Annotated in this window: 99 protein-coding genes, 2 tRNA genes and 1 pseudogene (2 of these 102 running past the window's edge); 45 read left to right on the top strand and 57 right to left on the bottom strand. The window is 33.7% G+C overall.

The genetic code is table 11. The annotated features are described in order from the left end of the window. Nucleotides 1–119, bottom strand: a pseudogene (gene hisG / locus ACKX2A_RS01295) (ATP phosphoribosyltransferase) (it extends 738 nt beyond the left edge of the window). Nucleotides 120–674: 555 nt separating this feature from the next. Between hisG and ACKX2A_RS01290 the strand changes: the two are divergent. Then, nucleotides 675–1,505, top strand: a complete 831-nt coding sequence (locus tag ACKX2A_RS01290; protein WP_415327215.1) for a hypothetical protein — start codon at nucleotides 675–677, stop codon at nucleotides 1,503–1,505. A gap of 45 nt (nucleotides 1,506–1,550) precedes the next feature. Here the strand turns inward: ACKX2A_RS01290 and ACKX2A_RS01285 are convergent, their stop codons facing one another. The 16 genes from ACKX2A_RS01285 to ACKX2A_RS01210 form a co-directional block, all read right to left on the bottom strand. Continuing rightward, nucleotides 1,551–2,657: a glycosyltransferase family 4 protein gene (locus tag ACKX2A_RS01285; protein ID WP_415327214.1), complete on the bottom strand. Its 1,107-nt coding sequence runs from the start codon at nucleotides 2,655–2,657 to the stop codon at nucleotides 1,551–1,553. Beyond that, the gene (locus ACKX2A_RS01280) at nucleotides 2,654–3,430 is read right to left on the bottom strand and encodes a polysaccharide deacetylase family protein (RefSeq protein ID WP_415327213.1); all 777 of its coding nucleotides are present in this window, start codon (nucleotides 3,428–3,430) and stop codon (nucleotides 2,654–2,656) included. The genes ACKX2A_RS01285 and ACKX2A_RS01280 overlap by 4 nt, the downstream gene beginning before the upstream one ends. Beyond that, complete coding sequence (locus ACKX2A_RS01275) at nucleotides 3,431–4,360, bottom strand: glycosyltransferase family 2 protein (RefSeq protein WP_415327212.1); 930 nt, start codon at nucleotides 4,358–4,360, stop codon at nucleotides 3,431–3,433. A 4-nt stretch (nucleotides 4,361–4,364) separates the two neighbouring features. Then, nucleotides 4,365–5,534 (bottom strand): glycosyltransferase family 87 protein, encoded by a 1,170-nt coding sequence (locus tag ACKX2A_RS01270; RefSeq protein WP_415327211.1) that lies wholly within the window; start codon nucleotides 5,532–5,534, stop codon nucleotides 4,365–4,367. A gap of 31 nt (nucleotides 5,535–5,565) precedes the next feature. Next, a complete protein-coding gene (locus ACKX2A_RS01265; RefSeq protein ID WP_326983414.1) occupies nucleotides 5,566–6,378 on the bottom strand; it encodes a 2,3,4,5-tetrahydropyridine-2,6-dicarboxylate N-succinyltransferase in 813 nt (270 codons plus the stop codon). 111 nt (nucleotides 6,379–6,489) lie between these two features. Continuing rightward, the gene (locus ACKX2A_RS01260) at nucleotides 6,490–7,062 is read right to left on the bottom strand and encodes a C40 family peptidase (protein ID WP_415327210.1); all 573 of its coding nucleotides are present in this window, start codon (nucleotides 7,060–7,062) and stop codon (nucleotides 6,490–6,492) included. Between the two features lie 121 nt (nucleotides 7,063–7,183). Beyond that, nucleotides 7,184–7,558, bottom strand: a complete 375-nt coding sequence (locus tag ACKX2A_RS01255; protein ID WP_415327209.1) for a hypothetical protein — start codon at nucleotides 7,556–7,558, stop codon at nucleotides 7,184–7,186. 37 nt (nucleotides 7,559–7,595) lie between these two features. Then, nucleotides 7,596–7,669 (bottom strand) — tRNA-Ala (locus tag ACKX2A_RS01250). A 311-nt stretch (nucleotides 7,670–7,980) separates the two neighbouring features. Continuing rightward, a complete protein-coding gene (locus tag ACKX2A_RS01245; protein ID WP_415327208.1) occupies nucleotides 7,981–9,396 on the bottom strand; it encodes an efflux transporter outer membrane subunit in 1,416 nt (471 codons plus the stop codon). A gap of 89 nt (nucleotides 9,397–9,485) precedes the next feature. Then, nucleotides 9,486–12,632, bottom strand: a complete 3,147-nt coding sequence (locus tag ACKX2A_RS01240) for an efflux RND transporter permease subunit (RefSeq protein WP_415327207.1) — start codon at nucleotides 12,630–12,632, stop codon at nucleotides 9,486–9,488. A 1-nt stretch (nucleotide 12,633) separates the two neighbouring features. Further along, the gene (locus ACKX2A_RS01235; protein ID WP_415327206.1) at nucleotides 12,634–13,821 is read right to left on the bottom strand and encodes an efflux RND transporter periplasmic adaptor subunit; all 1,188 of its coding nucleotides are present in this window, start codon (nucleotides 13,819–13,821) and stop codon (nucleotides 12,634–12,636) included. Between the two features lies 1 nt (nucleotide 13,822). After that, nucleotides 13,823–14,278, bottom strand: a complete 456-nt coding sequence (locus ACKX2A_RS01230) for a transcriptional regulator (protein ID WP_415327205.1) — start codon at nucleotides 14,276–14,278, stop codon at nucleotides 13,823–13,825. Between the two features lie 118 nt (nucleotides 14,279–14,396). Continuing rightward, a complete protein-coding gene (locus ACKX2A_RS01225; protein ID WP_415327204.1) occupies nucleotides 14,397–14,909 on the bottom strand; it encodes a GNAT family N-acetyltransferase in 513 nt (170 codons plus the stop codon). A gap of 516 nt (nucleotides 14,910–15,425) precedes the next feature. After that, nucleotides 15,426–15,656 (bottom strand): DUF2007 domain-containing protein, encoded by a 231-nt coding sequence (locus ACKX2A_RS01220; RefSeq protein ID WP_415327203.1) that lies wholly within the window; start codon nucleotides 15,654–15,656, stop codon nucleotides 15,426–15,428. Nucleotides 15,657–15,719: 63 nt separating this feature from the next. Next, nucleotides 15,720–17,045, bottom strand: coding sequence for an L-lysine 6-transaminase (gene lat / locus ACKX2A_RS01215; protein ID WP_415327202.1), 1,326 nt, complete (start codon nucleotides 17,043–17,045; stop codon nucleotides 15,720–15,722). A 106-nt stretch (nucleotides 17,046–17,151) separates the two neighbouring features. Next, nucleotides 17,152–18,702, bottom strand: a complete 1,551-nt coding sequence (locus tag ACKX2A_RS01210; protein ID WP_415327201.1) for an aldehyde dehydrogenase family protein — start codon at nucleotides 18,700–18,702, stop codon at nucleotides 17,152–17,154. 137 nt (nucleotides 18,703–18,839) lie between these two features. Here ACKX2A_RS01210 and ACKX2A_RS01205 point away from each other — a divergent pair, with 137 nt between their 5' ends. Then, entirely contained in the window at nucleotides 18,840–19,037 is a 198-nt protein-coding gene (locus ACKX2A_RS01205) for a hypothetical protein (protein ID WP_415327200.1), read from the top strand. A gap of 202 nt (nucleotides 19,038–19,239) precedes the next feature. On the opposite strand, the gene ACKX2A_RS01200 is transcribed toward ACKX2A_RS01205, so the two are convergent. From ACKX2A_RS01200 to ACKX2A_RS01180, 5 genes are all read right to left on the bottom strand, one after another. Next, nucleotides 19,240–19,428 carry an Arc family DNA binding domain-containing protein gene (locus ACKX2A_RS01200; protein ID WP_415327199.1) on the bottom strand — a complete coding sequence of 63 codons (189 nt, stop codon included), beginning with the start codon at nucleotides 19,426–19,428 and terminating at the stop codon, nucleotides 19,240–19,242. A gap of 285 nt (nucleotides 19,429–19,713) precedes the next feature. After that, nucleotides 19,714–20,580 carry an SPFH domain-containing protein gene (locus ACKX2A_RS01195; RefSeq protein WP_415327198.1) on the bottom strand — a complete coding sequence of 289 codons (867 nt, stop codon included), beginning with the start codon at nucleotides 20,578–20,580 and terminating at the stop codon, nucleotides 19,714–19,716. Between the two features lie 327 nt (nucleotides 20,581–20,907). Next, nucleotides 20,908–24,237: a cytochrome c biogenesis protein CcsA gene (gene ccsA, locus ACKX2A_RS01190; protein WP_415327197.1), complete on the bottom strand. Its 3,330-nt coding sequence runs from the start codon at nucleotides 24,235–24,237 to the stop codon at nucleotides 20,908–20,910. 175 nt (nucleotides 24,238–24,412) lie between these two features. Beyond that, nucleotides 24,413–24,994, bottom strand: coding sequence for a Crp/Fnr family transcriptional regulator (locus ACKX2A_RS01185; RefSeq protein ID WP_415327196.1), 582 nt, complete (start codon nucleotides 24,992–24,994; stop codon nucleotides 24,413–24,415). 270 nt (nucleotides 24,995–25,264) lie between these two features. Then, the gene (locus ACKX2A_RS01180) at nucleotides 25,265–25,909 is read right to left on the bottom strand and encodes a cysteine hydrolase family protein (RefSeq protein WP_415327195.1); all 645 of its coding nucleotides are present in this window, start codon (nucleotides 25,907–25,909) and stop codon (nucleotides 25,265–25,267) included. Nucleotides 25,910–26,296: 387 nt separating this feature from the next. Between ACKX2A_RS01180 and ACKX2A_RS01175 the strand changes: the two genes are divergently transcribed. From ACKX2A_RS01175 to ACKX2A_RS01155, 5 genes are all read left to right on the top strand, one after another. Then, on the top strand, nucleotides 26,297–28,879 hold the full coding sequence (locus ACKX2A_RS01175; protein WP_415327194.1) for a DNA translocase FtsK 4TM domain-containing protein: 2,583 nt from the start codon (nucleotides 26,297–26,299) through the stop codon (nucleotides 28,877–28,879). Nucleotides 28,880–28,950: 71 nt separating this feature from the next. Then, a complete protein-coding gene (locus ACKX2A_RS01170; protein ID WP_415327193.1) occupies nucleotides 28,951–29,598 on the top strand; it encodes a LolA family protein in 648 nt (215 codons plus the stop codon). A 122-nt stretch (nucleotides 29,599–29,720) separates the two neighbouring features. After that, nucleotides 29,721–31,181, top strand: coding sequence for an LptF/LptG family permease (locus ACKX2A_RS01165; RefSeq protein WP_415327192.1), 1,461 nt, complete (start codon nucleotides 29,721–29,723; stop codon nucleotides 31,179–31,181). Nucleotides 31,182–31,308: 127 nt separating this feature from the next. Then, on the top strand, nucleotides 31,309–32,097 hold the full coding sequence (locus tag ACKX2A_RS01160; protein ID WP_415327191.1) for a hypothetical protein: 789 nt from the start codon (nucleotides 31,309–31,311) through the stop codon (nucleotides 32,095–32,097). A gap of 103 nt (nucleotides 32,098–32,200) precedes the next feature. Then, a complete protein-coding gene (locus ACKX2A_RS01155; protein WP_415327190.1) occupies nucleotides 32,201–32,845 on the top strand; it encodes a hypothetical protein in 645 nt (214 codons plus the stop codon). Nucleotides 32,846–32,897: 52 nt separating this feature from the next. Here the strand turns inward: ACKX2A_RS01155 and frr are convergent, their stop codons facing one another. Together frr and pyrH are read right to left on the bottom strand one after the other, a co-directional pair. Continuing rightward, nucleotides 32,898–33,452, bottom strand: a complete 555-nt coding sequence (frr, locus tag ACKX2A_RS01150; RefSeq protein ID WP_415327189.1) for a ribosome recycling factor — start codon at nucleotides 33,450–33,452, stop codon at nucleotides 32,898–32,900. A 123-nt stretch (nucleotides 33,453–33,575) separates the two neighbouring features. Further along, complete coding sequence (gene pyrH / locus ACKX2A_RS01145) at nucleotides 33,576–34,283, bottom strand: UMP kinase (RefSeq protein WP_415327188.1); 708 nt, start codon at nucleotides 34,281–34,283, stop codon at nucleotides 33,576–33,578. Nucleotides 34,284–34,565: 282 nt separating this feature from the next. On the opposite strand from pyrH, the gene porQ reads away from it, so the two are divergent. From porQ to ACKX2A_RS01120, 5 genes are all read left to right on the top strand, one after another. Beyond that, entirely contained in the window at nucleotides 34,566–35,558 is a 993-nt protein-coding gene (gene porQ, locus ACKX2A_RS01140; protein WP_415327187.1) for a type IX secretion system protein PorQ, read from the top strand. Between the two features lie 216 nt (nucleotides 35,559–35,774). Further along, on the top strand, nucleotides 35,775–36,449 hold the full coding sequence (gene cmk / locus ACKX2A_RS01135) for a (d)CMP kinase (RefSeq protein WP_415327186.1): 675 nt from the start codon (nucleotides 35,775–35,777) through the stop codon (nucleotides 36,447–36,449). A 95-nt stretch (nucleotides 36,450–36,544) separates the two neighbouring features. After that, entirely contained in the window at nucleotides 36,545–36,892 is a 348-nt protein-coding gene (locus ACKX2A_RS01130; protein ID WP_415327185.1) for a YtxH domain-containing protein, read from the top strand. 79 nt (nucleotides 36,893–36,971) lie between these two features. Continuing rightward, complete coding sequence (locus ACKX2A_RS01125; protein WP_415327184.1) at nucleotides 36,972–37,280, top strand: phage holin family protein; 309 nt, start codon at nucleotides 36,972–36,974, stop codon at nucleotides 37,278–37,280. 3 nt (nucleotides 37,281–37,283) lie between these two features. Continuing rightward, nucleotides 37,284–37,781, top strand: coding sequence for a phosphoribosyl-ATP pyrophosphatase (locus ACKX2A_RS01120; protein WP_415327183.1), 498 nt, complete (start codon nucleotides 37,284–37,286; stop codon nucleotides 37,779–37,781). A 96-nt stretch (nucleotides 37,782–37,877) separates the two neighbouring features. Here the strand turns inward: ACKX2A_RS01120 and ACKX2A_RS01115 are convergent, their stop codons facing one another. Beyond that, complete coding sequence (locus ACKX2A_RS01115; RefSeq protein WP_415327182.1) at nucleotides 37,878–38,603, bottom strand: TrmH family RNA methyltransferase; 726 nt, start codon at nucleotides 38,601–38,603, stop codon at nucleotides 37,878–37,880. On the opposite strand from ACKX2A_RS01115, the gene ACKX2A_RS01110 reads away from it, so the two are divergent. Both ACKX2A_RS01110 and ACKX2A_RS01105 read left to right on the top strand, forming a co-directional pair. Then, nucleotides 38,589–41,186, top strand: coding sequence for a BamA/TamA family outer membrane protein (locus ACKX2A_RS01110; protein WP_415327181.1), 2,598 nt, complete (start codon nucleotides 38,589–38,591; stop codon nucleotides 41,184–41,186). The genes ACKX2A_RS01115 and ACKX2A_RS01110 overlap by 15 nt on opposite strands. A gap of 21 nt (nucleotides 41,187–41,207) precedes the next feature. Continuing rightward, nucleotides 41,208–41,915: a class I SAM-dependent methyltransferase gene (locus ACKX2A_RS01105; RefSeq protein ID WP_415327180.1), complete on the top strand. Its 708-nt coding sequence runs from the start codon at nucleotides 41,208–41,210 to the stop codon at nucleotides 41,913–41,915. Between the two features lie 8 nt (nucleotides 41,916–41,923). Here the strand turns inward: ACKX2A_RS01105 and ACKX2A_RS01100 are convergent, their stop codons facing one another. The 3 genes from ACKX2A_RS01100 to ACKX2A_RS01090 form a co-directional block, all read right to left on the bottom strand. Next, complete coding sequence (locus ACKX2A_RS01100) at nucleotides 41,924–42,961, bottom strand: GNAT family N-acetyltransferase (protein ID WP_415327179.1); 1,038 nt, start codon at nucleotides 42,959–42,961, stop codon at nucleotides 41,924–41,926. Between the two features lie 61 nt (nucleotides 42,962–43,022). Beyond that, nucleotides 43,023–43,640: a SanA/YdcF family protein gene (locus ACKX2A_RS01095; protein WP_415327178.1), complete on the bottom strand. Its 618-nt coding sequence runs from the start codon at nucleotides 43,638–43,640 to the stop codon at nucleotides 43,023–43,025. After that, on the bottom strand, nucleotides 43,637–44,761 hold the full coding sequence (locus ACKX2A_RS01090) for a 2Fe-2S iron-sulfur cluster-binding protein (protein ID WP_415327177.1): 1,125 nt from the start codon (nucleotides 44,759–44,761) through the stop codon (nucleotides 43,637–43,639). Before ACKX2A_RS01090 ends, ACKX2A_RS01095 begins: the two co-directional genes overlap by 4 nt. Before the next feature lie 33 nt (nucleotides 44,762–44,794). On the opposite strand from ACKX2A_RS01090, the gene ACKX2A_RS01085 reads away from it, so the two are divergent. The 10 genes from ACKX2A_RS01085 to ACKX2A_RS01040 all read left to right on the top strand — a co-directional run bounded on the left by ACKX2A_RS01085 (nucleotide 44,795) and on the right by ACKX2A_RS01040 (nucleotide 55,057). Beyond that, entirely contained in the window at nucleotides 44,795–45,349 is a 555-nt protein-coding gene (locus ACKX2A_RS01085; RefSeq protein WP_415327176.1) for a TlpA family protein disulfide reductase, read from the top strand. Nucleotides 45,350–45,365: 16 nt separating this feature from the next. Beyond that, nucleotides 45,366–46,337, top strand: coding sequence for a FecCD family ABC transporter permease (locus ACKX2A_RS01080; protein WP_415327175.1), 972 nt, complete (start codon nucleotides 45,366–45,368; stop codon nucleotides 46,335–46,337). Between the two features lie 131 nt (nucleotides 46,338–46,468). Then, nucleotides 46,469–46,846 carry a GxxExxY protein gene (locus tag ACKX2A_RS01075; RefSeq protein WP_415327174.1) on the top strand — a complete coding sequence of 126 codons (378 nt, stop codon included), beginning with the start codon at nucleotides 46,469–46,471 and terminating at the stop codon, nucleotides 46,844–46,846. A 94-nt stretch (nucleotides 46,847–46,940) separates the two neighbouring features. Beyond that, complete coding sequence (locus ACKX2A_RS01070) at nucleotides 46,941–47,864, top strand: ABC transporter ATP-binding protein (protein ID WP_415327173.1); 924 nt, start codon at nucleotides 46,941–46,943, stop codon at nucleotides 47,862–47,864. Nucleotides 47,865–48,030: 166 nt separating this feature from the next. After that, nucleotides 48,031–48,480, top strand: coding sequence for a MarR family winged helix-turn-helix transcriptional regulator (locus ACKX2A_RS01065; protein WP_415329518.1), 450 nt, complete (start codon nucleotides 48,031–48,033; stop codon nucleotides 48,478–48,480). Between the two features lie 20 nt (nucleotides 48,481–48,500). Continuing rightward, the gene (locus ACKX2A_RS01060) at nucleotides 48,501–50,894 is read left to right on the top strand and encodes a 3-hydroxyacyl-CoA dehydrogenase/enoyl-CoA hydratase family protein (protein ID WP_415327172.1); all 2,394 of its coding nucleotides are present in this window, start codon (nucleotides 48,501–48,503) and stop codon (nucleotides 50,892–50,894) included. 84 nt (nucleotides 50,895–50,978) lie between these two features. Beyond that, the gene (gene tnpA / locus ACKX2A_RS01055) at nucleotides 50,979–51,437 is read left to right on the top strand and encodes an IS200/IS605 family transposase (protein ID WP_415327171.1); all 459 of its coding nucleotides are present in this window, start codon (nucleotides 50,979–50,981) and stop codon (nucleotides 51,435–51,437) included. Nucleotides 51,438–51,548: 111 nt separating this feature from the next. Next, nucleotides 51,549–52,727, top strand: coding sequence for an acetyl-CoA C-acyltransferase (locus tag ACKX2A_RS01050; RefSeq protein WP_415327170.1), 1,179 nt, complete (start codon nucleotides 51,549–51,551; stop codon nucleotides 52,725–52,727). 56 nt (nucleotides 52,728–52,783) lie between these two features. Next, nucleotides 52,784–53,152 (top strand): four helix bundle protein, encoded by a 369-nt coding sequence (locus ACKX2A_RS01045; RefSeq protein ID WP_415329517.1) that lies wholly within the window; start codon nucleotides 52,784–52,786, stop codon nucleotides 53,150–53,152. Between the two features lie 126 nt (nucleotides 53,153–53,278). Then, nucleotides 53,279–55,057: an acyl-CoA dehydrogenase family protein gene (locus ACKX2A_RS01040; RefSeq protein ID WP_415327169.1), complete on the top strand. Its 1,779-nt coding sequence runs from the start codon at nucleotides 53,279–53,281 to the stop codon at nucleotides 55,055–55,057. Between the two features lie 53 nt (nucleotides 55,058–55,110). Here ACKX2A_RS01040 and ACKX2A_RS01035 read toward each other — a convergent pair whose 3' ends face one another. After that, a complete protein-coding gene (locus ACKX2A_RS01035) occupies nucleotides 55,111–55,515 on the bottom strand; it encodes a DUF805 domain-containing protein (protein ID WP_415327168.1) in 405 nt (134 codons plus the stop codon). A gap of 310 nt (nucleotides 55,516–55,825) precedes the next feature. Here ACKX2A_RS01035 and ACKX2A_RS01030 point away from each other — a divergent pair, with 310 nt between their 5' ends. From ACKX2A_RS01030 to ACKX2A_RS01015, 4 genes are all read left to right on the top strand, one after another. Continuing rightward, on the top strand, nucleotides 55,826–56,128 hold the full coding sequence (locus ACKX2A_RS01030) for a hypothetical protein (RefSeq protein ID WP_415327167.1): 303 nt from the start codon (nucleotides 55,826–55,828) through the stop codon (nucleotides 56,126–56,128). Between the two features lie 36 nt (nucleotides 56,129–56,164). Beyond that, entirely contained in the window at nucleotides 56,165–56,500 is a 336-nt protein-coding gene (locus ACKX2A_RS01025) for a YegP family protein (protein ID WP_415327166.1), read from the top strand. A gap of 81 nt (nucleotides 56,501–56,581) precedes the next feature. Then, the gene (locus ACKX2A_RS01020; RefSeq protein WP_415327165.1) at nucleotides 56,582–57,028 is read left to right on the top strand and encodes a phosphohydrolase; all 447 of its coding nucleotides are present in this window, start codon (nucleotides 56,582–56,584) and stop codon (nucleotides 57,026–57,028) included. Nucleotides 57,029–57,035: 7 nt separating this feature from the next. Then, a complete protein-coding gene (locus ACKX2A_RS01015) occupies nucleotides 57,036–59,084 on the top strand; it encodes a M48 family metallopeptidase (protein WP_415327164.1) in 2,049 nt (682 codons plus the stop codon). Here the strand turns inward: ACKX2A_RS01015 and ACKX2A_RS01010 are convergent. Next, nucleotides 59,081–59,797 carry a DUF2490 domain-containing protein gene (locus ACKX2A_RS01010; RefSeq protein WP_415327163.1) on the bottom strand — a complete coding sequence of 239 codons (717 nt, stop codon included), beginning with the start codon at nucleotides 59,795–59,797 and terminating at the stop codon, nucleotides 59,081–59,083. The two genes, ACKX2A_RS01015 and ACKX2A_RS01010, sit on opposite strands and share 4 nt — an antisense overlap. Before the next feature lie 77 nt (nucleotides 59,798–59,874). Next, entirely contained in the window at nucleotides 59,875–61,686 is a 1,812-nt protein-coding gene (locus tag ACKX2A_RS01005) for a TonB-dependent receptor plug domain-containing protein (protein ID WP_415327162.1), read from the bottom strand. Nucleotides 61,687–62,558: 872 nt separating this feature from the next. On the opposite strand from ACKX2A_RS01005, the gene uvrA reads away from it, so the two are divergent. After that, nucleotides 62,559–65,351 carry an excinuclease ABC subunit UvrA gene (uvrA, locus tag ACKX2A_RS01000; RefSeq protein ID WP_415327161.1) on the top strand — a complete coding sequence of 931 codons (2,793 nt, stop codon included), beginning with the start codon at nucleotides 62,559–62,561 and terminating at the stop codon, nucleotides 65,349–65,351. 255 nt (nucleotides 65,352–65,606) lie between these two features. On the opposite strand, the gene ACKX2A_RS00995 is transcribed toward uvrA, so the two are convergent. Further along, nucleotides 65,607–66,242 carry an NAD(P)-dependent oxidoreductase gene (locus ACKX2A_RS00995; protein WP_415327160.1) on the bottom strand — a complete coding sequence of 212 codons (636 nt, stop codon included), beginning with the start codon at nucleotides 66,240–66,242 and terminating at the stop codon, nucleotides 65,607–65,609. A 327-nt stretch (nucleotides 66,243–66,569) separates the two neighbouring features. Here ACKX2A_RS00995 and ACKX2A_RS00990 point away from each other — a divergent pair, with 327 nt between their 5' ends. Both ACKX2A_RS00990 and ACKX2A_RS00985 read left to right on the top strand, forming a co-directional pair. After that, a complete protein-coding gene (locus tag ACKX2A_RS00990) occupies nucleotides 66,570–67,340 on the top strand; it encodes an alpha/beta hydrolase (protein ID WP_415327159.1) in 771 nt (256 codons plus the stop codon). 321 nt (nucleotides 67,341–67,661) lie between these two features. Beyond that, nucleotides 67,662–67,733: transfer RNA gene (locus tag ACKX2A_RS00985), tRNA-Arg, on the top strand. A 962-nt stretch (nucleotides 67,734–68,695) separates the two neighbouring features. On the opposite strand, the gene ACKX2A_RS00980 is transcribed toward ACKX2A_RS00985, so the two are convergent. After that, nucleotides 68,696–69,610 carry a helix-turn-helix domain-containing protein gene (locus ACKX2A_RS00980; RefSeq protein WP_415327158.1) on the bottom strand — a complete coding sequence of 305 codons (915 nt, stop codon included), beginning with the start codon at nucleotides 69,608–69,610 and terminating at the stop codon, nucleotides 68,696–68,698. Nucleotides 69,611–69,904: 294 nt separating this feature from the next. Next, nucleotides 69,905–70,702 (bottom strand): SDR family oxidoreductase, encoded by a 798-nt coding sequence (locus tag ACKX2A_RS00975; RefSeq protein ID WP_415327157.1) that lies wholly within the window; start codon nucleotides 70,700–70,702, stop codon nucleotides 69,905–69,907. A 304-nt stretch (nucleotides 70,703–71,006) separates the two neighbouring features. On the opposite strand from ACKX2A_RS00975, the gene ACKX2A_RS00970 reads away from it, so the two are divergent. After that, entirely contained in the window at nucleotides 71,007–71,399 is a 393-nt protein-coding gene (locus tag ACKX2A_RS00970) for a VOC family protein (RefSeq protein WP_415327156.1), read from the top strand. Between the two features lie 217 nt (nucleotides 71,400–71,616). Beyond that, nucleotides 71,617–72,033 carry an acyl-CoA thioesterase gene (locus ACKX2A_RS00965; RefSeq protein WP_415327155.1) on the top strand — a complete coding sequence of 139 codons (417 nt, stop codon included), beginning with the start codon at nucleotides 71,617–71,619 and terminating at the stop codon, nucleotides 72,031–72,033. A 373-nt stretch (nucleotides 72,034–72,406) separates the two neighbouring features. Here the strand turns inward: ACKX2A_RS00965 and ACKX2A_RS00960 are convergent, their stop codons facing one another. Both ACKX2A_RS00960 and ACKX2A_RS00955 read right to left on the bottom strand, forming a co-directional pair. After that, entirely contained in the window at nucleotides 72,407–74,941 is a 2,535-nt protein-coding gene (locus ACKX2A_RS00960) for a hypothetical protein (RefSeq protein ID WP_415327154.1), read from the bottom strand. Nucleotides 74,942–76,006: 1,065 nt separating this feature from the next. Further along, nucleotides 76,007–78,832 (bottom strand): beta strand repeat-containing protein, encoded by a 2,826-nt coding sequence (locus ACKX2A_RS00955; RefSeq protein WP_415327153.1) that lies wholly within the window; start codon nucleotides 78,830–78,832, stop codon nucleotides 76,007–76,009. Nucleotides 78,833–80,291: 1,459 nt separating this feature from the next. Here ACKX2A_RS00955 and ACKX2A_RS00950 point away from each other — a divergent pair. The 4 genes from ACKX2A_RS00950 to ACKX2A_RS00935 all read left to right on the top strand — a co-directional run bounded on the left by ACKX2A_RS00950 (nucleotide 80,292) and on the right by ACKX2A_RS00935 (nucleotide 85,059). Further along, nucleotides 80,292–81,686: a tetratricopeptide repeat protein gene (locus ACKX2A_RS00950; RefSeq protein ID WP_415327152.1), complete on the top strand. Its 1,395-nt coding sequence runs from the start codon at nucleotides 80,292–80,294 to the stop codon at nucleotides 81,684–81,686. A 153-nt stretch (nucleotides 81,687–81,839) separates the two neighbouring features. Continuing rightward, the gene (locus ACKX2A_RS00945) at nucleotides 81,840–82,313 is read left to right on the top strand and encodes a tetratricopeptide repeat protein (RefSeq protein WP_415327151.1); all 474 of its coding nucleotides are present in this window, start codon (nucleotides 81,840–81,842) and stop codon (nucleotides 82,311–82,313) included. 109 nt (nucleotides 82,314–82,422) lie between these two features. After that, the gene (locus tag ACKX2A_RS00940) at nucleotides 82,423–83,238 is read left to right on the top strand and encodes a helix-turn-helix transcriptional regulator (RefSeq protein WP_415327150.1); all 816 of its coding nucleotides are present in this window, start codon (nucleotides 82,423–82,425) and stop codon (nucleotides 83,236–83,238) included. A gap of 408 nt (nucleotides 83,239–83,646) precedes the next feature. Continuing rightward, on the top strand, nucleotides 83,647–85,059 hold the full coding sequence (locus tag ACKX2A_RS00935; protein WP_415327149.1) for a tetratricopeptide repeat protein: 1,413 nt from the start codon (nucleotides 83,647–83,649) through the stop codon (nucleotides 85,057–85,059). A 244-nt stretch (nucleotides 85,060–85,303) separates the two neighbouring features. Here the strand turns inward: ACKX2A_RS00935 and ilvA are convergent, their stop codons facing one another. From ilvA to ACKX2A_RS00890, 9 genes are all read right to left on the bottom strand, one after another. Beyond that, entirely contained in the window at nucleotides 85,304–86,569 is a 1,266-nt protein-coding gene (ilvA, locus tag ACKX2A_RS00930; protein WP_415327148.1) for a threonine ammonia-lyase IlvA, read from the bottom strand. Continuing rightward, a complete protein-coding gene (gene ilvC / locus ACKX2A_RS00925; protein WP_415327147.1) occupies nucleotides 86,559–87,620 on the bottom strand; it encodes a ketol-acid reductoisomerase in 1,062 nt (353 codons plus the stop codon). The genes ilvA and ilvC overlap by 11 nt, the downstream gene beginning before the upstream one ends. Nucleotides 87,621–87,690: 70 nt before the next feature. Then, nucleotides 87,691–88,224 (bottom strand): acetolactate synthase small subunit, encoded by a 534-nt coding sequence (gene ilvN / locus ACKX2A_RS00920; RefSeq protein ID WP_415327146.1) that lies wholly within the window; start codon nucleotides 88,222–88,224, stop codon nucleotides 87,691–87,693. A gap of 10 nt (nucleotides 88,225–88,234) precedes the next feature. Further along, a complete protein-coding gene (gene ilvB, locus ACKX2A_RS00915; protein ID WP_415327145.1) occupies nucleotides 88,235–89,971 on the bottom strand; it encodes a biosynthetic-type acetolactate synthase large subunit in 1,737 nt (578 codons plus the stop codon). 10 nt (nucleotides 89,972–89,981) lie between these two features. After that, entirely contained in the window at nucleotides 89,982–91,664 is a 1,683-nt protein-coding gene (ilvD, locus tag ACKX2A_RS00910; RefSeq protein WP_415327144.1) for a dihydroxy-acid dehydratase, read from the bottom strand. Beyond that, nucleotides 91,657–92,559 carry a branched-chain-amino-acid transaminase gene (ilvE, locus tag ACKX2A_RS00905; RefSeq protein ID WP_415327143.1) on the bottom strand — a complete coding sequence of 301 codons (903 nt, stop codon included), beginning with the start codon at nucleotides 92,557–92,559 and terminating at the stop codon, nucleotides 91,657–91,659. The genes ilvD and ilvE overlap by 8 nt, the downstream gene beginning before the upstream one ends. A gap of 372 nt (nucleotides 92,560–92,931) precedes the next feature. Next, entirely contained in the window at nucleotides 92,932–93,432 is a 501-nt protein-coding gene (locus ACKX2A_RS00900) for an endonuclease V (RefSeq protein WP_415327142.1), read from the bottom strand. A gap of 62 nt (nucleotides 93,433–93,494) precedes the next feature. Further along, nucleotides 93,495–93,857, bottom strand: a complete 363-nt coding sequence (locus ACKX2A_RS00895) for a glyoxalase (RefSeq protein WP_415327141.1) — start codon at nucleotides 93,855–93,857, stop codon at nucleotides 93,495–93,497. A gap of 100 nt (nucleotides 93,858–93,957) precedes the next feature. Next, the gene (locus ACKX2A_RS00890; protein ID WP_415327140.1) at nucleotides 93,958–95,004 is read right to left on the bottom strand and encodes a M28 family metallopeptidase; all 1,047 of its coding nucleotides are present in this window, start codon (nucleotides 95,002–95,004) and stop codon (nucleotides 93,958–93,960) included. Nucleotides 95,005–95,092: 88 nt separating this feature from the next. On the opposite strand from ACKX2A_RS00890, the gene ACKX2A_RS00885 reads away from it, so the two are divergent. Beyond that, nucleotides 95,093–96,232, top strand: a complete 1,140-nt coding sequence (locus ACKX2A_RS00885; protein ID WP_415327139.1) for an aminotransferase class I/II-fold pyridoxal phosphate-dependent enzyme — start codon at nucleotides 95,093–95,095, stop codon at nucleotides 96,230–96,232. Between the two features lie 115 nt (nucleotides 96,233–96,347). Here the strand turns inward: ACKX2A_RS00885 and ACKX2A_RS00880 are convergent, their stop codons facing one another. The 11 genes from ACKX2A_RS00880 to pdhA form a co-directional block, all read right to left on the bottom strand. Further along, complete coding sequence (locus ACKX2A_RS00880; protein ID WP_415327138.1) at nucleotides 96,348–99,074, bottom strand: sodium-translocating pyrophosphatase; 2,727 nt, start codon at nucleotides 99,072–99,074, stop codon at nucleotides 96,348–96,350. A 380-nt stretch (nucleotides 99,075–99,454) separates the two neighbouring features. Next, entirely contained in the window at nucleotides 99,455–100,066 is a 612-nt protein-coding gene (locus ACKX2A_RS00875; RefSeq protein WP_415327137.1) for an inorganic pyrophosphatase, read from the bottom strand. Between the two features lie 25 nt (nucleotides 100,067–100,091). Continuing rightward, nucleotides 100,092–100,604, bottom strand: coding sequence for a hypothetical protein (locus tag ACKX2A_RS00870; protein WP_415327136.1), 513 nt, complete (start codon nucleotides 100,602–100,604; stop codon nucleotides 100,092–100,094). Nucleotides 100,605–100,769: 165 nt separating this feature from the next. Next, nucleotides 100,770–101,702 carry a phytanoyl-CoA dioxygenase family protein gene (locus tag ACKX2A_RS00865; RefSeq protein WP_415327135.1) on the bottom strand — a complete coding sequence of 311 codons (933 nt, stop codon included), beginning with the start codon at nucleotides 101,700–101,702 and terminating at the stop codon, nucleotides 100,770–100,772. Nucleotides 101,703–101,774: 72 nt separating this feature from the next. Next, nucleotides 101,775–102,641, bottom strand: a complete 867-nt coding sequence (locus tag ACKX2A_RS00860) for a hypothetical protein (protein ID WP_415327134.1) — start codon at nucleotides 102,639–102,641, stop codon at nucleotides 101,775–101,777. Then, nucleotides 102,638–103,315: a RadC family protein gene (gene radC, locus ACKX2A_RS00855; RefSeq protein WP_415327133.1), complete on the bottom strand. Its 678-nt coding sequence runs from the start codon at nucleotides 103,313–103,315 to the stop codon at nucleotides 102,638–102,640. Before radC ends, ACKX2A_RS00860 begins: the two co-directional genes overlap by 4 nt. Before the next feature lie 37 nt (nucleotides 103,316–103,352). Next, nucleotides 103,353–103,652, bottom strand: coding sequence for a murein L,D-transpeptidase catalytic domain-containing protein (locus ACKX2A_RS00850; protein WP_415327132.1), 300 nt, complete (start codon nucleotides 103,650–103,652; stop codon nucleotides 103,353–103,355). Further along, nucleotides 103,639–103,935, bottom strand: a complete 297-nt coding sequence (locus ACKX2A_RS00845; protein ID WP_415327131.1) for a murein L,D-transpeptidase catalytic domain-containing protein — start codon at nucleotides 103,933–103,935, stop codon at nucleotides 103,639–103,641. Before ACKX2A_RS00845 ends, ACKX2A_RS00850 begins: the two co-directional genes overlap by 14 nt. 12 nt (nucleotides 103,936–103,947) lie before the next feature. Beyond that, the gene (locus tag ACKX2A_RS00840; RefSeq protein WP_415327130.1) at nucleotides 103,948–104,616 is read right to left on the bottom strand and encodes an ABC transporter ATP-binding protein; all 669 of its coding nucleotides are present in this window, start codon (nucleotides 104,614–104,616) and stop codon (nucleotides 103,948–103,950) included. Between the two features lie 242 nt (nucleotides 104,617–104,858). After that, nucleotides 104,859–106,481, bottom strand: a complete 1,623-nt coding sequence (locus ACKX2A_RS00835) for a 2-oxo acid dehydrogenase subunit E2 (RefSeq protein ID WP_415327129.1) — start codon at nucleotides 106,479–106,481, stop codon at nucleotides 104,859–104,861. Nucleotides 106,482–106,572: 91 nt separating this feature from the next. Next, the gene (gene pdhA, locus ACKX2A_RS00830) at nucleotides 106,573–107,577 is read right to left on the bottom strand and encodes a pyruvate dehydrogenase (acetyl-transferring) E1 component subunit alpha (RefSeq protein ID WP_415327128.1); all 1,005 of its coding nucleotides are present in this window, start codon (nucleotides 107,575–107,577) and stop codon (nucleotides 106,573–106,575) included. 126 nt (nucleotides 107,578–107,703) lie between these two features. Between pdhA and ACKX2A_RS00825 the strand changes: the two genes are divergently transcribed. Continuing rightward, a complete protein-coding gene (locus tag ACKX2A_RS00825) occupies nucleotides 107,704–108,306 on the top strand; it encodes a phosphatase PAP2 family protein (RefSeq protein WP_415327127.1) in 603 nt (200 codons plus the stop codon). 9 nt (nucleotides 108,307–108,315) lie between these two features. Beyond that, complete coding sequence (locus ACKX2A_RS00820; protein ID WP_415327126.1) at nucleotides 108,316–108,792, top strand: BlaI/MecI/CopY family transcriptional regulator; 477 nt, start codon at nucleotides 108,316–108,318, stop codon at nucleotides 108,790–108,792. Between the two features lie 68 nt (nucleotides 108,793–108,860). Here the strand turns inward: ACKX2A_RS00820 and ACKX2A_RS00815 are convergent, their stop codons facing one another. Beyond that, nucleotides 108,861–109,271 carry an RNA recognition motif domain-containing protein gene (locus tag ACKX2A_RS00815; protein WP_415327125.1) on the bottom strand — a complete coding sequence of 137 codons (411 nt, stop codon included), beginning with the start codon at nucleotides 109,269–109,271 and terminating at the stop codon, nucleotides 108,861–108,863. Nucleotides 109,272–109,896: 625 nt separating this feature from the next. Between ACKX2A_RS00815 and ACKX2A_RS00810 the strand changes: the two genes are divergently transcribed. From ACKX2A_RS00810 to ACKX2A_RS00790, 5 genes are all read left to right on the top strand, one after another. Continuing rightward, the gene (locus tag ACKX2A_RS00810; protein WP_415327124.1) at nucleotides 109,897–110,298 is read left to right on the top strand and encodes an acyl-CoA thioesterase; all 402 of its coding nucleotides are present in this window, start codon (nucleotides 109,897–109,899) and stop codon (nucleotides 110,296–110,298) included. After that, nucleotides 110,295–110,855: a helix-turn-helix domain-containing protein gene (locus tag ACKX2A_RS00805; RefSeq protein ID WP_415327123.1), complete on the top strand. Its 561-nt coding sequence runs from the start codon at nucleotides 110,295–110,297 to the stop codon at nucleotides 110,853–110,855. The genes ACKX2A_RS00810 and ACKX2A_RS00805 overlap by 4 nt, the downstream gene beginning before the upstream one ends. Before the next feature lie 223 nt (nucleotides 110,856–111,078). After that, nucleotides 111,079–113,925, top strand: coding sequence for a heavy metal translocating P-type ATPase (locus ACKX2A_RS00800; protein ID WP_415327122.1), 2,847 nt, complete (start codon nucleotides 111,079–111,081; stop codon nucleotides 113,923–113,925). A gap of 4 nt (nucleotides 113,926–113,929) precedes the next feature. Further along, nucleotides 113,930–114,658 carry a DUF72 domain-containing protein gene (locus ACKX2A_RS00795; RefSeq protein ID WP_415327121.1) on the top strand — a complete coding sequence of 243 codons (729 nt, stop codon included), beginning with the start codon at nucleotides 113,930–113,932 and terminating at the stop codon, nucleotides 114,656–114,658. Between the two features lie 129 nt (nucleotides 114,659–114,787). Beyond that, nucleotides 114,788–115,343 carry the 5' portion of a polysaccharide deacetylase family protein gene (locus ACKX2A_RS00790; protein ID WP_415327120.1) on the top strand. Its footprint extends 311 nt past the window's final position, so 556 of the gene's 867 nt are visible here — the first part of the coding sequence; its start codon is at nucleotides 114,788–114,790; its stop codon lies beyond the right edge, outside the window.

Below are 115,343 nucleotides of genomic sequence, written 5' to 3'. Positions count from 1 at the left end.
ACAGAAACTTTAAGCTGATCTTTTCCGTTGTTGATGAAAATTCCGCAATCTTTGAGGAGCTGAAGAGATTCTTCGTAAAGCCGTCCGCTTTTTTGTATGGCTATTTTTAATTTACTCATTTCATTTTTGTTGAGTCTGAGCAAATAAAAAATGGTTGAATTGAAAAAATTTCCCGGGATAAATTTAGAAACAAAAAAACCGTCTATTTACTCAGACGGTTTTTAATTATTTTGATTTTTAACAAATTATATATCAATCAATTCCGTCTAGCAGATATGATGGTGATAATGATGTACTGTTAAAAAATTCGGTTTCATTGTTGAAATTTTGTGGTACAAAGGTATGATATTATTTTTTTAATGTGCAAATTTTAAATCAACATTTTTAATAATTTTAGTTTTAAATGTAAAATATTAATAACAAATAACTTATAACCGAATTTTATTTAATGTTTATCAATAATTGATTTATATTTTTCTAAAATCAATTTTGATTTAATATATTTGCAGCCGAAAATGTTTTTTCAATTATAATCAAATGCCTTTGAATAAAGGTTTTCTTAAACTTGACTGATTATAATTAATCCAAATTTATAATTTAAAAAACAAAACTAGTCAATAATCTTTTGGTTTTTGACAGGAAAATTTTTGCCTGAAAATTTTAAAATAATATCAATGAAAAAACATTTAATCACGTTAGGATGTCTGGTTTCTGCATCTTTACTATTTGGACAAATCGGCGTGAATACTTCCAATCCACAAGCCGTTTTTCATGTGGACGGAGCAAAGGATAATTCGGCTACAGGAATACCTACAACAGCTCAACAGCTAAATGACGTTTCTATAAACGCCAACGGTAATATAGGAATCGGAACTATTGCTCCCACTGCAAAACTTGAAATTAATTCCACCAGTGGTAATGCTTTAAAAATTTCCGATAATACGCAAGGATTAGGAAAAGTTTTAACTTCAGATTCCAACGGAAATGCAAGATGGTCGGCTCCGGGAACAAGCTTTGCAAAACTGGCAGTAATACCAACAACGGAACAAACTTTCACGACGATTGATGACCCACAAATATCAGGAGATCAAAGAATTGGGTATTCAGGTGCTTACATAACCCTGACTCCCGGCAAATATCAGGTCAACTTTACCATGTGGTGTACTCCATCAGGAACCAATGCCTCTGTTACAAGCTCAAACGATGGTTTTGCATCTGTTTTTCTCTCGACTTCATCAACAGCGAATGTTTCTCCAAATTATCTTTCTCCTATAAAATCAATCATCATTCCACGTTTATATAACAGTGCTGCTGCCAGTCCGGATTACTACGGATCGGGGAATATCGCTGTAAACATAACAGAAAATACGACGTTATATCTTTGGGTCTATATGTCGAACGGAAACTGGACAAATACTGCAGCCCGAACAATGAGATTCCGATTTGATGCGGGGAGCTATGGACCGTACGTTCAGATGTATGCCGTTCCTTTTGAGGTCGAATAAATTAAAAAAGTCTTCTGATCATTTCAATTCAGAAGACTTTTTTAATTAATTATTTTTTAAAACGGATTGATAAAGATTTATTAATTGATTAGCAATCGGTTCATCATTAAACTTTTGCACAAACTCCAAACCTTTTTCAGCTCGGCGTTTTCTTTCCGATTCGTTATCCCATAAAAATTTAATTTTGGCTTGAATATCCAAATAATTTTCAGGATCAATATAAACAGAATCAGGACCTCCAGCTTCAGGAAGACAGCTGGTATTGCTTGTAATCGTTACTGTTTTTGAGAAAAGCGCTTCTATCACGGGGATTCCAAAGCCTTCGAAGAAACTAGGATAAATAAAAATATCTGCTAATTTATAAATAACAGCCAACTCATCCATTGAAACTCCTTCTAAAAAATGGATCTGTTTCGCCATTTTATTTTTCTGAATAAAATTCGCTATTTTTTGAAAATATTTTGTTTTTTTTCCGACTACAACTAATGGGATTTCAGTGTCTTGTATTGCCTTGACAACATTAAAAAGATTTTTGCGGTCTTCAATAGTTCCAACGTTTAAAATAAATCTTTCAGGAAGATTGAATTTTTCTTTAGTTTGTTGAGCAAACTCATCGGATTGTTCTTCTTTAAAAGCCTTATGACAACCCTGGTAAATCACTTCAATCTTGCTTTCAGGAACTTTTAAAAATTCAATAATATCTCTTTTAGTCTGCTCTGAAATGGCAATAATTTTGTCTGCAGAATTTGCAGCTTTTTTAAACTTCCAAAAGTGAATTTTTCGATCAAAAAATGAGTAGTATTGAGGATAACGAACGAAAATCAAATCGTGAATTGTAACGATTTTTTTTATCTGCTTTTTATCCCATTTCAAAGGCAATTCACCTGACAATCCATGGAAAATATCTGCATTTAGTTTTTGCGCATCCTTCCCCATTTTGAATTGTCGGGACATTTTCCCCTTGGACGTTTCAACAAACTGGACATTAGGATTTTCCAAAATATCTGATCCTCTTTCTGATTTGTTTTTATTTAACAGAATATATTCATTTTCAGGAAAATATTTCGTTAAAATTCGGACAAGATCACGAGAATAATTCCCTAAACCCGATGCGTTATGAAAAAAACGTTTGGCGTCGAAAGCTATTTTCATGATTTAAATTGTTTTTGAAATTCCTGAAATGTTCCGAATGAATAATTTTTACTTTTTAACCAAGAAATAAATTCATCAAAACGCTCAACCATATCTTTTCCTGAATTTTTTACTGTAAATCCGGGTAATTTAAAGGCATCATCTTTAATTTCTGCAAACTCCCACGGATGGAAGTAAATATTCAGATAATTGTCTTTTTTCAAAGTATCTGAAGCTAATTTTTTATAGAAAGACAAAGGAAAATTATGAAAGCTCAGCCAAAACAAAGGAATTCTGAAATTAGGAGAAACTGAAGCCGGAATCTGCGTTACTTTTCCTTCTTTAAAATACGTTCTGGAAACTTTCAAATTATTATATCTTCCAGGAAGAAACGTTGGATTGATCGAGGAATTGTACGAATATCCTGCATCTTCTACCGCATTTTTGCTTACAGGCATCATTCTAGGCATTCTCAATCCTGTTACTTTTGTAGAAAATAATTCTTCAAGCCTATCCTTAGACTCTTTTAAATGAGTTTCTTCAAAATCGGAATGAAACCACGTGTGAGAAGCCAATTCGTGACCTTCATTTAGTAATCTTTCAATTAAATGCTTACTGTTTTCTGCAAAAACTACTGTTGAAAAAAAAGTTGCTTTTGCCTTATGTTTTTTAAGAATATCTAAAATTCTTTCGAGTCCGTTTTGTGAGATCGAGATCTGATTTTCAAAGGAAATTTCACCTTTATATTCTAATGGCATATCAAATTCCTCGATGTCAAAACTTAATAAAACCATTTAAAAATTTTTATTTTTTATGATGTAATTAGGTCTTTCTTTAACCTGTTTAAATATTTTACCTAAATAAATTCCCATTATTCCTAAAATAATCAATTGCAATCCTCCGAAGAAAACGATCGTCATAATTAATGACGCCCAACCAGAGATTTCTGTTTTTGCAATGAATGAATAAATGACATACAAACCGTATCCTACAACGGAAAGTGCGGAGAATAAAAAGCCCAAATAAGCCGCAATATAAAGTGGTTTAACACTGAAAGCAGTAATTCCCGTAAAAGCAAAAGTTATCATTTTTTTGAGATTGTAACTGCTTTCTCCGGCAATTCTTTCGTTTGCTGTGAATTCAATTCCTGTTTGTTTGAAGCCCATCCAACTCGTTAAACCTCTCAAAAAAAGATCGTCTTCATTGAATTTTCTCATGACTTCAACGGCATTTGCGTCCATCAATCTAAAATCTGAGCCGCCTCCTTTTGTTAAGTTTACATCTGAAAGGCTTGATAAGATTTTATAGAAAAAATCCGAGGTTTTCCGTTTGAAATAAGAAATTTGTTTCGGATAAGTCCGGATTGTATAAACAATATCAAACCCTTCCTCCCATTTATTAATCATTTCAGGAATAAGCTCCGGTGGATGCTGAAGATCGCCATCCATTGAAATTACGGCAATTCCATCTGCATTGTCCATTCCGGCTTTTACAGCGGGTTGATGTCCAAAATTCCTAGAAAATTCGATAAATTTCACTTCATCATATTCCGCAGAAAGTTCTTCTAATTTTTGTTGTGTATTGTCGCGACTGCCGTCATTCACAAAAATAATTTCAAAATCATAATTGCTTAATCCAGAAAAAACTTCTTTAATTTTTTCATGAACCAAAGCAACGTTTCCTTCTTCGTTATGGGCAGGAATGACAATTGAAATTTTCTTCATATTATTAATTCAGGCTGTAATTTTTTTCAAAATCTTTAGTTAAAAGTTCATACGTTACTCTCAACCAAATGACAATGCAAGGTACAGCTTTTAAAGAATATTTTTTGATATAGTTTTCCTTTACAAACTTTGGAAATAAATCTGAAGTTGAAAAACATGTGAAAATTATGACGAAAACCAACAATCCAATAATGAATGGAGTTCTTTCTTTTTGAAGGAAAAACCAAACCATAACTCCCACAACAGCAATAATATACGTAGGAGATTCTGAGCTTGAACTGAACAATACCAAAAACAGTAATGTTGAAGCCAAAATCATTAATTGGAAAGCGTAATTTTTATATTGTTTAATTCTGATGTAGGGCGCTGCAAAAAGTGGTAAACCAAATGCTAAAAACACCAAATTTGAAATTGAAGCATCTCCTAAAATTCTTCTAAAAAAGCCCATTAATGAGATATCCTGCATATTTCCAAGAACCTGATTTTCATTGTTTTTTTCTACAATCGATGTAAACCAATCCGAATAACATTGAATGACAAATTTCGGACTTGAATATGCCATTGGCAGAACGAAAAATAATACAGCAATTAGTAATCCTGAAAGAATAAATTTCGTTTTATTTTTAATAAAGAAAAATTGTGTTAATCCTACAATTCCATAGATTTTAACAAAAACCCCCACCAAAATCGCCGTTACGGATTTTACTTCTTTTCTTTCGTAAATATACACTGCAGACAAAAGCAAAAGCCCTGTCAAAGCCACATTAAACTGCAAACTTAAAGCCGCTGTAATATATTCCTGCAAGCAAAGCAACCCGAAAATTGCTTTTTTTGAATCGGAAAACGGCAATTTATAAATTCCGTAAACGAAGATAAAAGTATTGGCTACATTCCAAAGGGAAATTCCCAGCCAGTCGGGCATTACAGCAAACGGCGCGATCAATGCACTGAAGAAAACTCCGTAATGATTCAAATCAAAAAAAAGATCAGGATAATGAACAAATAAGTTTTTCTGATTGACTGTATTAAAAAATACACTTTTGAAAATCAGATAATTATTGATCGCATAGTCTCCTCTTAAATATTTGGAAATCGCAGTAACAACAGATATAATAAGATAAACCCCAAATATATATTTAGGGTTTAAAAGTATTTTAAGAAATTTTTCTTTCAAGATTGTGGGGTTTTAGTTTAAAATTTTAATCTTAAACAGCAACATTATTATCTCTCAACGCATCATTTAAAGACGTTTTCTTGTCTGTAGATTCTTTTCTCTGACCGATAATCAAAGCGCATGGAACCTGATATTCTCCCGCAGGATATTGTTTTGTATAGCTTCCAGGAATGACAACCGAACGGGCAGGAACTCTACCTTTAATTTCGATTGGTTCAGGACCTGTAACATCTATAATTTTTGTAGATGCCGTAAGAACAACATTTGCTCCCAAAACAGCCTCTTTTTCAACGTGAACTCCTTCCACAACGATACATCTTGACCCGATGAAACAATCGTCTTCAATAATAACCGGAGCAGCCTGAAGCGGTTCCAAGACACCACCGATTCCAACACCACCACTCAGGTGAACATTTTTACCGATCTGTGCGCAACTACCAACTGTTGCCCAAGTATCAACCATCGTTCCTGAATCTACGTAAGCACCAATGTTTACATAAGAAGGCATCATGATAACTCCCGGAGCAATGTAAGCTCCTTCTCTCGCCACTGCATGCGGTACAACTCTCACACCTTTTTCAGCATAATTTCTCTTCAAAGGCATTTTATCATGAAATTCAAACGGACCCACCTCGATCGTTTCCATTTTCTGGATCGGGAAATACATTACCACAGCTTTTTTCACCCATTCATTTACCTGCCATCCGTTTTCTGTAGGCTCTGCTGTACGAAGTTCTCCTTTGTCCACCAAAGAAATAACCTCTCTGATAGCCTTTTGGCTGTCCTCATTCTGCAATAGATCTCTGTTGTCCCAGATATTTTCAATAGTTTGTTGTAACGACATTTTTCCTAGTTTAAAATTATTCGCGCCAAAGATACAAAAGTTTAGATTAAGGCTAAGGTTTAGACCGAGAATTAATTGTGAATTCCCTAAACGGGATAATAAATATTTGAATTACAAAACTCTCTGAGCATGAAGATAGGCTTTATTCCAATATTTTTCGTTTAAAGAAGAAATAATTACTCCCTTTGAAGTTGAGGCATGAATAAATTTCACTTCTCCGTCACTTCCAATATCATGAACAATTCCAACATGAGAAACTCTGCTTCCACCAGCTGTAGCAAAGAATAAGAGATCACCCGGTTTTACATCCTTTATATCGATTTTATTTCCTGTTCCTGCCTGATCTTCTGATCTTCTCGGAAGTTTAAAATCATTTTCCTCAAAAACTTTTACAGTAAATCCGGAGCAATCGAAACCTGATGAAGTGTTTCCCCCGAATTTGTAGGGAGTTCCAATATATTTTTCGGCATCTTTCAAAATACTATTGATTGATTTTGAAACTTTTCCATCAAATTTTGAATCTAATTTTCTAAGATTTTCAGATTTTACGACAGTTTTAGTTCCTGTATTCTTTTTTGTAGCAACACTTTTCGAACTTCCACAGGAAATTATAAATGTCGATACAACCAGTAAAGCGAATCCTTTTTTTACATACGAATTCTTACAAAACAATCTGTCTGTCATATTTCTCTGATTTTTACTACTATTACAAATATAAATAATTATGGGAAAGAAACATAGGTTTTAAAAACAAAAAAAGCCGTCCGATTCCGAACAGCTTTTTATTTATTTGTAAAAATCTTGATTATTTAGAAGCTTTATTACCTTTCCAAGTTCCTGCTTTTGAAGGTGTTGGTGCATTGTTTGTCCAACCTCCGCTCGCGGTTTTTTCTCTTGTAAGTGTCCCTTTGAATTCGCCGTTTGCAGGTGTCCCCAATGTTGCAGTAAGGTCTCCAGATTCCGTTAAATGCCCGGAAATATAGTAGTTTACATTGGTTTGGTCGTAATGCATTGTACCTGTAACTTTACCATCCGTTGCGACTACAAAATTCCATTCTCCTTTTTCGCTTCCTTCGTAAGTTCCAGACCAAGTTCCAATAAAATCGTAGATTGTATCCTCGTCTTTGCTACAACCGATGAATAAAAAAGTAGCTAATAATAGTAAAAATATTTTCTTCATGCTTTATAAAGTAGTTTAAATCGCTAAGCCAATAATGTGGAGAATACGGGGATCGAACCCGTCACCTTTAGACTGCCAGTCTAACGCTCTAGCCAGATGAGCTAATTCCCCCTCTTCTTTTAATTTTCCGAAGCCGTACAAAAGTAAGTATTTAAACCACATATGCAAACTTTTTATTAAATTTTCTTTAATAAGTTGTTACATTAGCTGTATAATCAGTACTTTTTAAAAACTTATTTAAATGAAAAAGCAAAAAGAAAATCATTTAACTATCAATTTATCAGTGCTATGATTTGTTGAAGTAGCAAAAGATTAATAAATAAATTCATTAAATTTAAATTTTGAATAATTTAAATAAAATAAAAAACGCATGTTGAAATCCATCAACACGCGTTTCTTCTTACTGTTTTTACTATTAGAAATTATTTCCAACCGCCACCAAGAGCCTGATAAAGCTCTACTGCTGCCTTCATTTTGCTATATTCTGCATTAGCTATATTCAGCTCTGCATTTAATGAATTTACACTTGCATTCAAAACTTCAAGATAATTGGCCATACCATAATTTACCAACTCCTGAGAATAATCTACTGAGTTTTTATAGTTTTGCAACTCTTTCTCTTTCAATTCTATATATTGATCCTGAACTGAAAAAACCCTGATTGCATCCGAAACTTCTTTTCCAGCCGTAAGAACTGTTTTTCTAAAGTTCAGATACGCTGTTTCCTGATTTGCCAAGCTCACTTCATAGTTTGTTTTAATCGTTCTTCTGTTCAAAATCGGTTGAGCCAATCCTCCAACAACACTTGCAAACAATGAATTTACACTGAATAAATGATCGATATCCAATGATTGAATTCCCCCACTTCCTGTAATTTTCAAGGTAGGATAAAACTGAGCTTTTGCCGAATTTGTTAATTCAAAAGCATTCATTAGGTTGTATTCTGCTCTCATTACATCTGGTCTGTTTGCCAGTAATTGAGCCGGATATCCTAGTTTTAAATCAATCGGAACATTCTGACTTTGTAATGTCGATCTTTCGATAGAGTGTGACGGCTCTCCCATCAACAGGCTCATCGTATTTTCCAGTAACTGGATCTGAGTATCGATATCAATCAACATCGATTTTGCATTCAGAACAAGCGCTTCACTTTGCTGAACGGCAACTTCTGTCACTGTTCCTGCAATTTTTAAAGCTTTCGTTGTTTCTAAATTTTTCTCACGAACCGTAATTGTTTCCTGAATAATTCTTTTCTGCTCATCGAAAGTCAACAATTGATAGTAAGAAGAAGCAATAGAAGCAACTAAGTCACTTTTTACCGCTTTGTGAGCAGCAACAGTTCCTAAATATGATGCCAACTGCGCTTTTTCTTGAGCCTTTAATTTACCCCAAATATCTGCTTCAAAAGCTACACTTGCTGTAATATCAAGCTGATTGATGTATCTTCTGTCACCAAATAAACGTCCGGTCTGTGTATTTAAAGATTGAGTTTGGAAAGTATAACCCGGACCAACAGTAACTGTAGGTTCGTAAGCCGCTTTACTTTGCTTTAAATAAGCTTCAGCCGAAACAATGCTCTGCAAAGCAATTCTTATATCTAAATTGTTTTCCAAAGTCTTCGAGATATGCCCCTGAAGAATAGGATCTGTGAAAATTTCTTTCCAGGAAATGTTTGCCACATTCACACTGTCGGAAGGAAGCATATCTGTACGGAACAGCTTTTCGTCTACAACATTATTCGGTCTTTGGTATTCTTTTCTCGCCATACAAGATGATACAGCGCCAAGAATTGCGACCGAAAAAGTTATTCTTTTTATGATGTTTAATAAACTCTTCATTTTTTATTATTAGAAGTTAGAGTTTAGAAGTTAGAAGCTAGTTTTAGACTAATCTCTAAATTCTAACTTCTAATTTCTTTAACTTTAAATTATTCTGCTAAATTGATTTCTTCTTTTTTAAGAGGTTTTACTTTTTCCTGTAAGAATTCGAAAATTACATACAGAACAGGAATCACGAATAATCCTAAAATGGTACCTATTAATAACCCGATTGCTGCACCCGTGGCGATAGATCTGTTACCAACCGCACCGATTCCGCTTGCTAAAACCAATGGTAATAAACCGAAGATGAATGCAAATGAAGTCATCAAAATTGGTCTTAATCTCGCTTTTGCAGCATTGATTGCAGACATAACGATTGTTTCACCGTGATGTCTTCTCTGAACGGCAAACTCTACAATCAAGATGGCATTTTTGGCCAATAATCCGACCAACATGATAAGGGCAATCTGGAAATAAATATTGTTTTCCAAGCCCATTACTTTTTGTCCGAAATATGCTCCCATTACCCCAAGAGGAAGAGAAATTACTACGACTAAAGGAAGGATATAACTTTCATATTGTGCTGATAGGATGAAATAAACGAAAATTAAACTCAATGCGAAGATCAAAATCGTCTGAGATCCAGAATTTAATTCCTCTCTCGTTAATCCTGTAAATTCAACATCATAATTTTGGTTTAAGGTTTCCTGAGCAACCTGTTGAACAGCCGTAATCGCATCCCCAGAACTGTATCCTGCGGAGTTTGCACCCGTGATTTTTACTGAAGTAAATAGGTTGTAACGGCTTACAGATTGAGGTCCATATGCTTTTTTCATCGACACAAACTGAGAAATTGGTGACATTGCACCTGAACCTGTTTTCACATACAATTCATTTAAATTTTCAATGTTTTGTCTGTTTTCAGGAAGTGCCTGAACCATTACTCTAAACTGTTTTCCATATTTCGTAAAGTCAGCGGTGTAAATACCTCCAATGTAACCCTGCATTGTTGCTAAGATATCACTTACAGAAACTCCCATTTGTTTTGCTAATGGAACATTTACCTGCATTTCATACTGAGGATATTTTGTGTTGAATGAAGACTGGGCAAATTCTATTTCCGGTCTTTCCATCAGTTTCCCGATGAATTCATTCATTTTATTGTCTAAATCTGCATATTCTCCACCAGCCTTATCCAGCAATACCATCTCAAAACCGGCACTGTTACCAAAACCTGGTACACTCGGTGGCTGGAAGAATACAACTTTTGCGTCAGGAACTGCTCCCGAAATTCCGAATAGTTTTTTCGTGATGTCTTCAGAAGTCTGTCCGTCTTTTTTACGGTCTTCGAATGGAGCTAATTTAATGAAAGCCAAACCATTGTTACTACCGTTTCCAGATAAGAAACCTCTACCTGTAGAAATTGTCACGTTTTGTACTCCTGGAACTTTTAAAGCTTTTGCCTGAAGCGTTTTTAAAGCGTTGTACGTTCTTTCCATTGAAGCACCCGGAGGAAGCTGAACGTCGGTAAAGATAATTCCTCTATCTTCCGTTGGTACGAAACCTTTTTTCATCGTTGTACTCGCCCAATACAAGATTCCTCCTGTAATTGCGAAAATGATTAATGTTACCCATTTATGTCTCAATAAGAATATAAATCCTCTTCCGTAACGTTCTGTTGCTGTTTTAAAAGCAATATTAAATTTATAGAAGAACTTTTGAAGGAAATTCAAATTTTTATATTCTGCATGATGAGCGTCATGAGGTTTTAAGAATAATGAACATAACACCGGACTCAGCGTTAAGGCATTAATTGCAGAAATGATGATCGCAATAATCAAAGTGATACCAAACTGTTGATAGAAAACCCCAGTTGGACCTGTAATAAACGTTACCGGAACGAATACCGCAGCCATTACCAATGTAATTGAAATAATAGCACCTGTAATTTCGTCCATTGCTTCTACCGTCGCTTTTTTAGCATCAGAAATACCATTTTCCATTTTAGCATGAACCGCCTCGACGACTACAATCGCGTCATCCACAACGATACCAATTGCAAGTACTAAGGCGAATAACGTTAATAGGTTTAATGAATATCCAAATAAATTCAGGAAGAAGAACGCACCCACAATAGAAACCGGAACCGCAATGGCCGGAATCAAAGTAGATCTGAAATCCTGTAAGAAAATAAATACTACAATGAATACCAGGATAAATGCTTCAATCAAGGTATGAACCACCTTTTCAATCGATGCATCCAAGAACTCGTTGGTATCGAAGTTGAAAGTATATTTAATTCCCTGAGGGAAACTTCCTTCTGCTGATTTTAGATAAGATTTAATATTTTTAATAATCTCCTGAGCGTTTGAACCCGGTGTCTGGAAAATACCCATAGAAATTGATGGATTGTTCCCGTTTTCCCCGATTCCTGTATAAGACTGACCTGCCAATTCTACTTTAGCAACGTCTTTCAGCATCAGATTTTGTCCGTCAGGAAGAGCTTTAATGATGATATTGTCGTACTGTTCTTTATCGTTGAATTTTCCGACATATTTAATAATATATTCAAAAGAGCTACCACTGTTTTGTCCGATAGAACCAGCCGCAGCCTCTCTACTCTGCTCATTGATTGCGTTGGTAACATCCGTCGGAGTTACACTATAGGCAGCCATTTTTGCAGGATCCAGCCAGATTCTCATTGAGTAGTTTTTACCTCCGAAAACGTTGGCATCACCTACACCATTAATTCTTTTTAAGTTTGGAATAATGTTGATATTCAAAAAGTTTTGAAGATATACATCATCCAGATCTTTATTTTCAGAATAGAAAGACATATACATCAAGGCACTTGTCTGCTGTTTCTGCGTAACCACCCCGGAACGTGTAACTTCACTTGGCAACAAAGGCGTTGCTCTGGCAACACGGTTTTGTACGTTTACCGCAGCGATATCCGGATCGATACCTTGCTTAAAGAACACCTGAATCTGTGCAGAACCATCGTTTCCTGCTGTAGAAGTGATGTAATCCATACCTTCTACCCCGTTGATCTGTTCTTCCAATGGCACAACAACACTCTTCATCACAGTTTCCGCGTTGGCTCCGGCGTAGTTTGTGGAAACACTTACTGTAGGAGGCGCAATGTCAGGATACTGTGTAACCGGCAGCGAGATCAATCCCAATACCCCGAGAATCACAATCAAGATTGAGATTACCGTGGATAAAACCGGTCTGTTTATAAAATTTTTAATCATTTTAGAATTTCGGTTTTATAGATTGAACTAGACTATCCATTTTGATAGGTTTCGGCTTCACGGCAGTTCCAGGTTTTAAACCTCCGATTCCTGCTGCGATAATTGTTTCGTCTTTATTGATTCCTGATTTAACTAAAGCTAAATTGTCGATTCTGTCGATCACATTAATAACAACGTTTCTTGCCGTATCTCCTTTATCAACTTTATAAACGTAAACAATCCCCTGTTGTTCGTAAGTAGCACTTTCAGGAACAACCAATACATTATCGTAAGTTTTTGGAAGTCTGATCGTTCCACTATTTCCGTTGCTCAATAATTTTTGAGGATTTGAGAAACCTACTCTGAACTGAATTGTACCTGTAGTAGCATCAATCTGTCCTGTAATAGCTTCAATTCTACCTTTTTCACCGTAAATACTTCCATTTGCCAACTGCAATTCTACCATTGGAAGATTTTTAATTTTTTCAGGTAAAGAAGCGCCCGGAGATTTTTCAAGGAAATCAAAATATTCTTTTTCATTCATTGAAAAGTAAGCGTATAACTGAGAAGTATCCGAAATTGTTGTTAAAGCCGTTTGATCCGTCGGACCAACCAAACTTCCTACTTTTAAAGGAAGTTTTCCGATAACTCCGGAAATTGGCGCACGAATAATGGAATATTCAATGTTTGCTTCTACTCCTTTATAATTAGCAACTGCCTGACTTTTAGCAGCCTGAGCCTGTTTTAACTGAGCCTGAGCCTGAGCTAAATTTGCCTGAGCCGTCTGCAACTGAACATTACTGATAATGTTTTTCTGAACAAGTGGTTTTAATTTGTTCACTTCTACATTCGCAGCGCTTACCGCAGCCTGAGCCGCCGCAATGTTGGATTCAGCAGCACCGATTCCTGCTTTAGAAGCCGCAGCATTTTCATTTAAAATATTGGTTTCCAAACGGAACAAAGGCTGTCCTTTTGTAACATATTGCCCTTCATCCACCAAAACCTGTGTGATATATCCCTGAATTTTAGCACGTACATCATTATTTACCCTACCCTGAATGGTTGCCGGAAATGTCTGATAACCTACTATATTCTTTTCCTCCACCTTTACAACAGGATAAGGCTTTGCGCCGTCCTGCTTTGGAGCTTCTTTTTTGCAGGCTACTAAAGAAAGCGCTGCAACAGAAAGTATAACTAGCTTATTATTCATTTTATAGTTTATTAAGAGATTCTTGAATATTAATTATATTTTTATTTAAAAGAGCTTTGTAAGCTTCCATTTTTTCGTTGTATCCATCGTCATGATTCTTTTTAAATTGGTCTAGATCATCTAGTAATTGTAACTCGTCTTGCATCTTTTGAACTATTTTTTCAAATCTTATCTTCTTATAACCGTCATTGATGAAAAAATACCGTTTTCGCTCATCCATTTTGTTGTGATCTACGATCAATTCTGAGTTCAGCAGTAAAGAAATACTTGTAGAAACCGAACTTTTGCTCGCAGAAAGCACATCCACGAACTCATCAAAAGTAATACCTACCTTATCATAATCGAACAGAAGGTAAGCATATATTTTTGAAGCCAGTGGCGGTAAATTGAAAATGGTGCCATAAAACTTTACGGCATCCTGGAAAATTCTTTCATCAATTTCTATACTCTTATGCATTGTATATAAATTTGAGACAAAAGTAAAAAATTAGTTCAGAACTAAACGAACAAACTCGATAGAGTTTATAAATTCCTAGCGTTTTAAAAATTCAATGGAAATGGATTTAACCTTTTGATCAAATTATAATCTTCTCATAAGCCTTCCTCATTCCGCCTGCAAGAACAACCTCTCCACAATACGTGTAACCTTTGCTTTCAAGGATCTTTAGCATGGCGACATTATCGAAGTTAGTATCAACTTTAACACTCTGAATTCCATGCGATTTTGTAAATTCTTCGATGTGATCAAATAATTTTTTCACCATCCCCTGCCCTGCAAATTTCTCATCCACACCCACTCTGTGAACGACAACGAATTCTCCGTCACTCAGCCAAGCTCCTTCGATTGTGCTGTAAGCTGGTTCATCATTTAGAATTAAAGCAGTGTAAACCGCAATTTCTCCATCCACCGTCATTACATATCCGAAACCTTTTGTAATGTCACTTTCTACGGTATCTAAATTTGGATAACCGTTTTGCCATTGTGTACTTCCGTCTTGTTTTCTTCTTTCAATTGCCTGTTGTAAAATGTTCCAGATAATGTCTCTGTCTTCAATTTCTGCCTTTCTTAGTTTAATTTCCGAATTCATTGCTGTGAAAAATTTTAATTAAAAGATTGAAAAAATTAGAATTAAAAATGTCTCATACTTGGATCATTAAGAAATATTTAAGAAGTTAAGTTTAATAAGATTATTTATATTTTTTAAGATAAAACAAAGCTTTACTTAATTTTCTAAATCTCTTAAATTTATCTCAATGTTTAAAAATTTAAACAGAATCATTAATTTAAATTTTTAATTGTTTTCAGTTTCGACTAAAGTCAACTTGAACGACTTTATTTTTGAAGGCGGGCTAAAGCCCACCTCTATTGAATGCTTTTTTGAGATGCTTCGACAAGCTCTGCATGACATTTCTAATATTAACTGCTTTCATTAGCAATTCAATTTTAGCAGTGTCACGTTTAGCTTATCGGAGCATTTACTTAATTTTCAATCCTTTAATTATTTTAATATAAAAGTTTAAATATTTGAATTAAAAAACCGAAAACTAATTAAAATTAATTTTCGGTTCGAAGTAGTAAAATTTAAAATTATGAAATTGTTTTTTTATTGATTTTCATTTTGTTGAAGATAAGCGTCGATCACATCGAATGCCTTCTTCTCATCTTCCAATTTAACCATTACTTTCAACGATGTAGCCGTTGGCGTTGTTGTAAAAGTAAGGTAATTGTTTTCAATTGAATTTTTAATTTGTGCATCATCCAGCTTAGATTTTATCAACTGAATTTCTGCTTGTTTGTCACTTTCAAAAACTGATACTCTTGTACTTCTTTCCATATTTCTATCCCGTTTGAGTATCTAAATTTATAACATTTTTTTGAAAATCACAAATTTAAGGTTTTAAATTTTATTAATATTATTTTCAATTTTGTCTAAAGCAAGCTGAATTTCTTCCTTTGTAACATTCAAATGTGGCCTGAAACGAACCGACTGATCTCCACATGCAAGGATAATCATTCCATCATTCCAAAGCTCATCTCTCAAGGCATTTCTTTGCTCTGGAGTCGGCAAATCGATGGCGCACATCAAGCCTCTTCCTCTAGCATTTGAAAGTTTTTCAGGGAATTTTTGCTCTAAAATTTTTAATCCTTCCAATAAATAATCTCCAACCACCCTTGCATTTTCTACAAGATTCTCCTGCTCGATCACTTCCATTACCAATTGGAAACGAAGCATATCGATAAAGTTTCCTCCGAAAGTAGAATTGATTCTTGAGCTTTCTCTGAAAACATTATCCGGAACTTCATCAAATTTTTCTTTATTGGCCAAAACTCCGCAAACCTGCGCTTTTTTACCGAAAGAAATGATATCCGGTTTTGCCGTAAAATGTTGAAAAGCCCACATTTTTCCGGTAATTCCGATACCTGTTTGCACTTCGTCAAAAATTAAAAGAATTTCATTTTGATCGCAGATTTTTCTTAAACCTAATAAAAATTCGTCTCTGAAATGGTTGTCACCACCTTCTGCCTGAATAGGCTCGATAATAATGCACGCCACTTTATCAGGATTCATTAAAATCGCTTCTTCGATATTTAATAAAGCCAATCTTTCATTCCTGATTGTTTCTTCTAAATTTTCCTCCGTAATTGGGAAAGTCAATTTAGGATTCAGAATTCTTGGCCATTCAAACATCGGAAAATATTGATATTTTCTTGGGTCAGAAGTATTTGTTAAACTCAAGGTATAACCACTTCTTCCATGAAATGCCTGTTTGAAATGAATACAAATTCCAGCTTCAATATTCAACCCTTTATCAAAATTCTTACGGGTTTTCCAGTCGAAACATGCCTTCATTGCATTCTCAACACCTAAAGTTCCGCCTTCAATAAAGAAAGCATACTGAAGTTCTTCAGGAATTACAACTCTTTCGAAAACTTCTAAAAAGTGAGCATATTCCTCAGAATAAACATCTGCCAATGTAGGTTTATTGACAGCCATTTTCCCCAACCAAGCCGATCTCTCGACGATGTATGGGTGATTGTAACCGACAGACGCCGAAGCGAACATCGAAAACATATCTAAATATTCTTTATTAGTTAACTTATCATAAAGCCATGATCCGTGAGATTTTTCGATATCCATCACGAAATCGAAACCGTCTGCCAAAACATGTCTGCCAACTGTTTCTTTTACTTTGTTTGCTTTTATTTCTAAAGTATTATCCATATTAATTAAAATCTTAGAGGGTGATTGGAATTAAAAGATCAGAAAAAGTTAAAAATTTACTTAGGGATAATTTTCAACGCTGAATCTCTTAATTTTTCAAATTATTTTAAAGGTCAAATTTAATTCCTTGTGCCAAAGGCAGACTTGTGGTGTAGTTGATCGTATTTGTCTGTCTTCTCATATAGTATTTCCATACGTCTGAGCCAGATTCTCTACCACCTCCTGTTTCTTTTTCACCACCAAAAGCTCCACCGATTTCTGCACCTGAAGTTCCGATATTTACGTTGGCAATTCCACAATCCGAACCTGCGTGAGAAAGGAATAATTCTGCTTCTCTTAAATTCTGCGTCATAATTGCAGACGACAATCCTTGTGGAACATCATTCTGAATTTCGATTGCCTCGTCTAAAGTTTTGTATTTAATTAAATATAAAATCGGTGCAAAAGTCTCATGCTGAACGATTTCGTAAGAATTTTTCACTTCCGCGATACATGGCTTTACATAGCATCCCGATTCGTAACCTTTTCCTTTTAAAACTTCTCCTTCAACGATGAATTTTGCGCCTTCATTTTTCCCTTTCTTGATGGCTTCTTCGTACATATTTACAGCATCTGTATCGATAAGAGGTCCAACATGATTCGTTTCATCCAATGGATTTCCGATTTTCAATTGTCCGTAAGCCTTTACTAATCTGTTTTTCACTTCGTCGTAAACGCTTTCGTGGATGATTAATCTTCTTGTTGATGTACATCTTTGCCCCGCAGTTCCAACAGCCCCGAAAACCGCTCCAATAATTGACATATCGATGTCTGCGTCCTTAGAAATAATAATCGCGTTGTTTCCACCTAATTCAAGGATAGACTTCCCGAATCTTTGAGCCACATTAGAAGAAACCATTCTTCCGACTCTTGTAGATCCTGTGAAAGAAACCAAAGCAACCCTCTTGTCGTCTACCAACTTTTGCCCAATTTCGTGGTCTGAAACTAAAACGCTTGAAATTCCTTCAGAAAGATTATTCTCCTTTAAAACTTCGTTCATGATGTTTTGACAAGCAATCGCACAAAGTGGAGTTTTTTCTGATGGCTTCCAGATCGTGACGTTACCACAGATCCAGGCCAAAGCTGTATTCCAAGACCAAACTGCTACCGGAAAGTTGAAAGCCGTAATGATTCCAACAATTCCTAAAGGATGATATTGCTCATACATTCTGTGTCCAGGTCTTTCTGAATGCATTGTATACCCGTGAAGCTGTCTAGAAACTCCCACTGCAAAGTCGCAGATATCGATCATTTCCTGCACTTCACCTAGACCTTCCTGCAAAGATTTACCCATTTCGTACGAAACAAGTTTACCCAAATCGTCTTTGTATTGTCTTAATTTTTGACCCAGCTGTCTTACAATTTCTCCTCTTTTCGGAGCCGGAATCAGCCTGAATTCTTTGAATGCTTTTTCAGCAGTCTCGATTACCTTGTTGTAATCGGATTCTCCTGAAGTCTTTATTTTAGCAATCAGATTACCGTCAACCGGTGAAAAACTTTCTATAGTTTTTCCTGATGCAAAGAATTTTCCGCCTACAGAAGTTCCCTTATTCTCATCTTTAATTCCTAGATTTTTGAGCGTTTTTTCGATCCCAAAATCCTTTACTTTTTTAGACATAAAAATTTTACTTTTCGTTTTCTCTAAAGTTAAAAATATTACGCGAACTGCAAAATTTTATTTTTTTTAACAACTTTTTTATTTGGACTAATTATAAACATGCTTATCTTTGTAAGGTAATCATTTGAATTTCAGAAATGGAAAAGAATAAGGCCATAGAGGAACCTGCAGAAGAAAAGAAAAACTCCAAGTGGAAAAGTTTGGTAAAGAAGTTTGGAATTGGCGGAATAATCTTCTTTACAGTGAAGGGAATCATCACTTCTACCCTAATTTATTTTCTTGGAAAGAATTTCTGGAGTATCATTACGAATTACTTTTCGACGATATTTGATTAATTTAATTGATATATGGAACACGAAAGCAGAGATATTTTCTCTGCTTTTTTTGTTTTGTTGAATTTTTTAAATTTTGTTTACTCGTAGAACGCAAATATTTTTTGAATTTATTGTGAACTTTGAAGAATCTGTTTTTCAACAATATTTCAATAGATTTCTCCTGCGTCGAAATGACAGTGCAGGATATCATCTTAGTTAAAAACTATTCCTTTTTCTTTCTTCCCGAATCTATTAATTTTTGATGAAGCAAATACTCAATCTGTCCATTTACGCTCCGGAATTCATCATTTGCCCATTTTTCCAACAGCTTGTAAGTGGACTCATCTATCCTTAAGACGAAAGATTTTTTGCCTTTGTTTTCGGGAGAGTTTTGAGTTTTTTCTGATTTCATTTTTTGTTACTTTTCTGATTTCTTGCTTTTTGTTTTTTAATGCAAAGAGGCAAAGATTTTTTTTGAATTACTTTATGTTTTTAAATTCGCAAAGGCGTTTCTCTTAACAAAGAGGTATGCATACTGTCATTCAGAACGAAACGAAGTGGAATGAAGAATCTATTTAACTATAAAGTCTTCGACTCCGCTCAGACTGACATTTCTAATATTATTTTTCTAAATTCAGAGATTAGATTTTTAGAATATTAAACTTTGCGAAAATTATTAATCATTAATTCTTCATTATTAATTATACAATGTTCCCGCATTTAAAATGGGCTGTGCTGCTTTTTCACCACAAAGAACTACCATTAAATTGCTGACCATGGCTGCTTTTCTTTCATCATCTAATTCAACAATATTTTCTTCTGAAAGTTTCTTTAACGCTAAATCTACCATTCCAACTGCACCTTCTACAATCTTCGTTCTTGCCGCTACAATTGCCGTTGCCTGTTGTCTTTGAAGCATTGCTCCTGCGATTTCGGAAGCATAAGCTAAGTGAGAAATTCTTGCTTCCTGAATAGTAATTCCGGCTTTTGAAAGTCTGTCTGTTAATTCTTGTTCCAAAATAGCATTGATTTTATCACCACCTTCTCTCAAAGTAATTGGCGCGTGGTCGTCTTCCAAATTATCATACGGAAAACTCATCGCTAAATGACGAACCGCCGCTTCACTCTGCATTCTCACGAAATCCGAATAACGTTCAACATCAAAAGCTGCTTTATAAGTGTCTCCTACTTTCCAAACAATTACGACTGCAATCTCAATAGGGTTCCCCATTTTGTCGTTTACTTTCAACGTTTGTCCCTGCAGATTCTCAGAACGAAGACTGATTTTCTGTGATGAATATAACGGATTAATAAAGAACAATCCGTTGTCTCTTACCGTTCCGACATATTTTCCGAAGAAGTTCAGTACTCTCGAGTGATTCGGTTGAATAATCATTAAACCTTTTAAGAAAAAACATGATAAAATAAAGGCTAATAAAGCCAAAATAACAAATGTAATGTTGTTATCAACTCCTGTTACAAATAAGTAAACTGATGCTACAAACAATCCCAAGCAGATAACTAAAGTAAGATATCCTGACATTGGTTTTAAAACTTTTTCCATGATTTTTAATTTGATATTATTTTGATATCATAAAGATATTGATAAGTTTTGATTTCGAAATATATTTTTTTAATTAATTTCTTTTTGTCTTGAAACAAAAGAAACAAAAGTTCAAGACTTGAAAACTGAAGCTAAAAAAGAAACCTGTTCTCTAAAAATTCTAAAACTCGCGCGAAAACTAAATTTATCTTTTGATTTAACATTCGTCTCGCGCTCAAACAGTAGAATTTTCTTCACGTTTCGGTTTCCTAGGTCGTTTAAAATTGTGCACAAAAAAATCCCTGAAAAATTAATTTCAGGGATTCTGTATTATGATAAAATTTAAATTTATTTTTTATTTAAAATTTTAAACTTGTAATAAGAAACAGCAGATAGTAAAGTCATTGTTCCAAGTCCGATATAAACCCAAGCCGGAACCGGAACCGGGTCTCCAGCAGCGTAAGAGTGTAGTCCGCTCAGATAATAGTTTACTCCGAAATACGTCATTACCATTGAACAAAAGGCGAACATTGTTGCCACGTGGAATGCCCATTTGCTTCTCAATCCCGGAACTAATCTCATGTGTAATACGAATGCATAAACCATGATCGAGATGAATGCCCAAGTTTCCTTTGGATCCCAGCTCCAGTATCTTCCCCAAGATTCGTTTGCCCAGATTCCTCCTAAGAAGTTCCCTACTGTTAAGGCAAATAATCCGATGGTTAGAGACATTTCAGAAACGATCACTAATTCTTTCAATGCTGTATCGTGGTGGATTTTATATGTTTCTTTATTTGAAATAATGTAAAATACTAATGAAATAACTGCAATGATCATCGACAATGCAAAGAACCCGTAACTTGAGGTGATAATCGCTACGTGCACGATCAGCCAATAAGATTTTAATACAGGAACAAGCGGAGTAATTTGCGGATCAAGAGCAGAACCTCCGTGTGCAAATCCCATCATAATTACAGCTACCATAAATCCTGATGCAGGAATTAGTGCGTTAGCCTTATTTTTAGCAATTAGTTTCATTGCAGCTAATGCAGCTTTATCTGCTAAAGAAAGTTTTCCGAAACCAAAAAAGAACATTAATCCAGCAGAAATACCTACCCATGAAATAAAAATAATCGCTTCATAACCATTACTCCAAGGTGCGTGACCAGAAATATACCATCTCGCTACCAATCCAAGGAAATGGAAAATATATCCCACAAGTCCTAAATAAATGGTTGTCTTAATTATCTTACTTAAAGTTTTATTTGGTTTAAATAATTCAACAAAACCTAAAATCAATAATAATCCTCCAACAATGGTATAGAAAATCAATAATTTGAAGTTGATGTTCACTTTATTCATGAAAACCTCCAAATCAACTTTAGATTTTGCAGGTACAACTGCTTTCCCCCATTTTTGCTGATAGTCTGAAAGTTTCACTAATTCAGCGTCTGCTTTACTCCAGTCTCCTGTTTTTTGAGCTTGTAGAACTTCCGCAAAATATGGTCCCATTACTTGCTGAGATTCCATATCCGGTTCCATTTTTTGGTCTAACCAAGAATGCCAAGTGTGGTTTGCATCATTTTTCACAGGAACAATTCTCATAAACTGTCCGCTGAAAAATTCGTTAAAAATCTGTACTCTTTCGTTTACGGAAATTACTTCTTTATCGTAATTTGTTTGTTCAGACGGTTTCTTACGGAAAGCTGTGTTATAGTCATGTTCTAAGATGTATGTCAAATTTCCGTTTGCATCAGCAGGGAAAAGGTTCATCAATGAAGTATAACCATCTTCATCAGCCTTTGTTTTTTTCATTAACTCATCACCTCCTTTTGTTCCTATTTTAATCATAGGAACCATCGTCCAGCTCGGAGTATCTGTATTTACAGAGAGGAACCACTGATTCGCAGTTAATGACTTACCATCTGTTCCTTTAAACTCGTCTTTTTTGTATAATTTTCTTAAAACATCTAATGCTTCAGTATTGATCGGAACAATTCTTCCCTCAAAATTCTGAACCAAAAGATATCCGAACTTATCTGCATGCTCTGCACTGATTTTATTTCTCGCAATAATTTCATCTGCAGAAATTACTTTCATTTTGCTCAACGGTGCAGCCAGAGAATTCTGTTTCGGTTGCTGAGCCTGAGCCGATTCGGGAGCTGCCGCATGATTGTGGTTTTCACCTTCTACATGAATGTGTTCTCTGCTTCCATCGGTTGTACCGTGTGTTTCTATTTTCTGAGCATTTAAGCCTAAACTTAAGAACAATAAAAGAATCGCAGCACTTCTTTTTTTGTTAACGTCCTTCAACATTTTATTTAGTTTCCAGAAGTGAGTTCCTTTCCAGAAGAACATAAAGAACATTCCTCCGAATAAGAATGTGTAACCGATATAAGAGATCAAAGTTCCCCAGTAATCGTGGTTTACAGAAAGTACAGTTCCCATTCTGTCCGGATCGAAACTAGACTGGAAGAAACGGTAACCTTTGTGATTTAAAACGTGATTCATATAGATTTTGAAAGGAGTCTGTTTTCCTTCATCAATAATTTTAATATGACTTTCATACGCACTTGGAGACGAACTTCCCGGATAAGTTTCCATGACGAAATCATCTAATTTAAGCGAGAAAGGTGTGTTGTAAATTTTAGGACCGAAACCAACCATGATGTTCAATCCGTCCATTGTAACTTGCTTGTAAGCGTTTGGATTTCCTTTTTCAACCGAAAGGTCTACCAATTGTTTTGTTTTAGGACCCTGAAGTTCAACCGTCAAAACATCAGGAACAGCCTGATCTTTCTTTCTATCGCCTTCAATTGCAATTAATCTTCCTTTTCTAAGACCTTCAGGAACAACTAATTTCAATTCATTAATTGAATATAAACTTCTCAGAGCCAAAGGTTGGAATTCATTTTTAACAGTATTTCCCGTTGCCTGAGTTGCCATCGTCATATAACTTGCATCAACAGGTGTTTTAATGAATAATTTTCCTCCTTCATTTTTAAATTCCACCGCGCCTTCAATCGACCTATTGAAAGTAACTAAAGTTCCGTTGATAGACTTTGTCTCACCCGGTTTTATAAAAATATTCTGTCTTCCTGTTTGTCCTGTAGACACTAGATGAAGATATTCAGTACCATTCGGCTCAGCAACCAAACTGTCTTTTTTTCGCTGAACATATTCTTTAGCAACAACTTTCACCTGCTTTCCGTGAAAATCGTACGTGGCTTCCAAATCTTTGTGCAAAGGCGACATTAAATAAGGAATATCCTGATAATTAAGCACATCTCCCTTTTCTTCAATCTGAATTTTAAGGAAATTTTTGTCGGTTACAATTTCGTTCGATGTTTCCCCTTCTCTGATGTGCATTGTCCCTTCAAAACTGATGTATCTTGTGATCGCACCACCGATGAAAATCAATATAAAAGCAAGGTGAAAAACCAAAACCGGCCATTTTTCTCTTTTCCAAAGTCTGTATCTTCCGATATTTCCGATGAAATTGAGAATAAGCAGAAACATAATCAGTTCAAACCATTTTGCTTCGTAAATTAATGCTTTTGCTGTTGGGGTTCCGTAGTCATTTTCTAGGAACGTTGCATAAGCCATTGCAAATGCGTAAACCAGCAACAATACAGCCATTGTCCTGGTTGAGATAAGAATATCCTGGAGCTTCTTCATGATATATTTTACTTGACATGCAAAAATAGGGATGAAAAACCACAAAGAAGCCAAAAAAAGCTGTCTTTTATCAGTTGGAGCCAGATAAAACCTTATTTTTAATCATTCTTAATAATATGATTTCCATTGAGAAAAATACAAATTATCATAATGCAACTCACTGAATTAGAAAAAGCTATTTCCCCAATGATGTTTTTTTTCTGATTTTGCTTAAAAATTCATGTGAAATTCCGAGATATGACGCGATCTGCTGTTGAGCAAGGCGCTGCTCCAAACCAGGATATTTTTCCAGAAATTCGAGGTATCTTTTATCTGCCGTTTTGTTCATTAAAGATAAAATCCGTCTCTGTAAAGCTACCGAAGACTGCTGATTCATTATTCTGAATAGTTTTTCAACCTGTGGCATAGTTTCGTATAATGTTTCTTTATCTTTTTTTGAAATCATTAAAACTTCGCTGTCCTCCACAGCTTCAATATTCAGGGTGCTTGGAACATTATTGATTAAGCTATCCAAATCTGTGATCCACCAGCTTTCTACTGCAAAATATAAAGTCTGTTCGAATCCGTTTTCATTTAAAAAATAAACTTTGAAACAGCCATTTATAACGAAGCCTTCAAAGTTACAGTGTTCTCCTTCCTCCAAAACCATTTCTTTTTTTGTAAATTTTTTCAATTGAAAAGGTTCTGTAAAACGTTGAAATTCTTCCTCCGAAAGCTGAATATGGCGACTGATATTTTTAAATAATAAATCGTGCATCAAGTGTATTTAAGACAAATAAAGATACCAATAAAATTGATACCTTTATTTAAAATTGTTTTAATTATTCTCTTAATTTGTATTTCGAAAATAAGTGAAATGCTTTTGTTTATCTTAATTCAAAAAAGATTAAAAACCAACCTTTGTCTTCTTTGCTTTTAAAATTAATCGCGAGGTTAAACAAAGTTTTTTTGAAATAAAACTTTATTAAAGTAAAGTAAACAAGGGCATTTCATTTAAGAAAGTAAGAAAAAAAACTGATCGTCTATATTATTTTCCGTTTAGAAAATCGGCGGTTGTAATAACTCTTGTGTAAAGATTTCCCAACGCTGAAATTCCTGCCAAGAAAGACTTTTGAACCTCTTCTGCTTTCACAACCTTTCCGTACAATTCTCTATCTCTTGTTGCTGTCGCGTCACCAATGATTGTATTATTAAAACCAAAATCAAATGCAGCTCTGGTTGTAGATTCTACACAAACGTCTGTCATCATACCCGTAATTACCAGATTTTTGATTCCTTTTGACTGCAAATATTCTAAAAGATCAGTATCCCTGAAGCTGTTAGGATAATGCTTTATGATTACTTTTTCGTCATTCTTTGGTTCTACTAAAGAATTAATTTCCGCTCCTTTTGTATCAGGTAAAAAGAAAGTAGCCCCCTCATTTGTCGCAATGTGCTTGATGTTGATAACAGGTAAATTGTTTTTTCTGAAATATTCTAAAACCTGCTGTGTTTTCTTACCTGCTTCTTCTGCTCCTACTAATGTCATATTTCCTCCTTTGAAATAATCGTTTTGTACATCGATAATCAATAATGCTGTGTTTTCCATGCTCTTTTTCTTTTGTGCGTTAATTGTTGTTAATGAGATTAGTGTAAGACATAATGTAAAAATACCTTTAAATAAATTTTTCATTGTTTGAAATTTTCTTGACACAAAATTACATCGGTGAAAATTGCTGACATTTGAACTAGTTCAAAAAATGATTTTATTTTATCATAAATTTAATGCATTACTCAGGATAATTATTAAAAACGATTTATGCTTATTTTAAAGACATTCACATGTTTTATTCTGTGTCCTGAATAATAACAATTGATTCAAAATTCAATTATTTAATTTAAATAAAAAATTACCTTATAATTTTAATTGAAAATTGTTTTATTTTAAATATTTTTAATCATTCAAAACAAAGTGAAGGATTTTAATTTCCTATGATCATTAAGAAGAAATTAACACTTCTTTTAAGTAAAAAAGCATCTGTTTAATGCCTAAAAAACATTAAATTTGCCCTATAGAATTATGAATAAAAACACACAAAACAAACAACAGGAATCGCCTGATAAAGGCAAATTTTTATCTAAGCCCCGCGTATTTTTCGGGCTTACTTTTATACTTTTTTCGATTATTCTTACTTTTTCATTCGTTTCATACCTAATGAACTGGAAAGCAGATCAGAGCCAGGCAGGAACAATGTTTGACAAGAGTATAAAATCATCAAATCTTTTTGGAAAATTAGGCGACTGGCTAGGAAATATTTTTATTTTCGAGAGTATTGGAGTCGCATCTTTCATTATAGCATTTTTATTTTTGGTTTTCGGAACTATTATCCTGAAAAAGAAAACTTTTAAACCCTGGAAAACAGTTGGTCACTCTTTATTTTTCATTTGCTGGCTGCCGATTTTCTTCGGCGCTGCTTTTACGAAAAATCAGGGAGGTGTTTTAAGCGGGGTTTACGGTTACCAGATTATGGATTCTTTGAATTCGATGATCGGAACTGTGGGGCTTTGGCTGGTTTTGGCGGCAAGTATTGCGTTGTATTTTATTTTGGAATTTAATCTTCGTCCGAGCTCAATTAAATCTAAACTGAATGACATCAACGAAAGCACCATCGGAAAAGTAAAATCGATGATGCCGAGCTCTGATGAAAATTTTGAAGCTGATGATGAATTGATCGAAGAAATCGAAACAACAGATGCAGAAGAAGAGCTACCATCAAAAGTTACAGTAACAGAAGTTGTTGAAAAACCAACCGTAAAATTCACAGAACCCGAACCTGTAAATGTTCCGAAAGGATTTCCTGAAATTCAAGTTCCGGTTTCGACAAATGTGGATACGATCGTTACACCAAATAAGACTTCGTTTGATGATGAGCCTAAAAATGATTTTTCAAATTCAATTAATTTAAATCTTAATACAAAACCTTCGATTCCGACTTCAACTCCGGAACAGGCTTTTGATATGAAGCCATCAACTCCGACAGCAACAGCAGTTGCGCCAAAGGAAGACATTAAATTTAATGTAGAAGTTGCTCCGGTTATCGATGTTTTGGATGAATCCGATAAACAATCTCAGGATTTAGTAAATCAACACGGTCTTTACGATCATAAGCTGGATCTGGCTAAATTCCAGATGCCACCTGTTGATTTGTTGAAAGATTATGGAAACGAAGAAATTTCTATTAATAAAGAAGAATTAGAGGAAAACAAAAATAAAATCGTTGGATTGCTGAAAAACTTTAATGTCGGAATTTCTGAAATTAAAGCAACGATTGGGCCAACTGTAACGTTGTACGAAATTGTTCCAGAAGCAGGAATTCGTGTTGCAGCTATTAAAAAACTGCAAGATGATATTGCTTTGAATCTTTCAGCTTTAGGAATCAGAATTATTGCGCCAATGCCTGGAAAAGGGACAATCGGAATTGAAGTTCCGAGAAAAAATCCTACAATGGTTTCTATGCGTTCGGTAATCGCTTCTCAAAAATTTCAAAATACAGATATGGATTTACCTGTTGTTTTCGGTAAAACAATTTCTAATGAAATTTTCATGGCTGACCTTTCAAAAATGCCTCACTTATTGATGGCGGGTGCAACCGGACAAGGTAAATCTGTTGGTATTAATGCGATTTTAACTTCTCTACTTTATAAAAAACATCCGAGCGAATTGAAATTCGTTATGGTGGATCCTAAAAAAGTAGAACTTTCTTTATATTCAAAAATTGAGAGACATTATTTAGCCAAACTTCCAGATACGGATGATGCGATTATCACAGATACCAATAAAGTAATCAACACGCTGAATTCTCTTTGTATCGAGATGGATACGAGATATGATTTGCTTAAAAATGCTTTCTGTAAAAATTTAAAAGAATACAATAAAAAATTCTCGGAAAGAAAATTAAATCCTGAAAACGGTCACCGATATTTACCTTACATCGTTTTGGTAGTCGATGAGTTTGCAGATTTAATTATGACTGCAGGAAAAGAAGTGGAATTACCCATTGCAAGATTGGCACAGTTGGCAAGAGCGGTTGGAATTCACCTGATTGTTGCAACGCAAAGACCATCTGTAAATGTAATTACAGGTATGATTAAAGCCAATTTCCCTGCAAGAGCGGCATTCAGAGTAATTTCGAGTGTGGATTCGAGAACGATTCTGGATTCTCCGGGTGCAGATCAACTGATTGGTAAAGGAGATATGCTTTATTTTAACGGAAATGAAATTTTAAGACTTCAATGTGCTTTCGTCGATACTCCGGAAGTGGAAAGACTGGCAGAATTTATCGGCGAACAAAAAGGTTATGCATCGGCTTTCCTTCTTCCTGAATATGTTTCTGAGGAATCAACAAGCACAGTCGGAGCTTTTGATCCGAATGAAAAAGATGCTTTGTTTGAGGAGGCTGCGAGAATTATCGTTTCTACTCAGCAGGGTTCGACTTCGATGTTGCAAAGACAATTAAAATTAGGATACAACAGAGCCGGAAGAATTATGGATCAGTTGGAAGCAAGCGGAATTGTAGGTGGATTTAATGGTGCAAAAGCGAGAGAAGTAATCATCAGTGACTTACATTCTTTGGAACAGTTTTTGGAAGATCTGCGTAAATAGAGGGAAAACAACGGTTAATTTAACCTTTCCCTATTGAGAATGTCTAAAATTTAAAGATTTAAATAAAGAAAATGAAAAATATTATTTCAAAAGTTATACTGAGTGGATTTGTAGTTGGAGCTGTGGGATTAACGAGCGCTCAGAAAATTGATGCAAAAGCAAAGAAAATTCTTGACGATATTACAGCAAACTACAACTCTAAAAAGAATACATACTTTAAATTCTCTTTCGGAAGCGGAACAAACGGACAAGTAGGCAAAACAGAACCCGGAATTTATTACGCAGCAGGAGACAAATATAAATTGAAGATCATGGAAACAGAACAGATCTTCGACGGAAATAAAATCTATAACATCAATACAGAAGATATGGAGGTTACAGTTGCAAAGCCTAACGGAAGCAGCTCCATGTTCTCCCCTATTAATTATCTTACGACGTACAGAAACGATTACAACGTAACTTACGAAGGTAAGAAAAGTGTAAACGGCGTGAGTGCAGATTTTATTAAATTAACTCCTATAAAATCAAACGGAATCAAATATGTTTATCTTTTTGTAGATTCCGCAAAAAAACAAATGGTAAAACTGGAGCAACATGGAAATAATAAAGATGTAGCCGTAATTGCCATTAAGGAATACAAGGAAAATCAGGATTTAGACCCAAATATGTTTGTTTTTGATAAGAATAAGTTTAAAAACTACATTGTAACTGAACTTTAAAATATCAAGGCGAATGAGCGAATGAGCTTGTAAGCCAATAAACGAAATCAATTATTATAAAAATTTCATAAAATATAAGAGCTGCAAAGAAAACTTTGTGGCTTTTTGATTAATTTTGGCGAATGTTAAAAATACTAGACCGATATATCATAAAAACCTTCTTTGGACCGTTTTTCTTTATATTCAGCGTATTGTTTTTCATCTTTATTGTAAACATTATCTGGGTTCAGTTGGGGCAGTTTATGGGAAAGGGATTAAGCTACTGGCAAATCATGAAGCTTCTTTTCTATCTTGGAGTAAGCGTAATAAGTATGGTACTCCCACTCACCATTCTTTTGGCAAGTATCATGTCTTTTGGTGAATTTGGGGAACGGTACGAGCTTGCTGCGATGAAGGCTGCCGGAATTTCTTTGACAAGAGTAATGGTTCCGTTGTTGGGTGTAACGACCGTTATGTCGATCATGCTCTACTTTTTCTCTAACAATATCATTCCCGATTTTCAGAGGAAAGCGAAAAATATGCTCTTTAATATTGCCCAAACCAAACCTGCTTTGAACTTTACACCCGGACAATTTATCGATCAAATTCCTGGAAACATGGTGAAATTTGATAAAATAACAGGTGAAAACGGGGAAAATATTGAAGGAGTTTTTCTTCATAAAAAAGCAAGTAATTATGACAATCAACAGACCGTTGTTGCAGAAAAAGGAAAATTTGTACCAGCTGCTAATAAAAATTACTTGAAGCTTGTTCTTTATAACGGCTATGTTTATGATGATAATTTTGCAGGTAGAGGTGAAAATGTTCGTTTAAAACAACCCGATCAGGCAATTAAATTTGATTCATTGACTTCGCATTTCGACATTAGCGAAATCATTAATAAAGCAATTGAAGAAGAAAAAATTACAGACGATTACCGTTTCCAGACTTTCAATCAATTGAATACAACGATTGATAAAACGAAAAAGGACAACGATAAGTTTTTCAATAATGTAAATAACGATGTGTTGAGCCAGACCAATTCTGTAATCAGTTATATGGATACAAAACAGAATAAAATGAAGGCAAAAGCAAAACAGTTGTTAAAACTGGATACTGTAAAAAGTGATAAAAAATTAGAAATCATTAATAATGCTTACAGCAGATTAGACAATTTAAAAAATACGGTTGATGCCAAAAATAATGAGATCAGTCCCGGAGTAAAATATTACAGCAAAGTCGTGATTTATCAACAAAGAATCGTGACTTATTCCTTCACTTGTATTATTTTCTTTTTGATTGGAGCTAGTTTGGGATCTATCATCAGAAAAGGTGGAATGGGACTTCCGGTGATTATCGCGATCGTTATTTTCATTATATTCTACGTCATCAATGTAGGAACCGAAAACATGGCATGGTCTGGGAAATTAAATCCTTATCTAGCCGCATGGATTCCGAATATTATACTCTTCCCTTTCGGAGTTTGGATGACGTACAAAGCACTTACAGATTCGCAGTTATTTGACGCTGAAAAATATAAAGCTTTCTTCAAACCAATTACCAAATTGTTTGTAAAGAAAGAAGAACATAAGAGATATCAATAAATATTTTAAACCTTAAATAATAAAGATTCAGAATTTTCTGGATCTTTTTTTGTGGTATTTGAAATTTTTTAGTTTAAATCATATTTAATTATAAAAATTTATATTTGCGAGAATTTAAAATCGAGTTATGAAGAAATTATTACTTATTGGCTTATTAAGCTTAGCTTCCTTCAACGCTTATGCACAGGAAGATAATTCCGAATACGAAATGAGAGTTGGCGAAAAAATGGGCTACATTATCGATAAAAGCGGAAAACAAATCGAAGGTATTGTAAGATTAGCAGGTGACGATTATAATCCTTGGACGAACCAAAAGAAGGTAAAATTCATCGCTTCAACGGACATCGACAAATCAAAAAAGAAACAAAAATTCAAGACTTTTGATTCTGATGATTTGAAAGGTTACATGGCAATCGACAACAATACGGAAAGACGTTTTGAGGCGATAAAATACACCAACACAAAAGAAGCTTACAATACACAAAACGGTGGTTTGAGCGGTGGTTTGAAAGCATTCAACAATCTTACAAAAAGTACTTTGTTTGCAGAATTGGTTGCTGACGGAAAAATTAAAGTCTATAAAGTTTACGGTTTTCCAACAACATTTTCTGCAGGCGGACAAGTTTCTGTGGCGGAGGAAGAGACAAAGAGAATGAGAGAAAATCCTTCTTATGTTTATTCTAAAAAAGGTGGCAAACCGGAAGAATTGTCTGTTTCAAAAGCAAAGATAATTGTTGCAGATTGTCCTGTTGTAAAAGCTAAAGTTACAAGCGGAGAATACGGATCGCTAAAAGAGGACAAAAAGAAAAGAACAGGTTTAGGAAAATTTATTAAAAATGAAATCGATAATGCGATGTCTGATAATCTTTCTATCGTAAACGAAGTGATCTACGATTACAACGAAAATTGTAAATAATTAAATTAAAAATAAAACAAAAGCAGTTTCAAAATTGAAGCTGCTTTTTTTAATTTAAAACTATATTTTTACAAAACTAAAATCACCAAAATCATCTATCAATATGAAAATCATTCCTATCATTTTGAGTTTAACCTTATTTATTTCATGTAAAAAGGAAGATTCAAAAAACATTCAAAAAAATTTATCAAAAGACAGTTTAACAGTTAAAAACGAATCGATTTCAGTTCAAAATGATTCTATTAAAACAATTGATGATATTAAGAAAGAATACGGTAATCTGAATACTCTTTTAGCTTCAAAAAAATTGGATTCAACAAAATTAAATTACAACTGTGACCAAACAGAAAGAGAAGGCGAAATTGTTTTCTATTATCAGGATAAAAAGCTTAAAATAGTAAAAGATTTTTACTCCGAACACAGTCATTTTTCATCATCAACGAAATATTTTATTAAAGATGATAAAGTCTTTTTTATTTTTAAAGATGAAACAGTTTGGGGTTTTGATGGCGGAACTTCCGAAAATCCTGAAACGAAGGATGATATTAATGAAAAACGAATTTATATTTTAAATAATAAAGCAATCCAATGTCTTGAGAAAAATTATTCAATACAATCCAAAGGAAAAAATCAAGATCCAAACTCAATTGCTAATAAAGACACGAAATGCGACATTTCTGAGCTGATGAAAAACTATTACTTAATCCTCAAAAATAAAGACAAAAAAGGCGAAATCAAATGCCTATAAAAGCAAAAGCGGTCTCAAAAGAAACCGCTTTTTATATTTTCAAAACATGAAATTATACTTTCATAATTTCAGCTTCTTTTACTTTTAAGTGATCGTCACAAGTTTTCACATATTTATCTGTAAGAACCTGAATATCTCCTTCGATCCCTTTGATAAGGTCTTCAGAAACACCATCCAATTTTTTAAGTTCTTTCAAACCATTCTGTCTTGCATTTCTTACAACGATTTTTGTATCTTCTGTTTCGCTTTTAGCTTGTTTTGCCAATTCTTTTCTTCTTTCCTCCGTCAAAGGTGGAACGTTTAGGATAATATTAACCCCGTTATTTGAAGGAGCAAAACCTAAGTTTGAATTGATGATCGCTTTCTCGATATCATTGATCGCTTTCGCATCCCAAGGTTGAATAGAAATCGTCATCGCATCCGGAATAGAAACGTTTGCAACTTGGTTGATCGGAGTCATTGCTCCATAATATTCCACCATAACATCCTGAACCATCGCTGTAGACGCACGTCCTGCTCTGATTCTTTGAAATGCATGATCCAAGTGCTTAATAGCTGCTTCCATGTCCTGTTGTACAGACTCTACTATAAGATCTAATTCTTCCATTATATATATAAAATTTGAATAATTACACATAATTATAAGTGATAAGTAATTGGTAATAAGTAATAATTTTAGATGCTTAAACCTCTGAACCTAAGCCCTAAAATCTATCACCTGCAACCTAAACTACAAATCAACTAAAGTACCAACATTCTCTCCGTCCACGATTTTTTCAAGGTTTCCATCTTTGTTCATATCAAAAACAATGATCGGAAGCTTGTTTTCGTGGCTTAAAGTAAATGCCGTCATATCCATTACTTTTAAGTTTTTAGCATAAACTTCGTCGAAAGATAATGAATTATATTTTACTGCGTCTGCATTTTTTTCAGGATCGCTGTCGTAGATACCGTCTACTCTGGTTCCTTTCAAAATAACGTCTGCGTCGATTTCGATTGCTCTTAATGTCGCTGCAGTATCTGTTGTAAAATAAGGGTTTCCAGTTCCTGCTCCAAAGATTACTACTCTACCTTTTTCAAGGTGTCTTACTGCTCTTCTTTTGATGAATGGTTCAGCAACTTTGTCCATTTCGATCGCAGATTGAAGTCTCGTTTTCACTCCCGCATCTTCCAAAGCGCCTTGCAGAGCCATTCCATTAATTACGGTTGCAAGCATTCCCATATAATCTCCCTGTACTCTATCCATTCCTTTTGCTGCACCAGCTACTCCACGGAAAATATTTCCTCCTCCAATTACGATGGCAACTTCACAGCCTTTATCCACTACTGTTTTTATTTCCGCTGCATATTCCTGTAGCCTTTCAGTATCAATACCATATTGTCTGTTACCCATTAAGGCTTCACCACTTAGTTTCAGAAGGATTCTTTTATATTTCATCTTTATTTTAAATAACTTTTTTTCGTTAGAGTAAATTGTCAAAATTTGACTTTGCAAATATAATCATTAATAGGGATGATTTTTAATTCTGCAGTAAATTTTTAAATGATCTATTTTGGACTGCTTTAACTAAACCTTCAAGGTTTAATGTTCCATGAAATCTCCTAGCTAGCAAAATAAAACCCCTATTTTCACAAAACTTAAATATTTACGTATAAATAATGTAAGAAATATTTTGAAAAGTACGAAAAAGGATTATTTTTGCATTAATAATAATCTGAATTGAAGAAAATTGTCATTTTTTCATTATTTCTATCAGGAATTGTTTCTTATGCACAAACAGGAACAAATGTTTATCCGTTCTTAAATATTCCTGTTTCTGCGAGACAGGCGGCTTTAGGAGGAGATGCAATTTCTATAAGAGATCATGATGTTTCCTTTGCCATTGCAAACCCGTCTTTGCTGAATAAAGACTCTGATAACCAACTTTCCGTGAACGCTACGGCTTATCTTGCCGACTCCAAATATGGAACCATCGCTTATGCAAAAGACTTTGATAATGGTCATATGGCTACGATCAATGCACGATACATGAGCTATGGAGATATTCCAAGAACAGACGAAAGCGGTTTCGAAAACGGAACATTCAAAGCTTCTGATGTAGCCATCGGAGCAGGATATGCTTATCAATTCGAAGAAGATTGGACGATCGGTGGAGGTTTGAATTTCATTACTTCAAAAATTGATAATTATACTTCTTCTGCCATTGCAGGGAATGCTGGAATTACATATCACAACAAGAAAAATAAGGAAACGGCATCTTTAGTTTTCAGAAATTTTGGATATCAATTTAATTCATTCAACGGAACAAGAGAAAATCTGCCATTCCGTGTAGATTTAGGGTATACTAGAATTTTAAAGGTAATTCCATTGGCAATAACCATTACTGCCCACGATTTGCAGGAATTTAATATCTCTTCTCAATACAATGTAAATGGACAGGAAGTAAATGCCGGAAGAAAAATTGCCGATCACTTCTCAGTTGGTGCAGAATTGTTCCCGGAAAAAGGATTCAATATTCGATTGGGTTATAATGTAAAAAGAGGAAACGAATTGGCAGTTGCAGACCAAAGAAACTTCTCAGGACTTTCGGCAGGATTTGGAATTAAGCTTTCTAGATTCAGAATAGATTATGCTCACGTCAGATATCATAATTCTTCGAATGTCAATCAGATAGGAGTTTCCATAGATCTTACAAGCCATGCCGGAGAATAATAAAAACAATAAAAGATTTTAATCACAGATGTTTGCGTAAATCTAGCCACTAGAAAAAATCATAGTACAAGGAAAATCTGTGGCTAATAAAAATCAAAATAACCAATCTTCTTAATTGTCTAATTTTAAGAAGATTTAGAACTAAAATGCTAAAAAACCTTAAGAAATATCTTAAGGTTTTCTTGATTTTTAAGAAAAATTCTTGAAATTTGCGGTATGAAAAAACCTGTAATTGCGATCGACGGGTACTCGTCTACCGGAAAAAGTTCTATATCTAAAGTCATTGCTTCAAAGCTCGGACTTATTCATCTGGATACAGGTGCGCTTTACAGAGGGGTAACTTGGTTTGCGCTTCAGAATTGTCTTAATGATGATGGTTCTATTAATTTAAATCAATTATTTTCATCCTTTGGCGAAATCGAACTTGAATTTAAAAATGATAATGGAGAGCTCGTTCTTTTCCTTAATCATATAGATATTTCTAAAGCCATTCGCACCAATGAGGTTTCCGACAACGTAAGTTTGGTAGCAAAACAAAAGGAAGTAAGAGATTTTCTTTTGGAGTCTCAGCGCAATTTGGCAGAAAAAGGAGGCATCATTATGGACGGACGTGACATCGGGACAGTAGTTCTGCCAAATGCGGACTACAAATTTTTCCTGACAGCAAGTATTGATGAGAGGACAAAAAGACGTTATCACGAGCTAATCAGCCTTAACATTAAAGCCGATGAACAGCAGGTAAAAGAAAACCTTATCATTCGCGATAAGATTGATAGTGAGAGAGAAATAGCTCCTTTAAGACAAGCCGAGGATGCCATTGTAATTGACAATACTAACCTGACTAAACAGGAAACGATCGAGAGTATTCTATCTCACATTCAAAAGATTTAACATTTTTTAATAGAAAGTATCATCCTTTGGTATATTAATTGTACAGTTTAAGACAGAAAAAACTAATATTATTTTAACTATTAAAAAAAACGAAAATGTCTAGAAAAAACAATACAGCGGGTATTTTGGCAGGCCTTCTTGCAGGTGCTGCGGCAGGTGTAATTTTAGGAATGCTTTATGCTCCAGAAGAAGGTAAAGAAACTAGAAAGAAGATAAAAACTAAAGCAAACGATCTTAAAGATCAGGCTAAAAACAAATACGGAGAAGTTTCTGAAAAAGTAAAAGATCAATATGACAATATTTCTTCAACTTTCAAAGAAACAGCGAGCAATGTTGCTCATACAATGAAAGATGGATATGATAAATACAAAGATCAAATCGTTTCTAAAACTGCAGACGTAGTAAAGAATGTAGAATCAGAATTGAACGATCTAAAAAAATAATAATTTATTTTTTAGGTAAATTATGAGAAGGAACTTTATAAACGAAAGTTCCTTTTTTTGTAACTTTAAAAAAAAGACAATGATTGAAACTATTAAAGAATATGCGACCAAGAGAATAGACCTCCTGAAAATTGAAGCTACTGAAAAGTCCTCTCTCTCTGCAGGAATGATAGCTTATCTTGTCGTAATGCTTGTTGCCTTTGGTTTTTTCATTATACTGTTCAATTTCGGAATCGCGTTCCTGATAGGAAGAGCTTTGGGCGATCATTCCTATGGATTCTTAATTGTAGCTGCATTTTATCTTTTAGTAATGATTTTAATCGTTATATTCAAAAAAAGAATCGTAAATTATGTAGCAGATCAGGTTATTAAATTTTTAAATCATTAAACTATGGGCAGAAAGTATGAGAGCTTAGAGGAACTAAGAAGAAAGAAAAAATTGTTGAAAGAAGAAATCGACGGTTTGGAGAATCTTTTGACATTCAAGAATACGAAAGAAAGTTTGAGTGCATTCACCAATGGTTTAACAGATCAGTATCTGCAGGAAAAAGTAGATGAAGATGGTGATGAAAAAGTGGTGATAAGAAAAGACGTAATTGCAAAACAGATCACTTCCGAAATAAAAGGTGCTCTTATTAACAAAAATACGGTTGCAGGTATTGCAGGTTCTGCTTTCAAGGGCGATGCGATGGATATTGTAATTAATTTAGCCGTAACAACATTGGTTGGAAGCTATGCAAAGAAAAACATGAAAAGCTCCAACTGGAAAAAGAAACTCATTGGCGCTGCCATGATCTACCTCGCTCCTATTGCATTGAAATTTGTGCGAAAAAAATTAGAAACTTACCAGAAAAATAAAAGCGTTTCGAGTATGGAACAGCTTATCTAATTTGTTTTAGAGTTTTAGAGTCGAAGGATTTTAAGTTTAATATAACCCAAATACTCCCGCTCTAAAACTCTATAACTCTAAGACTCAACATCAGAATCAAACTCGGAAAAGCTGCCCCAGAATAATTCCGGCAGCCATAGAAACATTCAGGCTTTCTGTGGACTGTGATTTTCCGAATCTTGGAATCATTACACTTTTTTGAAGAAGTTTTTCCGTTTCCGGACGCATTCCATTTCCTTCATTTCCTAAGATTAGATTGATCTTTTCAGGTTTTTCAAAATTGTAAATATTTTCCCCATCCATATCGGTTCCTATGTTTACATTTTCTGTTTTTGAGAGATATTCAACAAGATTAGTATAAACCATATTCACCCTTGTAAAAGATCCCATACTTGCCATAATTACCTTTGGATTATAGAAATCTACAGTATCTTCGCTGCAGATAATCTGTTCAATTCCAAACCAGTCTGCCAAACGAATGATAGTTCCCAAATTTCCCGGATCCTGGATTCCATCCAACACCAATTGAATGTTTTTATCATCAAATTTTTCCTCTTCATTCAGATAACAAACCGCTACTGAATCTTTCGGATGTTGAAGAAAACTAATTTTTTTCAACTCATTTTCAGAGATATGGGTAATGGGCACATCTGTACGGCCCAATTTTTGCGGATCGGTAGAAAATATTTCCTTAATTTTAAAACTGGAATCGAAAAGTTCACAAATGATTTTATTACCTTCAACCAAAAACAAATTGTATTTTTGTCTGAACTTCTTTTTATCTAAAGATTGTAAAACTTTTATTGTATGAGCTGTAAGCATTATAAGAATTCTCCTCAAAAGTATTATAAAATTATATCATTTGCAACATTTGTGGGTCTACTTTATGCTTGTAGTACTACGAAGAAAGTTCCGGATGGTGAATATCTGCTTACCAAAAATAGTTTTGAATTCGAAGATAAAAAAGAGCCTTTCGACAGCGAACTGAAAAGCTATGTTCAGCAAAAGCCCAATAAGAGGCAGTTTCTTTTCATGCCTTTAAGTTTGTGGCTGTACAATGCAGCCAATCCAAAATACGACACCCTTCTCAACGAATACATGACGTATCCTAATGAATTGAGAGATCAAAAATTAAGAGATTCTCTTTTCGTTAAATATGATATGAAAAGTAGTGTTGGAAAAAGCCTATTCTTTGATAGATTGTATCACAGTTGGGGATCTGCTCCGGTTATTCTGGATCAGACAAAAACAGAAAAAGGTGCAGAATCTATCGAAAAAAGACTAACTTATCGTGGATATTGGGATGCAGAAGTAAGATTCAAACAAGACCTTGATTCTGCTGCGAAAAAAGCAGCCGTTACGTATTTTATTACGCACAAAGATCCAACCTATATTAAAGAATATTATTACAATATTACCGATCCTGTTGTTAAAAATATTTATCAGCAAAAGCTTAGTGAAAGTTTGGTGAGGCAAGGAAATATTCTGGATCAAACCGTGCTTGAAAAAGAAGTTACAAGGATTAATGATCTCATGAGAGATTATGGATATTATCGTTTTAACAGTCTTGGAGATGAAATTTATTTCGTTGCCGATTCACTGAAAAGCAAAAAACAAGTTCCTTTAACGCTTGAAATTCATAAAGATTCTTTAGATAGACCGTACAAAAAAGCAACAATCGGAAATATTGATGTCGCGATTGTTGATGAGATGAGCGATTATCCAAGGCATACAAGAACTGATAGCTTAAGAGGAATCAGATTTCATAAGTCGAATAATAAATACGACTCAAGAGCGATTTGGCGCGGAATTACAGTTGGGCATAAGCAAGTGTATGATCAGAAAAAACTGGATCTTACCAAAAGGAATTTATTGTCTATGAATAACTTCAGCATTCTTAAATCAAGAGATTCTTTAAGACATGGCGGAGGAACAACACCCAATGACAGTATCGTAGATGTGATGTACATTTTGAAACCGCTTCCTAAATATGAGTTAAAAGTTGGTACAGATATCAATTATTCACAACTTTTAAATCTAGGAGTTTCGCCTTCTATTGATCTTACAACAAGAAATATTTTTGGAGGCGCAGAAAACCTTTCCACGAGTTTGGCGGGTACATTTGGCTCAATCCGAAGCACAAAAGATATCAGCAGCAGGGTTTTAGCATACGAAATATCTGCTCAGGCTTCTTTGAACTTTCCGAGACTGCTTTTACCATTCGATTATTATAAATTATTACCTAAGAGATACAGCCCTACTTCATCAATTGTTTTAGGAGCTTCGGTTCAGAATAATATCGGTCTGGGAAGGGTAAACTTTAATACAGGTTTAAATTATTTAGCAACTGTAAATGATAGGGTTTCCCACAGATTAACACTTTTCAACACGCAGTTGAGTTTAACTAAAAATAAATCAGCGTATTACGATTATTTTGTAAATGATAATGAAATTCGAAAAGAGATTTTTAATGATTATTTCATTCACGATCCTGCAACAGGGCAAAAGTTTGCTGCTGGATTACTAACCATCGATCAGGTATCTCAACAAATCACAGAAGATATTGATTATCAAGACGGATTAGATCAAACCGGTATCGATCGTTATACTGCATTCATCGGAACTTTGGTAAATAAAGACAGACAAACTCAGGATGTTTTGATCTCTTCTTTGATCTACAATTTTGTATATAACGAAATTGGAAAAAAAGATTATCCTAATGCTTTCTATTTTAATGGAAAAGTGGAATTAGCAGGAAATGTTTTCAGTATTTTCAATCAGAAAAGAAATGATGGAGGAATCGTAACAAGCCCTGAAAGAACTATTTTTGGAATTCCTTATGCCCAATTTGTTAAGTTTGATTTTGATATCAGAAAATATTTTAAATTTAGCAATAACACATTGGTTTTGCGACAGTTTGTAGGAGTTGGAATTCCTTATGGAAACTCTTCCAATATGCCTGTTATTCGGTCTTATTTTAATGGTGGATCAAATGACATCAGAGCTTGGGTTGCTTTTGGAGGTCTTGGACCTGCAGATTCTCAGGTTGATGAAAGAGTTCGTACTTATATGACGGATAATTTAAAACTAACTACAAATATCGAATTCAGAGTTCCTTTTAATGATATGTATGAAGGTGCACTTTTCACAGATATCGGGAATACATGGAGTCTTAAAAACTATAATGACGGTTATGGTGATGAGTTTAAATTTAATAAATTCTTAGGTCAGATGGGTATTGGTAGTGGATTTGGATTGAGAGTAAATGTTGCCTACATCACTTTAAGATTAGATCTAGCCTATAAAATGTATGATCCGAACAAACCTGATGGTGACAGATGGAGATTAAAATATTTCCAACCATTTAAACCTACATTAAATATCGCATTTGGATATCCGTTCTAAAAACTAATAAAATAAACATACATGAGCGATCAGTGGAAAAAATTCTGGGAAAATTATAGGGCAATTGAACCTACAAATGAAGATGATTTGTATTTTCAGGTAGGAAAAACAGCTAATCAGGCTCCTATTTCAAAAGAAGTTTTTGAGAATATTATTAATGATATTGTTGAAAAATTAGAATTAAATCATTCTGATATTCTCTTGGAAATGTGTTGTGGAAACGGCTTATTTACATTCCCATTATCTCAGATCGTAAAACACATTTATGCATTTGATTTTACAGAATCATTAATTGAAGCTGCTGTTAAATTTAAGTCAAATAAAAATATTGACTATGTTGTAGGAAACGGTAAGGAAGATTTCACAAAAATATTTAGCCAAGATCTGCCCACCATTCAGAAAGTATTAATGAATGATGCTACCGCGTATTTTTTGCCGGAAGATATAGAGAAAGTAATTGAAAGAGTTTCGGGAATTTCTGACGGATTTAGATTTTATCTTACCAATATTCCAAATGACGAAAACAAATGGAATTTCTATAATACCCCTGAAAGAAAGGCAAATTATGAAAAAGCTGTTCAATCCGGAGACATTTTCCTAAGTGGAATGGGAAGATGGTGGCAAAAATCTGAATTTGAAAATATTGCTCAAAAGCATAATTTAAAAATTCAGATTTTCGATCAAACCAATGAATATTCTTATCGTATGAGCGTTTTGCTTCATACTTAATTTTATTCCTAATTTCTGTACAAGGGGAAGAAATTATTCACTTTTCTCCAGATATCCACATACGCAACTAATTTGTCGTATTGCTCGGTATCGGTAATATGTTTCCAAACTGAAAACTGAAGCCTGTTTTTAGAAAAACCACATTTAAAAAGATATAAATTATCATTATCCCTTCCTGCGAATCCGCCTCCCAAGTGCAGAAATTCTAAGTTTCTGTCGATCGCTCTTTTCCTTGCTTCGTCAAGAATAAGTTTCATAGGTGCATCAGAAATATATTTTTCAGCAGTCGTTGCCAAATGATATTGCATCACATTTCCAACCACGGTAAAAATACCTCCTGCTGCATATTCTCCGTCTTTTTCTGCCATTAAAAGCATCACTTCATAATCGTCGTTATTCAAAAAACCGTGGAAATAATCTCTATTGTAATAATATCGTTCGAAAGCACGGACTTTTTCCATCGTTTTGTAATACATTTCAATGAAATTATCGATGTCTTTAGGATCTTTCGTTTCGATTATAGAATAGTTTTTCTCTCTTAAATAACGGATTTCATGTCTTGTAGATTTCCGATACTCCTTTACCTGATTTTCTCTTGGTTGAGCAACATCAATCACAACAGTTTTATTAATATCTGCAACCTCTCCCAAATCTTCAAAAAAGGAGCTGTAATCCACTAAAGGATGCAATCTTGAGAAAATAGAAACGACATAATTCTCATTACAAAATTTTGCAAATTCATCATGAAAAAACGCAAAATGTTCTTTCGATAAATCATTAAATTTCTTATTGGAAATTGGTCCACAATATCCATAAACAGAAGTAAGATCGAAGTAACCGGTATCTTCTATATTTCTTACTTTAAAAGGAAAAACGATAAGTTCATCATTAAACTCCGACACAAATAAGACAGACGGAAAAGAACTTTCTAAAGAATGATAGAAGTAGGTGTGGTAAATATCATAAAAAATACATTGCTTAATTGTTTTTTCCCAGGCCGGTTTGTCAGTAATTTCAATAGTGTAAAATAGTTTGTTAACATTCATATATTAAGGTAGTAAGTGTCTTTTTATTCCTTAAAAAAGGAAAGCTGATTGAAAATTTTCACTAGTCCGGCGAAACTCCCAATGCAAAGTAGACAACAGCAACCGTTCGGGCGAGAATTTCCCTAAACTGGTTTCTGTAGTAACTTTCCGGTTTTGTAACATCCTGTGCATCAAACCCCAAAGCATTCATGTTATTATTTCTTGCGAACAGCAAAGCGCGAAGATTGTGAAATCCTTGTGAAACGATGATCACATTATCTTTTTTGTAAACATCTTTACAGCGCAAAATACTTTTGTAAGTATTAAAACCTTTCGGATCTTCAACGATAATTTCCTCTGGTACACCTTCCTGATAAACCAAATAATTTTTCATGGCATTTGGCTCATTGTAACCTTTACTTTTTTCACCACTTACGATGATTTGCTTTATTTTTCCGTGATGATAAAGCAAAGCCGCCGCATCCATTCTTTTGGTAAAATACGGATTCGAAAGCCCCGATCTCATCTTCGGAGAAGTTCCCAAAACCAAAGCAATTTCCCTTGGCGGAATTTTTGAGATTTTGGTGTAAGTTCTACCGTCTGTAAGCGCGAAAACCCAGGCATTAGCAAGGCATATCAAGAGAATTCCAATTTCTATTGATATGAAAATTAAGTTAAATATGTTTTTTACGATCCTCAAGTTAAATCAAAATTAAGCTTTATTTTTTTGCTTTTTGCAATAGACATACAAGCTAAAATATGTCCTCTCTCCTCTTCTTTTTCCGTTAAATATTCATTTTCCAGCAGTTCGACTTCACCTTCTTCCAACACACATTCGCAGCTTCCGCAGATCCCGGATTTACAAGAGTAAGGTACAGGAAATTTCTGAATCAGCAATTGCTGTAAGATTTTTTCTTTATTGTCGGGCAATTGGGCATGGAAATTTTGTCCCAGCATCTTAAATTCAACATTTACATTTTCAATCAGAGGGAATTCAATTTCTACCGGATAAATATCGTCATTAAATTCTTCAAAAAGCTCAAAGTGAATATTTTTCTTAGGAATTCCGTGATGATAACATGCGTTTGCCAAATTTTTAATCATCTCTCCTTTCCCGCAAATTAAAACATCATCCACCGCATCCCAAATAGTAGATTCTTCATCAGTATCATCCAGATGTAGAATTTGATTAATGATTAACCCCAATTTCTTCTCATCCAATCTTCCGTAAAAGAAATTATTAGATTGTTTTTCTTGTGAAAAAAAGTAAAAAATCTGCAATCTGTCGTCATATATTCTTGCCAGATTATCCAACTGATCTCTGTAAATTAAATCTGCCGAACTTTTATTTCCAAAAAATAAAAATAATCTTGTTCTTGGTTCATTATGAAGAATATTTTTAAAATGACTTAAAATAGGTGTAATTCCTATTCCTGCTGCAAAGCCAACAATCGTTCTGAACTCATGAGGCTTTGAAACTAAAGTAAACCTTCCGCTGGGTTCACTTACCCATAATTCATCACCTTCGTTATAATTTTTGAATAATTCTGAAGTTGCTCCATCGGGAGAATTCACCTTTATTCCCAAAGATATTTTTTGCTCATACGGTGCTGAAGTCATTGAATAATCATTAATGACATCCTGCCCGTGAGATCGAAATTTTACGCTGACAAACTGCCCTGCATTAAATATGAAATTCTCCTTCAAATTCTCAGGAATTTCGAATTCCAGAGAAAAAGTATTTTTGGTCAGTTCTTCCTTTTTCGCTATTTTTAGGCGGTGAAACTGCGTCAGTTTCCCCTTATAGATTTGTTGTTCCATACTTCAATATCAAAAATAGAGAAAAAAATAATTATGAAGAAGATAATTTTATCCACGCTTGTTTTGTTTGCATTGTCGAGCTGCAAAAAAGAAAGTCAGAAAAATGACGACAACGTTGTAACCACAGACTCCACGGCAACTTCCGAACCCGTAGTTGCACCAGTTGCTTTAAAAGTTGTTACTCCTAAACAAACTTCTGAGTTTTTGGGTAAGAAAAATGATACGTTGTATGTAACTAACTTCTTCGCAACATGGTGTGGACCTTGCGTAAAAGAGATTCCTCATTTTAAGAATAAAATTCAGGAATTAAACGGGAAACCTGTAAAAATTACTTTTGTAAGTTTAGATCAAAAAGATGTCTGGAATTCTGATGTTCCTCGCTTTACGACAGAGCACGGGATTCAAGATCATACAGTTCTATTGGACGGACAACTTCTGGACGGAAACTTTTTCAAGAGTAATTTTAAACAATGGGACGGCGGTGCAATTCCGTTCACTTTCATGAGAAAAGGTGATAAAACCGATGAAACTCTGGGAATGATAAGCGAAGAACAGCTTAATGAAAAAATCAATTCTCTTTTAAAATAAAACTTAAAGACTTTTTATGTCAAATAAGTTTAAGATCCTGTGTTTGTTTTTATTAATCGCCATTATTTTAACTGCGATTATTAATCTGAACACAGGATTTTTAAGTTTAAAATTTCAGGATTTCTTTACAGAATCTACTAACAGTCAGATTGCTGAAATTCGTGTAAATCGTGTTTTGGTTATGCTTTTGGCGGGGATTTCCATTCCGACTTCCGGTTTTTTAATGCAGGAATATTTTCAGAATCCTTTGGCTGGACCCGATATTTTAGGAATTACTTCTGTCGCGAGTTTATCTGTTGCCTTTTATATTTTCTTTTCGTACGACATTTCGCTTCCGGATTTTCTCCAAAACAGCTTTTTAAGTTTATCTTCTATTATCGGAAGTTTACTTTTGATGTTGATTTTGCTTTCTATGTCTAATAAATTTCAGGATAAATCTTATTTAATCATATTTGGATTTTTGGTTTCAGCTTTTGCGGGAGCTATTGTTTCTTTGCTTCAGTTTTATGCTGAAAATCAAAGCCTTAAGAACTATATTTTGTGGTCTTTCGGAGCAAATAATATGGTGACGAGAAATCAGATTTATGTATTATCAACTTTAGTTTTTATTGGATTATTTGTCTGCTTTAAAACGATAAAACCGTTGATTGGAAATTCATTAGGAACTTCATACGCGCAAAGTCTGGGAGTAAATTTGAATAGGCTTAAACTATTTATTATTGTTGCTTCTTCTTTACTTTCGGCTTCGGTGACAGCGTTTTTGGGTCCAATTTTATTCATTGGAATTATTGTCCCGCATTTTTGCAGATTGATTTATAATCCCGCAAAACTTTGGCAGCAATGGATTTTAAATATGTTTTTGGGAATATTGATGATGCTTTTTTTCTCCATTATTGCAGAAAAATCTCAGATTCCTTTGAATGTGATAAGTTCCGTTTTTGGAATTCCTGTGATTTTGATGATGCTTTTAAGGCAGAATAAAGTATGAGTTGTTGGTTTTTCATAAAGGCACAAAGTTATTTTCTTTAAGTTTGTGTTTTAGGACGCAAGGATTTTATCTTCGATAAAATTTAAAACTACATATTTGCATTATTCAAATTAGTATAAAACACAACACAAATGACAGAAAATGAATTATCAAAAATAGTTTTTGAGACAGGATTAAAAATACACAAGAAACTCGGTGCAGGATTATTTGAACACGTTTATGAAGAATGTTTGTTCTATGAATTAACAAAACTCGGACTCTTTGTTGAAAAACAAAAGTTACTTCCAATTATTTATGAAGAATTAAAAATTGAAAACGCTTTCAGATTAGATATGATTGTAGAAAATAAATTAATCTTAGAAATTAAAACAGTTGATTACATTAATCCAACACATAAATCACAACTTCTAACTTATTTGAAAATGACAAATTGTAAATTAGGATTATTAATCAATTTTCAAAGTGATCTTTTCAAAAACGGGGTGACAAGAATGATAAATTTCGTATAAATAATCAACATTAAAATTTGACTTTGTCAAATTCTTTGTGCCTTAAAACAGTATTTTTGTAAAAAAACTTTGCGCCTTTGCGAAAACCAACAAAATGCACCTACAAATAAACAAAGCCAATATCGGCTACAGCAAAACCCTAATTTCAAATGCAACCGCTAATTTGAATTTAGGAGAAGTATGTCTGTTGATTGGTAACAATGGTGTAGGCAAAACAACGTTAATTAAATCTATTTTACATCAGATTCCTCTTTTAAGCGGAGAAATTTCTATCAATAATAAAAGTGTAAAAAATCTTTCCGTTAAGGAAATCGCAGAAAATATTGCAGTTGTTTTTTCAAAGTCAATTATTCCGCAGAATTATACGGTTGAAGACTTAATATCGCTGGGAAAATATATCTATTATCCTTTTTATTTTGAGCTTAAAAAAGAAGATAGAGACGAAGTTTCGCATATCATCGAAGAACTCGATTTAGTTCAATATAAAAATACTTTTCTTAAAAACCTTTCAGACGGTAATCTTCAAAAAGCTTTTATTGGAAGGGCTTTAACGCAGAACTCTCCTATCATTATTCTTGATGAACCAACCACACATTTAGATGAAAAAAATAAAATTATCATCTTAAAAACACTTCGGAAATTAGCTCAGGAACAAAACAAATTGATTTTATTTTCATCTCATGATTGGCGACTGGCAAAAGAATTTGCGGACAAAATCTGGTATGTGAAAGACAATCATCTATATTCAGGAATTGTTGAGGACATTTTAATTCAGCACACGGAGCTTACCAACGCTTATTTATTTCAAATCAATGAAAAATTTGTAGCTCCAAATATTATTGCGCCGGATTTCTATAAGGAAATGTTGTATTCTTTGCTTCAAAAAAATTTTCAAAAAGATCTTTCTGCCCTAAATTTTGAGTATCAAAACAACTTTTGGGTAATTTCTAATGATTCTTTAAAACAACAATGTGAATCTTTTGAAGAAATTGTTAATTTCGTGAAAATCATTTATTAATACCTCTTTTTTATTAAATATTTCATATACTATGCATGCATAGTATTATGCAAATCATACAATTTAATCATTTTATTATCAGTCTATTAACAAATTTTAACGTTAATAAATACTATGCATGCATAATATTTACTAAATTTGGGTAAAACCATTACAGCAAAATATGATGGATAATAATAAGGATAAAATAGAAAACGTAGATTTAATTTTAAAACAGACCTGGCTGGCTGTTTCAAAAATGTACACAGAATTGGCTCAGGAGCATGATTCTACGGCGGTACAAGCCCTTACTCTTCTTAAAATTGACCCGAAAGAAGGAACCAGAAGTACCAATTTGGGACCTAAAATGGCGATCGAACCAACTTCCCTCACAAGAATCATTAAACTTCTCGAAGACAACGGATATATCTATAAAGAAAAAACCACTACAGACAAACGTGAGGTGATTATTAAACTTACAGATAAAGGATTGAATTCCAGAAACATGTCTAAAGAAGTTGTCGTGAATTTCAACAAAAGAGTAATGGATAAAATAGCACCCGAAAAACTGGAAACTTTCAAAGAAGTGATGTGCGAAATCATGAAAATTGCGACGGATCTTAATAATAAAAAATAATATACAAATCAATAAATCAAATGAAAAGAAGAATCAAACACGTTACAGTTCTTGGTTCAGGAATTATGGGAAGCGGTATTGCAGCGCACTTTGCCAATATTGGCGTAGAAGTTTCGCTCTTGGATATTGTTCCTTTTGAACTCACTGAAGCAGAACAGAAAAAAGGTTTGACCAAAGATGACAAAGCGGTAAGAAACAGAATCGCTTCCGAAAACTTTGAAAAACTTAAAAAGGCAAGTCCGGCTCTACTCTATTCTCCAAAATTTGCAGATAGAATTAAGGTTGGAAATTTTGATGATGATTTACCCAAAATAAAAAATACAGACTGGATTATTGAAGTGGTGGTTGAAAGACTCGACATCAAAAAATCAGTTTACGAAAAAATCGAACAGTTCAGAAAACCGGGAACTTTAGTTTCTTCAAATACTTCAGGTATTCCAATTAATATGTTGGTGGAAGGAAGAAGCGACGATTTCAAACATTATTTTGCAGGAACACACTTCTTTAACCCTGTAAGATATCTTCCTCTTTTAGAGATTATTCCGACAAATGATACAAATCCGGAAATCATTGATTTCTATATGAATTACGGAGCAAAATTCTTAGGTAAAACAACCGTTTTAGCGAAAGATACTCCAGCGTTTATCGCGAACAGAATCGGAGTTTTCTCGATGATGGATTTGCTTCACAATGTTCAGAAATTAGGTTTAACCGTTTCTGAAGTTGATAAATTAACAGGTCCTGTAATTGGCCGTCCAAAATCTGCAACATTCAGAACTGCGGATGTTGTTGGTCTGGATACATTGGTGATGGTTGCAAACGGCGTTCGTCAAAGCGGTGCCGAAGCTAATGATTTCAATGATGTTTTTGCCCTACCTGATTATATCCAAAAAATGGTTGATAATAAATGGTTAGGTTCCAAAACAGAACAAGGTTTCTACAAAAAAGTGAAAAATGCAGAAGGAAAATCTGAAATTCATGGATTGAACCTTGATACTTTAGAATATGAACTTCAAGGAAAATCTTCTTTCCCGACTTTAGAATTAACTAAAAATATTGACAAGCCAATTGATAGATTTAAAGTTTTAATTGGCGGAAAAGATAAAGCCGGAGAATTGTACAGAAAATCTTTAGGAGCATTATTCGCGTATGTTTCGCATAAAGTTCCTGAAATTTCAGATGAAGTTTACAAAATCGACGATGCCATGAGAGCCGGTTTCGGTTGGGAAAACGGTCCGTTTGAAATCTGGGATGCTGTTGGAGTTCAAAAAGGTATTGAATTAGCGACAGAAGCTGGTTATCAGGTTTCAGATTGGGTTAAAAATGTAGAGACTTTCTATAAAGTTAATGATGAAGGACAAACTATTTATGTTGATAAAAACTCTGGTGAATACAACAAAATTCCGGGTCAGGATGCTTTCATTATTTTAGATAATATCAGAAAAAACAAAACACTTTGGAGCAATTCAGGTGCTGCAATTGAAGATTTAGGAGACGGAATTATCAACTTCGAGATTCGTTCTAAAATGAATTCTTTAGGAGGCGAAGTATTGGATGGATTGAACAGAGCAATTGATTTAGCTGAAAAAGAATATGATGGATTAGTTATCGGAAATCAAGGAACAAATTTCTCTGTCGGAGCGAATTTAGCAATGATTTTAATGATGGCAATCGAACAAGATTGGGATGATTTGAATATGGCAATTGCCTATTTCCAAAAATCGATGATGAGAGTTCGCTATTCTTCAATTCCTGTCGTAGTTGCTCCTCACGGAATGACACTTGGTGGTGGTTGTGAAATGACTATGCACGCCGACAGAGTGGTTGCAGCAGCAGAAACTTACATCGGCTTGGTTGAAACCGGAGTTGGTGTAATTCCCGGCGGCGGTGGTACGAAAGAATTGACACTGAGAACTTCAAGAGAATTCCATAACGATGATGTGAAAAACAACAGACTTCGCGAAGCTTTCATGAATATCGCAATGGGTAAAGTGGCAACTTCCGCTTACGAAGCCTACGATATGGGAATTCTTGAAAAAGGAAAAGACATCGTTTCTGTAAGCAAAAACAGACAGATTGCAGAAGCTAAAAAAGTTGCAAAACTATTAGCTGAGCAAGGCTACACGCAACCAATCGAACAGAAAGTAAAAGTTCTTGGTAAAGATGCATTGGGAATGTTCTATGTAGGAACCGACCAAATGTTAACCGGAAATTACATCTCTGAACACGACAAAAAAATTGCAGATAAATTGGCCAACGTGATGGTCGGCGGAAATCTTTCCGAACCTACAGTCGTTACGGAACAATATTTATTGAATCTTGAAAGAGAAACGTTCTTGCAACTTTGTGGAGAAAGAAAAACATTGGAGAGAATTCAGTATATGTTACAAAATGGGAAACCTTTGAGAAATTAATGGCGAGCTCCGTAGGAGCGAACTGTTAATAGCAGAATAATTTTAGAAAACATCGAGCCTCGTAGAGGCGACCTGTTAATTTTTATGGCAAATACATACACACAAATTTATATTCAAATTGTTTTCGCTGTCAAAGGCAGACAAAATCTGATTTCAAAAGAAAACAGAGAAGAATTACATAAATTTATTACAGGTATTATTTCTCATAGAAATCAAAAATTATTCGCAGTTTTTGCAATGCCGGATCATATACATATTCTTGTAAGTATGAGTCCAACAGTTTCAATTTCAGATTTAGTAAGAGATATTAAATCAGGTTCATCAAAATTCATTAATGAAAAAGGATGGATGAATGGAAAATTTAATTGGCAGGAAGGATACGGAGCTTTTTCTTATTCTAAAAGCAGTTTAGATTCTGTTGTTAAATATATTTTAAATCAAGAAGAACATCATAAAAAGAAAACATTTCAAGAAGAATATTTGGATTTTATGTCAAAATTTGAAATTGAATATGATCCGAAATATTTATTTGAGTGGATTTAAGATTAACAGGTCGCTCCTACGGAGCTCCGCACATATTGCAAAACAAAAAACCTATGAACAGTATACCTCTACGAGGCAAAACTCTCAAAACAATTTAATTAAACAAAAAATATGAAAACAGCATATATAGTAAAGGGTTTCAGAACTGCCGTTGGAAAAGCACCAAAAGGAAGTTTAAGATTTACAAGACCCGATGTAATGGCGGCAACCGTGATTGAAAAATTAATGGCTGAACTTCCGCAATTAGACAAAAACAGAATTGATGACCTTATCGTAGGAAACGCGATGCCAGAAGCTGAACAAGGCTTGAATGTGGCACGTTTGATTTCTTTGATGGGTTTAAATACAGACAAAGTTCCGGGAGTTACAGTTAATAGATATTGTGCATCCGGAAGTGAGGCGATTGCGATTGCATCTGCAAAAATTCAGGCTGGAATGGCTGATTGTATTATTGCAGGAGGAACAGAATCAATGTCTTACATTCCGATGGGTGGTTACAAACCGGTTCCTGAAACAGATATTGCCAAAACAAATCCTGATTATTATTGGGGAATGGGTTACACCGCAGAAGAAGTAGCAAAACAATACAAGATTACAAGAGAAGAACAGGATCAGTTTGCGTTTGAGTCTCACATGAAGGCTTTAAAAGCCAATCAGGAAGGAAAATTTGCCAACCAGATTGTTCCGATTCCTGTTGAATATAATTTCCTGGATGAAAACCAGAAAATGCAGACTAAAAAGTTTGATTTTTCAGTAGATGAAGGTCCAAGAGCAGATACTTCTTTAGCTGGTTTAGCTAAATTAAGACCAGTTTTTGCCAACGGAGGAAGTGTAACTGCCGGAAATTCATCTCAAATGAGTGACGGCGCCGCTTTCGTAATGGTGATGAGTGAAGAGATGGTAAAAGAATTAGGACTTGAACCGGAAGCTAGATTAGTCGCTTATGCAGCTGCAGGTCTTGAACCAAGAATCATGGGGATGGGACCGATTTATGCTATTCCAAAAGCTTTAAAACAGGCAGGTTTAGAATTAAAAGATATTGAATTAATCGAGTTAAACGAAGCATTCGCATCGCAATCCGTTGCGATTAAAAAAGAATTAGGTTTAAATCCTGATATTTTAAATGTAAATGGGGGTGCCATCGCTTTAGGTCACCCACTTGGATGTACAGGAACAAAATTAACGGTTCAACTTCTTGACGAAATGAGAAAACGTGGAAACAAATACGGAATGGTTTCTATGTGTGTGGGAACTGGACAGGGTGCAGCTTCAATTTTTGAATTACTTTAAAGACAAAAAGAGAATAGACTGATAGATAATAGATTAGAAACACACAAGAAAAAATGATGAATGATTTTAAAAGACACAATTTTAAAAAGCTTAAAATTTGGAAAATGGGTATGGAATTATCAAGAGGGACTTTAGATCTTACCGATACTTTTCCGGCTTATGAAAAATATGGTTTAAAAAGCCAAATGGATCGATGCTCAATTTCTATTCCTTTAAATATAGCTGAAGGTTCAAGCAGAACAAATAAGTCTTTTAGTCATTTTTTAGATATTTCTTTGGGTTCATCTTTTGAATTGCAAACTCAAATATTGTTAGCAAATCATAGAAAATATTTTTCTGATGAAAATTGCGAAGTGTTTGAAATAAAAATTGAAGAATTTCAAAGAGCAACAATAGTATTTCAGAATATGCTTAATAAGGACTAAAAGATAACAGACTGATAGAACATAGATAATAAATTAACTTTTAAAAGAGTGAAAAAGTCTATCCTCTATCCGTCTATTATCTAAAAGTCTCAAAAAAAAATAATAAGAAAAAAAATCAAATATTAAATGGGAAATATTGTAAAAGGTGGAGAATTCTTAATTAAAGAAATTCCTGCAAACGAAATTTTCAGTCTTGAAGAACTGAATGAAGAACAAAAAATGCTTCGCGATTCTGCGAAAGAATTTATAGATAGAGAAGTAATTCCACACCATGATCGTTTTGAGAAGAAAGATTATGCTTTAACAGAACAAACCATGCGTCAGCTTGGAGAAATGGGATTACTAGGAATCACAGTTCCTGAAGAATATGGTGGTCTTGGAATGGGATTCGTGAGCACAATGTTGGCTTGTGATTATGTTTCTGGAGGAAACGGTTCATTAGCAACGGCTTATGGAGCGCATACAGGAATCGGTACGCTTCCGACTCTACTTTACGGAAGTGAAGAATTAAAAAAGAAATATCTTCCGGATTTAGCGACAGGAACAAAATTCGGAGCCTATTGTTTGACTGAGCCGGATGCAGGTTCTGATGCCAATTCAGGAAAAACAAGAGCAAGATTGTCTGAGGATGGAAAACATTATATCATCAACGGACAAAAAATGTGGATCTCAAACGCAGGTTTTGCAGATACATTCACGTTGTTTGCTAAAATTGATGATGATAAAAACATCACAGGTTTTGTAATCAACCGTTCTGAATTGGAGAATCCAGAAAGTCTGACTTTCGGTGAAGAAGAGCACAAATTAGGTATTCGCTCGTCTTCTACCCGTCAGGTTTTCTTCAATGATATGAAAGTTCCTGTTGAGAATATGCTGGGTGAAAGAAACAACGGTTTCAAAATCGCTTTGAATGCATTAAATGTTGGTAGAATCAAGTTAGCTGCTGCAAACCTTGACGGGCAAAGAAGAATTTTAAACCACTCTATTCAATATTCAAATGAAAGAAAGCAGTTTGGAGTTTCTATCTCAACTTTTGGAGCGATCAGAAAGAAAATTGCTGAAATGTCAACGGGAGTTTTTGTAAGTGAAGCAGGATCTTATCGTTTAGCAAAAAATGTTGAAGATAAAATTGCAGAATTGGTTGCAGGAGGAATGGATCATCAACAAGCTGAACTAAAAGGTGTTGAAGAATTCGCTGTAGAAGCTTCAATTCTAAAAGTTTTTGTATCAGATCTTACTCAAAATACAGCAGACGAAGGAATCCAAATCTACGGTGGAATGGGATTCTCAGAAGACACACCGATGGAATCTGCATGGAGAGACGCTAGAATCGGTAGAATTTACGAAGGAACCAACGAAATCAACAGACTTTTGGCGGTTGGAATGTTGATTAAGAGAGCAATGAAGGGAGAATTAGATTTACTTTCTCCTGCAATGGCGATCAGCAAAGAGTTAATGGGAATTCCGTCATTCGAAGTTCCGGATTATTCTGAATTTATGAGTGAAGAAAAAGCAATTATTGCTAATCTTAAGAAAGTTTTCTTAATGGTTTCGGGTGCTGCCCTTCAAAAATATATGATGGATATTGAGAAACAGCAACATTTATTATTAAATGCTTCTGAAATTCTGAACCAAATCTATATGGCAGAATCTGCGGTTCTAAGAGCAGAAAAACATTTCTCTGCAGACTCTGTGGAAGCTGCAATGGCTCAGTTAAATCTATATAAAGCGGTTGAGAAAATCATTACTTCTGCAAAAGAAGGAATTGTTTCTTTCGCGGAAGGTGACGAACAGAGAATGATGCTTTCAGGATTAAGAAGATTTACAAAATATACCAATCATCCGAATGTTGTGGCATTAACAGAAAAAATAGCTGCTCATTTCATCCAAAAAGGACATTATTAATTAAATGTTTACACATAAAAAAACCGGAAGTAAATTCCGGTTTTTTTATGATATTAAAATTGTTTTTGACCAATTTCATTAATTTCGTTGAAGTTTCCTTTTGGATCTTCACCATACTGATTTCTTCCATGTGTTCCTTCAGTTGCATTTAAAATCAATAACCAAATCCCACCAATAATCGGAATTAAAGAAATTAATATAAACCATCCACTTTTATCAACATCATGTAATCTTCTGACAGATACAGCCAATCCAGGAATCAAAGTCGCGATAGCATAAAGGAAATAAATATACCCATAAGGTATTTCTGGTGTAAATTTTAATCCTAAGACATTATCCAAAATAATTGCAACAATTGCAAAGATTATGTTGAATAAAACATACATCCAATACTCCGTTCTTCTCGCTCTTCCGCTAAAATCTGCGTACTGTTTTAATACTTTTAAGTACCATTTCATAGTTTAGTTTTTTAATGTGAATTTCAAATGTAATGATTTTTATTTGATGATTTCAAATTATTTTTCTTGGATAGTAATAACTGAAGGATTTCAATTGTCCTATACATAGACTTTTTTAATTTTTATTTGAAGCTTAATCCCGCTTTCCATTGCAATCTTTTTTTTCAAAAAAGGATTTTCATTACAATCGGGGCTAGGAATTTGCGACCGCAAAAAATGAATGATCAATTAAATCATAAATTAACAGATAAAATTTTAAACCCTTTATAATTAGAAAAAAATTATTAATTTTAATAAAAAATTCACGATAATGAGACTATTGTTAGTAGCAATTACATTTATTTCAATCTCCGCTTCCGCTCAGGAAAAAGAGAAAAAAAAATTAATTCCAAGATCTGATACAACTAAGCTTTTCAAATTAGATTCTAAGAAAATACAACCTCCGCAGAGATCAGATCAACAAAAAAGCCTTTACAAAATGCCAAATGCCACACCTAGAGATACTGCGATTTATTCGAGAATCAGAAGCAAGAAAAGAGATACAACAGATTATAAAATGCTTAATTCAACTCCTCCGGAAAAATCAAAAAACACGGAGAAAACTACAAAATAAAAAACTTAAACCAGAAACTCAAAATATTTATAAACTATGGGAAAATTTATTATCTCCAAAAGAAACGATGGCGATTTTCAATTTAATTTAAAAGCGGGAAACGGACAGGTAATTCTTACAAGTCAAGGATATAGCTCCAAACCTTCGTGCGAAAACGGAATAGAATCGGTGAGAAAAAATGCTCAGGACGATTCGAAATTTGAAAGGAACAAAGCCAAAGACAACCGAAGTTATTTTAATCTGAAAGCAGCAAACGGACAAGTCATCGGAAGCAGCCAAATGTACGAATCTGAAAACGGCATGGAAAACGGCATCGATTCTGTGAAAACGAATGCTCCTCATGCCAGTGTAGAAGATGAAACAATTTCTTAATACAAAGATTTAAAATAAAATTTTACTAAATGCTTCAAAATTTTGAAGCATTTTTTATTTTTGTAGTCTACTTTACATAAAATGACAAAAGACGAAATGCTCCACCGAGCAATAAAAATAGCCGATAAGGCACATAAAGGTCAAACCGACAAATACCACGCTCCGTATATCGCACACGTAATGCGCGTGATGGAATATGGTAAAACCATGGACGAAAAAATCGTTGGCGTTCTGCATGATGTTGTAGAAGATAATCTTGAAGAGTTCAGTTTAGATTATTTACGAGGTCAGGGTTTTCCCGAGTACATTATTTTCGCGATCAGTTGCCTTACAAAATTCGATCCTGATGAAAATTACGATGATTTTGTAAAAAGAACAGAAAGATCACCTCTTGCTGTAGCTGTAAAGCTAAATGATCTTCGCGACAACATGGATTTGAGAAGGGTAAACCGAGAACTTACACCAAAAGATATTAAAAGATTTAATAAATATTTAAAAGCTTATCATTATCTGATTGATAAATATTAAAGACAAAATGACTAATAACCTACCCCCTATTTCATCAGCTTACCGATCTAAGCTGATTTCTGCAATTGCTTCTGTTTCGATATTTTTTGTAGTATATTTTATATTAATTTTAATTTCTCTCCTCATGCTCTTTTTATTGGGGTATGGAGCGATAAAAATAGTATCAATTAATGTAAATTATTTTACCGGAGCAATAGCATTAGGAATGGTAGGAATCGGTGTTTTGGTATTTTATTTTTTGATTAAATTTATTTTCATCAAAAGCAATTACAGCAACAGGCATTTAATTGAAATTGATGAAAAAAATCAGCCGGAACTCTTTGCTATTATCAATGAAATTGTTGCAGAAACAAAAGTTAAGAAACCCGGAAAAGTTTTTCTTTCTCCGGAAGTTAACGCAAGTGTAAGTTACAATTCCCTTTTCTGGAGTATGTTTTTGCCCGTTAAAAAGAATCTTACCATCGGAATGGGATTAATTAATTCTACAACGGTTGGTGAGCTTAAAAGCGTTCTTGCTCACGAATTTGGGCATTTCTCGCAACGAAGTATGAAAATCGGAGGATATGTAAATCAGGCAGAAAAAATTATTTTCGATACGGTTTACAATAATCAGGATTTTGAAAACTCGATTAAAAATGGTTCGGGACATTGGGTGTTCCAGCTTACAGGAATTATTGCTGTAGGATTTATCAGTGTTTTTCAATCTATTTTAAAACTTTTTTCTGATTTCTTGTTCAAAAATAATGCGTCTTTAAGAAGAGAAATGGAATTTCATGCTGATGCAGTGGCAACGTATGTTACCAATCCAAAAGAACAGGCAACTTCTTTGTTAAGACTTGATTTAAGCAGTGCTGCATTCAACAGTTCATTTATGTTTTATGCAGAAAGTGACAACAAATATCTTCCTGAAAATCTTTTCGAAAATCAGACTATTTTAATGAAAGTTTTCAGCGAAAGAAACAATCACTCTTATGAAAATAATCTTCCAAAGGTTGATTTGGATGATCTTACACGTTATAATAAAACAAAAATTAAGATTGAAGATCAATGGTCTTTCCATCCTGAAACAGATCAGAGAGTTGAAACAATTTGGAAAAATCAAACCAAAAACCGTCCGGAAAATAATGAACTGGCAAAAAATATTATTCGTGGATTTGATGAGATTTGTAAGGCTTTGACAAGTAAATATTTAACCTTATACAGCATTAAAAATATCGGAGAGGTTGTGGAAGACAATGAAAAATTTTTAGAGCTTTATAATGAAAAATATCCTTACAACAGCATTTTTACAGATTTTAACGGATATTACGAAAGACATAATCCCGTTTTGGAAAATGTTGAGGAATTAATTAACATTGAAAAATCTACAGAAAATGATTTCTTTAATGATAAAAAAGTTTCGTTAACTCATGAAAAAGTAGGCATTGAAAGTGATCTTTATACATTAAAACATCTTGTCGCAAATCCGAAAATAATTAAAACATTCAAATGCGATGGAAGACTATATAAAGCAAATGAAGCTAAAATATTAATTCCGAGATTTACGAAAGATTTAGAAAATATTCAATCCGAGATTAAGGAAAATGATAAAAATATTTTTCAGCATTTTTATCAGAAAGCCGATGAAAGCGACAAAAAAGTTCTAATTGGAAAATATAAAACGTTTGCAAAATTGGATCGTGAATATGATATATTTCAAAATTCAATCAATAATTTCATTCCTCATTTGCAGTTTATGATGGTAACTTTGCCTGTTGAAGAAATTCGTAAACACAGAGCCAACTTACTTAAAAATGAAAAGCCTTTTAAAGATATCATAAAACATTTTGTTGAAGAATCTGGTTATAAAGACTTTTTATCAATCGAAAACAAAAAATTGCTGAAAGATTTTATAAACTCAGAATATATTTATTTTAATAATGATAAATACATTCAAACTGAAGTAGATGCAGTGTATTCTTTAATTAATGAATACCAAACAATTCTTAACAAAATATATTCTGATTATAAAATTCAACTTATAGATTTCCAAGCGGATTTGGATAAAGCATCCTAATCCGCTCCCGGATAGTCAAATGTTTTCACAGGATGATTTGTCCCGTCGATATTGATGTTTAAAGCAACGTACAGAAAATGAAAATTCTGGTTGTTGGTTGCATTAAATTCTCTCTGCCAAAGATATCCTGCTGCAACTCCGATACTGTTATCGATCTGATAACCGCCTCCTGCATATACTCTGTTTCTTGCAAACGTAGGTTTCATCGGGGTTACAAGGAAAATTTCGTCATAAACGTTTGCGAAAATCGTACCTTTTTTTACTTCTTTTGAATTCAATGGAACACTTACATTCAAACGGTAACGGTAACGCATTCTTTCTGAATTTTTATCTGTCTGTGGTTCGTAAAACCAGCTTTTTTCAACACGTAAACGGTTTTCAAATTTTACGATCCCTTTTTTAACATCAATTACATCTTGCAGCCAAACTCTGAATTCCTCTTTATTGATGGCATGTTCTTTATACGTTGCATATCTTCCCAAACCAATAAAAGGCTTGTGATTTTTTGTAAGATAATACCCCAATCCTCCCTTTATTTCGTAATAATCTGGGTAAGTAAACTTATCGATGCTTCTCATCTGACCTTCCGCGTAAAGGAAAAATTTCGGGTGAAACTTGTAAGTTAAAGTTAATGCTCCAAATCCGGAAATATGTTCCTGAGCTTTAATAAATGTAAGACTTAAAAATAAACTAAGACCTAGAAAAAGTTTCATCTTTGAAAAAAATTTTTGCAAATGTAATTGAATTAACAATTTCGTAATATTAACTTTGATTCATTCTTAATTAACAATTATTTAATATTGATATTATAGGAAAACCCTAAGTGAAACCATCTTTGCGGCATTGCAACTCCAAAAGTTTCTGTATATGAAGTATTTGTAATATTATTAATTAAAACATACACGGAAAAGTCTCTTTTAACAAAACTTAATTTTTCGTCCAACAAGTTATAACTTCCGTTATTCACTCTTTCGTTATAACGGTAAACAAGCTCATTTGTGAAGTTTTGCAGGAATCTTGTTTCCAATTTTGCAATCACCTGATGTCTTAAATTATCAATAATATATCTTGATACAAATTCACCAGAAGCATTAATTTTATTATCTAAATAAGTATATCCTACAGAATATTTTAACCAATTTAAAATTCTGTGGTTCACTTCAATTTCAATTCCTTTTGTTTCGATTTCACCTACGTTTTGAGCGTACCAAGTCGGGCTTGTTAAGCTCTGTTTGATCCAATCAATTGAATTGTCTGAATTCCTTAAAAATCCGCTTACCTTCGCCAAAAGTCCTTTGTTTTGATATTGGTATCCAACTTCCGCTGAAAGGGCATTTTCAGGCAATAAATCTGGATTTCCACGTTCTGTCGGACTTACATAATAAAGATCCGTAAAAGTAGGAACACGGGAAACTTTAGAAATATTTCCGTAGATTTTATTATTTGAATTAAAGTTATATCCAACATCTAAACCAGGATAGAAAAAACTTCCTTCTTTAGAATAATTTGCCCAGGAAACTCCCGGACTGATGTTTAATTTTTTATCTAACAAAGAAAAATGATGCTCAAAGAAAACCTGAGAAACAAAGCGATCCTGATGTCCTAAATTATTACTCGCTAAAAATTCTTTTCTTAATTCAACACCAATTCCTGTAGTTCCTAACCCCCATTCGTAGCTGGAATTCACTTCTCCACCCACATTATTTCCGATGTGCATATTTCGGTAGATTTCAGGTTTTTGTCTGTTGTATAAGTACATATCCTGCCCTCTTCTCCAATAGACATTCGAATGAATTTTAAGATTTCCAAACGTCTGCTGATGCGCCAGACTTACTACAGAAGCCTGTGTTTCTTCATATTGATCGACTGCTTTCGGTGAAGAATAAAATCCGTTGGCTCCAAATTTTTTCTCTGAAAAACCAGCCTGTAATCGGATATCACCGTCTTTTATCGCTAGTTTACTTTGATAAAAAACATTTCGAATTTCATAATCCGTGTTGTACATATATCCCTGCGAAGAATTGGAATTTGCCTGAAGAGAATTTGAAAATTTTTCATTTCCCAACTGGGCATTCAATCCAAACCCGAAAGTTTCATAATCTCCGCCTTCAGCGCTTATCTTTACTCTTTTCCCGATATGCGTTTTTGTAATTACATTAATCACTCCGGCGAAAGCATTTTGCCCAAATCGTCTTGCTCCGGGACCTTTTATCACTTCAATTCTTTCAACATCTTCAAGATCGATCGGTAAATTCATAGAGTTATGCCCCGTTTGAGAATCACTCATTCTGATGCCGTTTAATAGCAAAAGAACCTGTTCAGAAGAACTTCCACGGAACCCCAAATCACTTTGTACACCATTTGCACCTCTCCTTCTGATGTCCATTCCCGGAACCTGTTGCAGTATCTCATCAATGCTTTTTGCAGGAGAATTTTCGATCTCCTCTTTTGTAATAATGGTGATATTTTGGTTAGCAATTTTATAAGGAATGGAAATCAGTTTTCCCTGAATTTCAATACTGTCTATATCGGTTGATTTTTCCTGCGCCTGAACAAGAAATAGTGTTCCCAAAAAGAAAACAGAAAGTAATTTTTTAGTCATAAATCAGAATTATTCTCAGTTAGTTTTGTGAGCCCAAAAGTAGTGGAGTTCAGGAAGACACACAAATGATAGTTGTCATAAAAAAAGATGCAGTTGGGGAACTGCATCTTCTTGGGAGTAATTTCGTTATCTTTTTCTCATTAAATGTGTAACTAGATCTCTGAATAATTTTCTCATTTCTATATTACATATTTATGAATACAATTTTAAATATTTTTAATATACAAAACAATACTTTGATGTTAAAAATGTATAAAAATCATAAAATTTAACATTGAGAATCAATAATATGCATCGAATAGTAACATTTAGTTAATATTTGTTTAAATTTTACCACTATTAAATTATCATTAATACGAATATTTTAATTTTCTTCCATAATACTGTTTAATATTTATATTCTAAAATCCTGATTGTAAGTCTTTAAAATAATTTAAAATTTTAACAATTTATTTTTTATTAAAAACTAATAGCATAAATTTTTTCACTAATGTTCCCCATTTTATTTATATTATTTGTGTTGAAGTTTGTGTTTAAAAATATTTTATCGCCAAGGAAGACAAAGAAATATCAAAATGAATATACTTTTATGATAAACAAAGGCGTAAACTTAAGAAAGTAAAACAATAAAATTTGTATTTCAAAAATAAGCGAAGCGCCTTTGTTTCACTTAAAAATATAAGGTTTGAATTAAAATAAATTTTTTTTTATCCTTGCGATAAATAAAATTTCAATTAAAAAAAATCAATTATTATTTATGTTTATTTGTGTTATTCGTGAAAAAAATTCGTGCAATCAGTATTTAAAATCAATTGAACTAAATCATAAAAAATCCGCCAAAAATTCGTAATTTTGTTAGTCTTAATTTTACTATGGCTAACACAACAGATATAGATATTAAAAAACAGATTTTCGTTAAGAATGCACATCTTAACAATCTGAAACACATCGATGTTCTCATCCCTAAAAATAAGCTGATCGTGATCACAGGAGTTTCCGGAAGCGGAAAATCTTCATTGGCTTTTGATACAATTTATGCGGAAGGACAAAGAAGATATGTAGAGAGTTTAAGCTCTTATGCGCGTCAGTTTTTGGGAAAATTAGAAAAGCCGAAAGTTGATGATATTAAAGGTTTAGCACCTTCCATCGCCATTCAGCAAAAAGTAATTTCTTCGAATCCGAGATCAACAGTCGGAACTTCAACGGAGATTTATGATTATATGAAGCTTCTCTTTGCGAGAATCGGAAAAACATTTTCACCGGTTTCTGGTGAAGAAGTGAAAAAAGATTCGGTGACGGATGTTGTAGATTTTATTAAAGCATCCAAAAAAGATACTTCATTTTTATTAACAGCACCTTATGAATACGATGCTGCTAATTTTGGTGAGAATTTAAATGTTCTAAAACTGGCAGGTTTCACAAGATTGGAAATCAATGGAAATGTTGCAGGAATCGAGGATTTGGAGAGTTTTGGATTTACTCCCGAAAAAGGAATGGAAATCAATTTGGTGATCGACCGTTTTGCTTATGAAGACGATGAAAGTTTTCTTCAGCGTCTTGCCGATTCTATCCAAATGGCTTTCTATGAAGGTCGCGGATATTGTGCCTTAAAGAATGTCGATACAGGAAAAATAAAAGAATTTTCAAATAAATTTGAGCTTGACGGAATAGAATTTTTAGAACCAAACGTTCATTTTTTCAGCTTTAATAATCCTTACGGCGCTTGTCCGACTTGTGAAGGGTACGGAAAAGTGATCGGAATTGATGAAGATCTTGTCGTTCCTAATAAAACATTATCCGTTTTCGAAGACGCCGTTGTTTCCTGGAGAGGCGAAAGTATGAGCGAATGGAAAAAGGATTTCATAAAAAAAGCGAAAGACTTCCCTATTCATAAGCCTTACCATCAATTAACCAAAGAACAGAAAAAATATCTTTGGAAAGGTGACGGAAAAAGTACGTTCCCTTCGATCGATAACTTCTTCAAAATGCTGGAAGAAAATTTATACAAAATCCAGTATCGTGTAATGCTTTCCAGATACCGCGGAAAAACACTTTGCCCGACTTGCGAAGGTTTGAGACTGCGTGAAGAAACGAGCTGGGTAAAAGTTGGCGGACACAATATTCAGTCGATGATTGAGCTTCCTTTGGACGAACTTTTTCCTTTAATTAACAGTTTAAAATTATCAGAACACGATCAGGAAGTTGCTAAAAGATTATTATACGAAATTAAGACCCGTCTTGAATTTCTATTAAAAGTCGGTTTAGGATATTTAACTTTAAACAGAACGTCCAACACGCTTTCCGGTGGTGAAAGTCAGAGAATTAACTTGGCTACAAGCCTGGGAAGTTCTTTGGTCGGATCTATTTATATTTTGGACGAACCCTCGATCGGGCTTCATTCAAGAGATACGGAAAATTTAATTGAAGTTTTAAAAAATCTTCGCGATCTAGGAAACACAGTTATCGTCGTAGAACACGATGAAGACGTTATGAGAGCCGCAGATTACATCATCGATATTGGTCCGGAAGCGGGTTATTTGGGTGGTGAACTGGTTTTTGCAGGAGATTACAAAGAACTGAAAAATGCAGATACTTTAACTTCAAAATATTTGACGGGAAGATTGGAAATCGAAGTTCCGAAAAAGCGTAGGAAAGCGAAAGAATGGATCAATATAAAAGGTGCGAGACAAAATAATCTTAAAAATATTGATGTTGATATTCCTTTAGAGAATCTCGTTGTAATTTCTGGAGTTTCAGGAAGTGGAAAGTCTACATTAATGAAAGAAATTCTTACGAATGACATTCAGATTCAATTAGGAATGGGCGGAAAAAAAGGAGATTATGATTCTGTTGAATTTCCGAAAAAGCTGATTAAAAACATTGAATTAATCGACCAGAACCCGATCGGAAAATCTTCGAGATCTAATCCTGTAACGTACCTTAAAGCTTATGACGACATCAGAGATCTCTTTGCTAAACAGAAGATTGCAAAAATGATGGGTTATAAACCTAAACATTTCTCTTTCAACGTAGATGGCGGAAGATGCGACGAATGTAAAGGTGAAGGTGTCATCAATGTTTCGATGCAGTTCATGGCAGATATCGAGCTTGAATGCGAGGTTTGTAAAGGTACACGTTTCAAAAACGAAATTCTGGAAGTGAAATTCGATGAGAAAAACATCTCCGATATTCTTCACATGACCGTTGATGAAGCTTTAGAGTTCTTTAAAGATAATAAAGAAGAAAAAATTGTAACGAAACTAAGACCTTTGCAGGAAGTTGGTTTGGGCTATCTTCAATTGGGGCAAAGCTCTTCTACTCTTTCCGGCGGTGAAGCACAGCGTGTAAAATTGGCTTCTTTCCTTGTAAAAGGTGTAACGACCGATAAAACTTTGTTCATTTTTGACGAACCTTCAACAGGTCTTCATTTTCACGATATTCAGAAGCTGTTGAAGTCTTTACAGGCTTTGATTGATCTTGGACATTCCGTGATTGTTATTGAACATCAACCGGATATCATCAAATGTGCAGATCACATCATTGATATTGGCCCTGAAGCAGGAAAGCACGGCGGAGAAGTTGTTTTTGCAGGAACACCTGAAGATTTAACGAAAAGTAAAAAATCTCATACAGCGAAATATATCAAAGAAAAGTTGGAGAATTAAAAATAGAAAGAGAGTCAATGTGACTCTCTTTTTTTGGTTTAAATACAAATTGCACTAATTTTTTTCACAAATAACACTAATATTTAAATTAATAATAATTCCATATATAAATTTGTGGAAATTAGTGTAAAATATTTGCGTCATTAGTGTTTAAATTAATCGCAAGGATAAACAATGATTTATTTTAATTCAAATTTATATTTTTAAGTGAAACAAAGGCGCTTCGCTTATTTTTGAAATACTAGATTTTCTCATTTAAATATTATAGAAAAATGGACTCTGCTTAATAAAGCTTTCATCATCCATCTGAGAAACCAAAAATTTCCCCAAATCCGTAGCTGAAATATTTTCGCCTTTACAATCTTCTAAACTTGTTTCAGTTGCAAAACTTTCATTTGTTAGATTAATTAATGGAAGTCTTACCAAAGTCCAATCCAGATTACTTTCAGCTAGAAGATCATATTCTTTTTGCTTGTCTGCAGTCGTTTTCGGATAGTTTTGATACATCCAGTCGGTTGCCATTTTTACCTTTTCATTTTTGTTATCAAAAGGCGTGTTGACGTTCAAACCGGTTGTGGCGATATATCTTTTAATTCCATGAAAATTCATTCCTTTGATGATATTTTTCGCCGCATCACTGAAGATTGATTCTTCACCTGCAGGTTGCCCCAAAGTGCTGATCACAATATCGCAATCTTTAATTAAATTTTGAATGGAATTATAATCTCTCGCATCACCTTTTACAATTTCAATCAAGGGATCTTGAAGCATAAAATTTTCCGGATTTCTCAGTAATAATTTGATTGGATAATTATTCTCTAAAAGTTGTTGAACAAGATATTTTCCGGACTTTCCTGTTCCGCCGATTACGGCTATTATACTTGTTTTCATAGGATTTCTCTTTATTGATAGCAAAAGCCGATACTCAGATTTAGATAGCTTTTACTTTTTTTGAAATTAAATAATAGATTTTTAGGGTTCAGAAATTTGAACCTTTGGGTTTCAGGCGATAAGAATTATCCTGAAATTTTGGGTATTATTTATAAAGAGATTTTGATGAGATAAAGGTAGGAATTTTTTCCATATTTAAACTAATAATTTTAAATTAGATGCTTCGACAAGCTTATTATAACATCGCTATAAAATCACCGTTAAAATAAATCGATTAGTATTAAAAATGTAATGCTGAGCTTGTCGAAGCACCCATAAATATTATATATGAAATACAAACTCCTATCCTTTTTTACTATTCTATCATTTTTAATTAATTGTTCGACAAAGAAAAATATTAATCTTAACCAGAATTTTGATGTAAAAATTGATACTTTAATCATGTTTGATAAAGCTAGAAACCGAAAGATTCCTGTCGCTTTTTTCAGTCCGAAAACGGATGATAAAATTTCAAAACAACAGATTGTGATTTTTAATCATGGATATGGTGGAAATAAAGGCGGAGATTACCTGATTTACTCTTCTTTAACTAAAAACTTAGCATCAAAGGGCTATCTCGTAGTAAGTATTCAACATGAGCTTCCAACAGATGAATTGATTCCATCAGAAGGAAAACCGCAGATTGTAAGAATGCCTTTCTGGAAAAGAGGTTCTGAAAATATTTTATTTGTTTTAAATGAATTAAAAAAAACCAGGCCTGAGCTGGATTATAAGCATCTTGCTGTTATTGGGCATTCCAACGGTGGCGATATGACAGCGCTTTTCGCCAATGAGCATCCGAATCTTGTGTATAAAATCATTACGATGGATAACAGAAGAATGTATCTTCCTAAAACTTCAATACCTAAAATCTATACTTTACGCTCGAATGATTATCCCGCTGACGAGGGTGTTTTGCCAACTCCGGAAGAACAGGAAAAGTATCATATTACGGTAAAATTTACACAAATTAATCATGGAAAAATGGATGATAAAGGAAGTGAAGAAGAGAAAGATACGATCAACAGGCTTATTGAAGAATATTTAACAGAAAATTAAGCTTACAGAATTATCCACAAAAAAATGTGGATAAAGTGTAAATTTTAACATTTAGTTCATTGTTTATATAAATTTTATTTCCTACATTTACTATGTAATAATTACTGAAGTGGAAACATATTTTGCTTTTTTCAGTTCTGAAATCGCAATTAAATTTATAAAAATTTAAGCACAGCATTGTCGGCTGTGCTTTTTTATTGTTGTCTAATTAAAAAAATGAGATGTTTTTATCTACTGAACTCGCTCCTAAAGAGCGGGTTCTTTCATCTCTGCCTCTTTTTTCATTTATATTTTCCCGTTTATTTAATACATTTGAGAAAAGGCCTCATAGTTTAATGGATAAAACAAAAGTTTCCTAAACTTTAGATCCAGGTTCGATTCCTGGTGAGGCTATATTTTAATCATTATTTTATCGAATTATTACTTTTTTATAAATCTTTTATCCTTTGAGATCAAAGAGAAAATGAAAGGAAAAAGCCAAAGAAAAAATTTCTTTGGCCAAACACTAAATGAAAAACAAATATTTTTTTAGTAAAATATTGTTATATGAATTTGAAATAAGATTTTCTTTATCTCTTATTTCCGGGACAAATGTATTATCTTTTCTTGAACGACAAGCTACTACATATATTCTACACACCAATAACATCCTGAAAAAGAAAAAATTAAAAACATAAGGAAGTAGAATTGCAGTGGTCATTATTTAACATCAAGTGCATGTGTTCATCTTTCTATTATTAATTTTTAACCTAATAACTATAAAAAAAATCCGAAGAAATATTTTAAATTTCTTCGGATAAAAGATCTAGTAACTTATAATACTTTTTCTTTGATTCAATTGCATAAAAAAGAAAATTGGTCTTTCCCAAGAAACTGATTTAGCCAATGGATATTAGAATTTATAGATTAAATACAATCATCAAAATCGCATTTAAAAAGAATATTTTTCCTTAAGTAATTATAAAAAAAGAAATAAATTCAGAAAAATGAAAGTTTATAATTTTTTAACATGCGCTTTCATTTTATATATATATTTTTGTGCTGTAAAATTATAAACACATATTGATGAACAGTACAATTCAACACGAAATTCTTTTCGGCAGATCTGATAAATTTAGCTTTTAAATACAAAACAGCTTCCTCCACCCTTTTTTGTTCATTGATTTGAGCAGATTGATTTATATGTCAAAAAAAATACAAAATCTTTCAAGAGTTTGTAAAAAATAAAATATAAAACTATTCCAACCAAGAGAGTACAAAATTATTCTGAGTATTTAGATTGATTTTTTTTATTAAGCATCCGAAATTCGGATGCTTTTTATTTCATTTATTGCAATTATATTTTATAAACCTCATCAGTTAAAAAGTTGCTTGTAACACAACGGCGTTGTATTGGTTTTCTTTTTAAATAATTTATTAAAAGACTGGGAATGCTCAAATCCCAATTGATACGCCACTTCTGAAACCGAAAAATTGGTTGTTGTTAAATATTCTTTTGCTTTTTCAATCAACTTTTCATGAATATGTTGTTGTGCATTTTGTCCTGTTAAATTTCTCAGCATATCACTCAAATAATGCGTTGATAAATTAAGTTTTGACGCCAAAAATTCTACTGTTGGAAGTCCGTTCGTTAAAGTCTGCTGCTGATTAAAATAATCATCTAAAACATGTTCCATTTTAGAAAGAAGATCATTATTTACAGCCTTTCGTGTGATAAATTGTCGTTTATAAAAACGATTGCTGTAATTCAATAAAACTTCGATATAAGAAATAATCACATCCTGACTGATTTCATCAATAGCCGTATGAAGCTCATCATTAATATTATCCAGCAAACCAACAATTAAAGTTTTTTCTTTTTCGGATAAATGCAAAGCTTCATTCGTATCATAAGAAAAGAAGCCATATTTCTTAATATTTTTTGCTAAGGGATAATTGCGTAAAAATTCGGGATGAATAAATAAAGTATACCCTTGATATTCCGCATCACTATCTGTAAAAAGTATCTGATTTGGAGCTGTAAACATCAGCCCGCCTTCATTGAAATCATAATATCCCTGTCCATATCCCATCTTTCCGTTTACAGAAAATTTATAAGAAACCTTATAGAAACCCAGCGTAAAAGTTCTGTCAAGATAAAATTTATCGACATTCATTTTCGTATTGTCCACCAAGCTGATGAGCGGATGAAGCGGTTTCTCAACTCCCAGAATCTGGTGAATCTCAGAAATTGACGAAAATTTTAAAGGGGAATTGTCTTTCTTTTCCATGATTTAAAGATACGATTTATGTTTGAGGGTTTTTAGTGGTTTAGTGTAAAATTCATTAAAAATAGCGTCATTTCGAGTAGATTTTTGCAAAAAATCATATTGAGAAATTATTCAAAAATTCTAAACTCATGCTTATTTTTTATTCAAAACTCTCACAGATTTTACAGATGACGCAGATGTTTGTGCATATTTCAAAATTAATTATAAATTAAAAAACATCTGCATTATCTGCGAGAGAAAACTCAAAAGCTCTCAATCCTACGACTCTCCTACACTAAAACACTCGAACCCAATTTAGATAAACTGCTTTCCAAACTGTCCTCTGAAAGCTTCTACACCCATTTCCTTACGTTGCGCATATAATGCTTTTGCATCTTCTCCGGCAATATAAGTTAACTGTTTTTTACCGTCTGTTGCTGCTTCATATACAACTTCAGCGATCAGTTCCGGTGCAGTTGCATGTTCCATCATCGATTCTGTATTTGAGAACATTGTGTTCACCAATTCTTCGTATTCCGGTTGATTTCCTGTATCTAGAGAACGGCTGATAAAATCTGTTTTAATTCCACCGGGAGCAACAGTTTTAATGTCGATTCCTAAAGTATTCAATTCAAAAGCCATACTTTCGCTCCATCCTTCCAATGCCCATTTTGTAGCATGATAAATCGAACTGATTGGGAAAGTCAACAATCCACCGATTGAAGTTGTAGAAATAAATATTCCTTTTCTATTCTCTCTGAAATAAGGAATAAAAGCCTGTGTCACACGAATAACTCCTAGTAGATTGGTTGTAATCTGTCTTACGATCTGATCATCAGATAAAGATTCTAATGGACCAATCAAGCCATAACCTGCGTTATTGAATACCACATCAACATCACTGATTTCTAATGTCTTTTTTACGGTTGATTTAATTTGATCTAAATCTGTAACATCAAGAGGAAGCAAGGTTACGTTGTCCAATTGAGTAAGTTCTGTTTCAGCTTCAGGATTTCTCATTGTTGCAATAACGTTCCATCCTTTGCTTTGAAATAATTTTGCGGTTGCTTTTCCTAATCCTGTCGAAGCACCTGTTATAAAAATTGTTTTCATTTTTTTAATTGTTTTAAATTACAGGACAAAGGTCTGCACTTGAGCAAAGATTAAAGTTGCCAAAACGGAGATTGATGTAGCCAAAATGAAAACTGTTATTTTTTAATTGCGAAACATAATAAATATTCGTCAAGCTTGTCATGCTGAAAGCATCTCTTGAATCTTTTCATATTATTTTCTAATACTATGCTTAGATTCCTATGGAAAGACAAATTTTGTGGATATTCCTTTTCTAATTTTAAAATTAAAAATTAATAAAAGATTTGTAATTTTAATAATCACAACACCAAATACATTTAATATTATGAAAACAAAAAAAATCTGGGGGAACCTTGCTGTTAAAGATATTCAACGGACAAATGATTTTTATACCAAGCTAGGTTTTAAGCCCAACAGCGAAATGAATTCCAAAGAAATGACCAGCTTTTCTTTTGGAGAAAGCAATTTTATCATTAATTTTTTCCTGAAAGATATTATTGAGAAAAATACCAAAACTGAATTTACAAATGGAAATGAAATTATATTCAGTCTTTCTGCAGAGAGTAAAGATGAGGTTGAAGAATGGATAAATATTGTAAAAAATACAGGTGGAAAAATTTCCGTTGAACCTTATGAAATTGGTGAAGGATATACTTTTGTGTTTTCCGATCCGGATGGGCATAAATTCAATGTTTTATATTATTGGCCGGGAATGTAATTTTAACTTTAAATTTCGCTTTTTTTTATATCACAAAACATCTACAAATCAAACTAAATTTACCCTCTTCCACTACATCTATACTCTTTGAAAAGTATATTTATCTGATGCAAAACCATTTGCAATCATAAGTAATGAATAAGTACTTTAATTTTATCATAACAGTCTTGATCTGCTAAAATTTATTATTAGCTTTACTATCAAAATAAATTGTATTATGAAATATTCGCAAGAATACACCGCAAAAGAAGAGCATATTGATGTACAGGGAATTATGGATGGATTATATTATCCATTCTATATGGAATATTGCAGACATCAGTATATTGATGAAATTCTGGGTTTTAATTTGGAAAATGAAGCAAAAAACGGAGTAAATATGGTATTGTCGGAATATACTATCAATTTTCTCAGATCTTTAAAGCAAGGAGATGTTTTTACTGTAACTTGTGAAGTATTCCGTGATAAGAACGACGCTCCAAAACTGCATTTCAAACAATCTATTATCCTGAATGGAAAAGTAACAACAAAGGCTGTCTTTACAGGAACTTGTGTTCCGGCTACAGGAGGAAGACCTTTTTTACCGGAATCATTAAAAGCACTTATTTCGGACGCACCTGTTTTAGAAAGTTAATATTGAAAAAGATATATTTCTTAAGCATCCGAATTTCGGGTGCTTTTTGTTATATAAAATTCTTTCCGTGTTTTATTAATAATACAAAAATAAGCAGAACTGCGAAACAGTTCTGCTTGTTAAATATATAAATATTAGGTTAGAAATCTAATGTTATAAGCTCTTTTCTTTAAGTTTTTAACAAATAAACTAAAACTCAATGGAGATTTAGAAAAATGCCCTATCTATATTTTAATTAAATATACCTTCGAATAGAGCACTATATATAATGATTTGTGTATAAACTATTTTGCTTAATTAAAACAATTTAATTTTTAGCTGTATAAAAGTAAGAATGCTATTATTTGGATATTTCTCCTGTATAAAGATAACTTTATAATACAGAACCAATACAAGCTGAAAATATTGAACCATTATATGTCTGTAGTGTTGATGTAGCAACTAATTCTATCTCGTCAAACCAAACTTTTTCAAAATTATATTTTACACCTGAATGCATTGTAGGAGCTGGAGAATTTACAACATTTGTTATATAAATACCGTTGGTAAGTGCATTCTCGAATTGATAATTACTTAAGCAATCAGACCATATTCTTAAAACAGGAGTTACCTGAACACCATTTCTTTTAAACTTGTACGTATATTTTTCTCCGTAACTAGTAACAAGCTGATCTATTCTAAAATTACTTACGGGTCTACTAAATTTAATTGTTAATCTACTAGAGGCTCCTCCTGCTGTAGTTCCCATCATCATACCTCCCGTAGGAACAGTTCCAATACCACAATTATTTACCTGCCAAGTTGCTGGATTTGACATAGGATAGGTAGAATTTGTAAAATTGCTATAGGTAACTGTAACTTGTTTACCATTTACAGTTGCATTTACAGTTGGGTTGTTACGATCAAATGCTGAAATGAAATAGGAATTTGGCGTACATAAAAAAGATGCTCCTGTCGGCGGTTCAGGTTCCGTTACAGTCCTAGTAATTGTACAGGCTTTTCCTCCTATATTAATGGCAAAACTTGCTGTTCCTACTGAAGATGGTGTTCCTGTAATGGTATATGTTACAGTTCCGTTCCCGTTCGCAAAACTTCCTGATGATAGTGTAGCTGTAAGGCCTGTTACGCCCGTAGAAGAAACGGACTGTCCATTATGAGATAACCCATTTCCTCCTGTATAAGAGATAACAGATGAAACTCCTGAAGCAGATGATTCCATCACTAAAGCTCCGTTGTGAGATGCTCCCGAACAATTTAATGTCTCAATAGTTCCCTGGCTTGGCGGTACAGAGGTAGAAGAGCAGGTAGAAACCCATTCCGCAGAATTCCAAAAATTCAGACAGTTAGTATCTGTATTATAGACCATTAAACCTGGCGGTCTGTTGGCAATAGCATTCCTCTGTGCTGTAGTCAATCTTGGAGGAAGAAAGCCTTGGGTGGTAGATGATACATCCAAAACAGCAGCAGCATTTGGAGTTGTAGTTCCAATACCAATATTACCTGATTTATCCAATGTCATCTTTGCAATCCCTTGGTTACCAATAAATAAAGAGCCTTCTGAACGATTGTCTATATATGATTTTTTCCCTGCACCGAAGATTGCACCTCCTGTATCTACCCCTAAATAAATATTATTGTTCGGAGTTCCAATATTAATATCTGAACGGCTGCTAGTTCCTGTGTTTTGGTTGGTAAAGTTGGCGCGGGTGAGACCATTAGTATTACCATTTACGCTAAGGCCACCTGTTCCTGTGTTGAATGTAAGATGACGATCCAACATCGTAATAGTACGGTTTCCTGTGATAGTCCCATCACCATTGTAAATATTTACACCCGTGGCTCCAGGAAGATCTTTCCAAGATCCTACTCCATTTACATCGGATACCAGTACTTTGTTGGCACCCTGAGTACCATCTTCTATTCTTACTTTACCGGCTACGTGTAATCTTTCTGATGGCTCTGTAGTTCCTATTCCCAATTTACCAGAATTGTCCACAGTATTCCCTTTTAGTACCATTGCAGGGGCATCATCTTTTTTTGATCCTGAGTGAAATTGTAATGCATATGAGCTAATACCAAACCCATAAAATGAGTCTCCTGCTAAATTATTAAAAATAGCTAATTTTTTTCCGGATGGATCATTAACTGTATCTGCTGCATCATATCCCAAATCTAATCTATTATTTGGCGTCTTTGTACCAATACCAACATTTCCATCATTAGCTATATAAAGACGCCCTCTATTATTTGTCATTAAACTTAAACCATGATTCGTTATATTTCCAAAGAAAGCTTCTTTTTCATTAATCCAGGATCTTAATCGTATATTATCATCTGAATGTTGAAGTCCATAAGCATTAGTAGATGTTCTAATATCCAATTTTGCTTGAGGAGTGCTAGTACCAATACCCACTCTTGCATTCTCCATGTCGGCTGATATCACAGAACTAGGATTATCTCCAACTTTATTTACGGCAAAACCATTATTTCTGGTTCCGTTAAATGAAAAACCTTTATCTTCTAAGCTAACTATTCTATTAGAAGTAATTGTTCCATTAGAATTATAAACATGTATGTTGTTTGATGATCCTTCTGCAATTTTTGTCCAGACTGTACCATTATAATAATAGTAACCAACTTCATCTACATTGGCAGCAATGCCGGCTGCAGATCCTGTGGAAATATCATTTATATAAATTAATGTAGAAATTGGCACACCAAACATAGACTGAGCTCTCTCACGGTCTACTCTCGGAATCAAGAGTCCCTCTGGAACTCGAGATGTACCTTTAGAATCTTTGGCAACAATATCAAATGTTGTCTCTGCTTGTTGGGTATTTATCCCAACTTGCGCAAAAGCTAGTGAAGCTACAGAGAGCATCCCTGTGATCAGTAATCTTTTTCTCATTGTTTAGATTTTTTTAAATTTTTGTTTTTGTGTTTCTAGAATCGTATCTCAAACTTCCAGATCGGCCGGCACAGATCATAAAGTTTTGCGATTAAATTTTGACGAGCAAAAGTATCATCTTTGTTTGAATATTCAATATGACAAGTATTTCACATTTTCGCTCGTCCTTAAAATCAAAACTTTAAAGTTAAAAAGCAGTATATATGCAGTAAAAAAAAATCACAAAATGATAATATTTACCTGTTTTGAGAGCATCGAAGAGAAAGATATTTTATCCAAATACTGGGGGGAGAATTTTCCTTTACAACTGTTCTTATAAAAAACTAACACTTATTTTATTTAACATAATAACATCAAAATAAAAAGCTGACATTTTGACTCTTTTACTGTCACACGTAATACTCAAAGAATATCGCTTGACATAAAAAGAGTCTCACGTAATCTTTAAATCTCTTGCTTGAAACAAAAACTGTCTCGCGAGATTTTCAGAAAGTTTGGCAATGATATAAAACCCTCTAAGTAAGATCAAAAAAGTGAGCAATAAATTATTGCTCACTTCAAATTTTCATTAAAGAATAAATTGATTAAAATAAACTACTAATTCACAGGAGTAGCAAAAAGATAATTCTCTTTATTACTTCCCACATGTGCTGTAGGAGGAGTCCAGAAGTTCGAGAGTTATCTCTAAACCATGTATATAAGGTGATATTGCTTGTAACATTTACAGGAATCACCCCTGATAAAAATGAAAATCCTTCCCCATCACTTTGTGTTATACTTGGCGATAACCATCCGGATACCAAGCTTGCACTAAGAAAGTTAAATCCTGAATATACTAAAGAAGATGAGCTACTACTCAATGTAATTCTTACCCAAAGGTTGTTTGTTTGAGTTGCTTCAGTTTTATTGATAACAAGCTGCCCAATGTGAATAAGCCTGTCTCGCGAGATTTTCAGAAAGTTTGGCAATGATATAAAACCCTCTAAGTAAGATCAAAAAAAGTGAGCAATAATTTATTGCTCACTTCAAATTTTCATTAAAGAATAAATTGATTAAAATAAACTACTAATTCACAGGAGTAGCAAAAAGATAATTCTCTTGATTACTTCCCACATGTGCTGTAGGAGGAGTCCCAGAAGTTCGAGAGTTATCTCTAAACCATGTATATAAGGTGATATTGCTTGTAACATTTACAGGAATCACCCCTGATAAAAATGAAAATCCTTCCCCATCATCTTGTGAGATACTTGGCGATAACCATCCGGATACCAATCTTGCACCAAGAAAGTTAAATCCTGAATATATTAAAGAAGATGAGCTACTACTCAATGTCATTCTTACCCAAAGGTTGTTTGTTTGAGTTGCTTCAGTTTTATTGATAACAAGCTGCCCAATGTGAATAAGCCATCTTCCGGGAGTTAAAGTAACAGACGATCCAATAAGTGAATAATCATTTACGAATCTCTTTACATGATTTACAGAGCCTAAAACTGTAGGAGTAACGGCAGAACTTGTTTTCCAAGATGCTACTCCGTTTGCATCGGATGTAAGCACTCTATTTATTCCCTGTGTACCATCTTCTATTCTTACTTTACCAGCTACGTGAAGCTTGTCTGTAGGAGAATGTGTACCAATACCCACTCTTGCATTCTCCAGGTCGGCTGATAAAACAGAACTAGCATTGTCTCCAACTTTATTTACGGCAAAACCATTATGCCTAGTTCCGTTAAATGCAAAACCTTTATTTTCTATGTTAACGACTCTATCGGAAGTAATTGTTCCGTTAGAATTATAAACATTCGTATTCGAAGTTGCAGGAAGATCTTTCCAAGATGCTTTTCCAGAGGCATCAGATGTTAATACTTTATTAGCCCCTTGTGTACCATCTGCAATCTTTACTGAACCCGCTACATGAAGCTTATCTGTAGGTGATAGAGTTCCAATACCGATTTTACCCGATTTATCCACTGTAATTTGTGCATTACCATCATTACCAATAAATAATGATCCCCCTGAACGGTTATCTAAATACGCTTTTTTTCCTGCACCGAAAATTTGGCTTCCTGTATCCACTCCTAAATAAATATTGCTATTGGAAGCTCCTACATTAATATCCGAACGGCTGCTAGTTCCTGTGTTTTGGTTGGTAAAGTTGGCGCGGGTAATACCATCATTATTACCATTTACACTAAAGCTACCTGTTCCTGAGTTGAATGTAAAATTACGATCCTGCATTGTAACTGTACGGTTTGCAGTAATAATGCCATCTGCATTATAAACATTCGAAGTTGCAGGAAGATCTTTCCAAGATGCTTTTCCAGAGGCATCAGATGTTAATACTTTATTAGCCCCTTGTGTACCATCTGCAATCTTTACTGAACCCGCTACATGAAGCTTATCTGTAGGTGATAGAGTTCCAATACCGATTTTACCCGATTTATCCACTGTAATTTGTGCATTACCATCATTACCAATAAATAATGATCCCCCTGAACGGTTATCTAAATACGCTTTTTTTCCTGCACCGAAAATTTGGCTTCCTGTATCCACTCCTAAATAAATATTGCTATTGGAAGCTCCTACATTAATATCCGAACGGCTGCTAGTTCCTGTGTTTTGGTTGGTAAAGTTGGCGCGGGTAATACCATCATTATTACCATTTACACTAAAGCTACCTGTTCCTGAGTTGAATGTAAAATTACGATCCTGCATTGTAACTGTACGGTTTGCAGTAATAATGCCATCTGCATTATAAACATTCGAAGTTGCAGGAAGATCTTTCCAAGATGCTTTTCCAGAGGCATCAGATGTTAATACTTTATTAGCCCCTTGTGTACCATCTGCAATCTTTACTGAACCCGCTACATGAAGCTTGTCTGTAGGAACATCTGTACCAATCCCCACCTTTCCATCGTTGGCGCTTGTAAGATACATCAGTTCATTAAGGTTTCTTCCTACACTGAATGACAGATAACGTTCTCCGTTAGCCGTTCCTGTACTCGTATCTCCGAAGTTAATACGTGCAACACTTCCCGGATGAACACTCGAAGATGATTTTATATTAATACCATAATTATCTGTCCGATTTCCATAGCCATACCTATCTTGCCCAATGTTAATATCAAGAGCATTCTTTGTTATAGAAGCATTTCGTGCCGCATTCAATATTTGGCTTCCTTCCACATGAAGCTGTAATGAAGGAGTGGTAGTTCCTATACCGACTTTACCCGATTTATCCACTGTAATTTGTGCATTACCATCATTACCAATAAATAATGATCCCCCTGAACGGTTATCTAAATACGCTTTTTTTCCTGCACCGAAAATTTGGCTTCCTGTATCCACTCCTAAATAAATATTGCTATTGGAAGCTCCTACATTAATATCCGAACGGCTGCTAGTTCCTGTGTTTTGGTTGGTAAAGTTGGCGCGGGTGATACCATCATTATTACCATTTACGCTAAAGCTACCTGTTCCTGAGTTGAATGTAAAATTACGATCCTGCATTGTAACTGTACGGTTTGCAGTAATAATGCCATCTGCATTATAAACATGTATGTTGTCTGATGATCCTTCTGAAATTTTTGTCCAGACTGTACCATTATAATAATAGTAACCAACTTCATCTACATTGGCAGCAATGCCGGCTGCAGATCCTGTGGAAATATCATTTATATAAATTAATGTAGAAATTGGCACACCAACCATAGACTGAGCTCTCTCACGGTCTACTCTCGGAATCAAGAGTCCTTCCGGAACTTGAGATGTACCTTTAGAATCTTTGGCAACAATATCAAATGTTGTCTCTGCTTGTGGGGTATTTACCCCAACTTGGGCAAAAGCTAGTGAAGCTACAGAGAGCATCCCTGTGATCAGTAATCTTTTTTTCATTTTTGTTAATTTTTTTGTTAAATTTTTCTTTTAAGTTTGTGTGTTTTTAGAATCGTATGTTCTAAAACTTCCGATTAGCGACTAAAAATCAAGAAGTTGTTTTTGAAAATTGGTTTTATAAAATCGGGAATATTGATTTTATATCTTTTGTTTTTTACTATTAAAAGATACGTGGCAGAGGATCTTAGGATTTTATATCTTTTCCTCTGCCACATACAAACAAAAAAATTATCCCCTACATAATGACTTTTTTTTCGTTTGTATCTACCTTTTAAAAAAATGAAACAGAATTTATATAATAAAGAACTTCTTCTCTTTCTGTTTCTAAAAAATCAGTGTTCGGCAAAATCATCTAATTCTATTTTTTTTCATCGTGTGAAACCTTCTTAAGTTTTGAAACATCCGGTTTCTAATTTTTTTTCATCACTCTTTTAGAATTGCTTCAACTAATTTTTTAATATGTAAATTGAAAAACAAAAATTATTTTTTTTCAAGAGATCTGATAAATCTTTCTTCTTTCAAATCTCTGTTGCAAATCTACAACTGTTGTATAAAAATTTTACTACGACAATTGTTTCACATTTTATCAAACACCTGAAAAACAATACATTAAAATACCTACTGCAGTAAAGTTGCTGTAAATAGAGAGAGAGAAATTAGAGTATATTTTTGGTTATTTTTAAATAGGAAAAGGCATTTATTATTCAAAAAAACTTATATATTTAAAAAAAGCCAAAGATTATCATCTTTGGCAAAAACACAACTGGGAAAACTCTTAAAAAAGAGTTGAAAAAGAATAAGGGCTATAAAAGAAATCCCTTATCCAAAAAAGGTTAAAAATATAAAAGTATTTAAAGATCTTCTATTCTATACCAAATGGTAATTTAAAATACTTTTATTACGATAATATTAAATGGCATTCTTATTAAAGAATATTATCTTCTCGTAAGATTCCTGAAGCAAATGTAAATGATAAAAAGTGATAGAAGATTACGACAAACATTCTACAGGAAATACACCCCTAAAAACCAGCATTTTATACTTTGGATGCAGTATTAATATTTTAGAATCAGAAAGCTTCTGTTAGGTGTCGGCTAGCTTATTTTATATACTTATACTATTGATTGATGAAAATGGAATTTCATTTCATAGGATATCAAAAGAATAGGAATAATTTTGTAGAATTTATCTCAAACTTTACTATGCTTTATAAAACATTTTTAAAAATAATTCTAAATTTTTGAACAAAAAAAAAACGACAATTTCTTTTTAAAACTACATCAATCCTACTGCATCACACCTTTAAACAACTCATTTTCAGCATGTGAAAGATTTGTAGTACAGAATATTCATGAAAATGATGATAATTTTGTAAGAGATAGTATTCAGATATATCAGATAATAAATTTTGAGTATAGATGAAGTATCAAGCAAAATTCTAAAACAAACACTAAACAAGATGATATTCAATTCTACTTTAAAAGCAATGCGACTCTTATTCTTTTTAATATTTTGTTTAAGCTCTTCTTTTTATTCACAGAATTACGATGAGCTTATAAGAACATCGGATAGCTTCAGGGAAAATGGTGATCTTGAAAAGGCAATTAACTACAATATAAAGTCGTTAAAAAATGCCTACGAAAATAATAATACAGAATACATTGTTACTGCCTATACAAATATTGGTGGTATATTGTGTACAAGAAATCAGCATAATAAAAGCCTTTATTTTTTAGATCTTGCAAAGAAAAAACTGAATGATCTTAAAGATCCTATTATATTTTCAAGATTGTATTTCAATTATGGAAGAAACTACAGCATGCTGGAATTATTTGAGCAGTCTAATATTTATTTTAATAAATCTATTCAGTACGCAAAAAAATCTAATGATACTGAGAAAAGAAAACAATATATGTTTCTGGGCTATCATGGGAAATGGGATAATTTCAGAAAGATGGATATTATAGATTCTGTTCAGAATCTTCAAAAGAAAAGTATGACTCTTTTTCCTGAAGAGCCTTTACTATATGATAAAATTGCAGGTAGATACATCAGCGAAAATTTGCATCTTGATTCAGCAGAGCACTATATCAATAAAGCCATAAAGCTTAATAAAAATAATAATGTCCTGATAAAAGCACCAATTCTACTCACTTATGGAAATCTACATTTAGCCAATAACGATTACGAAAAAGCTTTGGAATGCTACAGTGAAGCTCTTACTATTTATCTTAAAATAAAACATGAAATAGGTGTTTTCAACTGTTACAAACTTCTCTCAAAAACATATAAATATCTTCAGGATAAAGAAAATGAAATAAAATATCTAGAAAAATACACTACACTTAAAGATAATATTACTATTAGAGAAAAGAAAGTGTATAACGACGTCCTGGAAAAGTATATAAAAGATAAAGAGGAGGATAAAAATATCGAAAATAAGAGATTATTAAATATAGTTTCTTGTGTTTTAATATTAATTATATTATCCTTCTATATTGTTTACAAATATTCCAAAAGAAAGCAAATTCTTGAAACAGAACAGCTAAAAAAGAAAGTAAGTACAGCTATTGATGAGGTAAGCCAATTGGCAAAAGCCAAAGATCCGTTTTTTCTGATCCGTTTTAAGGAAGTTTATCCCGAGTTTTACGAAAAATTGGTTACCTATCATTCAAATCTTACGGATCATGATATAAAAATTGCGGCTTATATGAAGCTTAATCTGAGTAATAAAGAAATTATTCAATACGAAAATATTACTTTGCGCGCTATCGAAATGAAAAAATACAGATTGAAGAAAAAATTGGGATTGGCTTCTGAAACAGATTTTAATAAATGGATTTTAGAATTATAAATTAAATAAATAACGCAAAAACGAAATGCATGTATGAAATATTATGTGCATTTTTTGTTAACTATAATTAAAATTCTTTCATAAGTATATGATTATTACATTGTAATCACTAATTTTATCCAACCATTGAAATCACACTCTATGAACTTCTATATGAAGCAATTATTACAATTCGTTTTAGTTCTGTTTTCCTCTTTTTATTTTTCTCAGGATTATTATAATCTTATAGATATAACCAATAAACACAGAGAAACAGGCGATATAGAAAATGCCATTAAACTAAACTCAGGTTACCTAAAAAAATATTTAGAAAAAGATGATACAAAAGGAATTGCTACAGCATATATAAATATAGGAGGTTTATTCTTCGCACGTAATGATTATAATGAAAGCCTAATCTATCTGGAAAAAGCTAAAAAATATGTAGAAAAAGTAGATGATCCATTGATAAAATCTAGATTTTATCTTGCATATGGTAGAAATTATTCTTCTCTTAAATTATTCAGAGAATCTAATGAGAACTTAAATAAAGCCATTTATTTCGCGAAAAAATCCTCTAACGCAGATAGAAAAGAAAAGTTTATTTTTTTGGAAATATATGGAAATGGCAAAATTTTAAAAGTATGAAACTTCCCGATTCCGTAAATGTGATACAGAATAAAAGTTTAAAACTTTTCAAAAGAGAACCCATTGTTTATCAAATGATCGCAGACAATTTTATTCAGAAAAAAAGGATTTGGATTCTGCAGAATATTATTTAAATAAAACATTTCCTTTACTAAACAATCATCATATTGAAGAAAAAGCAATGGTTCTAAATACTTTCGGTGACCTTTACACTGCCAAAAAGGATTATAAAAAAGCATTGGATTATTATCATCAGGTTCTGAACGTTTACACTAAAATGAACAGAAAGAGAAGTATATTATCAACGTACAAATGCATCTCACACGTTTATGACCTGTCGGGAGATTCGGTAAACGAAAATGAATATTTAAAAAAATATACACTTCTTCATGATTCAATTGAGATTGATGAAAGGAAAACATACAACAATATTGTAGAAAAAATCGTTAGTGAAAATGAAGCCGAAGACGGAAAAAATAAAAATTTTTTTTTCATTGCAATTGCAATATTAGCAGCAATTTCAGGGGTTATTATTTACTTTGTAAGTAAAGCATACGCTAAAAAGCACAAGCTGAAAGATAAAATTATCTCAGAAAAAGAAACCGAAACAGATGAACTGAAAAAGAAACTGAATACTGCATTTGATGAAATAAATCAGCTTGCTAAAAGTAGAGATCCTTTATTTTTAGCTCGATTTAAAGAAGTTTATCCCGAATTTTTCGAAAAACTCACGGCTAAAAATCCGGATCTTACAGAACACGATATAAAATTTGCAGCGTACATTAGGCTAAATCTTACCAACAAAGATATTGTACAGTTTGAAAATACAACTCTCCGCGCTATCGAAATGAAAAAATACAGATTGAAAAAAAAATTTGATCTTTCGTCAGATATTGATTTTAACAAATGGATTTTAGAATTATAATTAAGTTATTAAAAAATATTCTAATTTTTCATAATAATTGAAATTTATTTTAACTTAAATACCAAATTATAAGATATATATTCATTAATTTTATGATTAGAATTGTTTAAACTTTTTATTTTCAAAGTTTGTCATCGTGAAAGGATCTAAGCATAGTATTAGAAAGCATATGGAAAGATTCGGGTTTAGGTTTCTACGGAAATCGCAGATTCGACGGAGTTAATGACTTTGTAAATATTTTTTCTTAATCCTTAAAATAGGCGACAGTACCATAGCCCCGATTGCAACGGCATCCTTTTTTGTTGCGGCTGGAGCGAAGCGGAAGCTGTAATAAAAAAGATATAGTGGAAAGCGGGATTAAGCTCCTAAAAAAGTTTAAACAATTTCATTTCTTAAAATTATTATACCATGAATCACTTAATTAGGCAATTATTAAAAATAATTTTTATTCTATTTCCTCTTTTACTTTTTTCGCAAGAACACACCGATGTAGTAAATGCGACAAGCGAATATAAAAAAGTCGGAGATATGGAAGGCGCATTGGATTTTAATGCTCAAGTATTAAAAAAATATTTGCAGGAAAATAATATTCTTGGTATCACAACCACTTATATAAACATAAGCGGTCTTTTCTTTTCACAGAATGATTTTAATGAAAGCTTAATTTATTTGGATAAAGCTAAAAAAAGAATAAATGAAGTAAACGATCCGTTGGTTTTGGCTGGATATTATCTTTCCTACGGAGCAAATTATTCTTCTCTTAATCTGTCCCAGCAATCGAATATTAATCTTAATAGAAGTCTTTATTATTCACAAAAATCCACCGCCGATTCAAAGTATAAAAGGAAACTTCTTTTTCTCGCAACTATCTGGAAATGGGATAATTTTGAACGATTGAAAAATCTGGATTCTGTAAATTATATTAAAAAAAATGCGCTGAAATATTTTTCTACAGAACCTTTGGTCTATAACAAAATTGCAGATCACTTTATTGAAAATAAGTCTTATCTGGATTCCGCGGAATATTATCTAAACAAAGGCATTTCTTTTCCCACAAATCATTTCGAAGAAAAGGGAATACTCTTTACTTCTTACGGAAATTTGTACATTCAGCAGAAAAATTATCCGAAGGCTCTTGAGTTTTATCAAAAGGCTCTCTCTGTTTACGAGAAAATGAAGCGAAAGAAAAGCAGCCTTGATGTTTATAAACACATTTCTAAGACATACGGTTTAATGAATGACGCAGAAAATGAAGCCATCTATTTAAAAAAACAAACTCTTCTTAGAGAGAATATCGAAACTGAAGAAAGAAAAATATATCGTCACATCTTAGAAAAAATAGACGTTGAAAAAAATGAAGAAAGTGAGAAAAATAGAAACATTTTCTATATTTCAATCGGAATATTAATCATTATATCATGCATTATCACTTATTTTGTTCATAAAGCTTACAAAAAGATACATTTGTTGAAGGATAAGACTATTTCAGAAAAATCACATGAGACAGATGAATTAAAAAAGAAACTGAAGGTTGCATTCGATGAGGTTAGGCAGCTTGCAAAAAGTGGAGATCCTTTATTTTTGGCTAGGTTTAAAGAAGTTTACCCTGAATTTTTCGAAAAAATTAAAAACATAAATAACGATCTTACGGAACATGATGTAAAATTTGCAGCATATATGCGATTAAAGCTTACCAATAAAGAAATTTTACAATTCGAAAATACAACTCTCCGAGCTATCGAAATGAAAAAATATAGATTAAAGAAAAAGTTTGATCTACCTCCCGATGTTGATTTTAGCAAGTGGATTGTAGACTTGTAGCATTATAAAATAAAACCGACAAATTGTGGTTTGCCGGTTAGAAAAAACAAAAATTGATATGGATATGATTAGATATGTGTTTTTATGAAATGATGTTATATGATTAACTTTTATTGACACAAATTTATATTTATTTAGAATTAATAAAAATAATAGTCAAATGACTTTTATCACTTTTATAAAAATTTATCTAAACGTTGAGATTTAAAAAGACAAAAGCTACCGTTGAAAGTAGCTTTTATCATTAAACAATAATATTCATAATATCCTGTGAATCATTGAGATAAAACTCAAAATATCCTAGATTTCTCATTCTTTCCATTAATCCATTGAAATGTTCCGGCAAAGCCAATTCAATTCCAACAATTGCCGAAGATGTTTCTCGCGAATTTTTCTTGGTATATTCAAAGAAAGTGATATCGTCGGTTTCACTTAAAACATTTAAAACAAACTCTTTAAGCGAACCAGGTCGTTGCGGAAATTTAACTACAAAATAATGTTTCAAACCTTTATAAAGCATCGCTCTTTCCTTGATTTCTTCAGTTCTTGTGATGTCATTATTGCTTCCGCTTACGATACATACAATATTTTTCCCTGAAAGATTTTCATCAAACAAATCTAAAGCAGCGATCGATAAAGCTCCTGCAGGCTCCAAAACCATCGCATCTTTATTGTAAACTTCCAGCAAAGTTTCGCAGACTTTTCCTTCATCCACAGGAACACATTTGTAAATATTATTTCTACAAATATCAAAAGTCAAATCTCCCACTCTTTGTACGGCAGCTCCATCTACAAAAGAATCTATGGAATCTAATTTTGTATTAACTCCATTTTCCACTGATTGTTTCATCGAAGCTGCACCTTTCGGTTCAACAGCAATAATTTTGGTTTCAGGAGACAGTTTTGAAAATACACTTACGATTCCCGCTAACAATCCGCCTCCACCGACAGGAACAAAAATATAGTCTATTTTTTTGTCGGTTTGGTTTAAAATTTCCATTGCCAAAGTTGCCTGCCCTTCAATAATCTGAACATCATCAAAAGGATGGATAAACTCCGCTCCCGAGTTTTCAGAAAATTCAATCGCTGCATTTTTGGAAGCATCAAAAGTATCTGCGAAAAGTTTGATTTCAACAAAATTTTCTCCAAACATGGCGACCTGTTCCAACTTCTGTTTCGGCGTCGTCACCGGCATGAAAATCGTTCCGTGTATTTGAAGTTTATTACATGCAAAAGCCACTCCCTGAGCATGATTTCCTGCACTTGCACAAACAATTCCGTTTTGGATTTTATTTTCTTTGTAAAGACTATAAATTTTATTGTAAGCCCCTCTTATTTTGTAAGAACGTACAGGCTGCATATCTTCTCTTTTCAGAAAAATATTCGCTGAATATTTCTTTGAAAGTCGTAAACTTTGCTGTAATGGCGTATTTTCAATAATATTTTTAAGCGTTTCCTGAGCTTTTTTAATTAAATCTAAAGATGGGTAACATAAGGTATTAGTTTTCATATTCAAAGGTTCTGTCCGGACGAAGTGCTCTTACGGCTTTTCCGGCTTGCCATAATTCACTGTTTTTCAATTCGTCCAATTCAGCATTCAGTTTTTCTCTATAATCTGCTTTGCTGTTGCTGGAGATCGATTTTTGAGATTCGTGTCCCTGTTCTACACTTTCATACAATTCTTCGAAAACAGGTTTTGTCGCTTCATAGAATTTTTTCCACCAATCCAAGGCTCCTCTCTGCGCGGTTGTAGAGCAGTTTGCATACATCCAGTCCATTCCGTTTTCTGCAACCAAAGGCATCAAAGATTGTGTTAATTCCTCCACAGTTTCGTTAAAAGCTTCCGACGGTGAATGTCCTTTTGCTCTCAACACTTCAAACTGAGCAGCAAAAATCCCCTGAATTGCACCCATCAATGTTCCTCTTTCCCCGACTAAATCACTATAAACCTCTTTCTTAAAGTTGGTTTCAAATAAATATCCGCTTCCGACTGCAATTCCTAATGCCACAACTTTATCTTTGGCATTTCCTGTTGCATCCTGATGAATCGCAAAACTGCTGTTCAAGCCTTTACCTTCAACAAAAAGTCTTCTCAAAGATGTTCCTGAACCTTTTGGCGCAACCAACACTACATCAACATCTTTTGGAGGAACAATGCTTGTCTGATGATTATAAGTGACCCCAAAACCATGTGAAAAATAAAGTGTTTTTCCGGGTGTTAAATATTTTTGCAATGTCGGCCAAAACTCGATTTGTGCGGCATCACTCAAAAGATAGCAAAGAATTGTACCTCTGTCTGCAGCTTCTTCTAGCTCGAACAAAGTTTCTCCCGGAACAAACCCGTCTTCAACTGCTTTATCCCAACTTTTAGAATTTTTTCTTTGCCCAACAATCACGTTGATTCCGTTGTCTTTAAGATTTAAAGCCTGCCCAGGTCCCTGAATTCCGTATCCTAAAACCGCAACCGTTTCATTTTGTAATACTTCCTGAGCCTTTTCTACCGGAAATTCTTCTCTTGTTACTACTTGCTCTTCAACTCCTGCAAAATTAATTAATGCCATAATTTTTATAATTTGATTGTTATATTTTTGAAGTTTAAACTTCTTTTTATTTTGTTTTTTAATTTAAATTTTACTGATGACTCATTTCAAATGAATTGAGCTTTTGATGAAAACCATAGTTTTCCTTGATGATTGCAACTCTTCCGCTTCGGATGAATTCCATTAAACCATGGGGTTCGATCACTTTCAAGAAATTGTCGATTTCTTCGTAATGACCAACGATACTGAAAACTGTGTAATCTTTCCGGACACAAACGATTGTCGCACCGTATTGACGAAGAATTCTTTCCACATAAAATTTTTCGGAGACGATATCCGTTTCAATTTTAAACAAAGCCATTTCCTGCCAGACAATTTCTTCATCGGTATTGTAATACACCTTAATGACATCAATCATTTTTTGAATTTGTCTTGAAATTTTTCTTACTAATTCGTAGCTTTCTTTCACTACGATGGTAAACCTTGAAATACTGTCAATTTCTGTTGGCGAAACATTTAAACTCTCGATATTTACTCCACGTCTTGAAAAAACGATTGCTATTTTGGTCAGTAATCCCACCTGATTTTCGGTGAAAACACTTATAGTATATTCTTGTTTATTCATTATAACTACTTTATTTTAAACGAATTTCGCTAATGCTGCATCCCTGCGGAACCATCGGAAATACATTGTTTTCTTTACCTACTTTTACTTCCAAGAGATAAGCTCCTGCCGTTTCAAGCATTTCTTTTAATGAAGATTTTAATTCTTCTCTTTGCTGAACATGTTTACCATTAATTCCATACGCCCTCGCTACTGCTGGAAAGTCAGGACTTGTGATGTCTACAAACGAATAACGTCGGTCATGGAAAAGCTCCTGCCACTGGCGCACCATCCCTAAAAATGAATTATTCAAAACAATCATTTTAACTCCGATACTAAACTGGGAAATCGTTCCCAATTCCTGAATATTCATCTGAAAACCACCGTCTCCGGCAATACAGATTACATGTTTTTCAGGATTTGCCATTTTTGCTCCCATCGCGGAAGGCAAACCAAATCCCATTGTTCCCAAACCTCCGGAAGTCACATTTCTTTTGGAACCCTTAAACTGGGCATACCGACAAGAAATCATCTGATGCTGACCAACATCCGTACAAATAATATAATCTCCGTTGGTTATTTCATTTAAGCATTTTAAAACTTCTCCCATCGTTAATTCTTCGGAAGTCGGATTCAATTCTTTCTCAATAACTTCCTGATTTTCTTCATTTTGAAGTTGTTTAAATTGATTTAGCCATTCTTCATGTTGATTGTCATTCAATAAATTCAATAACAACGGAAGTGTTTCTTTACAATCTCCTAAAACCGGGACATCTGCTTTTACATTTTTATCAATCTCAGCTAAATCGATATCCAAATGAACCACTTTCGCCTGTTTCGCATATTGATCCAAACGTCCTGTTACACGATCATCGAAACGCATTCCAACAGCAATTAAAACATCACAATCGTTGGTTAATTTGTTTGGAGCATAATGACCGTGCATTCCCAACATTCCGACATACAAAGGATGATTGGTAGATAAAGCTCCCAAACCTAAAGCGGTTGCTGCAGCAGGAATTCCTGTCTTTTCAATGAAATTTTTCAATTCATTTTCTGCATTTCCAAGAATTACTCCCTGACCGAAAAGAAGAAAAGGTTTTTTAGCTCCGCTAATGATATAAGCTGCCTTTTCTAAATATTCATGTTTTACTTTAGGCTTTGGAACATAAGATCTTATACTTGTGCACTTTTCATAACTTTCAAAATCAATTTCCTGAAGCTGTGCATTTTTGGTAATATCTACTAAAACAGGACCTGGCCTACCCGATTTTGCGATGTAAAATGCTTTAGCTAAAGCCTTTGGAATATCTTCTGCATCCGTAATCTGGCAATTCCACTTGGTAACGGGAGCCGTAATATTTACAACATCGACCTCCTGAAAAGCATCGGAGCCCAACAACGAAGCATACACCTGCCCCGTAATACAAACCACAGGCGTACTGTCAATCATCGCATCGGCAAGTCCGGTCACCAGATTCGTAGCTCCGGGACCACTTGTCGCAATCGCAACTCCTACTTTATCCGAAGACCTCGAAAATCCCTGTGCAGCATGAATTGCTCCTTGCTCATGTCTTACCAGAATATGCTGAATTGAATCTTTATAATCATACAAAGCATCATAAACAGGGATCACAGCCCCTCCCGGATATCCAAAAACGGTGTCTATATTTTCGGCTTTTAAGATTTCGAGAATTACTTCTGCTCCTTTTAATTTTTTAGAAGCTGAAGTTTTACTTTCTTCTAATTTATTTAATGATAATTCCATTTTTTTGATTTTAAAAATCTGTTATACAGCCATTTGAAGCATCAGAAACCAGCTTGGCATATTTGTATAAAACGCCACTTTTTACTTTATAATCAGGTTGTTGAAAGCCTGATTTTCTTTTATTTAATTCTTCCTCAGAAATCATCAGATTAATGGTATTTTTTTCAGCATCGATTTCGATAATGTCATTATTTTCAACCAACCCAATCAATCCGCCATCAAAGGCTTCAGGTGTGATATGCCCAACCACAAAACCGTGAGTTCCTCCGGAAAATCTTCCGTCTGTAATCAAAGCCACGTTCTTTCCTAATCCTGAACCCATTAATGCTGAAGTTGGCTTCAACATTTCCGGCATTCCCGGCGCGCCTTTTGGCCCTTCATTTTTTATTACGACTACATCGCCTTCCTGAATAATTTTATCTTCAATTCCTTTGATGAACTGTTTTTCACCATCAAAAACTCTCGCTTTTCCTTTAAAAAAACTTCCTTCTTTTCCTGTAATTTTCGCTACACAACCTCTTTCTGCAAGATTTCCATACATAATTCTGATATGTCCAGTTTCTTTAATCGGATTATCAATTTTTCGGATAATATCTTGCTCTCTATCGATAATTGAGGTAATATTTTCAAGATTTTCTGCTACGGTTTTTCCTGTTACTGTTAAACAACCCCCATGAATTAAGCCTTCATCTAACAAATATTTCATCACAGCCGGAACACCACCCACTTTATGAAGATCCTTCATCAGATATTTTCCGCTTGGTTTTAAATCTGCCAATAAAGGTGTTGTATCACTTACTTTCTGGAAATCATCAAGCGTCAAATTATGACCGATACTTTTCGCGATTGCGATAAAATGGAGTACAGCATTCGTACTTCCGCCCAACACCATAATCATTCTCAAAGCATTTTCAAACGCTTTTGGCGTCATAATATCAGAAGGCTTTATATCTTTTTCGAGAAGAATTCTGATGTAATGTCCTGCGTATTCGCACTCTTCTTTTTTCTCTTCACTCAAAGCAGGATAAGACGATGAATAGGGCAAACTCATCCCCAAAGCTTCAATTGCTGATGCCATTGTATTAGCAGTGTACATTCCGCCACAGGCTCCTGCGCTTGGACAGGAATTTTTGATGATTCCATCATAATCTTCGTCTGAAAGTTTTCCGGCAATTTTATTTCCTAACGCTTCAAAAGCCGAAACGATATTCAAATCATTTCCTTTGTAATGACCAGCTTCGATGCTTCCGCCATAAACCATGATTGAAGGACGATTCAATCTCGCCATTGCCATTACAGAACCCGGCATATTTTTGTCACAACCCGGAACTGTAATCAATCCATCGTAATATTGTCCGGCACAAACCGCTTCAATACTATCTGCAATGATGTCACGACTTACCAAAGAATACCGCATTCCGTCTGTTCCGTTGGTCATTCCGTCGCTGATTCCGATGGTGTGAAACATTAGACCAACCAAATTCTGACTATTAACACCTTTTTTTACAATCTCAGAAAGTCCGTTCAGGTGCATATTGCAGGTGTTTCCATCATACCCCATACTCGCTACGCCAATCTGAGCTTTATCAAAATCTTCTTTCTTAAAACCAATTCCGTAAAACATTGCCTGAGTTGCAGGCTGCGTAGGATCCTGTGTTAACGTTTTCGAATATTTGTTAAGTACATTACACATATTGCATTTGGTTTTTCAAGTATGAATAATCTTCTCCAATCACCAAATGTCTATATGCTTTCTGAACGATTGCTGATAAACTATCTTCCCAATTTAGTTTAAACTTAACATTATCAAGCGATTCCAGAGCTACAACTTCGGCTGCCGTTCCGCAGAAAAATGCGGCATCAGCTTCTCTCATTTCTTCAGGAGTAAAGTCTTTTTCTTCAAACCAAATCCCTAACTGAACTAATATCTCAAAAACAGTCGCTCTTGTGATCCCTGGCAAAATGTTACCTTTTTTTGGTGTGTAAAACTTTGAATCTTTTTCGAAGAAAACATTTGCTCCGGAGCTTTCGGCGACATTTCCATTAGAATCTAGCAATAAAGCTTCATCAAAACCTTTATCTTTAGCTTCCTGACAAGCCAAGATTGAGTTTACATAATGTCCGCTCACTTTCGCTTCTATCCTGAAAGCCTTTGGATTTGGACGTTCAAACGAAGAAGTCATCACTCGCATTTTATTTGCCATATAACCATTATCCCAATTCCATGCTTCGATTACCAGTGAGCTTTTTTGTCCTTTAGAAAGTGACATATTTGGTGAACAAATAACCAAAGGTCTTATATAAGCATTAGTTAAATTGCTCATTTCTAATAATTTGTACGTAATATCAATCATCTCCTGTGTAGAATAATTGAAAGGCATCATCATCAATTCTGCAGATTTTCTTAGTCTGTCATAATGTTCTTCTGCTTTAAAAATCTTTGTTCCTTGAGCTGTTCGGTATGATTTAATACCCTCAAATACAGCATAACCGTAATGAAGTGATTGTCCGTAAAGGTCTGTAGAAGCCTTTGAGGCTTTTAAAAATTCTCCGTCAAAATAGAGTAAACTCTCCTCGTTGTAATACATATTTTTATTTTATAGTTTTAAATTTTAGCCATAAAAAAACCATCCCCGGATGAGGATGGTCGTAAATCAATATTTATATTTTTAATATTTTTCAACAATACCACCGCTCATCACCGAACCCGATAATGACAATAATGACAGTAATAATAGCGTTGAATTTTATTTGCATTTTGTTAATTATAACGTGACAAATGTATAGCTTTTTTTTTATTAAGCAAGTGTTTTGGTAATTTTTTTGAAAATAATGTAAAATCGAAACATTTATAAAAAACTAATTTATTTTAAATCTACAAGTGATTTTTCTCAGTTTATTTAAATTTTAATAAAAATTAATATTTGTTTAGTAATTCTTATAAAATTTAATTTATTATGTTAAATTCTCGTCAATTGATCTAATTTTTTAAACAAAGTCGGAATTCTAAAATTTCCATGCATTTGTTCAATTTTTGGTTTAATTTCATCAACATTGATGCCTTTTGACGTTACAAATAAAGGTGTTTTACTTTCTCCTCGAAGCACTTCTCTCCTTTGAAAATCTGGGGATGCGAAACCATTTTTTGCGATTCCGACAATAGGATATTTTTTGTCTAAAGCCTCATAAAGATAGCCTCCAAGACCAATTTTACCATCGTTATCGAGCGTTACATAACCATCGACAATGATGATATCATTTTCTTTTAAATTGATTTGTTTTAATAAACTCAAAATACATGGCAGTTCTCGTTTGTAGAAAGCTCCACTCTCGTAATCGGAAGTGATTGTTGTTTTTTCAGAGAAAGTCTCCGTCTCTATTTCAGATGTCCAATCTTCAAAGGCAATGCAAATTGTGTTGGCGTAGTCATCAAAATAGTAGGTGTCGAATGCGTAAATCATATTTTGGGTTGATAGATTTTGTTGATGATGATGGTTGATTGTTGTTTGAGTTTGATTATTTATTAAAAAAATTCTCCGAAATGCCACAGAATTCCAGCAGGATCGTGTACGAAACATTCTTTTCCCCAATCCATTGTTCTGACGGGGGTTACTTTTGCTCCCTCATATTTTTCGGTAAGATTTAAACTTGAAAGTTCCTGAAAAAATTTATCAGTATTTTCTACTTCAATGAAAATCATGGTGTTATCAATCCAATCTTTTACGAAAGCATCCTGAAGATAAAACCCTACTTCGTTCCATCTGAAAAGGGAAAGTTTGGGTTCTAAAATAATTTCTTCGAAGCCGAAATCTTTATAAAAATTTCTGCTGATTTCAAAGTTTTCAGATCCGATGAATGGACGGATAGATTTAATATTTTGTTTCATATGACTGGTTTTCTGATAATTATTTTAATCTGTTAAAAATAAAAAAAGGCAAAATCGTTCAACACAAATTTGCCTTTTTCTTAAAATTTTTTTGTTGAATTTATTTTTTATCAACTACAATTCTTTCCGCTCTATTGGCAATATCCCAAGCTGTTGCGAACACCAATTGAGTTCTTTTTTCAAGCAGTTTATAGTCGATTTTTTCTACATCGTCTGTCGGTTTATGATAATCTTCGTGGATTCCGTCAAAGAAAAATGCAACAGGAATATTATTCTTTGCAAAATTGTAATGATCTGATCTGTAATACAATCTCTGAGGATCATTTGGATCGTCGTATTTGTAATTTAGCTCTAAATTATTTGTTCTTTTGTTGGCAGCTTCGTTAATTACTTTCAATTGAGAGCTTAACATTTCAGAGCCAATCACATAAACATATTGTTTACCCCTGTTTTCAGGATCGTCGCGACCGATCATGTCGATATTCAAATCAACAACCGTATTTGCCAATGGGAAAACCGGATTGTCTGTATAAAATTCTGAACCGAATAAACCGTGTTCCTCACCAGTTACGTGAAGGAAAAGTATTGATCTTTTCGGACCATTTCCAGCTTTTTTAGCCGCTTGAAAAGCTTTTGCAATTTCCATCACCGCAACTGTTCCGCTTCCATCATCGTCCGCACCGTTGTAAACAACTCCATTTTGCGTTCCAACGTGATCGTAATGTCCTGAAACCACAACGATTTCCTCTGGTTTTTCACTTCCTTCAATAAAAGCTAAAATGTTCTCAGAATCAGGAAGATTTCCACCGCCTCTTTTTTTCATAAAATCTGCAGGAACCTTCTGATAGTATGATCCAAGCACCTTTGGATAACCTATTCCTAAATTTTTATAATAATTAATCATGTATTCTCCCGCCTTTTTCTGACCTGGACTTCCTGTGTCTCTTCCTCCCATTTCATCAGATGCGATCACATATAAGTTTTTCTTTAAGTCATCTGCTTTAATCTCCTTATATGCAGCAAGAAACGCCTTATCACCTTTGTATACAGACGAAGTTGCTTTCGATGCCGAATCACTTGAAGTTTTTGCCGTTCCACAGCTTACCAATACTGCCACAGAAAATAGCGGAATCAATAGTTTTCTCATTATAAAATAATTTGCTTAAAAATAACAAAATTTATTTAATCTCTAATGAACTGTAATTTTTATTATATTTGAAATAACTGCAATTGGGATGGAAAATATTTACGGATTTAATCATTACACATTTTTTACAGAAATGTCTGAACTTTCATCGAAACATAACAGTTTCGACCTTTCATTGGGATTGCCTGATTTTGATATTGATGAACGTTTAAGGGAATATCTAAAGGAAGCTTCAGATCTTAATACCCATAATTATGAGCCACTTGCGGGAAATCCATTGCTGATAGAAAATATAGTTAAATTTAATTTTAAAAGAAAAAATAGCATTCTGCTTCACGAAAATGAAGTAACAATCATTCCTTGTGCAACCTTTGCTTTATATACTTCGCTTAAATCTATTTTAAATCAAGGAGATGAAGTTATTATTATTCAACCTTCCTACTACACTTATGGACCTTCGATTGTGATGAACGGAGGAATACCCGTTTATTATGATCTTGATAATGATTTTGCAATAAATTGGGAAAATTTTCAAAATTGTATTTCTGAAAAAACAAAAGCAATTATTGTAAATTCTCCTCAAAACCCGACAGGAAAAATCTGGTCTAAAAATGATTGGAATCAGTTATATGAATTGATTAAAAACCGTGAAATTTATTTGATTTCAGAGGAAATTTATGACAGTTATTGTTATGATGATCTCGAACATTACAGTTCATTTTTACATCCTGAATTAAAGAAAAGAACCTTCTGTATATTCTCTTTTGGGAAAATGTTCCATTCAACAGGTTGGAAAGTTGGATATATTTTGACACCACAGGATTTAACTGCAAAATTCCGTTGTCATCAGCAATATATTTCTTATAGTGCAAATGCTCCTTGCCAATACGCGATTGCAAAATATTTGGAGGTTTTTGATCCTTCGAAAAATCAAATTTTGATGCAGAAAAAACGTGATCTTTTTTATGATTTAATTAAAGAAACACCTTTTGAAGTTGATCAAAAAGCGGAAGGAGCTGTTTTTCAGATTGCTAATTTCAGAAATATTTCTAAAACAATGACCGATGTAGAATTTTCAAAATGGCTGACTGTCGAGAAAAAAGTAGCTTGTTTGCCTCTATCTGCATTTTACAATTCCAAGAAAAACTCTGATTATGTGCGTTTTAGTTTTGCTAAAAATGATGATCTGATTATAAATGCATTGGAATATTTAAAAAGGAATCTGTAAGGCTTTTGTGATTGATAAAATAACGATATATTCTTTTACTGATTTGATTTTTCATAAAAAAACAAAAAAGCCACCGCAATTGCAATGGCTTTAAATATGATTTCGATTTGATTAATTATAAAGAAAGAATTCTTACGTCTATTCTTCTGTTTTTAGCTTTACATTCATCGGTATCATTCGCTTCACAAACGGGATACTGAGAACCGTATCCTTCTGCTTCCACTCTGTCGCCGGCAATTCCCAGTTCAAGCAATTTAAGTTTTGCAGTCTGTGCTCTTAGATTTGAAAGTTTTTGATTGCTTTCTTCATTACCCGTATTGTCTGTATAACCGCCCAATTTTACTTTTAAATCAGGATAAGCATTTAAAATTTCGACTAAATTTAATAATTGTACTTCCGATCCGGCTTTCAAATCGCTTGAACCCGTTTCAAAATAAAGATTTTCTATGGTAAACCATTTATTAGGATCTAAAACTGCCTGATCTTTATTTTTAATGAGATTATACATTTGATACAACTGACTTCCTTCCCCAATTTTAATTTTCTTTCCTCCTTTTAATTGAATTTCTTCAATATTTCCTGTTTCGTACACAAAATCTCCGTCTTCATTCAGATGACCTTTTATTTCTGTCGGAACAATAGCGACAGCTGGAGCGCCCGGAATGACAGAAACATCTGTTTTCCCCATTAGATTTTCCAGTTTTGCTTTTCTGTTTGCTTCAATTTTATCTTTATGTAAAGTCGCTAAAGTCGGAGCAATAACAAGGGAAACAATGGACATTAATTTAATTAAAATATTCATCGAAGGACCAGAAGTATCTTTGAACGGATCTCCAACCGTATCACCTGTTACAGATGCTTTGTGCGGTTCTGAACCTTTGTAATAAGTCTGCCCGTTGATATCAACTCCCTTTTCAAAAGACTTTTTAGCATTATCCCAAGCACCGCCTGCATTGTTCTGGAACATTCCCATTAAAACTCCGCTCACAGTTGCTCCAGCAAGGAAACCTCCCAAAACTTCTGGACCAAAAATAAATCCGATCAAAAGTGGTGAAATAATCGCAATTGCACCAGGAAGCATCATTTTTCTGATTGAAGCGTCTGTAGAAATTGCCACACATTTTTCGTATTCGGGCTGTGCTTTTCCTTCCAAAATCCCCGGAATTTCACGGAACTGTCTGCGAACTTCCTCTACCATTGCCATTGCAGCCTGTCCAACTGCCGTGATCGCCAATGATGAAAAGATAAACGGAATCATTCCGCCAACAAATAATCCGGCTAATACATCGGCTCTGTAGATATCTATTCCGTCGATTCCTGCAATTCCTACGAAGGCTGCAAATAAAGCTAAAGCCGTCAAAGCTGCAGAAGCAATGGCAAAACCTTTTCCTGTTGCTGCCGTTGTATTTCCTACTGCATCTAAAATATCTGTTTTTTCACGAACTTCTTTCGGTAATTCACTCATTTCAGCGATTCCTCCAGCATTATCTGCGATGGGTCCGAAAGCGTCGATCGCTAATTGCATGGCTGTTGTTGCCATCATTCCCGCTGCTGCAATTGCTACACCGTAAAGTCCTGCGCAAAGGTAAGAACCATAAATTCCTCCCGCTAAAACGATGATGGGTAATAAAGTAGATTCCATCCCGACTGAAAGTCCGCCGATAATGTTGGTCGCATGCCCTGTTGAAGATTGTCTTACAATACTTTTAACAGGTCTTTTACCCATTGCTGTATAATATTCTGTAATGATACTCATTAAAGTACCCACAACCAGTCCTACCATAATTGCCCCGAAAACGCCCATTTTAGAGAATTCCTGACCTCTCAAGATCATTTTATCGGGCAATATGTATGTTACCAGAAAATAAGAAGCGATTGCCGTGATAACAATACTTCCCCAATTTCCGAGATTTAATGCATTCTGGACACTCGATGTAGATGAATCTTCATTGTCGTTAATTCTTACAAATAAAGTTCCTATAATTGAGAAAATAATCCCTGTTCCTGCAATAAGCATGGGTAGAAGAATAGGTGCGAAACCTCCAAAAGAATCTTCGGATATGGTTTCTCTCCCTAAAACCATTGTTGCTAAAACTGTCGCGACATAAGAACCGAATAAATCCGCTCCCATTCCGGCAACGTCTCCAACGTTATCTCCAACATTATCTGCGATTGTAGCAGGGTTTCTAGGATCATCTTCCGGAATTCCGGCTTCTACTTTTCCTACTAAATCTGCACCGACGTCGGCTGCTTTTGTGTAAATTCCTCCTCCCACTCTTGCGAAAAGTGCGATGGATTCTGCTCCCAACGAAAACCCGGTTAATATCTCGATCGTTTTTTCCATTTCGTGAGAATCAACTGTTGCTTCGGGCGCGAAAATTTGCTTTATAATTAAAAATAAAGTTCCTAATCCTAAAACCGCCAATCCCGCAACTCCCATTCCCATTACAGAACCTCCTGTGAAAGAAACTTTAAGCGCCTTTGAAAGTGAGGTTTTTGCAGCTTCTGCTGTTCTTACATTCGCTTTGGTCGCAATTTTCATTCCGATAAATCCGGCTAATGCTGAAAATACAGCTCCTACTGCAAAAGCAATCCCGATACTCCAATGTGAGTTGGCATTGCTCATCCCCATTACTGCTAATAAAACTGCGACAATAATTACGAAATAAGTCAAAATCTTGTACTCCGCTTTTAAAAAAGCCATGGCACCGTCAGCGATATGTCCACTGATTATTTTCATTTTTTCATTTCCGGCGTTTTGCTTACTTATCCAGTTACTTTGAATAAAAGTGTACAGTAAAGCTATCACTCCGAAAATTGGTACTAAAACGAATAAGTTCATAGTTTAATATTTTTTGGTATAGATTATTAAATATAATAAATAATTCTTTCGATTTCACTGAAAAATATTATAACTATTTAAAAATTAGAAGTTAAACGCTTAAGCGGAAAATGATTTGGGATTTAAATTTTTATTCTTTAATCACAGATTTGCAAGGACTTGCGCAGAAGATTGGATCTTTTATTTGAAAATATATATCTATTTTAGACTAAAATCAATTCAATTAATGAAAATATCCTGCTAACTTTTCTCTTTTTTGACAAAAGTTTGAGAGCTTAATATGTTTAAGTGAAGATAATTTTAAATTATTCTTAAAAATAAAAAAAGGATAAACGAAAATTCATTTATCCTTTAAATCTTATCTTTTAATAAAGAGAATATTATCCTCCGTATTTGTTTGAATAGTCATCCTGAGATGCTTTGATCACTTTTTTAGCGTGTTCTGCACCGTAAACTTCCTGGATTCTGCATTTTGCAGGCTCATCCGGTAAGTTTTTGTATGTTAAGAAATAGTGCATTAATCGTTTCACTTCAGCTTCAGGTAATTCTGAAATATCTCTGAAATGTCCGAATGCGTGGTCGCCAATCATTACTGCAACGATTTTATCATCTGCTTCACCTCCATCGATCATTTTGAAACCTCCGATTGGAATAGCTTTCATCAATAAACCACCAGAATGAATGTTGTGAGAACTCAAAACACAGATATCAAGTGGATCGTGATCTCCCATTGTAACGTCTGTAGCACCTCTTTCGATCGCTAAATTCATTACTTCTGTATCGCAGTAAGTTCTTGGAACAAAACCATATAGCGCAGGAATAATGTTTGAAAACTTCTGAGGTCTGTCAACCATTAAAAAACCCGTTTCTTTATCTACTTCGTATTTAATTGTGTCTGAAGGAACGATTTCCACGAAAACATTTACAATATTTGGCGCATCTTCACCTGCAGAAATTCCGTGCCATGGATGTGCTTTAAAATTTGGAATCATTATTTAAATTTTTATTTTTTTATAGTTAAGCTATTATTAAAATTTCTCGTCTTAAATCTTCTATTGTTGCCGAAATATAATCTTCGCTGTTCATATAGTTCATGATGAAAACAGTTTTAAACTCGTCAAGATTTGCGTTTCCGTGCAATCCTTCGTAAGTTTTATGAAGCAAATCTATCACAGCATTTTTAGAATCAACAATATTATTCCACGAACCTTTTGTTACATAAAGCTGTTGAGAAGAATTGTATTCAAACTCTTCATTGATGGTCTTTTCTGTCAGAAAAATAAATTCGTGAGGAGCTAAACCTTTGTCAAATCTCTGGATAAGATTCGCGGGTTTCAATCTCTCTAAAAACAAAGTCATTCTTTCGTAAGACTGCGCTTTGTTTCCTGAATTCGATTTTACGGTTAAAAGTCTTATTTCCTGTTCTTTAAGCTTGATGTAAGTAAATACAAACTGCCTTAGCAAAACCAAGAAAGGTATCGCGATAATCAATGCAAAAGCATATGGTAAGTATCCTGAAAAACTTGTCATAATTTGAGGTAGCAAAATTACTAATTATTTGGCTATTCTGCTATCATTTTCAGAATTTTAATTGATAGATTTTTTCTACTTTATAGCAAGCTAAAAAATATTCAAGCAAAAGACAAAGACCGTGAAAAAATCACAGTCTTTTAAGATATTTTAAATTAATTTTTTTTATAATTCAAAAAGTGCAGGTCGCTGTGTTACTTCATGATAGCAAACACTGTTTTCATCAAAATAATGATATACCAGGCTTTTTCTTGTTCTCGACTTATCCAAATGCGGTTCTCCTCCGTGAAGAATATTTGCATGCCAAATGAGCAAATCCCCCTTTTTTGCTCGGAAAACTTCTTTCTTCAAGCCTAATTCTTTTACTTTTTCTTCTAAAAATTCTTCATAAGCTTTATAACTTTTCTTGCCAATTCTTACTGCATCCCCTTCATTATCGTATTCGGAATTCAAAAAATATGGAAGTTTATGACTTTCAGGAATGTAATGTAGTGCACCATTATTTTCATCCACGTCTTCTAAAGCAATCCAAACGCCTAGAAGTCCGCCTAATGGATAAGTCGTCATGTGAATACTATCGGAATGCGTCTTCTGCTGACTTCCATTGATGAAATTGATACTTTGGAAAAGTTTTGCCTGTCCGTCAATTAATATAGAAAGAAATTCCAGCAAATCTTTATTATTCCCAATATTTTTAATGATTTCAGAATGATGAATGACAAACATCAACTTTCCTCCATATCGGAATTTAATGGTTCCGTCAGCCATTAATTTATCAATTTCTGCATTGATTTTATCTGCAGTTTCGCTTGTTAAATAATTTCTTAAAATTAAATAGCCTTTATCATCAAAACTTTTTACGCTGTTTTGGTTTTCTTCGGAAAGATTTTTATAGAAATTGGTTTCTATAAGTTTATTATAATCTACTGTTCTCTCATCTTGAGGAAGATGCGCAAAATCTTTGCTGGAAATACTGGAAAAATAATTTTTATTGATCCCGTACTTTTTGTATAAGGGAATGTTATGTTTCAGCTTCTTTTTATTGAAAAAGTTATAGATAATATACGGAAGCTTATAATTTCGAATCTGTTTCAACATGATTTGTGAAAAATGTAAATACTTTATAAATTTACGAATAATATTTAGAACAAGTCTAAATAATCAACTTAATTAAGAAAATCTTTTTAGGAATTTATTTTCGACAAAGCAGTATTCATGAAGTTCTGCGCCAAAACTTTTGAAGAAAAGTTCGATTCCGCGAATATTACTTCCCATGAAATTAAAAGATTTTTTTTCTATATAATGATTCAGGATTTTATCTATTAAAAAAGACGAACCATTTTCATTTTTATATTCTTCATGATTGACTAATCCTAAAAGTGAAAATTCTTTTTGATCTACAATTACAAGAGCTAAATTTATTAACGTTTCATTTAAATAAGCTCCACAAAGTTTAAGAGAATTGTTTTTCGAAAGAAAAATAAGATATGCTTTCAATCTTTCCCAATCTGTTTCTTTCGCTAATCCTTTAAAATTATTTTGAATAAAAGATAGTGATTCAGTATTAAAATCTATTTCTTTGTATTTGAGATGTTGTGCAATTTTTACCGTAGATTTTCTTCCTTTAAAGTATATTTTCCGTCTTAAAAAGGGATAATCTGAAACAGGAATGATATAATTTTTCCTTTTTTCTAAAGTTTCCTCAAATGTATTTTTATCATTAAATGAATATAAAAAAACTTTATATTTTTTTCTTAAAAATTCCAGAAATTGTTGATTAATTTTTGAATCATCAACTTTCGAAAAAACTCCCAATTGTTGACAAAAAAGAGGCATATGAACGAAATTAATTCCCATCTTTTTGTGTATATGAACAGGCATTACAGCTTCATAATCTTTGTACACCAAAATATGCCAGTTAGCCGAAAGCTGATCTAAAACTTCTTTTTTGGCGTACCAATTTTTTTGTTCGGAATTATCTAAACATTTTGTATATTTCTCAAAATCAATTTCATGGTATTTCAGTCTTCTAATCATAGCAATCCTTCATCTGAGAAGCTAAAGTATGAATTTTGCGTGACAATCAAATGATCTAAAAGCTGAATGTTTAACGTATTTCCGGCTTCTTTTATTTTTTTTGTGATTCCAATATCTTCGCTACTTGGTTTTAGATTTCCTGATGGATGGTTGTGCGCAATAACAATTCCCGTTGAAAAGTGGTCTAAGGCTGTTTTAAACAACACCCGCACATCCACAATTGATTGGTTAATCCCACCTTGCGTCATCTGAGCTGTATAAATAACTCGATTGCTTTGATTTAGAAAAATTGCCCAAAATTCTTCCGTTCTCAAATCTGACAAATGATGTCTTAAAATTTGGTAGACTGTGTTGCTATTCGAAATCACAGGCTTTTCAGGAATTTCCTGACTTGCTCTTCGTCTCCCAATTTCTAAAGCTGTTGCAATAGAAATTGCTTTTACCTCTCCTACACCTTTGAATTTCGTTAAATCTTTTACCGAAAGCAAACTCAATTGGTGCCAATTATTGTTTACAGAAGCTAAAATTCTTCGTGCCAGTTCAACAGCAGTTTCGTCTCTATTTCCGCTTCCCATGATGATGGCCAACAATTCGGAATCCGACAAAGAACTTCTGCCTTTCAGCAAAAATTTTTCTCTGGGTCTGTCGTCTTCGGCGAGAAATTTAATGGACATTTATTGAGTTAGAAGTTATGAATGATGAGTTATGAGTTTAATAAAAGGCGTATAAAATAATCGGTTTCTTTGATTGATCGATGTATTTTGCGGTTTCATTGAATGCATTTTTAGATAGCATCGGACAACCAAAACTTAGACAAGCCAAATTGATAGATTCCTGATCCGGAATGCAATAATAAGAATGCAAAACAATCGCTCTGTCTCTTGCATTACTGTTTGTCGAATCTAAACCATCCATGCGATATGCCTTTCCAAATTTCCCGTTGTAGCTTTCGCGGATTTCATATTTTCCTAAAGATGATTGATGCGAACCATCATTATTACTGAATTGCAAAGCGTTGGAATTTTTTCACAACTGAACCTTCTCCATGCGCAACAATTGCTTTTTGTAAAATTTTATCATTTTTAAGATCGTACACAAAATATCTGTACTTTCCGGAATGAACTTTAAAATTGATGAAAACCGCCAAATCCTGATTATAATTTTTTCCTTTAAGATAGTTTTTAATTTCCAGAATTTTAGATTTCGGTAAATAATCAACTGCATTATTTGCCTGAGATTCAAATTTTGAACAGGAAATAATAAAAAGGAGCAGAAAAAGAAAGTGTTTCATCATTTGATGAGAATTTTATTCGATGATCATTCCGTCTTTCATTACCAATTTTCTGTCGGTAATCTCTGCAAGGTTTGGATTGTGGGTTACAATGACAAAAGTCTGGTTATATTTATCCCTCAAATCAAAGAAAAGTCTGTGCAGGTCATCTGCATTCTTAGAATCCAGATTTCCTGTCGGTTCGTCGGCAAAAATAATTTTCGGAGAATTGATTAAAGCTCTCGCTACCGCAACTCTTTGCGCTTCCCCACCCGACATCTGGTTGGGCTTGTGATGAAGTCTTTGTTCGATTTTTAAATCTTCAAATAAAGCATAAGCCTTTTCAATCGCTTCTTTTTCATTGGCTCCGGCGATTTTTGTGGGAAGCAAAACATTTTCCATCGCGGTAAACTCCGGTAGCAATTGATGAAACTGAAATACAAAACCAATATTCTGGTTTCTGAACTTAGAAAGTTGTTTATCATTCATATTAATAAATGATTCTCCTGCAATCTCGATTTCTGTATCAAATTTATGAGAAGTTGTTGGTACATCCAAAGTCCCCAAAATCTGCAAAAGCGTAGATTTTCCCGCGCCCGATTCTCCGACAATAGAAACTACTTCACCCATTTTGATATGAATATCAACTCCTTTTAATACTTCTAAATTCCCATAAGATTTATGGATATTTCTTGCTTTAATCATGATTCAAAAATAGTGATTTGATTTGAAATATTGAATAGTTTTAAAGTGAATTGTGAATGGTGAATTCGCTTTGCTTGTGAATTTAATTTATTATGAATAATTTATTATTGTAGGTTTTCATTCCTTTTAATGAATCTTGTAGATTTGGCAGATTACGCAGATGTTTACACTAAAATTAATCCAAAAACAAAAAACGCTCCTCAAAAAGAGAAGCGTTTTTATTATTTTAAAACCTTAGAAAATTACAGTAACAATGTTAATGGACTTTCTAAATATGTTTTTAAAGTTTGTAAGAATTGAGCACCTGTAGCACCGTCTACTACTCTATGGTCACAAGCTAATGAAAGCTTCATGATGTTTCCAACTACGATCTGTCCGTTTTTCACAACAGGTTTTTCGATAATTGCTCCTACTGAAAGGATTGCAGAGTTTGGTTGGTTGATGATACTTGTGAAAGTTTCAATTCCGAACATTCCCAGGTTGGAGATTGAGAAGGTAGAACCTTCCATTTCGTTTGCTTTAAGACCTTTAGATTTTGCTCTTCCAGCCATATCTTTTACAGCAGCAGAAATTTGAGTGTAATTCATCTGGTCTGTATTTTTAAGTACAGGAACTACCAATCCATCAGGAATTGCAACCGCTACACCGATATTGATGTTTCCTCTGTGAATGATCTTATCACCTGCCCAGCTTGAATTTACTTGAGGGTGTTTTCTTAAAGCAACTGCAGTCGCCTTAATGATCATATCGTTGAAAGAAATTTTAGTATCCGGTAAAGAATTGATTTCCTTTCTAGCCTCAATTGCCTTATCCATGTTGATTTCTACCATTAAATAGTAGTGAGGCGCAGAGAATTTACTTTCAGAAAGACGTTTTGCAATGATACTTCTTACCTGTGAATTCGGAGTTTCTGTATCTTCTCCCTGAACGAAGTTTAGTGCAACCTGAGCAGCAGCCGGACTTGCAGCCGGAGTCGAAGTAGCAGCTGGTTTTGCAGATGGCTGATAATTTTCAATATCTTTTTTTACGATTCTTCCGTTTTCTCCAGAACCTTGAACAGCGTGAATATCAACACCTTTTTCCTGAGCTATTTTCTTCGCTAACGGAGAAATTGCAACTCTTTCGTTGTTGCTGGTTGCTGGTTGTTGGTTGCCAGATTCTTGTTTTGGAGCTTCAGCTTTTTGTTCAGCAGGTTTTTCTGATGATGAAGCAGCCGCTGGTTTTGCAGTTCCTACACCTGAAACGTCTGTTCCTGCAGGGCCTATAATTGCCAACACTGTATCTACCGGAGCCGCACCACCTTCTTCAACACCTTGCTTTAATAAAACTCCGTTGAATTCGGATTCGAAATCCTGAACTGCTTTATCTGTTTCGATTTCAGCAAGAAGATCACCCTCTTTTACTGTATCGCCTACATTTTTGTGCCATTTAGCAACCTTACCTTCTGTCATTGTATCAGAAAGTCTTGGCATCGTGATTACTTCTACTCCTGCAGGAACTTCTGCAGAAGTCTGCTCAACACTTGTAGAGCTGTTTTCTGTTTTTGATTCCTCTTCAGATTTTTTCTCTTCAGAAGCACCTGAAACGGGAGCAGCAGCTCCGCCAGTTAAACCTGAAATATCTTCTCCTTCATTACCGATAATTGCCAAAACAGAATCTACAGCAGCAGCGTTACCTTCTTCTACACCTACGTATAAAAGAGTACCTTCAATTTCAGATTCGAAATCCTGAACCGCTTTATCTGTTTCGATTTCAGCTAAAATATCTCCTTCTTTTACTTTATCGCCTACTTTTTTATGCCATTTTGCCACCTTACCTTCCGTCATTGTATCGGAAAGACGTGGCATTGTAATAACTTCTGCCATAATTTATTTTTAATTTGTTAATGTGATGAAGTGATGATAATAAAAGTGAAAGTTAAAAAATAACACACCATATCATCCTATCAGCAAATTATTATTGATTTTCAAATTTATCTAAGAATGGATAATCTTCCTGAGCGTATACATATTCATATACTTTCTCTGCATCTGGATATGGAGAGTTTTCCATGAACTCGATGCATTCTTCAACAAAATCTCTAGATTTGTTATCCATAGCTTCCAATTCTTCTTCAGTAGCCCAGCTGTTTGATAAAATTCTTTGTTTGATCAATTCAATTGGGTCATCATTTTTGTGGATAGCAACTTCTTCCTTAGATCTGTAAGGCTCCGCATCAGACATAGAGTGTCCTCTGTAACGGTATGTTCTTGCTTCGATAAAAGTTGGTCCGTCTCCTCTTCTTGCTCTTTCGATAGCTTCGTAAGCAGCTTCCGCTACTTTTTCAGGATCCATTGCATCTACAGCAAGACAAGGCATTTCGTATCCTAAACCTAATTTGTAGATATCTTCGTGGTTAGCAGTTCTTTTAACAGAAGTTCCCATTGCATATTGATTATTTTCAACAACAAAAATTACAGGTAACTTCCAGTTCATTGCCATGTTAAACGTTTCATGTAATGAACCTTGTCTAGCCGCTCCATCTCCGAAGAAGCAGATGTTTACAGCTTTTCTGTCATAATATTTATCTGCGAAAGCAATACCTGCTCCCAAAGGAATTTGTCCTCCTACAATACCGTGACCACCATAAAATCTGTGCTCTTTGCTGAAAATGTGCATAGATCCACCCATACCTCCTGACGTACCTGTAGCTTTACCACAAAGTTCTGCCATGATTCTTTTAGGATCTACTCCCATCGCCATTGGATGGATGTGACATCTGTAAGCAGTGATCATACTGTCTTTAGTTAAATCCATTGCATGCGTAAAACCAGCAGGGATCGCCTCCTGACCATTATACAAATGTAAAAAACCTCTGATTTTTTGCTTTAGATAAAGAGAACGGCATTTGTCTTCAAACCTTCTCCACATTGTCATATCTTCATACCACTTCAGGTATACCTCTTTAGAAAATTCTTTCATGTGTTAGCCTTTGCTTATTTATTATGAAATAGTTGAGCAAAATTATAAAAAAAACTTTGTTTTTATTGTATACATACCAATTGTTTTTTTAGTTATAATATTATATTTACATTATCAAACTTAATTATGGAAGAAAAACAGCCTTCAATCATTCATAAAATCTCGAAAATTATATCAGATTTTTTCAATCCTTTGATTTCTTTATTTATATTTTTCATTTATATGAGTGCCAGAAATTATTCATTTCATGATTCGCTTGTTTATTTTATTCCCATTTTATTAATGATTATCATTCCGGTAGTTGCATGGCTGGTTTGGAACGTAAAAACTGGCAGATATACCAACATGGACGTTTCCAATCGGGTTCAGAGAAAGACTTTATACTTTTTTATTGCAGCTTGTGTGATTGCCTATATAGCCTATAATTATTTTAAAAATGGGTATATAGATTTTGTTATGCTTTTTATTTTAATATTACTTTTTGCAATGCAGATCAGTAATTATTTTATTAAAAGCTCGATGCATACTTCTTTTAATATATTTGTTGCTGCTTTATTTTTTGCTTTGAATCCTATAATGGGAATAATCTGGCTGGGAATTGCAGCATTAGTAGGAATTACAAGAATCATTTTAAAAAGACATACGCCAAAAGAAGTATTAATGGGTGCTTCGATCGCTTTCATGGTATCTTTTATTTACCTATATTGCAATATACAATTTCAACATTAAGAATTTTACATGAAAATAAATCACCTTACACCTGCGGAAGAAAATTTAATGAGGCTGTTCTGGAAGCTGGATTCTTTTTATTTAAAGGACATTATGGAACAACATCCGGAGCCGAAACCCCACCAAAACACAGTTTCCACATATCTGAAAATATTGGTTGAAAAAGGATATTTGTCTACAGAAAAAGAAGGAAGAATTTTCAAATACACGATTGCTGTTCCTTTTGATGACTATAAAAAATTCTTATTAAAAGAACTTTCACTTAATTTTTTCAACAATTCAGGAAAGGAAATTCTGGACTTTTTATTTAATGAAAGTCTTATTTCACAGGATGATCTAAAAGGTTATTTTGATTTAAAAATTGAATTAAAACCAGCAAAAGTAAAAGAACCAAAACTGGAATTGGCCAATGAAATTTTGAATCCTAAAAAGGAGAAAAAAGTCAAGGAAAAAAAGAAGAAAAAGAAAAAAGATCATTTGAAATAATTTAGCTGAAAATATTAAAACAATAAAAATTAGACATAAAAAAAGCGGCTCAAAAGCCGCTTATATTTTTACCAACGTTTTCCGCCGTTACCACCACGATCTCCACCGCCGTTGTAACCTCCGCCACCGCTTCTGTTACCACCGCCGTAGCCACCGCCACCAGTTCTGTTACCTCCACCGTAACCGCCGCCGCCTCTGTTACCGCCGCCGTTGTTACCGAAAGTTCTTCTTGGTTTTTCTTCTCTTGGTTTAGCCTCAGAAACGTTTAATGTTTTTCCGTTGAATTCTTTTTGGTTAAGAGCTTCAATAGCTTGCTGTCCTTCAGCATCCTCCATTTCAACGAAACCGAAACCTCTTGAACGGCCAGTTTCTTTGTCTGTGATGATTTTTACTGAAGAAACTTCTCCAAATTCTGAAAATAGGTCTTGCAACTCATAATCTTTAGTTGCGTAGTTGATGTTTGAAACAAAAATGTTCATCTTGATTAAATAAAATTAAAAAATGTTAACAATGATTTGGTTTATAAAAGAAAAACAACATAAAGTAAATGAACAAATATTGATTCCAAATATAGACCCATGCAAGATACGATTATTAATTTCATATCAAAGGATTTTTTAAAATAATTTTAATAAAATTTTCATTCAAATTTTGGTTTTGTTAAAAACTATTAATTTTTCATTAAAAATTTATGATTATTTACTAATAATAACTGATTCTTTAACATAAACTTTAAAAATCACTATATTGATAACCTAATATTTCAAAATAAAAGATCCTATCATTTCTTGTTTTCGATTTTTCATTTGAAACTTTTTTGATTTCATCGAATTGTATTTTTATTGTTTTTTAGGAGCAATTTCCCGCTTTCTGCTGTATCTTTTTTGTTACAGGCTCCGCTTTGCTCCACCTGCAACAAAAAAGGATGCCGCGACAATCGGGGCTAGAAGTACAGCAACTTTATAGAAATGGGCAAAAAGAAAACTTATTCCTATTTAGAAAGCGATTGAGAAAATAAATAACTCATTTCAAATAACTAAATTCTATTCTGTTGATAAAGCCAGTTTTTAACACTAAATTTGTCTTTCAAATTATTAAAAAAACATGAACTATCATACTAGAAAATGGGTAAAACCAGAAGACCTTAATCCCAATCATTCACTTTTCGGAGGAAGACTTTTGCAATGGATCGATGAAGAAGCTGCACTTTACGCAATTATTCAATTAGAAAATACAAAAGTGGTGACAAAATTCATCTCAGAAATAAATTTCGTAAGCTCTGCAAAACAAGGAGATATCGTAGAAATCGGTATTGAAGTAGTTAAATTTGGCTCTACTTCTCTTACGTTGGCTTGTGAAGTTCGAAATAAAATGACTCACCAAACCATCATCACGGTCGACAGAATTGTTATGGTAAATTTGGGTGAAGACGGAAATCCTGCACCACACGGAAAAACAAAAGTCGAGTTTGTAAAAGACCGATTAAGTAATCAAAATCCAATATGAAAATTTTTATAAAAAATATGGTTTGTGGCAGATGCATTTCTGCTGTTGAGACCATTTTTAATGATGCCAATATTAAGTTGAAATCCATCAATTTAGGAGAAGTCGAAATAGAATCTGAAGTTTCAGAAAAGGATTTAAACTCAATAGAAAAAACTTTATTAAAAACAGGTTTTGAAAGAATAAAAGACTCTGCCCATCAATCAATTGAGAAAATTAAAAATTTAATTATCATGAAAATCAGTGAACTGGACATCGCTGAAAATTTTCTCTTATCTGAGTTTTTAAGTTCAAAACTTCATAAAGATTACAGTTCTCTTTCGAAAAATTTTTCGCAAAATGAAAACATTACATTAGAACAGTTTTTTATCCTTCAAAAAATCGAAAAAGTAAAAGAACTGCTTTTATACAATGAATTCACACTAACCGAAATCGCCGGCAAACTAGGCTATAAAAGCGTTCAACACCTTTCATCACAATTTCGAAACAGCACAGGTTTTACACCAACTGAATTTAAGAAACTAAAAGTTCACAATCGTAAGTCTTTAGATTCAATTTAATTTATATTCTCGCGGATTTTGCAGATTATGCAGATTTTTTTCTTACTTGTATTATATGATCTGCGTAATCTGCAAAATCCGCGAGAGAAAAAAATACAACAACTCTCCCACCCTAAAACGCTAAAACACAAAAGCGCAAACAAAATTCTATAAACATTATCCCTAAATTTATAACACCTATCCAATTGCATTTTGGAAATTTGTACTATAAATTAAAAGGATCATGGAAAAACAATATAAAATTCTCGGAATGACCTGCTCCGGATGTCAAAAAAAGATCTCTGAAAAACTGAACAGTTTGGAAGGAATTAAAGCCGACATCAATCTTGAAAACAGCACGGCAACTATTAATTCCGATCAAGAATTTGAATTAAATACATTAAATAAAGCACTCGAAGAAATCGGAAATTACAAACTAGAAGATCCGAATAATCCTGACAAAGCCTTTATAAAACCACAAGATCGTATTTCTCCATCTTCCGTTTATTATTGCCCGATGGAGTGCGAAGGCGAAAAGGTCTATTTTCAGCAAGGAAAAAGATGTCCGACTTGTAATATGTATTTGGTTCCGATCGAGGAAAAACTTGCCAAAGATCCGAGTTTTAAGCCAGCTTATTCTAAAACAAATCTTCCCGAAAATTTCAAAGACAATATCGGAAAATATTACTGTCCTATGTTCTGCGAAAGCGATAAAATATATGATGAAAAAGGCGATTGCCCAGTTTGTCATATGCATTTGGAAGAAATTACTGATGACTTATTAAAAAATGCAAATTTCCAGACTCAACATTCTCACGATCATCATCATAATCATCATCACGAAGCTCCAAAAGTTACGGATGAAATGGCAGGAAAATACTATTGCCCAATGTATTGTGAAGGCGACAAAGTCTATGACAGCAATGTTGGCTGTCCTGTTTGCGGAATGGACTTGGTGAAATATCCTGAGAAAAAAGTAGCAAAATACTCTTGTCCGATGCATCCGGAAATCATCCGTGATGAACCGGGAGATTGCCCGGTTTGCGGAATGGATCTGGTAAGAATTCCCGACAAGGAAGGCGATGAAGAAGATGAAACATACAATATTTTAAAGAGAAAATTCATCATTTCTTTAGCATTTACAATTCCGGTTTTCATTCTCTCGATGGGCGGAATGTTTATTGATTTTCCTTTTAATCATCAAATTCAAGGAATTATTGAGCTGATTTTAACGCTTCCCGTTCTATTTTATTCTGGTTGGTTTTTGATGAAAAGAGGTTATGTTTCATTTAAAACATGGAACTTAAATATGTTTAGTTTAATTGTTTTAGGCGTTGCAGCCGCATTTATTTTCAGCATTGTTGCCTTATCTTTTCCAAGTATAATTCCACATGAAATCCGTGGTCACAATCATGAAATTCCTTTATATTTTGAGGCTGTTTGTGTAATTTTGACTTTAGTGATTTTAGGTCAATTAATGGAAGCTGCGGCTCATAAAAAGACAGGAAATGCCATTCGTGAATTGATGAATTTATCACCTGATGAAGCCAATTTAATTATGAATGGAGAAGATAAAAAAGTATTGCTCTCACAGGTAAAAATCGGTGATTTATTAAGAGTAAAACCTGGAGAAAAAATTCCCGTTGACGGAAAAATTACCGAAGGAAATTCTATCGTCGACGAAAGTATGATCACCGGAGAACCTATTCCTGTTGAGAAAAATATCGATGATAAAGTAATTTCAGGGACGATTAACGGAAATCAGACTTTCATTATGAAAGCTGAAAAAGTGGGTGATGAAACTCTTCTTTCTCAAATCATTAAAATGGTGAATGAAGCAAGCCGAAGCAAAGCTCCAATTCAGAAATTGACAGATAGAGTAGCAAAAGTATTTGTTCCAACTGTTATTTTGATTGCTGTTCTAACCTTTATTTTATGGCAGTTTTTCGGCCCGGAAGATCAGAAAACGTTGTTCGCTTTTGTGAATGCCGTTGCGGTTTTAATCGTCGCTTGTCCATGTGCTCTCGGTCTTGCAACGCCGATGTCTTTAATGGTCGGAATTGGAAAAGGCGCGAAAAACGGAATCTTAATTAAAAATGCCGAAGCGCTTGAGCAAATGAATAAAGTGAATGTTTTAATTACCGATAAAACAGGAACTTTAACCGAAGGAAAACCGTCCGTAGAAAATATTGAAACGATAAATATCGATCAAAATTTAATTTTAAAGTTAGCTTATTCATTGAACCAAAATTCAGAACATCCTCTGTCGAATGCTGTAATTAAAAAAGCAAAAGACGAAAATATTTTACCGGAAAAAGTGCAAAACTTTGAAAATATTTCAGGGAAAGGTGTAAAGGGAAATATTAATGGAAAAACCGTGTATTTAGGAAATGAAAACCTTTTAAAATCAAATCAAATTTCAATTCCTGAAAATTTAAAACAAAAAGCAATAGAAGTTCAATCTAAAGCGCATACAATCTCTTTTGTTGCAAAGGAAAATGAGGTTTTAGGATTCATTAGTTTTACAGATAAAATTAAAGAAAGTTCCAAAAAAGCCGTTCAGCAATTGATAAATGAAGGCATTGATGTTATCATGATGACAGGTGACAATGAACATACCGCAAAAGCCGTTGCAGACGAGCTTGGAATTAAACATTTTAAAGCAAATTGTCTTCCGGAAGATAAATTAAATGAAGTTAAAAAATTACAACAACAAGGAAAAGTTGTTGCAATGACAGGCGATGGGATTAATGACTCCCCTGCTCTGGCTCAGGCAAATATTGGAATCGCGATGGGAACCGGAACCGATGCAGCCATTGAAAGTGCCGAAATTACTTTGTTAAAAGGTGATATTCTTGGTGTTGCAAAAGCTAAATTATTAAGTGAAAAACTTCTGAAAAATATTAAGGAAAATCTGTTTTTTGCTTTTATTTATAATATTTTGGGCATTCCGATTGCGGCAGGATTATTGTATCCATTTTTTGGAATCCTCTTATCACCGATGATTGCTGCTGCTGCCATGAGTGTCAGTTCATTATCTGTTGTTTTGAATTCTTTGCGCTTGAATTCGGTGGATTTAAACATTAAATAAAAACATGAAAAAAGAAAATCTTTATATCGGCTGCTCAGGGTTTTACAATAATGATTGGAAAGGTTCACTATATCCTGAAGATGCGAAAAGTAAAGATTTTCTTATCCTTTATTCTCAGACATTCAATTGTGTGGAAATTAATTCTACATTTTACAGAAAGCCAACTGTAAAGACTTTGGTGAAATGGTTTGATGAAACCCCAGATGATTTTAAATTTTTCATTAAAATTCCAAAAGCGATTTCTCACGAAAAGCGATTGAAAGATTGTAGAGAAGAAATTTCAGAATTTTGTGATCATATTCAAACCAATTTAAAAGAAAAACTTGCGGGCTTTTTGTATCAATTTCCGCCTTCTTTCAAAAAAAATCAGGAAAATATTGATTTAATTCTCAAAAACATAAACTTTAATTATTTAAATGTCATAGAATTTCGTCATGAATCTTGGTGGGAAGAGGAAATTTTCAACCTTTTAAAAGAAAATAACGTTGTTTTTTCAGGAGTAAGCTTTCCCGGAAATCTTTCTGAAAAAGTCATTATTAATTATCGTGAAATTTTATATTACAGACTTCATGGAAAACCCATTCTTTACAAATCTGAATATAGCGAGGAATTCCTTAATGATTTAGCTGAAAAAATTAAAGAAGAACAAAAGAAAACATTTATCTTTTTCAATAATACATGGGGAACTGCAGCGATTAAAAACTCTTTGTATTTGAAGAAAATTTTAGAATAAAATTCATCGTAAAATAAAGTTATTAAAATAACCTTAAAAAGTAAAATTTTAAGAAATTCGGCATAAATTTTGTTAATAATAATTTAGAAAAATTAACAATTTTTAACAACTAAATTTCATTTAAATTTTATGACAAAAAACTTTGCGGAAAAGTCAATAAATAAGACTTTTCTTGGGATGTTTGCATTGATGAGTGCAACTTCGATTTTGCTTAACAGCTGTAATCAAAAAAATGATAAGAAAGAATCTGAAAAACTGATTCCCAAAGACCATCCCGTCGCAAAAATTGTCCCCAAACTTAATGATGAAAATGTTGCCACTGACAAACGGGTAATTTATCTTACTTTCGATGATGGTCCCAATCGTGGAACCGAAAATCTTCTTAAAATTTTACACAAAAGAAACATTTGTGCAACGGCTTTCCTTGTCGGTAAACATGCTTACGGAAGTAAAAAACAACAGGAAGATTTAGAATTATTAAGAAAAGATCAGTTGGTAGAATTGGCAAATCACAGTTTTACTCATGCACATAACAAATACACAGATTTTTATAAAAATCCGATGGCAGTCGTTCAGGATTTTGATACTGCAAAAGACAGCTTAAAGCTTTATGACAAAATCGCAAGAACTCCCGGAAGAAATATCTGGAGACTCAATAATATTACAGTTACCGATCTTAAAAGCT

The organism is Chryseobacterium sp. MMS23-Vi53 (genome assembly GCF_047651245.1).
Lineage (GTDB): Bacteria > Bacteroidota > Bacteroidia > Flavobacteriales > Weeksellaceae > Chryseobacterium.
This window is presented reverse-complemented; position numbering and strand designations above follow the sequence as displayed.

Excerpts from the sequence above, each read along its gene's own strand:
- ACKX2A_RS01290 (WP_415327215.1), top strand. The coding sequence starts at position 675 with ATGAAAAAACATTTAATCACGTTAGGATGTCTGGTTTCTGCATCTTTA.
- ACKX2A_RS01285 (WP_415327214.1), bottom strand. The coding sequence starts at position 2,657 with ATGAAAATAGCTTTCGACGCCAAACGTTTTTTTCATAACGCATCGGGT.
- ACKX2A_RS01280 (WP_415327213.1), bottom strand. The coding sequence starts at position 3,430 with ATGGTTTTATTAAGTTTTGACATCGAGGAATTTGATATGCCATTAGAA.
- ACKX2A_RS01275 (WP_415327212.1), bottom strand. The coding sequence starts at position 4,360 with ATGAAGAAAATTTCAATTGTCATTCCTGCCCATAACGAAGAAGGAAAC.
- ACKX2A_RS01265 (WP_326983414.1), bottom strand. The coding sequence starts at position 6,378 with ATGTCGTTACAACAAACTATTGAAAATATCTGGGACAACAGAGATCTA.
- ACKX2A_RS01260 (WP_415327210.1), bottom strand. The coding sequence starts at position 7,062 with ATGACAGACAGATTGTTTTGTAAGAATTCGTATGTAAAAAAAGGATTC.
- ACKX2A_RS01255 (WP_415327209.1), bottom strand. The coding sequence starts at position 7,558 with ATGAAGAAAATATTTTTACTATTATTAGCTACTTTTTTATTCATCGGT.
- ACKX2A_RS01245 (WP_415327208.1), bottom strand. The coding sequence starts at position 9,396 with ATGAAGAGTTTATTAAACATCATAAAAAGAATAACTTTTTCGGTCGCA.
- ACKX2A_RS01240 (WP_415327207.1), bottom strand. The coding sequence starts at position 12,632 with ATGATTAAAAATTTTATAAACAGACCGGTTTTATCCACGGTAATCTCA.
- ACKX2A_RS01235 (WP_415327206.1), bottom strand. The coding sequence starts at position 13,821 with ATGAATAATAAGCTAGTTATACTTTCTGTTGCAGCGCTTTCTTTAGTA.
- ACKX2A_RS01230 (WP_415327205.1), bottom strand. The coding sequence starts at position 14,278 with ATGCATAAGAGTATAGAAATTGATGAAAGAATTTTCCAGGATGCCGTA.
- ACKX2A_RS01225 (WP_415327204.1), bottom strand. The coding sequence starts at position 14,909 with ATGAATTCGGAAATTAAACTAAGAAAGGCAGAAATTGAAGACAGAGAC.
- ACKX2A_RS01220 (WP_415327203.1), bottom strand. The coding sequence starts at position 15,656 with ATGGAAAGAAGTACAAGAGTATCAGTTTTTGAAAGTGACAAACAAGCA.
- lat (WP_415327202.1), bottom strand. The coding sequence starts at position 17,045 with ATGGATAATACTTTAGAAATAAAAGCAAACAAAGTAAAAGAAACAGTT.
- ACKX2A_RS01210 (WP_415327201.1), bottom strand. The coding sequence starts at position 18,702 with ATGTCTAAAAAAGTAAAGGATTTTGGGATCGAAAAAACGCTCAAAAAT.
- ACKX2A_RS01205 (WP_415327200.1), top strand. The coding sequence starts at position 18,840 with ATGGAAAAGAATAAGGCCATAGAGGAACCTGCAGAAGAAAAGAAAAAC.
- ACKX2A_RS01200 (WP_415327199.1), bottom strand. The coding sequence starts at position 19,428 with ATGAAATCAGAAAAAACTCAAAACTCTCCCGAAAACAAAGGCAAAAAA.
- ACKX2A_RS01195 (WP_415327198.1), bottom strand. The coding sequence starts at position 20,580 with ATGGAAAAAGTTTTAAAACCAATGTCAGGATATCTTACTTTAGTTATC.
- ccsA (WP_415327197.1), bottom strand. The coding sequence starts at position 24,237 with ATGAAGAAGCTCCAGGATATTCTTATCTCAACCAGGACAATGGCTGTA.
- ACKX2A_RS01185 (WP_415327196.1), bottom strand. The coding sequence starts at position 24,994 with ATGCACGATTTATTATTTAAAAATATCAGTCGCCATATTCAGCTTTCG.
- ACKX2A_RS01180 (WP_415327195.1), bottom strand. The coding sequence starts at position 25,909 with ATGAAAAATTTATTTAAAGGTATTTTTACATTATGTCTTACACTAATC.
- ACKX2A_RS01175 (WP_415327194.1), top strand. The coding sequence starts at position 26,297 with ATGAATAAAAACACACAAAACAAACAACAGGAATCGCCTGATAAAGGC.
- ACKX2A_RS01170 (WP_415327193.1), top strand. The coding sequence starts at position 28,951 with ATGAAAAATATTATTTCAAAAGTTATACTGAGTGGATTTGTAGTTGGA.
- ACKX2A_RS01165 (WP_415327192.1), top strand. The coding sequence starts at position 29,721 with ATGTTAAAAATACTAGACCGATATATCATAAAAACCTTCTTTGGACCG.
- ACKX2A_RS01160 (WP_415327191.1), top strand. The coding sequence starts at position 31,309 with ATGAAGAAATTATTACTTATTGGCTTATTAAGCTTAGCTTCCTTCAAC.
- ACKX2A_RS01155 (WP_415327190.1), top strand. The coding sequence starts at position 32,201 with ATGAAAATCATTCCTATCATTTTGAGTTTAACCTTATTTATTTCATGT.
- frr (WP_415327189.1), bottom strand. The coding sequence starts at position 33,452 with ATGGAAGAATTAGATCTTATAGTAGAGTCTGTACAACAGGACATGGAA.
- pyrH (WP_415327188.1), bottom strand. The coding sequence starts at position 34,283 with ATGAAATATAAAAGAATCCTTCTGAAACTAAGTGGTGAAGCCTTAATG.
- cmk (WP_415327186.1), top strand. The coding sequence starts at position 35,775 with ATGAAAAAACCTGTAATTGCGATCGACGGGTACTCGTCTACCGGAAAA.
- ACKX2A_RS01130 (WP_415327185.1), top strand. The coding sequence starts at position 36,545 with ATGTCTAGAAAAAACAATACAGCGGGTATTTTGGCAGGCCTTCTTGCA.
- ACKX2A_RS01125 (WP_415327184.1), top strand. The coding sequence starts at position 36,972 with ATGATTGAAACTATTAAAGAATATGCGACCAAGAGAATAGACCTCCTG.
- ACKX2A_RS01120 (WP_415327183.1), top strand. The coding sequence starts at position 37,284 with ATGGGCAGAAAGTATGAGAGCTTAGAGGAACTAAGAAGAAAGAAAAAA.
- ACKX2A_RS01110 (WP_415327181.1), top strand. The coding sequence starts at position 38,589 with ATGAGCTGTAAGCATTATAAGAATTCTCCTCAAAAGTATTATAAAATT.
- ACKX2A_RS01115 (WP_415327182.1), bottom strand. The coding sequence starts at position 38,603 with ATGCTTACAGCTCATACAATAAAAGTTTTACAATCTTTAGATAAAAAG.
- ACKX2A_RS01105 (WP_415327180.1), top strand. The coding sequence starts at position 41,208 with ATGAGCGATCAGTGGAAAAAATTCTGGGAAAATTATAGGGCAATTGAA.
- ACKX2A_RS01100 (WP_415327179.1), bottom strand. The coding sequence starts at position 42,961 with ATGAATGTTAACAAACTATTTTACACTATTGAAATTACTGACAAACCG.
- ACKX2A_RS01090 (WP_415327177.1), bottom strand. The coding sequence starts at position 44,761 with ATGGAACAACAAATCTATAAGGGGAAACTGACGCAGTTTCACCGCCTA.
- ACKX2A_RS01085 (WP_415327176.1), top strand. The coding sequence starts at position 44,795 with ATGAAGAAGATAATTTTATCCACGCTTGTTTTGTTTGCATTGTCGAGC.
- ACKX2A_RS01080 (WP_415327175.1), top strand. The coding sequence starts at position 45,366 with ATGTCAAATAAGTTTAAGATCCTGTGTTTGTTTTTATTAATCGCCATT.
- ACKX2A_RS01075 (WP_415327174.1), top strand. The coding sequence starts at position 46,469 with ATGACAGAAAATGAATTATCAAAAATAGTTTTTGAGACAGGATTAAAA.
- ACKX2A_RS01070 (WP_415327173.1), top strand. The coding sequence starts at position 46,941 with ATGCACCTACAAATAAACAAAGCCAATATCGGCTACAGCAAAACCCTA.
- ACKX2A_RS01065 (WP_415329518.1), top strand. The coding sequence starts at position 48,031 with ATGGATAATAATAAGGATAAAATAGAAAACGTAGATTTAATTTTAAAA.
- ACKX2A_RS01060 (WP_415327172.1), top strand. The coding sequence starts at position 48,501 with ATGAAAAGAAGAATCAAACACGTTACAGTTCTTGGTTCAGGAATTATG.
- tnpA (WP_415327171.1), top strand. The coding sequence starts at position 50,979 with ATGGCAAATACATACACACAAATTTATATTCAAATTGTTTTCGCTGTC.
- ACKX2A_RS01050 (WP_415327170.1), top strand. The coding sequence starts at position 51,549 with ATGAAAACAGCATATATAGTAAAGGGTTTCAGAACTGCCGTTGGAAAA.
- ACKX2A_RS01045 (WP_415329517.1), top strand. The coding sequence starts at position 52,784 with ATGAATGATTTTAAAAGACACAATTTTAAAAAGCTTAAAATTTGGAAA.
- ACKX2A_RS01040 (WP_415327169.1), top strand. The coding sequence starts at position 53,279 with ATGGGAAATATTGTAAAAGGTGGAGAATTCTTAATTAAAGAAATTCCT.
- ACKX2A_RS01035 (WP_415327168.1), bottom strand. The coding sequence starts at position 55,515 with ATGAAATGGTACTTAAAAGTATTAAAACAGTACGCAGATTTTAGCGGA.
- ACKX2A_RS01030 (WP_415327167.1), top strand. The coding sequence starts at position 55,826 with ATGAGACTATTGTTAGTAGCAATTACATTTATTTCAATCTCCGCTTCC.
- ACKX2A_RS01025 (WP_415327166.1), top strand. The coding sequence starts at position 56,165 with ATGGGAAAATTTATTATCTCCAAAAGAAACGATGGCGATTTTCAATTT.
- ACKX2A_RS01020 (WP_415327165.1), top strand. The coding sequence starts at position 56,582 with ATGACAAAAGACGAAATGCTCCACCGAGCAATAAAAATAGCCGATAAG.
- ACKX2A_RS01015 (WP_415327164.1), top strand. The coding sequence starts at position 57,036 with ATGACTAATAACCTACCCCCTATTTCATCAGCTTACCGATCTAAGCTG.
- ACKX2A_RS01010 (WP_415327163.1), bottom strand. The coding sequence starts at position 59,797 with ATGAAACTTTTTCTAGGTCTTAGTTTATTTTTAAGTCTTACATTTATT.
- ACKX2A_RS01005 (WP_415327162.1), bottom strand. The coding sequence starts at position 61,686 with ATGACTAAAAAATTACTTTCTGTTTTCTTTTTGGGAACACTATTTCTT.
- uvrA (WP_415327161.1), top strand. The coding sequence starts at position 62,559 with ATGGCTAACACAACAGATATAGATATTAAAAAACAGATTTTCGTTAAG.
- ACKX2A_RS00995 (WP_415327160.1), bottom strand. The coding sequence starts at position 66,242 with ATGAAAACAAGTATAATAGCCGTAATCGGCGGAACAGGAAAGTCCGGA.
- ACKX2A_RS00990 (WP_415327159.1), top strand. The coding sequence starts at position 66,570 with ATGAAATACAAACTCCTATCCTTTTTTACTATTCTATCATTTTTAATT.
- ACKX2A_RS00980 (WP_415327158.1), bottom strand. The coding sequence starts at position 69,610 with ATGGAAAAGAAAGACAATTCCCCTTTAAAATTTTCGTCAATTTCTGAG.
- ACKX2A_RS00975 (WP_415327157.1), bottom strand. The coding sequence starts at position 70,702 with ATGAAAACAATTTTTATAACAGGTGCTTCGACAGGATTAGGAAAAGCA.
- ACKX2A_RS00970 (WP_415327156.1), top strand. The coding sequence starts at position 71,007 with ATGAAAACAAAAAAAATCTGGGGGAACCTTGCTGTTAAAGATATTCAA.
- ACKX2A_RS00965 (WP_415327155.1), top strand. The coding sequence starts at position 71,617 with ATGAAATATTCGCAAGAATACACCGCAAAAGAAGAGCATATTGATGTA.
- ACKX2A_RS00960 (WP_415327154.1), bottom strand. The coding sequence starts at position 74,941 with ATGAGAAAAAGATTACTGATCACAGGGATGCTCTCTGTAGCTTCACTA.
- ACKX2A_RS00955 (WP_415327153.1), bottom strand. The coding sequence starts at position 78,832 with ATGAAAAAAAGATTACTGATCACAGGGATGCTCTCTGTAGCTTCACTA.
- ACKX2A_RS00950 (WP_415327152.1), top strand. The coding sequence starts at position 80,292 with ATGATATTCAATTCTACTTTAAAAGCAATGCGACTCTTATTCTTTTTA.
- ACKX2A_RS00945 (WP_415327151.1), top strand. The coding sequence starts at position 81,840 with ATGAAGCAATTATTACAATTCGTTTTAGTTCTGTTTTCCTCTTTTTAT.
- ACKX2A_RS00935 (WP_415327149.1), top strand. The coding sequence starts at position 83,647 with ATGAATCACTTAATTAGGCAATTATTAAAAATAATTTTTATTCTATTT.
- ilvA (WP_415327148.1), bottom strand. The coding sequence starts at position 86,569 with ATGAAAACTAATACCTTATGTTACCCATCTTTAGATTTAATTAAAAAA.
- ilvC (WP_415327147.1), bottom strand. The coding sequence starts at position 87,620 with ATGGCATTAATTAATTTTGCAGGAGTTGAAGAGCAAGTAGTAACAAGA.
- ilvN (WP_415327146.1), bottom strand. The coding sequence starts at position 88,224 with ATGAATAAACAAGAATATACTATAAGTGTTTTCACCGAAAATCAGGTG.
- ilvB (WP_415327145.1), bottom strand. The coding sequence starts at position 89,971 with ATGGAATTATCATTAAATAAATTAGAAGAAAGTAAAACTTCAGCTTCT.
- ilvD (WP_415327144.1), bottom strand. The coding sequence starts at position 91,664 with ATGTGTAATGTACTTAACAAATATTCGAAAACGTTAACACAGGATCCT.
- ilvE (WP_415327143.1), bottom strand. The coding sequence starts at position 92,559 with ATGTATTACAACGAGGAGAGTTTACTCTATTTTGACGGAGAATTTTTA.
- ACKX2A_RS00900 (WP_415327142.1), bottom strand. The coding sequence starts at position 93,432 with ATGATTTACGCATTCGACACCTACTATTTTGATGACTACGCCAACACA.
- ACKX2A_RS00895 (WP_415327141.1), bottom strand. The coding sequence starts at position 93,857 with ATGAAACAAAATATTAAATCTATCCGTCCATTCATCGGATCTGAAAAC.
- ACKX2A_RS00890 (WP_415327140.1), bottom strand. The coding sequence starts at position 95,004 with ATGAGAAAACTATTGATTCCGCTATTTTCTGTGGCAGTATTGGTAAGC.
- ACKX2A_RS00885 (WP_415327139.1), top strand. The coding sequence starts at position 95,093 with ATGGAAAATATTTACGGATTTAATCATTACACATTTTTTACAGAAATG.
- ACKX2A_RS00880 (WP_415327138.1), bottom strand. The coding sequence starts at position 99,074 with ATGAACTTATTCGTTTTAGTACCAATTTTCGGAGTGATAGCTTTACTG.
- ACKX2A_RS00875 (WP_415327137.1), bottom strand. The coding sequence starts at position 100,066 with ATGATTCCAAATTTTAAAGCACATCCATGGCACGGAATTTCTGCAGGT.
- ACKX2A_RS00870 (WP_415327136.1), bottom strand. The coding sequence starts at position 100,604 with ATGACAAGTTTTTCAGGATACTTACCATATGCTTTTGCATTGATTATC.
- ACKX2A_RS00865 (WP_415327135.1), bottom strand. The coding sequence starts at position 101,702 with ATGTTGAAACAGATTCGAAATTATAAGCTTCCGTATATTATCTATAAC.
- ACKX2A_RS00860 (WP_415327134.1), bottom strand. The coding sequence starts at position 102,641 with ATGATTAGAAGACTGAAATACCATGAAATTGATTTTGAGAAATATACA.
- radC (WP_415327133.1), bottom strand. The coding sequence starts at position 103,315 with ATGTCCATTAAATTTCTCGCCGAAGACGACAGACCCAGAGAAAAATTT.
- ACKX2A_RS00845 (WP_415327131.1), bottom strand. The coding sequence starts at position 103,935 with ATGATGAAACACTTTCTTTTTCTGCTCCTTTTTATTATTTCCTGTTCA.
- ACKX2A_RS00840 (WP_415327130.1), bottom strand. The coding sequence starts at position 104,616 with ATGATTAAAGCAAGAAATATCCATAAATCTTATGGGAATTTAGAAGTA.
- ACKX2A_RS00835 (WP_415327129.1), bottom strand. The coding sequence starts at position 106,481 with ATGGCAGAAGTTATTACAATGCCACGTCTTTCCGATACAATGACGGAA.
- pdhA (WP_415327128.1), bottom strand. The coding sequence starts at position 107,577 with ATGAAAGAATTTTCTAAAGAGGTATACCTGAAGTGGTATGAAGATATG.
- ACKX2A_RS00825 (WP_415327127.1), top strand. The coding sequence starts at position 107,704 with ATGGAAGAAAAACAGCCTTCAATCATTCATAAAATCTCGAAAATTATA.
- ACKX2A_RS00820 (WP_415327126.1), top strand. The coding sequence starts at position 108,316 with ATGAAAATAAATCACCTTACACCTGCGGAAGAAAATTTAATGAGGCTG.
- ACKX2A_RS00815 (WP_415327125.1), bottom strand. The coding sequence starts at position 109,271 with ATGAACATTTTTGTTTCAAACATCAACTACGCAACTAAAGATTATGAG.
- ACKX2A_RS00810 (WP_415327124.1), top strand. The coding sequence starts at position 109,897 with ATGAACTATCATACTAGAAAATGGGTAAAACCAGAAGACCTTAATCCC.
- ACKX2A_RS00805 (WP_415327123.1), top strand. The coding sequence starts at position 110,295 with ATGAAAATTTTTATAAAAAATATGGTTTGTGGCAGATGCATTTCTGCT.
- ACKX2A_RS00800 (WP_415327122.1), top strand. The coding sequence starts at position 111,079 with ATGGAAAAACAATATAAAATTCTCGGAATGACCTGCTCCGGATGTCAA.
- ACKX2A_RS00795 (WP_415327121.1), top strand. The coding sequence starts at position 113,930 with ATGAAAAAAGAAAATCTTTATATCGGCTGCTCAGGGTTTTACAATAAT.